The organism is Blastococcus sp. SYSU DS0753, from assembly GCF_054051175.1.
Window position 1 is genome coordinate 53,335 of sequence record NZ_JBJHAT010000003.1, and the last position, 113,162, is coordinate 166,496.

General features: G+C 74.3%; 112 protein-coding genes, 4 tRNA genes and 1 pseudogene (1 of these 117 running past the window's edge). 30 read left to right on the forward strand and 87 right to left on the reverse strand.

Going from position 1 to position 113,162, the window contains the following annotated elements; translation table 11 throughout:
• Positions 1-181 precede the first annotated feature (181 nt).
• Positions 182-553, forward strand: coding sequence for a DUF485 domain-containing protein (locus ACI799_RS03625; protein ID WP_456589074.1), 372 nt, complete (start codon positions 182-184; stop codon positions 551-553).
• Positions 546-2,159, forward strand: a complete 1,614-nt coding sequence (locus ACI799_RS03630; protein ID WP_456589075.1) for a solute symporter family protein — start codon at positions 546-548, stop codon at positions 2,157-2,159. The genes ACI799_RS03625 and ACI799_RS03630 overlap by 8 nt, the downstream gene beginning before the upstream one ends.
• A gap of 215 nt (positions 2,160-2,374) precedes the next feature.
• On the opposite strand, the gene ACI799_RS03635 is transcribed toward ACI799_RS03630, so the two are convergent.
• The 9 genes from ACI799_RS03635 to ACI799_RS03675 form a co-directional block, all read right to left on the reverse strand.
• Positions 2,375-6,280 carry a DNA-directed RNA polymerase subunit beta' gene (locus ACI799_RS03635; protein ID WP_456589076.1) on the reverse strand — a complete coding sequence of 1,302 codons (3,906 nt, stop codon included), beginning with the start codon at positions 6,278-6,280 and terminating at the stop codon, positions 2,375-2,377.
• A 93-nt stretch (positions 6,281-6,373) separates the two neighbouring features.
• Positions 6,374-9,880: a DNA-directed RNA polymerase subunit beta gene (rpoB, locus tag ACI799_RS03640; RefSeq protein WP_456589077.1), complete on the reverse strand. Its 3,507-nt coding sequence runs from the start codon at positions 9,878-9,880 to the stop codon at positions 6,374-6,376.
• A 716-nt stretch (positions 9,881-10,596) separates the two neighbouring features.
• Entirely contained in the window at positions 10,597-10,992 is a 396-nt protein-coding gene (rplL, locus tag ACI799_RS03645) for a 50S ribosomal protein L7/L12 (RefSeq protein ID WP_456589078.1), read from the reverse strand.
• A 17-nt stretch (positions 10,993-11,009) separates the two neighbouring features.
• Positions 11,010-11,624 carry a 50S ribosomal protein L10 gene (gene rplJ / locus ACI799_RS03650; RefSeq protein WP_456589079.1) on the reverse strand — a complete coding sequence of 205 codons (615 nt, stop codon included), beginning with the start codon at positions 11,622-11,624 and terminating at the stop codon, positions 11,010-11,012.
• A gap of 344 nt (positions 11,625-11,968) precedes the next feature.
• Positions 11,969-12,679, reverse strand: a complete 711-nt coding sequence (rplA, locus tag ACI799_RS03655) for a 50S ribosomal protein L1 (RefSeq protein ID WP_456589080.1) — start codon at positions 12,677-12,679, stop codon at positions 11,969-11,971.
• A gap of 135 nt (positions 12,680-12,814) precedes the next feature.
• Entirely contained in the window at positions 12,815-13,246 is a 432-nt protein-coding gene (gene rplK, locus ACI799_RS03660) for a 50S ribosomal protein L11 (protein WP_456589081.1), read from the reverse strand.
• A 50-nt stretch (positions 13,247-13,296) separates the two neighbouring features.
• The gene (gene nusG / locus ACI799_RS03665) at positions 13,297-14,199 is read right to left on the reverse strand and encodes a transcription termination/antitermination protein NusG (RefSeq protein WP_456599614.1); all 903 of its coding nucleotides are present in this window, start codon (positions 14,197-14,199) and stop codon (positions 13,297-13,299) included.
• 118 nt (positions 14,200-14,317) lie between these two features.
• Positions 14,318-14,857, reverse strand: coding sequence for a preprotein translocase subunit SecE (gene secE, locus ACI799_RS03670; protein ID WP_456589083.1), 540 nt, complete (start codon positions 14,855-14,857; stop codon positions 14,318-14,320).
• Between the two features lie 69 nt (positions 14,858-14,926).
• A tRNA-Trp gene (locus tag ACI799_RS03675) sits at positions 14,927-15,002 on the reverse strand.
• Between the two features lie 239 nt (positions 15,003-15,241).
• Here ACI799_RS03675 and ACI799_RS03680 point away from each other — a divergent pair.
• A complete protein-coding gene (locus ACI799_RS03680; RefSeq protein WP_456589084.1) occupies positions 15,242-16,498 on the forward strand; it encodes a pyridoxal phosphate-dependent aminotransferase in 1,257 nt (418 codons plus the stop codon).
• Positions 16,499-16,582: 84 nt separating this feature from the next.
• Here the strand turns inward: ACI799_RS03680 and ACI799_RS03685 are convergent, their stop codons facing one another.
• The 6 genes from ACI799_RS03685 to ACI799_RS03710 form a co-directional block, all read right to left on the reverse strand.
• Positions 16,583-16,987, reverse strand: a complete 405-nt coding sequence (locus ACI799_RS03685) for a MaoC family dehydratase (protein ID WP_456612460.1) — start codon at positions 16,985-16,987, stop codon at positions 16,583-16,585.
• Complete coding sequence (locus ACI799_RS03690) at positions 16,984-17,430, reverse strand: FAS1-like dehydratase domain-containing protein (RefSeq protein ID WP_456589086.1); 447 nt, start codon at positions 17,428-17,430, stop codon at positions 16,984-16,986. Before ACI799_RS03690 ends, ACI799_RS03685 begins: the two co-directional genes overlap by 4 nt.
• Positions 17,431-17,463: 33 nt before the next feature.
• Entirely contained in the window at positions 17,464-17,628 is a 165-nt protein-coding gene (gene rpmG, locus ACI799_RS03695; protein ID WP_091770212.1) for a 50S ribosomal protein L33, read from the reverse strand.
• Positions 17,629-17,736: 108 nt separating this feature from the next.
• Positions 17,737-17,810, reverse strand: a tRNA-Met gene (locus tag ACI799_RS03700).
• A 56-nt stretch (positions 17,811-17,866) separates the two neighbouring features.
• Positions 17,867-17,939: transfer RNA gene (locus ACI799_RS03705), tRNA-Thr, on the reverse strand.
• 146 nt (positions 17,940-18,085) lie between these two features.
• A complete protein-coding gene (locus tag ACI799_RS03710) occupies positions 18,086-20,542 on the reverse strand; it encodes a putative bifunctional diguanylate cyclase/phosphodiesterase (RefSeq protein WP_456589087.1) in 2,457 nt (818 codons plus the stop codon).
• 756 nt (positions 20,543-21,298) lie between these two features.
• Between ACI799_RS03710 and ACI799_RS03715 the strand changes: the two genes are divergently transcribed.
• Positions 21,299-21,730: a pilus assembly protein TadG-related protein gene (locus ACI799_RS03715; RefSeq protein ID WP_456612461.1), complete on the forward strand. Its 432-nt coding sequence runs from the start codon at positions 21,299-21,301 to the stop codon at positions 21,728-21,730.
• A 54-nt stretch (positions 21,731-21,784) separates the two neighbouring features.
• Here ACI799_RS03715 and ACI799_RS03720 read toward each other — a convergent pair.
• Positions 21,785-21,866 (reverse strand) — tRNA-Tyr (locus tag ACI799_RS03720).
• Positions 21,867-21,958: 92 nt separating this feature from the next.
• Between ACI799_RS03720 and ACI799_RS03725 the strand changes: the two genes are divergently transcribed.
• Entirely contained in the window at positions 21,959-22,450 is a 492-nt protein-coding gene (locus tag ACI799_RS03725; RefSeq protein WP_456589089.1) for a YajQ family cyclic di-GMP-binding protein, read from the forward strand.
• A 70-nt stretch (positions 22,451-22,520) separates the two neighbouring features.
• Here the strand turns inward: ACI799_RS03725 and htpX are convergent, their stop codons facing one another.
• Positions 22,521-23,393: a zinc metalloprotease HtpX gene (gene htpX, locus ACI799_RS03730; RefSeq protein WP_456589090.1), complete on the reverse strand. Its 873-nt coding sequence runs from the start codon at positions 23,391-23,393 to the stop codon at positions 22,521-22,523.
• 191 nt (positions 23,394-23,584) lie between these two features.
• On the opposite strand from htpX, the gene ACI799_RS03735 reads away from it, so the two are divergent.
• Positions 23,585-25,552: a 2-oxoacid:acceptor oxidoreductase subunit alpha gene (locus ACI799_RS03735; RefSeq protein WP_456589091.1), complete on the forward strand. Its 1,968-nt coding sequence runs from the start codon at positions 23,585-23,587 to the stop codon at positions 25,550-25,552.
• Complete coding sequence (locus tag ACI799_RS03740; RefSeq protein ID WP_456589092.1) at positions 25,549-26,643, forward strand: 2-oxoacid:ferredoxin oxidoreductase subunit beta; 1,095 nt, start codon at positions 25,549-25,551, stop codon at positions 26,641-26,643. The genes ACI799_RS03735 and ACI799_RS03740 overlap by 4 nt, the downstream gene beginning before the upstream one ends.
• Before the next feature lie 69 nt (positions 26,644-26,712).
• On the opposite strand, the gene pdxR is transcribed toward ACI799_RS03740, so the two are convergent.
• Positions 26,713-28,086: a MocR-like pyridoxine biosynthesis transcription factor PdxR gene (gene pdxR / locus ACI799_RS03745; protein ID WP_456612462.1), complete on the reverse strand. Its 1,374-nt coding sequence runs from the start codon at positions 28,084-28,086 to the stop codon at positions 26,713-26,715.
• An 89-nt stretch (positions 28,087-28,175) separates the two neighbouring features.
• Here pdxR and ACI799_RS03750 point away from each other — a divergent pair, with 89 nt between their 5' ends.
• Positions 28,176-28,862, forward strand: a complete 687-nt coding sequence (locus ACI799_RS03750; protein WP_456612463.1) for a pyridoxamine 5'-phosphate oxidase family protein — start codon at positions 28,176-28,178, stop codon at positions 28,860-28,862.
• On the opposite strand, the gene ACI799_RS03755 is transcribed toward ACI799_RS03750, so the two are convergent.
• The 21 genes and pseudogenes from ACI799_RS03755 to ACI799_RS03855 all read right to left on the reverse strand — a co-directional run bounded on the left by ACI799_RS03755 (position 28,846) and on the right by ACI799_RS03855 (position 50,555).
• Positions 28,846-30,000, reverse strand: coding sequence for a PQQ-dependent sugar dehydrogenase (locus ACI799_RS03755; protein WP_456612464.1), 1,155 nt, complete (start codon positions 29,998-30,000; stop codon positions 28,846-28,848). The genes ACI799_RS03750 and ACI799_RS03755 overlap by 17 nt on opposite strands.
• Before the next feature lie 100 nt (positions 30,001-30,100).
• The gene (locus tag ACI799_RS03760) at positions 30,101-31,156 is read right to left on the reverse strand and encodes a polyprenyl synthetase family protein (protein ID WP_456589096.1); all 1,056 of its coding nucleotides are present in this window, start codon (positions 31,154-31,156) and stop codon (positions 30,101-30,103) included.
• Between the two features lies 1 nt (position 31,157).
• Positions 31,158-32,702, reverse strand: a complete 1,545-nt coding sequence (nuoN, locus tag ACI799_RS03765; RefSeq protein ID WP_456612465.1) for an NADH-quinone oxidoreductase subunit NuoN — start codon at positions 32,700-32,702, stop codon at positions 31,158-31,160.
• On the reverse strand, positions 32,699-34,294 hold the full coding sequence (locus ACI799_RS03770) for an NADH-quinone oxidoreductase subunit M (protein WP_456612466.1): 1,596 nt from the start codon (positions 34,292-34,294) through the stop codon (positions 32,699-32,701). Before ACI799_RS03770 ends, nuoN begins: the two co-directional genes overlap by 4 nt.
• Positions 34,295-34,364: 70 nt before the next feature.
• Positions 34,365-36,272 carry an NADH-quinone oxidoreductase subunit L gene (gene nuoL, locus ACI799_RS03775; protein WP_456589099.1) on the reverse strand — a complete coding sequence of 636 codons (1,908 nt, stop codon included), beginning with the start codon at positions 36,270-36,272 and terminating at the stop codon, positions 34,365-34,367.
• A 20-nt stretch (positions 36,273-36,292) separates the two neighbouring features.
• Positions 36,293-36,592, reverse strand: a complete 300-nt coding sequence (nuoK, locus tag ACI799_RS03780; RefSeq protein ID WP_091931090.1) for an NADH-quinone oxidoreductase subunit NuoK — start codon at positions 36,590-36,592, stop codon at positions 36,293-36,295.
• Positions 36,589-37,434, reverse strand: a complete 846-nt coding sequence (locus ACI799_RS03785) for an NADH-quinone oxidoreductase subunit J (protein ID WP_456589100.1) — start codon at positions 37,432-37,434, stop codon at positions 36,589-36,591. The genes nuoK and ACI799_RS03785 overlap by 4 nt, the downstream gene beginning before the upstream one ends.
• On the reverse strand, positions 37,431-38,069 hold the full coding sequence (gene nuoI, locus ACI799_RS03790; RefSeq protein ID WP_456589101.1) for an NADH-quinone oxidoreductase subunit NuoI: 639 nt from the start codon (positions 38,067-38,069) through the stop codon (positions 37,431-37,433). Before nuoI ends, ACI799_RS03785 begins: the two co-directional genes overlap by 4 nt.
• Positions 38,062-39,534 carry an NADH-quinone oxidoreductase subunit NuoH gene (gene nuoH, locus ACI799_RS03795; RefSeq protein WP_456589102.1) on the reverse strand — a complete coding sequence of 491 codons (1,473 nt, stop codon included), beginning with the start codon at positions 39,532-39,534 and terminating at the stop codon, positions 38,062-38,064. The genes nuoI and nuoH overlap by 8 nt, the downstream gene beginning before the upstream one ends.
• Entirely contained in the window at positions 39,531-42,026 is a 2,496-nt protein-coding gene (locus ACI799_RS03800; RefSeq protein WP_456612467.1) for an NADH-quinone oxidoreductase subunit G, read from the reverse strand. Before ACI799_RS03800 ends, nuoH begins: the two co-directional genes overlap by 4 nt.
• A complete protein-coding gene (gene nuoF / locus ACI799_RS03805; RefSeq protein WP_456612468.1) occupies positions 42,023-43,351 on the reverse strand; it encodes an NADH-quinone oxidoreductase subunit NuoF in 1,329 nt (442 codons plus the stop codon). The genes ACI799_RS03800 and nuoF overlap by 4 nt, the downstream gene beginning before the upstream one ends.
• 3 nt (positions 43,352-43,354) lie before the next feature.
• Entirely contained in the window at positions 43,355-44,437 is a 1,083-nt protein-coding gene (gene nuoE, locus ACI799_RS03810) for an NADH-quinone oxidoreductase subunit NuoE (RefSeq protein ID WP_456589105.1), read from the reverse strand.
• Positions 44,434-45,765, reverse strand: a complete 1,332-nt coding sequence (locus ACI799_RS03815; RefSeq protein ID WP_456589106.1) for an NADH-quinone oxidoreductase subunit D — start codon at positions 45,763-45,765, stop codon at positions 44,434-44,436. Before ACI799_RS03815 ends, nuoE begins: the two co-directional genes overlap by 4 nt.
• Positions 45,766-45,778: 13 nt before the next feature.
• Positions 45,779-46,531, reverse strand: coding sequence for an NADH-quinone oxidoreductase subunit C (locus tag ACI799_RS03820; protein WP_456612469.1), 753 nt, complete (start codon positions 46,529-46,531; stop codon positions 45,779-45,781).
• Entirely contained in the window at positions 46,528-47,205 is a 678-nt protein-coding gene (locus ACI799_RS03825; protein ID WP_456589108.1) for a NuoB/complex I 20 kDa subunit family protein, read from the reverse strand. Before ACI799_RS03825 ends, ACI799_RS03820 begins: the two co-directional genes overlap by 4 nt.
• 12 nt (positions 47,206-47,217) lie before the next feature.
• Entirely contained in the window at positions 47,218-47,580 is a 363-nt protein-coding gene (locus ACI799_RS03830; RefSeq protein WP_456589109.1) for an NADH-quinone oxidoreductase subunit A, read from the reverse strand.
• An 87-nt stretch (positions 47,581-47,667) separates the two neighbouring features.
• A complete protein-coding gene (locus ACI799_RS03835) occupies positions 47,668-47,802 on the reverse strand; it encodes a hypothetical protein (RefSeq protein WP_456589197.1) in 135 nt (44 codons plus the stop codon).
• A gap of 235 nt (positions 47,803-48,037) precedes the next feature.
• Positions 48,038-48,172, reverse strand: a pseudogene (locus tag ACI799_RS03840) (NAD(P)/FAD-dependent oxidoreductase); the annotation flags it as partial.
• A gap of 165 nt (positions 48,173-48,337) precedes the next feature.
• Entirely contained in the window at positions 48,338-49,015 is a 678-nt protein-coding gene (locus tag ACI799_RS03845; RefSeq protein WP_456589110.1) for a dienelactone hydrolase family protein, read from the reverse strand.
• Positions 49,005-49,709: a phosphoribosyltransferase gene (locus ACI799_RS03850; RefSeq protein WP_456612470.1), complete on the reverse strand. Its 705-nt coding sequence runs from the start codon at positions 49,707-49,709 to the stop codon at positions 49,005-49,007. Before ACI799_RS03850 ends, ACI799_RS03845 begins: the two co-directional genes overlap by 11 nt.
• 126 nt (positions 49,710-49,835) lie before the next feature.
• The gene (locus tag ACI799_RS03855) at positions 49,836-50,555 is read right to left on the reverse strand and encodes a demethylmenaquinone methyltransferase (protein ID WP_456589112.1); all 720 of its coding nucleotides are present in this window, start codon (positions 50,553-50,555) and stop codon (positions 49,836-49,838) included.
• Between the two features lie 35 nt (positions 50,556-50,590).
• On the opposite strand from ACI799_RS03855, the gene ACI799_RS03860 reads away from it, so the two are divergent.
• Entirely contained in the window at positions 50,591-51,835 is a 1,245-nt protein-coding gene (locus ACI799_RS03860) for an isochorismate synthase (protein WP_456589113.1), read from the forward strand.
• 85 nt (positions 51,836-51,920) lie between these two features.
• Here the strand turns inward: ACI799_RS03860 and menD are convergent, their stop codons facing one another.
• The gene (menD, locus tag ACI799_RS03865) at positions 51,921-53,609 is read right to left on the reverse strand and encodes a 2-succinyl-5-enolpyruvyl-6-hydroxy-3-cyclohexene-1-carboxylic-acid synthase (protein WP_456612471.1); all 1,689 of its coding nucleotides are present in this window, start codon (positions 53,607-53,609) and stop codon (positions 51,921-51,923) included.
• On the reverse strand, positions 53,606-54,574 hold the full coding sequence (locus ACI799_RS03870; protein ID WP_456612472.1) for an o-succinylbenzoate synthase: 969 nt from the start codon (positions 54,572-54,574) through the stop codon (positions 53,606-53,608). The genes menD and ACI799_RS03870 overlap by 4 nt, the downstream gene beginning before the upstream one ends.
• Positions 54,575-54,663: 89 nt before the next feature.
• On the opposite strand from ACI799_RS03870, the gene menE reads away from it, so the two are divergent.
• Together menE and ACI799_RS03880 are read left to right on the forward strand one after the other, a co-directional pair.
• Positions 54,664-55,782, forward strand: a complete 1,119-nt coding sequence (menE, locus tag ACI799_RS03875) for an o-succinylbenzoate--CoA ligase (protein ID WP_456612473.1) — start codon at positions 54,664-54,666, stop codon at positions 55,780-55,782.
• Complete coding sequence (locus ACI799_RS03880) at positions 55,782-56,651, forward strand: 1,4-dihydroxy-2-naphthoate polyprenyltransferase (RefSeq protein WP_456612474.1); 870 nt, start codon at positions 55,782-55,784, stop codon at positions 56,649-56,651. Before menE ends, ACI799_RS03880 begins: the two co-directional genes overlap by 1 nt.
• A 6-nt stretch (positions 56,652-56,657) precedes the next feature.
• On the opposite strand, the gene ACI799_RS03885 is transcribed toward ACI799_RS03880, so the two are convergent.
• Positions 56,658-56,984: a DUF4229 domain-containing protein gene (locus ACI799_RS03885; protein ID WP_456589118.1), complete on the reverse strand. Its 327-nt coding sequence runs from the start codon at positions 56,982-56,984 to the stop codon at positions 56,658-56,660.
• Positions 56,977-57,405 carry an Lrp/AsnC family transcriptional regulator gene (locus tag ACI799_RS03890; protein ID WP_456589119.1) on the reverse strand — a complete coding sequence of 143 codons (429 nt, stop codon included), beginning with the start codon at positions 57,403-57,405 and terminating at the stop codon, positions 56,977-56,979. The genes ACI799_RS03885 and ACI799_RS03890 overlap by 8 nt, the downstream gene beginning before the upstream one ends.
• A gap of 104 nt (positions 57,406-57,509) precedes the next feature.
• On the opposite strand from ACI799_RS03890, the gene ACI799_RS03895 reads away from it, so the two are divergent.
• On the forward strand, positions 57,510-57,722 hold the full coding sequence (locus ACI799_RS03895; protein ID WP_456589120.1) for a hypothetical protein: 213 nt from the start codon (positions 57,510-57,512) through the stop codon (positions 57,720-57,722).
• Between the two features lie 50 nt (positions 57,723-57,772).
• On the opposite strand, the gene ACI799_RS03900 is transcribed toward ACI799_RS03895, so the two are convergent.
• From ACI799_RS03900 to ACI799_RS03970, 15 genes are all read right to left on the reverse strand, one after another.
• On the reverse strand, positions 57,773-58,051 hold the full coding sequence (locus tag ACI799_RS03900) for a hypothetical protein (RefSeq protein ID WP_456589121.1): 279 nt from the start codon (positions 58,049-58,051) through the stop codon (positions 57,773-57,775).
• 116 nt (positions 58,052-58,167) lie between these two features.
• Positions 58,168-59,130 carry a c-type cytochrome biogenesis protein CcsB gene (gene ccsB, locus ACI799_RS03905; RefSeq protein ID WP_456589122.1) on the reverse strand — a complete coding sequence of 321 codons (963 nt, stop codon included), beginning with the start codon at positions 59,128-59,130 and terminating at the stop codon, positions 58,168-58,170.
• Positions 59,123-60,739, reverse strand: a complete 1,617-nt coding sequence (gene resB / locus ACI799_RS03910) for a cytochrome c biogenesis protein ResB (RefSeq protein ID WP_456612475.1) — start codon at positions 60,737-60,739, stop codon at positions 59,123-59,125. Before resB ends, ccsB begins: the two co-directional genes overlap by 8 nt.
• Positions 60,736-61,575 carry a cytochrome c biogenesis CcdA family protein gene (locus tag ACI799_RS03915; RefSeq protein ID WP_456589124.1) on the reverse strand — a complete coding sequence of 280 codons (840 nt, stop codon included), beginning with the start codon at positions 61,573-61,575 and terminating at the stop codon, positions 60,736-60,738. The genes resB and ACI799_RS03915 overlap by 4 nt, the downstream gene beginning before the upstream one ends.
• 1 nt (position 61,576) lies before the next feature.
• Positions 61,577-62,152 (reverse strand): TlpA family protein disulfide reductase, encoded by a 576-nt coding sequence (locus ACI799_RS03920; protein ID WP_456589125.1) that lies wholly within the window; start codon positions 62,150-62,152, stop codon positions 61,577-61,579.
• Positions 62,149-62,781: a histidine phosphatase family protein gene (locus tag ACI799_RS03925; RefSeq protein ID WP_456599596.1), complete on the reverse strand. Its 633-nt coding sequence runs from the start codon at positions 62,779-62,781 to the stop codon at positions 62,149-62,151. Before ACI799_RS03925 ends, ACI799_RS03920 begins: the two co-directional genes overlap by 4 nt.
• Positions 62,778-64,145: a glutamate-1-semialdehyde 2,1-aminomutase gene (gene hemL / locus ACI799_RS03930; RefSeq protein ID WP_456612476.1), complete on the reverse strand. Its 1,368-nt coding sequence runs from the start codon at positions 64,143-64,145 to the stop codon at positions 62,778-62,780. The genes ACI799_RS03925 and hemL overlap by 4 nt, the downstream gene beginning before the upstream one ends.
• A complete protein-coding gene (locus tag ACI799_RS03935; protein ID WP_456589128.1) occupies positions 64,142-64,621 on the reverse strand; it encodes a hypothetical protein in 480 nt (159 codons plus the stop codon). Before ACI799_RS03935 ends, hemL begins: the two co-directional genes overlap by 4 nt.
• 19 nt (positions 64,622-64,640) lie before the next feature.
• Positions 64,641-65,639, reverse strand: a complete 999-nt coding sequence (hemB, locus tag ACI799_RS03940) for a porphobilinogen synthase (protein WP_456589129.1) — start codon at positions 65,637-65,639, stop codon at positions 64,641-64,643.
• Positions 65,636-67,180, reverse strand: a complete 1,545-nt coding sequence (locus ACI799_RS03945; RefSeq protein WP_456589130.1) for a uroporphyrinogen-III synthase — start codon at positions 67,178-67,180, stop codon at positions 65,636-65,638. Before ACI799_RS03945 ends, hemB begins: the two co-directional genes overlap by 4 nt.
• A 91-nt stretch (positions 67,181-67,271) precedes the next feature.
• A complete protein-coding gene (gene hemC, locus ACI799_RS03950) occupies positions 67,272-68,258 on the reverse strand; it encodes a hydroxymethylbilane synthase (protein WP_456612477.1) in 987 nt (328 codons plus the stop codon).
• Positions 68,255-69,634: a glutamyl-tRNA reductase gene (locus ACI799_RS03955; RefSeq protein ID WP_456612478.1), complete on the reverse strand. Its 1,380-nt coding sequence runs from the start codon at positions 69,632-69,634 to the stop codon at positions 68,255-68,257. The genes hemC and ACI799_RS03955 overlap by 4 nt, the downstream gene beginning before the upstream one ends.
• Entirely contained in the window at positions 69,631-70,293 is a 663-nt protein-coding gene (locus ACI799_RS03960) for a redox-sensing transcriptional repressor Rex (protein WP_456612479.1), read from the reverse strand. Before ACI799_RS03960 ends, ACI799_RS03955 begins: the two co-directional genes overlap by 4 nt.
• A gap of 276 nt (positions 70,294-70,569) precedes the next feature.
• Entirely contained in the window at positions 70,570-70,812 is a 243-nt protein-coding gene (locus tag ACI799_RS03965) for a glutaredoxin family protein (protein ID WP_456589134.1), read from the reverse strand.
• Positions 70,805-72,418 (reverse strand): AMP-binding protein, encoded by a 1,614-nt coding sequence (locus ACI799_RS03970; RefSeq protein ID WP_456612480.1) that lies wholly within the window; start codon positions 72,416-72,418, stop codon positions 70,805-70,807. Before ACI799_RS03970 ends, ACI799_RS03965 begins: the two co-directional genes overlap by 8 nt.
• A gap of 197 nt (positions 72,419-72,615) precedes the next feature.
• Here ACI799_RS03970 and ACI799_RS03975 point away from each other — a divergent pair, with 197 nt between their 5' ends.
• The 3 genes from ACI799_RS03975 (at position 72,616) to ACI799_RS03985 (ending at position 75,674) form a co-directional block, all read left to right on the forward strand.
• On the forward strand, positions 72,616-73,365 hold the full coding sequence (locus ACI799_RS03975; protein ID WP_456612481.1) for a sigma-70 family RNA polymerase sigma factor: 750 nt from the start codon (positions 72,616-72,618) through the stop codon (positions 73,363-73,365).
• Between the two features lie 139 nt (positions 73,366-73,504).
• Positions 73,505-74,659: a DUF5667 domain-containing protein gene (locus ACI799_RS03980; protein WP_456612482.1), complete on the forward strand. Its 1,155-nt coding sequence runs from the start codon at positions 73,505-73,507 to the stop codon at positions 74,657-74,659.
• A gap of 112 nt (positions 74,660-74,771) precedes the next feature.
• The gene (locus ACI799_RS03985; protein ID WP_456589138.1) at positions 74,772-75,674 is read left to right on the forward strand and encodes an HAD family hydrolase; all 903 of its coding nucleotides are present in this window, start codon (positions 74,772-74,774) and stop codon (positions 75,672-75,674) included.
• Positions 75,675-75,794: 120 nt separating this feature from the next.
• On the opposite strand, the gene ACI799_RS03990 is transcribed toward ACI799_RS03985, so the two are convergent.
• The 6 genes from ACI799_RS03990 to ACI799_RS04015 all read right to left on the reverse strand — a co-directional run bounded on the left by ACI799_RS03990 (position 75,795) and on the right by ACI799_RS04015 (position 80,055).
• On the reverse strand, positions 75,795-76,706 hold the full coding sequence (locus ACI799_RS03990; RefSeq protein ID WP_456599591.1) for a lysophospholipid acyltransferase family protein: 912 nt from the start codon (positions 76,704-76,706) through the stop codon (positions 75,795-75,797).
• Positions 76,699-77,805 carry an NAD-dependent epimerase/dehydratase family protein gene (locus ACI799_RS03995; RefSeq protein ID WP_456599590.1) on the reverse strand — a complete coding sequence of 369 codons (1,107 nt, stop codon included), beginning with the start codon at positions 77,803-77,805 and terminating at the stop codon, positions 76,699-76,701. The genes ACI799_RS03990 and ACI799_RS03995 overlap by 8 nt, the downstream gene beginning before the upstream one ends.
• Positions 77,806-77,815: 10 nt before the next feature.
• Entirely contained in the window at positions 77,816-77,914 is a 99-nt protein-coding gene (locus tag ACI799_RS04000) for a 30S ribosomal protein bS22 (protein ID WP_012854759.1), read from the reverse strand.
• 378 nt (positions 77,915-78,292) lie between these two features.
• The gene (locus tag ACI799_RS04005; protein ID WP_456589141.1) at positions 78,293-78,646 is read right to left on the reverse strand and encodes a helix-turn-helix domain-containing protein; all 354 of its coding nucleotides are present in this window, start codon (positions 78,644-78,646) and stop codon (positions 78,293-78,295) included.
• Positions 78,647-78,976: 330 nt separating this feature from the next.
• Positions 78,977-79,795: a pyrroline-5-carboxylate reductase gene (proC, locus tag ACI799_RS04010; protein ID WP_456612483.1), complete on the reverse strand. Its 819-nt coding sequence runs from the start codon at positions 79,793-79,795 to the stop codon at positions 78,977-78,979.
• Positions 79,792-80,055 (reverse strand): hypothetical protein, encoded by a 264-nt coding sequence (locus tag ACI799_RS04015; RefSeq protein WP_456612484.1) that lies wholly within the window; start codon positions 80,053-80,055, stop codon positions 79,792-79,794. Before ACI799_RS04015 ends, proC begins: the two co-directional genes overlap by 4 nt.
• Before the next feature lie 59 nt (positions 80,056-80,114).
• Between ACI799_RS04015 and ACI799_RS04020 the strand changes: the two genes are divergently transcribed.
• Entirely contained in the window at positions 80,115-80,681 is a 567-nt protein-coding gene (locus ACI799_RS04020; RefSeq protein ID WP_456589144.1) for a type 1 glutamine amidotransferase domain-containing protein, read from the forward strand.
• Positions 80,682-80,688: 7 nt separating this feature from the next.
• Here the strand turns inward: ACI799_RS04020 and ACI799_RS04025 are convergent, their stop codons facing one another.
• Together ACI799_RS04025 and ACI799_RS04030 are read right to left on the reverse strand one after the other, a co-directional pair.
• Complete coding sequence (locus ACI799_RS04025; protein ID WP_456596257.1) at positions 80,689-81,486, reverse strand: hypothetical protein; 798 nt, start codon at positions 81,484-81,486, stop codon at positions 80,689-80,691.
• Positions 81,486-82,430: a Ppx/GppA phosphatase family protein gene (locus ACI799_RS04030; RefSeq protein WP_456589146.1), complete on the reverse strand. Its 945-nt coding sequence runs from the start codon at positions 82,428-82,430 to the stop codon at positions 81,486-81,488. Before ACI799_RS04030 ends, ACI799_RS04025 begins: the two co-directional genes overlap by 1 nt.
• Before the next feature lie 86 nt (positions 82,431-82,516).
• Between ACI799_RS04030 and ACI799_RS04035 the strand changes: the two genes are divergently transcribed.
• Entirely contained in the window at positions 82,517-83,335 is an 819-nt protein-coding gene (locus ACI799_RS04035) for a hypothetical protein (RefSeq protein WP_456612485.1), read from the forward strand.
• On the opposite strand, the gene ACI799_RS04040 is transcribed toward ACI799_RS04035, so the two are convergent.
• Positions 83,219-84,322 carry a helix-turn-helix domain-containing protein gene (locus tag ACI799_RS04040; protein WP_456599589.1) on the reverse strand — a complete coding sequence of 368 codons (1,104 nt, stop codon included), beginning with the start codon at positions 84,320-84,322 and terminating at the stop codon, positions 83,219-83,221. The genes ACI799_RS04035 and ACI799_RS04040 overlap by 117 nt on opposite strands.
• Before the next feature lie 81 nt (positions 84,323-84,403).
• On the opposite strand from ACI799_RS04040, the gene ACI799_RS04045 reads away from it, so the two are divergent.
• On the forward strand, positions 84,404-84,622 hold the full coding sequence (locus tag ACI799_RS04045) for a hypothetical protein (protein WP_456599588.1): 219 nt from the start codon (positions 84,404-84,406) through the stop codon (positions 84,620-84,622).
• A gap of 10 nt (positions 84,623-84,632) precedes the next feature.
• Positions 84,633-84,821: a DUF3072 domain-containing protein gene (locus tag ACI799_RS04050; RefSeq protein ID WP_456596253.1), complete on the forward strand. Its 189-nt coding sequence runs from the start codon at positions 84,633-84,635 to the stop codon at positions 84,819-84,821.
• A 65-nt stretch (positions 84,822-84,886) separates the two neighbouring features.
• On the opposite strand, the gene ACI799_RS04055 is transcribed toward ACI799_RS04050, so the two are convergent.
• Together ACI799_RS04055 and ACI799_RS04060 are read right to left on the reverse strand one after the other, a co-directional pair.
• Positions 84,887-85,576: a winged helix-turn-helix domain-containing protein gene (locus ACI799_RS04055; protein ID WP_456589151.1), complete on the reverse strand. Its 690-nt coding sequence runs from the start codon at positions 85,574-85,576 to the stop codon at positions 84,887-84,889.
• Positions 85,573-86,775, reverse strand: coding sequence for a sensor histidine kinase (locus ACI799_RS04060; protein WP_456599587.1), 1,203 nt, complete (start codon positions 86,773-86,775; stop codon positions 85,573-85,575). Before ACI799_RS04060 ends, ACI799_RS04055 begins: the two co-directional genes overlap by 4 nt.
• A gap of 167 nt (positions 86,776-86,942) precedes the next feature.
• Between ACI799_RS04060 and phoU the strand changes: the two genes are divergently transcribed.
• Entirely contained in the window at positions 86,943-87,611 is a 669-nt protein-coding gene (phoU, locus tag ACI799_RS04065) for a phosphate signaling complex protein PhoU (RefSeq protein WP_456589153.1), read from the forward strand.
• Positions 87,612-87,760: 149 nt separating this feature from the next.
• On the opposite strand, the gene ACI799_RS04070 is transcribed toward phoU, so the two are convergent.
• From ACI799_RS04070 to mshA, 4 genes are all read right to left on the reverse strand, one after another.
• A complete protein-coding gene (locus tag ACI799_RS04070) occupies positions 87,761-88,519 on the reverse strand; it encodes a phosphoglyceromutase (RefSeq protein WP_456589154.1) in 759 nt (252 codons plus the stop codon).
• Between the two features lie 191 nt (positions 88,520-88,710).
• Positions 88,711-90,303 carry an MFS transporter gene (locus ACI799_RS04075; RefSeq protein ID WP_456589155.1) on the reverse strand — a complete coding sequence of 531 codons (1,593 nt, stop codon included), beginning with the start codon at positions 90,301-90,303 and terminating at the stop codon, positions 88,711-88,713.
• Complete coding sequence (locus tag ACI799_RS04080) at positions 90,300-90,845, reverse strand: YbjN domain-containing protein (RefSeq protein ID WP_456596248.1); 546 nt, start codon at positions 90,843-90,845, stop codon at positions 90,300-90,302. The genes ACI799_RS04075 and ACI799_RS04080 overlap by 4 nt, the downstream gene beginning before the upstream one ends.
• Positions 90,842-92,179 carry a D-inositol-3-phosphate glycosyltransferase gene (gene mshA / locus ACI799_RS04085; RefSeq protein WP_456612486.1) on the reverse strand — a complete coding sequence of 446 codons (1,338 nt, stop codon included), beginning with the start codon at positions 92,177-92,179 and terminating at the stop codon, positions 90,842-90,844. The genes ACI799_RS04080 and mshA overlap by 4 nt, the downstream gene beginning before the upstream one ends.
• An 83-nt stretch (positions 92,180-92,262) precedes the next feature.
• On the opposite strand from mshA, the gene ACI799_RS04090 reads away from it, so the two are divergent.
• Positions 92,263-93,048 carry an SDR family oxidoreductase gene (locus ACI799_RS04090; protein ID WP_456596246.1) on the forward strand — a complete coding sequence of 262 codons (786 nt, stop codon included), beginning with the start codon at positions 92,263-92,265 and terminating at the stop codon, positions 93,046-93,048.
• Between the two features lie 2 nt (positions 93,049-93,050).
• Positions 93,051-93,545, forward strand: coding sequence for an N-acetyltransferase family protein (locus ACI799_RS04095; RefSeq protein WP_456589159.1), 495 nt, complete (start codon positions 93,051-93,053; stop codon positions 93,543-93,545).
• Between the two features lie 45 nt (positions 93,546-93,590).
• Here the strand turns inward: ACI799_RS04095 and ACI799_RS04100 are convergent, their stop codons facing one another.
• Entirely contained in the window at positions 93,591-94,772 is a 1,182-nt protein-coding gene (locus ACI799_RS04100; protein WP_456612487.1) for a UDP-N-acetylmuramate dehydrogenase, read from the reverse strand.
• Between ACI799_RS04100 and ACI799_RS04105 the strand changes: the two genes are divergently transcribed.
• Positions 94,676-95,539 (forward strand): class I SAM-dependent methyltransferase, encoded by an 864-nt coding sequence (locus tag ACI799_RS04105; RefSeq protein ID WP_456589161.1) that lies wholly within the window; start codon positions 94,676-94,678, stop codon positions 95,537-95,539. The genes ACI799_RS04100 and ACI799_RS04105 overlap by 97 nt on opposite strands.
• A gap of 7 nt (positions 95,540-95,546) precedes the next feature.
• Here ACI799_RS04105 and ACI799_RS04110 read toward each other — a convergent pair whose 3' ends face one another.
• Complete coding sequence (locus ACI799_RS04110; protein WP_456599580.1) at positions 95,547-95,894, reverse strand: cupin domain-containing protein; 348 nt, start codon at positions 95,892-95,894, stop codon at positions 95,547-95,549.
• A 110-nt stretch (positions 95,895-96,004) separates the two neighbouring features.
• Between ACI799_RS04110 and ACI799_RS04115 the strand changes: the two genes are divergently transcribed.
• Positions 96,005-96,844: a spermidine synthase gene (locus tag ACI799_RS04115; protein ID WP_456596241.1), complete on the forward strand. Its 840-nt coding sequence runs from the start codon at positions 96,005-96,007 to the stop codon at positions 96,842-96,844.
• Positions 96,845-96,918: 74 nt separating this feature from the next.
• A complete protein-coding gene (locus ACI799_RS04120) occupies positions 96,919-97,122 on the forward strand; it encodes a PspC domain-containing protein (protein ID WP_456589164.1) in 204 nt (67 codons plus the stop codon).
• Between the two features lie 25 nt (positions 97,123-97,147).
• Here ACI799_RS04120 and ACI799_RS04125 read toward each other — a convergent pair whose 3' ends face one another.
• The 7 genes from ACI799_RS04125 to ACI799_RS04155 form a co-directional block, all read right to left on the reverse strand.
• Positions 97,148-97,435 carry a DUF2516 family protein gene (locus ACI799_RS04125; protein ID WP_456589165.1) on the reverse strand — a complete coding sequence of 96 codons (288 nt, stop codon included), beginning with the start codon at positions 97,433-97,435 and terminating at the stop codon, positions 97,148-97,150.
• Between the two features lie 139 nt (positions 97,436-97,574).
• Complete coding sequence (locus ACI799_RS04130; protein WP_456589166.1) at positions 97,575-98,348, reverse strand: hypothetical protein; 774 nt, start codon at positions 98,346-98,348, stop codon at positions 97,575-97,577.
• A gap of 30 nt (positions 98,349-98,378) precedes the next feature.
• The gene (locus ACI799_RS04135) at positions 98,379-98,843 is read right to left on the reverse strand and encodes a helix-turn-helix domain-containing protein (RefSeq protein ID WP_456589167.1); all 465 of its coding nucleotides are present in this window, start codon (positions 98,841-98,843) and stop codon (positions 98,379-98,381) included.
• Positions 98,844-98,932: 89 nt separating this feature from the next.
• Positions 98,933-99,877, reverse strand: coding sequence for an asparaginase (locus ACI799_RS04140; protein WP_456612488.1), 945 nt, complete (start codon positions 99,875-99,877; stop codon positions 98,933-98,935).
• A 130-nt stretch (positions 99,878-100,007) separates the two neighbouring features.
• Positions 100,008-100,568 (reverse strand): RsiG family protein, encoded by a 561-nt coding sequence (locus tag ACI799_RS04145; protein ID WP_456589169.1) that lies wholly within the window; start codon positions 100,566-100,568, stop codon positions 100,008-100,010.
• Between the two features lie 127 nt (positions 100,569-100,695).
• Positions 100,696-101,805, reverse strand: coding sequence for a CAF17-like 4Fe-4S cluster assembly/insertion protein YgfZ (gene ygfZ / locus ACI799_RS04150; RefSeq protein WP_456612489.1), 1,110 nt, complete (start codon positions 101,803-101,805; stop codon positions 100,696-100,698).
• Positions 101,802-102,260, reverse strand: coding sequence for a Fur family transcriptional regulator (locus tag ACI799_RS04155; protein ID WP_456612490.1), 459 nt, complete (start codon positions 102,258-102,260; stop codon positions 101,802-101,804). Before ACI799_RS04155 ends, ygfZ begins: the two co-directional genes overlap by 4 nt.
• 38 nt (positions 102,261-102,298) lie before the next feature.
• Between ACI799_RS04155 and ACI799_RS04160 the strand changes: the two genes are divergently transcribed.
• From ACI799_RS04160 to ACI799_RS04170, 3 genes are all read left to right on the forward strand, one after another.
• The gene (locus tag ACI799_RS04160; protein WP_456612491.1) at positions 102,299-103,147 is read left to right on the forward strand and encodes an aminotransferase class IV; all 849 of its coding nucleotides are present in this window, start codon (positions 102,299-102,301) and stop codon (positions 103,145-103,147) included.
• A 91-nt stretch (positions 103,148-103,238) separates the two neighbouring features.
• Complete coding sequence (gene nhaA, locus ACI799_RS04165) at positions 103,239-104,855, forward strand: Na+/H+ antiporter NhaA (protein ID WP_456612492.1); 1,617 nt, start codon at positions 103,239-103,241, stop codon at positions 104,853-104,855.
• 352 nt (positions 104,856-105,207) lie between these two features.
• Positions 105,208-105,966, forward strand: coding sequence for a hypothetical protein (locus ACI799_RS04170; RefSeq protein ID WP_456599576.1), 759 nt, complete (start codon positions 105,208-105,210; stop codon positions 105,964-105,966).
• On the opposite strand, the gene ACI799_RS04175 is transcribed toward ACI799_RS04170, so the two are convergent.
• From ACI799_RS04175 to ACI799_RS04185, 3 genes are all read right to left on the reverse strand, one after another.
• Complete coding sequence (locus ACI799_RS04175; RefSeq protein WP_456612493.1) at positions 105,963-107,672, reverse strand: DUF885 domain-containing protein; 1,710 nt, start codon at positions 107,670-107,672, stop codon at positions 105,963-105,965. The two genes, ACI799_RS04170 and ACI799_RS04175, sit on opposite strands and share 4 nt — an antisense overlap.
• A complete protein-coding gene (locus ACI799_RS04180; RefSeq protein WP_456589176.1) occupies positions 107,669-108,202 on the reverse strand; it encodes an FABP family protein in 534 nt (177 codons plus the stop codon). The genes ACI799_RS04175 and ACI799_RS04180 overlap by 4 nt, the downstream gene beginning before the upstream one ends.
• Positions 108,203-108,338: 136 nt before the next feature.
• A complete protein-coding gene (locus ACI799_RS04185) occupies positions 108,339-109,268 on the reverse strand; it encodes an NAD-dependent epimerase/dehydratase family protein (RefSeq protein WP_456612494.1) in 930 nt (309 codons plus the stop codon).
• A 129-nt stretch (positions 109,269-109,397) separates the two neighbouring features.
• Between ACI799_RS04185 and ACI799_RS04190 the strand changes: the two genes are divergently transcribed.
• Both ACI799_RS04190 and ACI799_RS04195 read left to right on the forward strand, forming a co-directional pair.
• Positions 109,398-110,075, forward strand: a complete 678-nt coding sequence (locus ACI799_RS04190) for a WHG domain-containing protein (RefSeq protein WP_456589178.1) — start codon at positions 109,398-109,400, stop codon at positions 110,073-110,075.
• 126 nt (positions 110,076-110,201) lie between these two features.
• A complete protein-coding gene (locus ACI799_RS04195; RefSeq protein WP_456612495.1) occupies positions 110,202-111,959 on the forward strand; it encodes a SpoIIE family protein phosphatase in 1,758 nt (585 codons plus the stop codon).
• Positions 111,960-112,038: 79 nt separating this feature from the next.
• Here ACI799_RS04195 and ACI799_RS04200 read toward each other — a convergent pair whose 3' ends face one another.
• Both ACI799_RS04200 and ACI799_RS04205 read right to left on the reverse strand, forming a co-directional pair.
• Positions 112,039-112,332: a DUF1416 domain-containing protein gene (locus ACI799_RS04200; RefSeq protein ID WP_456589180.1), complete on the reverse strand. Its 294-nt coding sequence runs from the start codon at positions 112,330-112,332 to the stop codon at positions 112,039-112,041.
• A 6-nt stretch (positions 112,333-112,338) separates the two neighbouring features.
• Positions 112,339-113,162, reverse strand: partial view of a sulfurtransferase gene (locus ACI799_RS04205; RefSeq protein WP_456589181.1) — the 3' portion only. It continues 4 nt past the right edge of the window; the window shows 824 of its 828 coding nt (coding positions 5-828); its start codon lies beyond the right edge, outside the window; its stop codon occupies positions 112,339-112,341.

A 113,162-nucleotide genomic window follows, 5' to 3' on the forward strand; every position in this document is an offset into this window, starting at 1 on the left:
GCTGGACGTGCCGTACGTCGACGCGTGCTCGCCGCTCACCGCAGAGTCCGCGCGGTCCCCTGCCCTCCCGGGAGCCGGCTCCCTAACGTGACAGCGCTCACACCTGGCCGCTGTTGCTCGGCCACGGTGGTCCCGACCCCGACCTGGAGGCCGCACGTTGACCCCGACAGACGAACGACGGTTGCTGACACCGCAGGAGTACCGCGCCGCACAGAACTCCCCGGAGTTCGTCGAGCTGAAGAAGCGGTTCCGCAGCTTCGCCTTCCCGATGACGGTCGCGTTCATCGTCTGGTACCTGCTCTTCGTCCTGCTGTCGACGTACGCCTCGGACTTCATGTCGACCCAGGTGTTCGGCAACGTGAACGTGGGCCTGCTGTTCGGCCTCGCCCAGTTCCTGACCACCTTCGTGATCACCCACCTCTACGTGGCGCACGCGAACAAGCGCACCGACCCCATCGCCGACGAGATGCGCGAGCGTCTCGAGGCGCACGACTACGCGCCCGACGCGACCGCCGGCGGCGACACCGACACCCAGGGGGCGACCCGTGCCTGAGCTGCTCGCCGCCGATGCCACCATCGGCAACCCGGCGATCAACATCTCCATCTTCGGCGCGTTCGTCGTCGTCACGCTGGCCATCACCTTCCGGGCCAGCCGCAACAACAAGAGCGCGGCGGACTACTACGCCGCAGGCCGCACCATCACCGGTCAGCAGAACGGCCTCGCCATCGCCGGTGACTACCTGTCGGCGGCCTCGTTCCTCGGCATCGCCGGCGCCATCGCCATCTACGGCTACGACGGCTTCCTCTACTCCATCGGCTTCCTGGTGGCGTGGCTGGTCGCACTGCTGCTCGTCGCCGAGCTGATGCGCAACACCGCCCGGTTCACCATGGCCGACGTGCTGGCGTTCCGGATGCGGCAGGGGCCGGTGCGCACCGCCGCCGCCATCTCGACGCTCGCGGTCTCGCTGTTCTACCTGCTCGCCCAGATGGCCGGCGCCGGTGGCCTGGTGGCGCTGCTGCTCGGGGTGAGCGGCCCGGTGGCCGAGGCGCTGGTCGTCGTCGTCGTGGGTGCGCTGATGATCTTCTACGTCCTCGTCGGCGGGATGCGCGGCACGACGTGGGTGCAGATCATCAAGGCCAGCCTGCTGATCGCCGGCGCGCTGGTGATGACGCTGTGGGTGCTCGGCGAGTACGGCTTCAACCTGTCGGCGCTGCTCGGCGGCGCGGTGCAGAGCGCCGGCAACGAGTCGGTGCTCAACCCCGGTGCGCAGTACGGCGTCAGCGACGCGACCCGGCTGGACTTCATCAGCCTGGCCCTGGCCCTGGTGCTCGGCACCGCCGGCCTGCCGCACGTGCTGATGCGCTTCTACACCGTGCCGACGGCGAAGGCCGCGCGGACCTCGGTGGTCTGGGCGATCTGGCTGATCGGCATCTTCTACCTGTTCAGCCTGGTCATCGGCTACGGCGCCGGCGCCATGGTCGGTGCCGAGCGCATCGTCGCGGCCCCGGGTGGGGTGAACGCCGCCGCCCCGCTGCTGGCCTTCGAGCTCGGCGGCACGGTGCTGCTGGGCATCATCGCCGGCGTCGCGTTCGCGACGATCCTCGCGGTCGTCGCCGGCCTCACGATCACCGCGTCGGCGTCGTTCGCCCACGACGTGTACGCATCGGTGATCAAGAAGGGCGACGTCCCGCCGAACGGTGAGGTCAAGGTCGCCCGGATCACCGCGGTCGTCATCGGTGCCGTCGCGATCGGCCTGGGCATCCTGGCGCTGCGCGCCGGGCTGAACATCGCCTTCCTCGTGGCGCTGGCGTTCGCGGTGGCCGCCTCGGCGAACCTGCCGACGATCCTCTACACGCTGTTCTGGAAGCGGTTCACCACCCAGGGCGCGCTGTGGTCCATCTACGGCGGTCTGATCATCTGCGTCGGGCTCATCGTCTTCTCCCCGGTGGTGTCGGGGACCGAGACCTCGATGTTCCCGGGCGGGAACTTCGACTTCTTCCCGCTGCGCAACCCGGGCCTGGTGTCGATCCCGGCCTCGTTCCTCCTCGGCTACCTGGGCACGGTGCTCACGAAGGAGAAGCCGAACGAGGACAAGTGGGCCGAGCTCGAGGTGCGGGCCCTCACCGGCATCGGGGCGGAGAAGGCCGTCGACCACTAGAAGGACCTGGCTCCTCCCCGCACCTCGCTCCGCTCGGCGCGGGCCCCTGGAGCCAGGCCGTTCCATCCGCTTGCGAGGCGCGCGTCCCCTGCGGGGGCGCGCGCCTCGCGCGTTGCGGGGTCCCGGGATCTGCCCGCTGCCGCTGCAGGAAAGGCCAGAGGCCCAGAACCATGCAGGTTCTGGGCCTCTGGCGTTCAGCGGCTACTGGGGGGCCGTCAGCCCCGCCAGTCGTACTCCTCGAGGCGGACGGCCTCGCCGGTGCCCTGCCCGAAGACGTCCGGGCTGTAGTACTGCCCGTCCTCGTAGCCGGCCATCGTGTACACGGCGGCGCGCGCCTCCTCGGTCGGCTCGACCGCGATGTTCCGGTAGCGGCTGATCCCCGTACCCGCCGGGATCAGCTTTCCGATGATCACGTTCTCCTTGAGCCCGAGCAGGCTGTCGCTCTTGCCCTGGATCGCGGCGTCGGTGAGCACCTTGGTCGTCTCCTGGAAGGAGGCGGCCGACAGCCACGACTCGGTCGCGAGCGAGGCCTTGGTGATGCCCATGAGCACCGGACGGGCCGAGGCCGGCTCGCCGCCCTCGGCGACGACGCGGCGGTTCTCCGTCTCGAAGATCGTCCGCTCGACCAGCGCACCGGGCAGGAACTCCGTCGCGCCCGAGTCGATGATGGTCACCCGCTTCAGCATCTGGCGGATGATCACCTCGATGTGCTTGTCGTGGATCGACACGCCCTGGCTGCGGTAGACCTCCTGGACCTCGCGAACCAGGTGCAGCTGCACCTCACGCGGGCCCATGATCCGCAGCACCTCGTGCGGGTCGACCGCACCCTCGGTCAGCTGCTCGCCGACCTCGACGTGGGCACCGTCCTCGACCCGCAGCCGCGAGCGACGCGACAGCTTGTCGTAGACGACCTCGTCGGAGCCGTCGTCCGGGGTGATGGTGAGCTTCCGGAACTGCTCGCCGTCCTCGATCCGGACGGTGCCGGCCAGCTCGGCGATCGGGGCCTTGCCCTTGGGGACGCGGGCCTCGAAGAGCTCCACCACACGCGGCAGGCCGTGGGTGATGTCCTCACCCGCGACACCACCGGTGTGGAAGGTGCGCATCGTCAGCTGGGTGCCGGGCTCACCGATCGACTGGGCGGCGATGATGCCGACCGCCTCGCCGACGTCCACCAGCTTGCCGGTCGCGAGCGACCGGCCGTAGCAGGTGGCGCAGGTGCCGAGCAGCGACTCGCAGGTCAGCACGCAGCGGACCTTGACCTCGCTGACGCCGGCGTCGATGAGCGCCTGGATCAGCACGTCACCCAGGTCGGAGTTGGCCTGCGCGATGACGGTCCCGTCCTCGGCCACCACGTCGGCGGCCAGGGCGCGGGCGTAGACGCCGGTCTCCACGTGCGGGTCACGCGTCACCACACCGTCGAGGACGGTGCCGATCGGCATGATCACGCCGCGGTCGGTACCGCAGTCCTCCTCGCGGATGATGACGTCCTGCGAGACGTCCACCAGACGCCGGGTGAGGTACCCGGAGTCGGCGGTCCGCAGCGCGGTGTCGGCCAGACCCTTGCGGGCACCGTGCGTGGAGATGAAGTACTCCAGCACGGACAGACCCTCCCGGAAGTTGGCCTTGATCGGCCGCGGGATGATCTCGCCCTTCGGGTTGGCGACCAGGCCGCGCATACCGGCGATCTGGCTGATCTGCATCATGTTGCCTCGGGCGCCCGAGTTGACCATGACCCAGACCGGGTTGGTGGTGGGGAAGTTGTCCACCATCGCCTGGCTGACCTCGGCCCGCGCGCGGGTCCAGATCTCGATCAGCTCGCCACGACGCTCGGCGTCGGTGATGACGCCGCGCTCGTACTGCTTCTCGATCTTCGCGGCCTCGGCCTCGTGCCGGTCGAGGATCTCCTGCTTGACCGGCGGTGTGACGACGTCGTCGATGGCGATGGTGACGCCCGACCGCGTGGCCCAGCGGAACCCGGCGGCCTTGAGGGCGTCCAGCGTCGCCGCGACCTGCACCTTGGGGTAGCGCTCGGCGAGGTCGTTGACGATCGCCCCGAGCTCCTTCTTCGGCACCTGGTAGTTGACGAAGCGGTAGTCCTCGGGCAGGGCCTCGTTGAACAGCACCCGGCCCAGGCTGGTCTCGACCAGCGCCGGCTGACCGGGGGTCCAGTCCTCGGGCTGCACCCAGGCCTCGTTGACCTTGCCGTTGTCGACGCCGAACACCTCGTCGAGGCGGATGTAGGCCCGCTCCTGCAGCCCCAGCGCGCCCACGTCGTAGGCCATGACCGCCTCGGCGGCCGAGGAGAACGACGCCGGCTGACCACCGTCGGCCTCGTGCCGCGAGGGCACCAGGGTCGTCAGGTGGTACAGGCCCAGCACCATGTCCTGGGTCGGCGCGGTGATCGGGCGACCGTCGGCCGGCGACAGGATGTTGTTCGACGACAGCATCAGGATGCGGGCCTCGGCCTGGGCCTCGGCCGACAGCGGCAGGTGCACCGCCATCTGGTCACCGTCGAAGTCCGCGTTGAACGCGGTGCAGACGAGCGGGTGGATCTGGATGGCCTTGCCCTCGACCAGCTGCGGCTCGAAGGCCTGGATGCCCAGGCGGTGCAGCGTCGGTGCGCGGTTGAGCAGCACCGGGTGCTCGGTGATGACCTCTTCCAGCACGTCCCACACGACCGGGCGCGCGCGCTCGACCATCCGCTTGGCGGACTTGATGTTCTGCGCGTGGTTGAGGTCGACCAGCCGCTTCATCACGAAGGGCTTGAACAGCTCCAGCGCCATCTGCTTGGGCAGGCCGCACTGGTGCAGCTTCAGCTGCGGGCCGACGACGATGACCGAACGGCCGGAGTAGTCGACGCGCTTGCCGAGCAGGTTCTGGCGGAACCGGCCCTGCTTGCCCTTGAGCAGGTCGCTCAGGGACTTCAGCGGACGGTTGCCCGGACCGGTGACCGGACGGCCGCGACGGCCGTTGTCGAACAGCGCGTCCACGGACTCCTGGAGCATCCGCTTCTCGTTGTTGACGATGATCTCCGGCGCGCCCAGGTCGAGCAGTCGCTTGAGCCGGTTGTTCCGGTTGATCACCCGGCGGTACAGGTCGTTCATGTCGCTGGTGGCGAAGCGGCCACCGTCGAGCTGCACCATCGGGCGCAGGTCCGGCGGGATGACCGGGACGCAGTCCAGCACCATGCCCATGGGCGAGTTGCGGGTCTGCTGGAACGCCGCGACGACCTTCAGCCGCTTGAGGGCGCGCAGCTTGCGCTGGCCCTTGCCGCTGCGGATCGTCTCGCGCAGCGAGACGGCCTCGGCGTCGAGGTCGAAGCCCGCGAGGAGCTTCTGCAGCGCCGCGGCGCCCATGCCGCCCTCGAAGTACTCACCGAAGCGGTCCCGCAGCTCGCGGTAGAGGCCCTCGTCGGCGATGAGCTGCTTGACCTCGAGCTTGCGGAAGGTGTCCATCACCTCGTCGAGGCGGTCGATCTCCCGCTGGGAGCGGTCGCGCAGCTGGCGCATCTCGCGCTCGCCGCCCTCGCGCACCTTGCGGCGGACGTCGGACTTCGCGCCCTCCGCCTCCAGCTCGGCGAGGTCGGCCTCGAGCTTCTGCTGGCGCGCCTCGACGTTCGCGTCGCGCTGGCTCTCGAGGTTGGACTTCTCGGCGCTGATCTCGGCCTCGATGGTCGGGAGGTCGCGGTGGCGCGCCTCGTCGTCGACCGAGGTGATCATGTAGGCCGCGAAGTAGATGATCTTCTCGAGGTCCTTGGGCGCCAGGTCGAGCAGGTAGCCCAGCCGCGACGGCACACCCTTGAAGAACCAGATGTGCGTGACCGGAGCGGCGAGCTCGATGTGGCCCATCCGCTCGCGGCGGACCTTGGCCCGGGTCACCTCGACGCCGCAGCGCTCGCAGATGATCCCCTTGAAGCGGACCCGCTTGTACTTACCGCAGTAGCACTCCCAGTCCCGGGTAGGACCGAAGATCTTCTCGCAGAAGAGACCGTCCTTCTCCGGACGCAGGGTGCGGTAGTTGATGGTCTCGGGCTTCTTCACCTCACCGTGCGACCACTGGCGGATGTCGTCGCCGGTGGCCAGACCGATGCGGAGCTCGTCGAAGAAGTTGACGTCGAGCAAGGTGTGACCCCTTTCAGGGGCTAGTGCTTCGCTTCTATGACTTGGAAGTGGTGGTCGGCCGGCCCCGGTTGCTCAGGGCCGGCCGACTACCGATCAGACGTCTTCGACGGACGACGGCTCGCGGCGGGACAGGTCGATGCCCAGCTCCTCCGCGGCCCGGAAGACCTCGTCGTCGGTGTCGCGCAGCTCGATCGCCTGCCCGTCGCCGGAGAGCACCTCGACGTTGAGGCACAGCGACTGCAGCTCCTTGAGCAGCACCTTGAACGACTCCGGGATGCCCGGCTCGGGGATGTTCTCGCCCTTGACGATGGCCTCGTAGACCTTCACGCGGCCGAGGATGTCGTCGGACTTGATGGTGAGCAGCTCCTGCAGCGCGTAGGCCGCGCCGTAGGCCTGCATCGCCCAGCACTCCATCTCGCCGAAGCGCTGGCCACCGAACTGCGCCTTACCACCCAGCGGCTGCTGCGTGATCATCGAGTAGGGGCCGGTCGAGCGGGCGTGGATCTTGTCGTCGACCAGGTGCAGCAGCTTCAGGATGTAGACGTAGCCCACGGCGATCGGCTCGGGGAAGGGCTCCCCGGAGCGGCCGTCGAACAACCGCGCCTTGCCGGTGGGCTGCACCATCCGCTTGCCGTCGCGGTTCGGGATCGTGGACGAGAGCAGCCCGACGATCTCCTCCTCCTTGGCACCGTCGAACACCGGCGTCGCAGTCCGGGTGCCCGGCGCCGCCGACCTCGCCGCCTCGGGCAGGTTCTTCGCCCAGTCCGGGTCGCCGTCGACCTGCCAGCCCTGCTTGGCGATCCACCCGAGGTGCATCTCCAGGACCTGGCCGACGTTCATGCGGCCGGGGACGCCGAGCGGGTTGAGGACGATGTCGACCGGGGTGCCGTCCTCGAGGAACGGCATGTCCTCCTGCGGCAGGATCTTCGAGATGACGCCCTTGTTGCCGTGGCGGCCGGCGAGCTTGTCACCGTCGGAGATCTTGCGCATCTGGGCGACGTAGACCCGGATCAGCTCGTTGACGCCGGCAGGCAGCTCGTCGCCGTCCTCGCGCGAGAACACGCGGACGCCGATGACCTTGCCGGACTCACCGTGCTTGACCTTCAGCGACGTGTCGCGCACCTCGCGGGCCTTCTCGCCGAAGATGGCCCGCAGCAGGCGCTCCTCGGGGGTCAGCTCGGTCTCGCCCTTGGGCGTGACCTTGCCGACGAGGATGTCGCCGGGGACGACCTCGGCCCCGATGCGGATGATGCCCCGCTCGTCGAGGTCGGCCAGCACGTCCTCGGAGACGTTCGGGATGTCCCGGGTGATCTCCTCGGCGCCGAGCTTGGTGTCGCGGGCGTCGACCTCGAACTCCTCGATGTGGATCGAGGACAGGACGTCGTCCTGCACGAGGCGCTGCGACAGGATGATCGCGTCCTCGTAGTTGTGGCCCTCCCACGACATGAAGGCGACCAGGAGGTTCTTCCCCAGCGCCATCTCGCCCTCGTCGGTGCACGGCCCGTCGGCGATGACCTGGCCCACCTCGACCCGCTGCCCCTCGTCGACCAGCGGGGTCTGGTTGACCGAGGTGCCCTGGTTGGAGCGGCGGAACTTCAGCAGCCGGTAGGTCTGCCGGGTGCCGTCGTCGGCCATCACGGTGACGTAGTCGGCGGTGGAGTCCTCGACCACACCGGCCTTCTCCGCCACGACCACGTCGCCGGCGTCGACGGCGGCCCGCAGCTCCATGCCCGTGCCGACCAGCGGCGCCTCGCTGCGCAGCAGCGGCACCGCCTGCCGCTGCATGTTCGCGCCCATGAGCGCGCGGTTGGCGTCGTCGTGCTCGAGGAACGGGATCATCGCCGTCGCGACCGAGGTCATCTGCCGCGGCGAGACGTCCATGTAGTCCACGTTCTCGGGGGCGAGGTAGTCGACCTCGCCACCCTTGGTGCGGACCAGGACGCGCTCCTCGGCGAGGCGGCCCTGCGCGTCGAGCGGGCTGTTGGCCTGCGCGACGACGAAGCGGTCCTCCTCGTCGGCGGTGAGGTAGTCGATCTGGTCGGTGACGGTGCCGTTCTCGACCTTGCGGTACGGCGTCTCGATGAAGCCGAAGGCGTTGACCCGGCCGTAGGAGGACAGCGAGCCGATCAGGCCGATGTTCGGGCCTTCCGGCGTCTCGATCGGGCACATCCGGCCGTAGTGGCTCGGGTGCACGTCGCGGACCTCCATGCCGGCCCGCTCACGCGACAGACCACCGGGACCCAGCGCCGACAGGCGGCGCTTGTGGGTCAGGCCCGCGAGCGGGTTGGTCTGGTCCATGAACTGGGACAGCTGGCTGGTGCCGAAGAACTCCTTGATGGAGGCGACGACCGGCCGGATGTTGATCAGGGTCTGCGGCGTGATCGCCTCGACGTCCTGGGTCGTCATCCGCTCGCGGACCACGCGCTCCATGCGGGACAGGCCGACCCGGATCTGGTTCTGGATCAGCTCGCCGACGGTGCGCAGGCGGCGGTTGCCGAAGTGGTCGATGTCGTCGACGCCGTGGTCGGGCTCGCCGGCGTGCAGGCGCACGACGTACTCGATGGTGGCGACGATGTCGTCCTCGGTCAGCGTCTGGGTGCCCTGCGGCACCTCGACGCCCAGCTTCTTGTTGACCTTGTACCGGCCCACCTTGGCCAGGTCGTAGCGCTTGGGGTTGAAGAACAGGTTCTCCAGCAGCGCCTGCGCCGACTCACGCGTCGGCGGCTCGCCCGGCCGCAGCTTGCGGTAGATGTCGAGCAGGGCCTCGTCCTGCCCCGCGATGTGGTCCTTCTCCAGCGTGGCCAGGACCGTGGGCGACCACTGGAAGTGCTCGCGGATGCGGTCCTCGCCCCAGCCGAGGGCCTTGAGCAGGACGGTGACGGGCTGGCGGCGCTTGCGGTCGATGCGGACGCCGACGGTGTCGCGCTTGTCGACGTCGAACTCCAGCCACGCACCGCGGCTGGGGATGACCTTGGCGCTGAAGACGTCCTTGTCCGACGTCTTGTCCAGCGTCTTGTCGAAGTAGACGCCGGGGCTGCGGACGAGCTGGGACACGACGACGCGCTCGGTCCCGTTGATGACGAAGGTGCCCTTGTTCGTCATGATCGGGAAGTCGCCCATGAACACCGTCTGGCTCTTGATCTCGCCGGTGGTGTTGTTCATGAACTCGGCGGTGACGAACAGCGGCGCCGCGTAGGTCATGTCCTTGTCCTTGCACTCCTCGAGGGACGCCTTGACGTCCTCGAAGCGCGGGTTGGAGAAGGACAGCGACATCGAGCCGCTGAAGTCCTCGATCGGGGAGATCTCCTCGAGGATCTCGGCGAGGCCACCGACGGCCGCCTCCTGCTCCTCGGGGGAGAGGGTGGCCCGCCACTCGGGGCTGCCCACGAGCCAGTCGAAGGACGCGGTCTGCAGGGCGAGCAGATCCGGCACCTCGAGGGGCTCGGAGATCTTGGCGAACGAGACGCGCAGCGGCGCGCCGGGGATCTTCTGCTGGTCGGCCTCGCCGGTGCGGGGGCCGTTCTGCGTGACCGGGGTGGTTCGGGTGTTACCCGACTCGGTGGTGCCGGGGGTGATGCTGGTGGGGCGAGAGCCTGCCAAGATGCGTCCTTCCAAGGACCTCACGACGTGCGGGCGGTGGGCTGCGGGGTCGTCCTGGGTCGTCGTCGGTGGTGGCGAGGCTGTCCGCGACGGCCGCGATCGCTCGCCGGACAGGTCAGCGCGGGTATCGCCCGGTGGATTCCCGGGCGCCCGTCGTGACCCGTTGTGGCGGGCAGGCAGTCAGAGGGCAGCGCAACAGGAGACCCTACCCCTGGTGGCGCGCGATGTCCACGTCGGGGGCACCGGTGCGAGCGGCGCCACATCCGCGGGACGGGCGGCCCTCCGGCGGGCCGGTGGGGTGTGCGGCGGATCCATGATGTCAGCCATCCCGCTCCGGTGGGACCGCCACGCCGAGCGGCCCGGTTGCCGGGGCGGCCCCACCCGGGCCCGCACGGAGGCGGCGGCCTCGCCGGCCGGAGGCGGCGGCCTCGCCGGCCGGACGACGAGATGCGCACGCGGCCGGACTCAGCTGGCGGTGAGCGCCAGCCCGCTGATCGTCCACTCGCCGTCGATGGTGACCATGCGCGGCCTGCACCGTCGGCACCGTCTGCACGCACGACTGGCCCGGCGGAGGTCACACGTGCCACGGAGTCTGCGTGACCCCCGCTCCCTCCTGGGCGGCGGAACCACCCGGACATGCGACAGGGGCCGTCCTCCAGGTGGTGGACGGCCCCTGTGCGGGGTGGTGCGCTCCCCGGCTCAGGCCGGGGAGGGCGTCACTTGACGGTGACGGAGGCGCCGGCGCCCTCGAGAGCGGCCTTGGCCTTCTCGGCGGCGTCCTTGGCGACCTTCTCCAGGACCGGCTTGGGCGCGTTGTCGACCAGGTCCTTGGCCTCCTTGAGGCCGAGCGAGGTCAGGCCGCGCACCTCCTTGATGACCTGGATCTTCTTGTCGCCGGCGCTCTCGAGGATGACGTCGAACTCGTCCTGCTCCTCGGCAGCGGCACCGGCGTCGCCGCCGCCACCACCGGCGGCCGGGGCGGCCGCGACGGCGACGGGGGCAGCAGCGGTGACCTCGAAGGTCTCCTCGAACTGCTTCACGAAGTCGGACAGCTCGAGGAGGGTCATCTCCTTGAACGCGTCGAGCAGCTCCGTGGTGGAAAGCTTGGCCATGGTGTCTCCTTCTGGGGTCAGTCGGTGCTGGCCGCGGCGTCCGCGGCATCAGCGTCGGGGGTGGTGGTGTCGGCAGCAGCGGTGTCCGCGGCGGCGTCGGCGGTGGAGTCGGCGCCCTCGGCGGGCTTCTTCTCCTTGAGCGCCTCGGCCAGGCGGGCGACCTGCGACAGCGGGGCCTGGAAGAGGCCGGCGGCCTTGGTCAGGTTGCCCTTCATCGCGCCGGCCAGCTTGGCCAGCAGCACCTCGCGCGGCTCGACGTCGGCCAGGGCGGTGACCTCGGCGGGGCTGACGGTGCGGCCCTCGACGACACCACCCTTGACGACGAGCAGCGGGTTGGTGCGCGCGAAGTCGCGGATGGCCTTGGCGGCCTCGACGACGTCGCCCTCGATGAAGGCGATCGCGGTGGGACCGTTGAGCAGCGGGGCGAGGTCGGTGTGACCGACCTGGTCCGCCGCCCGCTTCGTCAGGGTGTTCTTGACGACGGCGTAGCTGCTGCCCTCACCGAGGGAACGGCGCAGCTGGGTCAGCTGGGCCACGGTCAGCCCGCGGTACTCGGTGAGCACCGCCGCGCTGGACGACTGGAACCGCTCGGTGATCTCGTCGATCACCGCGGCCTTCGCCTGCGTGGGCATGGGCCTCCTCTCGTCTGTCGGGCGACTGCTGGACGCTGCACGACGACGTGCGACGAGAGGCCCGGAGACGAGGAACGCCCCGGCGCAGGGCGCACGGGGCGAGGGGCAGGCGCGGAGGCCTGCCGATCGAACCGTCCTCCTGCGCGGGTCGCCCGGAGCTCCGGGACCTTCGATCGCACGCGGACGTGCGACGACCAGCGGTCTTGGGGGGAACGTCGACAAGAGTACGCCATACGCCGACGGCCCCGCTGCGCGGGTGCGCAGCGGGGCCGTCGTGCGGGCCTGGAACGGCCCCGTCCCGGTCCCGCCCTGAGCTCGCGAAGGGCGGGGAGGACGGGGTCCTTCTACTCGTCCACCGTCAGGTTGCGAGTGCGGTTCGGGTCGACCGGGATGCCGGGGCCCATCGTGGTGGAGATGGTGACCTTCTTGAGGTACCGACCCTTGGCCGAGGACGGCTTGGCGCGGAGGACCTCGTCGAGGGCAGCGGCGTAGTTCTCGACCAGCTTGGCCTCGTCGAAGGACGTCTTGCCGATCACCAGGTGCAGGTTCGCCTGCTTGTCGACGCGGAAGTTGATCTTCCCACCCTTGATGTCGTTGACGGCCTTGGTGACGTCGGGGGTCACCGTGCCGGTCTTCGGGTTCGGCATCAGGCCGCGAGGGCCGAGGATGCGGGCGATCCGGCCGACCTTGGCCATCTGGTCCGGCGTCGCGATCGCCGCGTCGAAGTCCAGGAAGCCGCCCTGGATGCGCTCGATCAGGTCGTCGGAGCCCACGACGTCGGCGCCGGCGGCCTCGGCCTCGGCGGCCTTGTCACCGGTCGCGAAGACGATGACGCGGGCGGTCTTGCCGGTGCCGTGGGGCAGGTTGACCGTGCCGCGGACCATCTGGTCGGCCTTGCGCGGGTCGACGCCCAGGCGCATGGCGACCTCGACGGTGGCGTCGTAGGCGGTCGTCGACGTGTCCTTGGCCAGCGTGGCGGCCTGGAGCGGGCTGTACAGGTTGTCGCGGTCGACCTTCTCGGCCACCGCGCGGTACTTCTTGCCGTGCTTCGCCATGGTGTGTCCTCTCCGGGGGCTCGTGCCCCGGTCATGTGGTGAACGGGCCTGGCGTGGCCCTCCCACTGATGAAGGACCTCGTTCTCCTCACCCCTCGCACGCTCGGGGCGAGCCTCGGAACGAGGCCGTTGCTGGTCAGTTGGTGACGGTGATGCCCATCGACCGGGCGGTGCCGGCGATGATCTTCTCGGCCTGGTCGAGGTCGTTGGCGTTGAGGTCGGCCATCTTGGTCTGGGCGATCTCGCGGACCTGGTCACGGGTGACCGTGGCGACCTTGGTCTTGTGCGGCTCCCCCGAGCCCTTCTCGACACCGGCGGCCTTGAGCAGCATGCGCGCGGCCGGCGGGGTCTTGGTGACGAAGGTGAAGGACCGGTCCTCGAAGACCGAGATCTCCACGGGGACGACGTTCCCACGCTGCGACTCGGTCGCGGCGTTGTACGCCTTGCAGAACTCCATGATGTTGACGCCGTGCTGACCCAGCGCCGGACCGACGGGCGGCGCGGGGGTGGCCGCACCGGCGTTGATCTGGAGCTTGATGACCGCGGTCAACCGCTTCCTGGGGGGCATGCTCTGTTCTCCGGTTCAGGTTGGGTGGTGAAGTCTTCGGGGCACGTCCGTCAGATCTTTTGGACCTGACTGAACGAGAGCTCGACGGGCGTCTCGCGGCCGAAGATGGAGACCAGCACCTGCAGCTTCTGCTGTTCGGCGTTGATCTCGTTGATGGTGGCGGGCAGCGTGGCGAACGGACCGTCCATGACCGTGACCGACTCGCCGACCTCGAAGTCGACGACGGCGGTCGGGGCGGCGGCGCCGCCCGGGCTCGCGGCGGCGGCCTCGGTGACGCGCGGCGCCTGCGGCGTGACGGCCGGGGCGAGGATCTTCACGACCTCGTCGATGGTCAGCGGCGAGGGCTTGGAGGTCGCACCGACGAAGCCGGTGACCCCGGGGGTGTTGCGGACCGCCCCCCACGACTCGTCGTTGAGCTCCATGCGGACCAGCAGGTAGCCCGGCAGGACCTTGCGGTTGACCTGCGAGCGCTTGCCGTTCTTGATCTCGGTGACCTCCTCGGTGGGCACCTCGATCTGGTAGATGTAGTCCTCCACGTCCAGGGACTGGATGCGCGCCTCGAGGTTGGTCTTCACCTTGTTCTCGTAGCCCGCGTAGGAGTGGACGACGTACCAGTCGCCCGGGGCGATGCGCAGCGCCTTGCGGAGCGCCTCGACCGGGTCCTCGTCCTCCTCCGCCGCGACGTCGGAGTCCGGGGCGGGCGCGGCCTGCGGGTCGGTCGCGAGGGTGTCGGGGTCACCGCTCTCGATCTCCGGCGTCGCGTCGGCGACCTCGCCGTCGGAGATGGCGGCACCCGCAGCGAGGTCGGCGGTGTCGCTGGAGCCCTCGGCGGCACCGGCCTCGTCGGCGCCGGTCTCGACGTCGGCGGTGCCGCGCTCGTCGAAGCGGGCGTCGTCCAGGTCGGTGCCCTCGACCGCGTTGTCGGTCTCGAAGGGCTCGCGGGGGTCGGTCACTGCTTCTCCTCGGTGGCGCTCGCCGGCGTCGTGACCGACGGTGCTGCGCTCATTGGTGATCTCGCAAGCTCGATCACAGGGTCTCTTCCATGTCAGGGGCGTTCGGGCGCGGGGCGGATCAACCGAAGACGGCGAGCACGCCCTGGGCGAAGAGCAGGTCGAGGCCGGCCACCAGCGCGACGATGAACGCGACGAACACGATCACCACGGTCGTGTAGGTGATCAGCTCCCGCCGACCCGGCCAGATGACCTTGCGCAGCTCGGCGACGACTTCGCGCAGGAAGCGCGCGAGCGAACGGCGGGGCTGCATCTCGTCGGAGCGAGCCCGCTCCGCCGCGGCCCGCGACCGGGTCGGAGCGCCCTCGCGGGCGGGCTCGGTGGCCGACCGCGCGGCGCGGCGCGACGGCGCCGCCGGCTCGTCGTCCTCGTCGCCGTCGGCGGTGATCCGGCCCCGTCGGCGGGCGCCCCGGTCACCCGGGCGGGCCGCGACGACCTTGTCCTCGTCGGCCTCGGCCTCGCCGGCCACCTGGTCCTCGGCGGCCTCCAGCGCCCCTGCGTCATCGACGCCGGGGGCCTCCTGGTCGAGCTGCTCGTCGGTGAGCTCGGCGTCGGAGGCGGCGCGCGCGTCGTCCTCGCGGCCCGGCTTCTCGTCGCTCACTGCGCCTCGCTCGCCTCGTCGTGGTGGCCTCTCCCGCGAGGGCCGTCGGTCGGTGGTGCCGTGTCCTGCTGGCAGGGGTGACAGGACTTGAACCTGCAGCCTGCGGTTTTGGAGACCGCTGCTCTGCCAATTGAGCTACACCCCTATGCCCTGCCGGGCCCCGGAGCGTCTCGCCGCCACGGCGACCTCGACCCCCGGACGGGGATCCGGGGCACGCCGGTGGCGGGGTCAACAGGCCCCGGTGAAGCCAGTGTACGGGACCGGACCGGGGAGGAGCGAACGTCCCACCGGCCCCACCCCTCGCGGGGCCCCGCCGCCGGGCCCCCCGCCCGTTCGGGACCGGGCGGGCGGCCCGGGGGCCGTGGTCTTTGACACCATGACCCCATGACCGACGCCTCCGCCACGGAGCCCGCCGCCCGCTCGACCGAGCTGCCGCCCGCCGCGCGCCGCATCTCCCGCCGCATCGGCGCCATCGCCGAGTCCGCGACGCTCGCCGTGGACGCGAAGGCCAAGGCCCTCAAGGCCGCCGGGAAGCCGGTGATCGGGTTCGGCGCCGGTGAGCCGGACTTCCCGACGCCGGACTACGTCGTCGAGGCCGCCATCACCGCCGCACGGACGCCGGCGATGCACCGGTACACCCCCGCCGGCGGGCTGCCGGCCCTCAAGGAGGCGATCGTCGCCAAGACCGCGCGCGACTCCGGGCTGCGGATCACCCCCGCCCAGGTGCTGGTCACCAACGGCGGCAAGCAGGCGGTCTACGAGGCGTTCGCGACGATGCTCGACCCCGGCGACGAGGTCATCGTGCCCGCGCCCTACTGGACCACCTATCCCGAGGCCATCCGCCTGGCCGGTGGCGTCCCGGTGCCGGTCGTGGCCGACGAGCAGAGCGGCTACCTGGTGTCGGCCGCCCAGCTCGAGGCCGTCCGCACCCCGCGCACGAAGGCCCTGCTCTTCTGCTCGCCCTCCAACCCCACCGGCGCGGTGTACCCGGCGGAGCAGGTGGAGGAGATCGGCCGCTGGGCGCTCGAGGCCGGCCTGTGGGTGCTCACCGACGAGATCTACGAGCACCTCACCTACGCCGGGGCGACGGCACCCTCGATGCCGGTCCTGGTCCCCGAGCTCGCCGACCGGTGCGTCGTGGTGAACGGGGTCGCCAAGACGTACGCGATGACCGGCTGGCGGGTGGGCTGGATCGTCGGCCCGGCCGACGTGGTCAAGGCCGCGACCAACCTCCAGTCCCACGCGACCTCCAACGTCGCCAACGTCTCCCAGGCCGCGGCCGTCGCAGCCCTGAACGGGGACCTCTCCGCGGTGGCCACCATGCGGGAGGCGTTCGACCGCCGCCGGCAGACCATCGTCTCGATGCTGCGCGAGATCCCCGGCGTCGCCTGCCCCGAGCCGCAGGGCGCCTTCTACGTCTACCCGTCCGTGAAGGGGCTGCTCGGCCGTCCGATCGGTGGCCGCACCGCCGGCACCAGTGCGGAACTGGCCGAGCTGATCCTGGAGCAGGCCGAGGTGGCGGTCGTGCCCGGAGAGGCGTTCGGGACGCCCGGCTACGTCCGGATGTCCTACGCCCTGGGTGACGACGACCTGGTCGAGGGCGTCAGCCGCATGCAGCGGCTGCTCGGTCAGGCGGACTGAGGAGGGGCCCGGACCGGCGCCGTCAGCGGGGCGGGTCCGCCTCGTCCAGGGCCGCGGCCCGGGCGGGGAGGGCCGGCGCCGGTGTCAGGGGAGCCGGACGACCGCGCGGGCCAGGGACAGCACCTTCTCGCCGTCGCTGGTGACCGCCAGGTCGACCCGCGCCCGGCCGTCGTCCAGGAGGGCGGCGACCGTGCCCCGCACGGTCAGCTCCGCGCCGTCGTCGTCGGGGACGACCACCGGCCGCCCGAACCGGACCTGGTACTCGACGAGCGCCGCCGGGTCCCCCGTCCAGCCGGTGACCGCCCGCGCGGCGAGCGCCATGGTGAACATGCCGTGGGCGATGACGCCGGGCAGGCCGACCTCGCGGGCCACCCGCTCGTTCCAGTGGATGGGATTGAAGTCGCCGGAGGCGCCGGCGTAGCGGACCAGGTCCGCCCGGGTGATCCGGACGACCAGCTCCGGGAGCTCGGTCCCGACCGCCACGGTCATGCCGCACCTCGCGCGACGAGCATCGAGGTGGCCGTGCAGACCGCCTCGCCGTCCTCCGTGGCCAGCTCCACCCTCGCCGTCAGCAGGTCGTTGCCGGCGACGGTGCGGGCGGCGTCGATGGTGGTGGTCGCGACCAGCCGGTCGCCGGCCCGGATGGGGCGGTGGTGGACGAACTTCTGCTCGCCGTGGACGACCCGGCTGTAGTCCAGCCCCACCTCGGGGTCGCCGAGCACCACGAACGCCGCCTCCAGGCTCACCACGATGGCGAAGGTGGGCGGCGCGATGACGTCGGGGTGGCCGGCCGCCCGGGCCGCGTCGACGTCGCGGTGCACCGCGTCCTCGGCACCGACGGCGGTGGCGAACTCGGCGATCTTGGCCCGCCCGACCTCGTAGACGGCAGAGGGCGGGTAGCTGCGCCCGACCAGTTCCCGGTCCAGCGCCATGCTCCCGCCCTCTCGCTCAGCTGCCGCGGACCGTCAGCGGGTCTCGCGGTGCAGCGTGTGCTTGCGCTCGCGCGGGCAGTACTTCATCAGCTCGAGCCGGTCGGGGTCGTTCCGCCGGTTCTTGCGCGTGATGTAGTTGCGGTTCTTGCACTCCTGGCAGGCCAGGGTGATCTTCGGACGGACGTCGGTGGCTGCCACGGGAGCGCTCCTAGCCTTGTGGGACAGGACCCGGGACCGGGCCCTGCTGCCGCACCGGCCAGGTGGCCGACACGGCGACGGACCCCGGGGTGCGGGGTCCGTCGGGAGTAGCGGTGACCGGACTTGAACCGGTGACACAGCGATTATGAGCCGCTTGCTCTACCAGGCTGAGCTACACCGCCGGGGTGACCGCCCGGGCCGGTCTCGCGACAGGACCGGTAGGTCAGGCTACTGCCAGAGCCCCTTTACGGAATCGAACCGTAGACCTTCTCCTTACCATGGAGACGCTCTGCCGACTGAGCTAAAGGGGCGTGCTCCGAGGAGCCATCGAAGACTGTACCCGATGCCTCCGGCCCCCCTGCAGGGGCCTGCCGCGAGCACCCGGACGTGCTGGAACGGCCCCGCGCCAGGGGCCCGGCGCGAGCTCGCGAGCGGTGGGGGGACGCGGGGTCCTTCGTCAGGTCCGGACGTACAGGCGGCGGTGGGTGGTCCCCGGTGCGGCGGAGCGCACGCCGGTCCGGGCGAGCAACCACTTCTCCAGCCGGTCCTCGGGCAGCGGCCGGCTGATCAGGAAGCCCTGCAGCTTGTCGCAGCCCATGGCGATCAGCTGGTTGCGCGTCATCTCGTCCTCGACGCCTTCCGCCACCACGCACAGCCCCAGGTTGTGGGCCAGCTCGATGATCGAGCGCGCGATGAACGACTCCCCCTGACTGGTGGCCATGGTGAGCACGAAGGACTTGTCGATCTTCAGCTCGTCGATGGGCAGCTGCCGGAGCTGGGAGAGCGACGAGTAGCCGGTGCCGAAGTCGTCCATGGACAGCCGGAGCCCCAGGTCGTGCAGGTTGTCCAGGACCGAGCTCTCCCGCACCGAGTCGTTCACGACGCTGCTCTCGGTCAGTTCCAGGATCAGCAGCTCGCCGGGGACGTCGTGCCGCTCCAGCGCACCGCGGATCCGCTCGACGAGGTCGGGCTCGCTCAGCGAGCACGCGGAGACGTTGACCGCGACCGACAGCGAGATGCCCTGGTCCAGCCAGCGCCGGCACCGCGCGAGCGCGAGCTCCAGGACGTGGTCGGTGACCGCCCCGATCCGGCCGATCTGCTCGGCCAGCCCGATCACGTCCTCGGGCGGGATGCTGCCGTAGCGCGGGTGGGTCCAGCGCACGAGCGTCTCCACCGACACGATGTCGGAGGTCTGCGCGTCGATGACCGGCTGGAAGACGACGTCGATGTGCCCGTCGGCCATCGCCTGCTCGAGCTCGGTGCCCAGCTGCAGGCGGCGCAGGCTCTGCTGGTCCAGCACCGGGTGGTAGCTGGCCACGCCACCGGCCTCCCCGGCCGCCAGCAGGGCGACGTCGGCGCGCTGCATGAGCGCGCCGGCGTCGGTGCCGTGCACCGGTGCGGCGGCGACGCCGATGGTCAGCGAAACCTCCAGGTCGAGGCCGGCCACCCGGACCCGCGTGGCCGCGGCCTCGCGCAGCCGCCGGGCCGCCTGCTCGGTGGCGGCCAGGGAGAGACCGGGCAGCAGGACGGCGAACTGCTCCCGCTCCATGCGGGCCAGGAGCGCGCGCGGCGGGGCGTGCTCGCGGAGCAGCCCGGCGGTGACCAGCAGCAGCTCATCGCTGGCGGCGTGCCCGAGGGTGTCGGTGACGTCGGCGTAGGTGCCGAGCGAGGCGAGGATGAGGCCGGCCTGGCCGCCCTCGGGGTCCTCGGCCACCAGGGCCTCGATCTCCGCGGCGAGCCGCTGGCGGTTCGGCAGGCCGGTGAGCCGGTCGTGGTCGGCGTCGAAGCGGATGCGGGTGAGCAGCTGCTGCTGCCGGATCGCGGCGTTGATGTGGGTGAGCATCGACTCCAGGGCGCCGCGCTCGCTGCTGCCGAAGGAGACGGCGTCGCTGCGCCGGTCGCACACCTCCAGGTAGCCCGGCTCGCCGGCGGCCGTGGTCACCGGCGCCGCGAGCAGCTCGGCGACCCCCCGCCGGGCGAGAGCCGCCGCCTCGACCTCGTCGGCGCGGCCGGCCGCGACGTGGATCGCCCCGGCCGAGGCGACCGCGCGACGGCGCAGCACGTCGTCGGGGTCGCCCGGCCCGTCGTACCAGTCGGCACCGCCCTCGGTGGCGACGACCAGCCGCGGCCCCTCGTCGAGGTAGGGCGGCAGCCACAGGGCGACCCGCTCGGCGTTGAGGAGCTCCTGCACCGCCTGCACGATCCGCCGGGTTCCCGACTCGTCGGGCTGCACCTGCTCCACCCGGCGGGCGAAGGCGTAGACCCGCTCCAAGGACTGGCTCTCCCGGGTGACCTCGGCGAACCGGCGGTAGAGCAGCACGAGCGCGACCACGAGTGGGGTGAGGATGACCGCGGCCCACAGGGTGGTGTCCAGCAGCAGCAGGATGGCCAGGCCGATGACGACGGCCAGCGGCTGGACGACGACGACGGGCACGAAGAGGCTCGTCCAGACCGAACGTCCGGGATACCCCTGGGTCAGGGTGATGGCCCCGGCCACCATGCCGGCCCCCACGACGTTGGCCGCGAAGACGGCCAGCAAGCAGGACGCCCACGTCAGCGGATCCCTGATGTCACCCGCCGGGAGCAGTTCCAGCACCCCGATGGCGACCGCGCTGTCGATGACCGCCACGGCGACGTTGAACACGATCTTGGGCCGCGGATAGCGCTGGATCGCCAGGACGGTGCCGACGGCCAGGGCGCGGGTGACGGCGGTCCAGACCCCGCCCACCACGAGGAGCGCGATGACGAAGGCCACCTCGCTCGCCGAGTTGACGAAGCTGTGCCGCCGGAACTCGACGTGGACGTTGACCCACTCGGCGAGCATCGCGGCCAGCAGGACCGCGACGAGGACCCGACCATCGACCGCGAGCGGTTCCCGCGCCACCACGGCGGCGCCCGCCGGGACGGCGACCACCAGGGCGAGGGTCGCGACCGCCCAGGGACTGCGGACGGTACGCGGGCGTGTACGCTCACGAACGTCCTGCTCAGCCACGTGCACGGCACTCCCCGGGTCGTCGGGCGGGCGAAGGCTAGCAGCGGTGTCGATCACCGCCACCCTCCCCGCACCCGGGAGAGCGACCCGTCCACCACGGTCATCGGCACGCGGCACCCCGGACATGAGTGCGGGGCAGCCGGCCCATCGGACCGACTGCCCCGCACGAAGTCCGGCGACCGGGCGCCGCAGAGGCTCAGGCCTCGTTGCGGCCCCACTTGACACCGCGGCCCCACTTCACACCGCGGCCCCACTTCACACCCCGGGTACCGATCTCACGCTGCGTGCTGCTGTTCATGGCGCCTCCCTCGTGGCACGACTGTTGGCTGTTGCGGCAGCCATCCGCGCGCGGGGCAGGGCGTCGTCGAATACGGACCGCGCGGGTGACACTCCTTCCCGTCACCGGCCGCCACAAGCATCTCGATCACGACACGCCGCGTGACCCGTCGTGTCGTCACCAGCCGCCACGCTGATCACACGACGCGTGATTTGGTCCCTCGTCCGCCGACCGCGTGCGCGGACCGGCAGTTCCAGCCGCGGATCCTGCCGGTCCGCGCACACTGCGCACCCGCGCAGACGCACGGGCGTGCACGAGGACGGGTGAACCGTCCTCCGCGGTGGTCCACAATCGTGTCGACGCCCCGCGGACGCCGCGAGCGCGCGCTTAGGCTGCCGCGCGTGCACCCCGGCCCGGACGACCGCGAGCGCGGCTCGACGCTGCCGTTCGTGCTGGTGTGCTGGCTCGTCGCGGCGCTGATGGCCTTCGGGGCGATCGCCGCCTCCGATGCCTTCCTCGAACAGCAGTCCGTGCAGTCGGTCTGCGACGGCGCCGCCCTGGCCGCGGCCAACCAGGCCGACGAGGCGGTGGTCTACGCGCACGGGGTGGGGACCGAGCTCCCGCTCGGCCGCGCCGCCGCGCAGACAGCGGTCGCCGACCAGCTCGCCGACGGGGGGCTCGCACTGGACAGCTGGACCGCCGAGATCGACGGGGCCGAGGTGACGGTGCGGTGCACCCGCCACGTCGACATCGCGTTCGGCTGGCTCTTCCTGGGTGGTCAGCAGCTGGAGCGCACCGCCGTCTCCAGCGCCCGGGCTCCCACGGCGCCCTGACCCCGGTACGCGAACGGCCCCCGACCTGGTGGTCGGGGGCCGTCGTACCGGGCGTGGCGGGTGAAGGATTCGAACCTTCGAAGGCTAAGCCGACGGATTTACAGTCCGCTCCCATTGGCCACTCGGGCAACCCGCCGTGTTTGGTACCGGGAGAGAGTAACAAGAGGACGGACCCACGGGTGACGGGTCCCCGGCGCGCCGGGGCCCGTCCGGCATGAGAGGAGAGACATGGCCGACGCATCGTTCGACGTCGTGAGCAAGGTCGACCGGCAGGAGGTCGACAACGCCCTCAACCAGACGGGCAAGGAGCTCTCGCAGCGGTTCGACTTCCGCGGCACCAACGCCACCATCGCGTGGGCCGGGGAGGAAGGCGTGACCCTCCAGGCGGACACCGAGGAGCGGGTCTCGGCCGCGCTCGAGGTGTTCAAGGAGAAGCTGGTCAAGCGGGGCATCTCGCTCAAGGTGCTGGACGCCGGCGAGCCGCAGTCCTCGGGGAAGAGCTACAAGATCGGTGCGACGATCAAGCAGGGCATCGAGTCCGACGTCGCGAAGAAGATCGCCAAGCTGATCCGCGACGAGGGCCCCAAGGGCGTCCAGGCGCAGATCCAGGGCGACCAGCTGCGGGTCAGCGGCAAGAAGCGCGACGACCTGCAGGCGGTGCAGCAGCTCCTCCGCGGGGCCGACCTCGACGTCGCCCTGCAGTTCGACAACTACCGGTGACCTGATGGAACGGCCCCCTCGCAGGGACCCGCGGCGCGCAGAGCGTGGCGTGGGGAGCGAGGGGGCCCTTCTACCGGCCGAGCTCGCGGGCCATCTGCTCCAGCCGGGCGATCCGCTGCGGCATGGGCGGGTGGCTGGCGAACAGCGACGCCATGCCCGCCCCGCGGAACGGGTTCGCGATCATCAGGTGGCTCTGGGTGACCAGCCGGTCCTCCTGCGGCAGCGGCCGGGCCGCCGTCCCCCGCTCGATCACCCGCAGCGCGTCGGCCAACGCGAGCGGGTCCTGCGACAGCTGGGCGCCCGAGGCGTCGGCCTGGTACTCCCGGCTGCGGCTGATCGCCATCTGCACCACGCCGGCGGCGATCGGCCCGAGGAGCATCAGCAGCAGGCCGCCGAGGGCGTTGCCGCCGCCGCGGTCGTCGGACCGGCCGCCGAACAACGAGGCGAACATCGCCATGTGGGCCAGGTAGGTGATCACCGTGGCCATGGCGCCGGCCACCGAGCTGATCAGGATGTCGCGGTTGTAGACGTGCGAGAGCTCGTGCGCGAGCACCCCCCGCAGCTGGCGCCGGTCGAGCAGCTCGAGGATGCCCTGGGTGACGCAGACGGCCGCGTGGCGCGGGTTGCGGCCGGTGGCGAACGCGTTGGGCTGGTTCGTCGGGCTCACGTAGAGACGGGGCATGGGCTGCCGCGCCTCCGTCGCGAGCTCGCGCACGATCGCGTACAGCTGCGGCGCCTGCGTCTCGGTCACCGGGAAGGCCCGCATCGCCCGCAGTGCCAGCTTGTCCGAGTTGAAGTAAGCGAAGCCGTTCACCCCGAGGGCGACCACCAGCGCGATGAACAGCCCGCCGTTGCCGCCGATCGCGTAGCCGGCGACGAGGATCAGCCCGCCCATGGCGCCCAGGAGGACGGCGGTCTTCAGTCCGTTGTTCCAGCGCTGCACGTCCGGTCCAACGCCGTCCCGGGAGCGCCCGTTCCCGGACGACGGACGCGCCCTCCCCGGCGGAATGACCGCGCCACCGCAGCGGTTCCTCCTTCCGGACGCGGTGACATCTCGCCGCTGCGGCGTGTCCGGTTGCACATCCCGGCCGTGTACACGCGCACGTAACCTCGCCCGGTGGAGGTAGACCGCTGATGACTGGCACCAACCCGACCGTCGCGCCGTCGAGCTCGAACGGCGCCCCGGCCACCCCGGTGTCCGGCTCCGCTCCCGGTGGGCTCGTCAAGAGCGTCGTGGAGCTCGACCGCGTCGTCATCCGGCTGGCCGGTGACTCCGGCGACGGCATGCAGCTGACCGGCAACCGGTTCACCAGCGAGACGGCGTCGTTCGGCAACGACCTCAAGACGCTGCCGAACTTCCCCGCCGAGATCCGCGCGCCGACGGGGACCCTGCCGGGCGTCAGCTCCTTCCAGCTGCAGTTCGCCGACCACGACGTCATGACGCCGGGTGACGCCCCGGACGTGCTCGTGGCGATGAACCCGGCTGCGCTCAAGGCCAACCTCGGCGAACTGCCCGGCGGCGGCCTGCTGATCGTCGACTCCGACGAGTTCACCCCGCGCAACCTGGCGAAGGTCGGCTACGCGACCAACCCGCTGGAGGACGGCTCGCTCGAGGGGTGGCAGACCGTCAGCGTCCCGCTGACCTCGATGACCCTCGACGCGCTCGCCGACTCGGGCCTCGGCAAGAAGGAGGCCGAGCGCAGCAAGAACATGTTCACCCTCGGCCTGCTGAGCTGGATGTACCACCGGCCCACCGAGGGCACGGTCCGCTTCCTCGAGCGCCAGTTCCGCCGCAAGCCGGAGATCGCCGCGGCGAACATCGCCGCGTTCCGCGCCGGCTACAACTACGGCGACACCACCGAGGCCTTCGCCGTCTCCTACGAGATCAAGCCCGCCCCGATGAAGCCGGGCCGCTACCGGAACATCTCCGGCAACCAGGCGCTCGCCCTCGGCCTCGTCGCCGCCGGCCAGCGCTCGGGGCTCCCGGTGTTCCTCGGCGCGTACCCGATCACCCCGGCGTCGGACATCCTCCACGAGCTGTCCCGGCACAAGGCCTTCGGCGTGCGCACCTTCCAGGCCGAGGACGAGATCGCCGGCATCGGTGCGGCCCTCGGCGCCTCCTTCGGCGGCGCGCTGGGCATCACGACGACGTCGGGCCCCGGTGTGGCGCTCAAGGCCGAGACCATCGGTTTGGCGGTCATGACCGAGCTGCCGCTGGTCATCGTCGACGTCCAGCGCGGTGGCCCCTCCACCGGCCTGCCGACGAAGACCGAGCAGTCGGACCTGCTGCAGGCGATGTTCGGCCGCAACGGCGAGGCCCCGATCCCGGTCATCGCCCCGCGCTCCCCCGGTGACTGCTTCGACGCCGCCGTGGAGGCCGCGCGGATCGCGCTCGCCTACCGGACGCCGGTCATGCTGCTGTCGGACGGCTACCTCGCCAACGGCGCCGAGCCGTGGGCGATCCCGGACGCCGACTCGCTGCCCGACCTCACCGGGTCGGTGGCCTTCGCCACCGAGCCCAACGGCGAGGACGGCGAGTTCCTCCCCTACCTCCGCGACCCCGAGACCCTGGCGCGCGCCTGGGCGATCCCGGGCACCGCGGGCATGCAGCACCGGATCGGCGGGCTGGAGAAGGCCGACAGGACCGGCAACATCTCCTACGACCCGGCCAACCACGACTTCATGACCCGCACCCGGCAGGCGAAGATCGACGGCATCGCCGCGTCGATCCCGGCCACCGACGTCGACGACCCCGACGGCGACGCGCGCGTCGCCGTCATCGGGTGGGGCTCCACCTACGGCCCGATCGGCGCCGCCTGCCGGCGGATCCGGAGCTCCGGCCGGAAGGTCGCCCAGCTCCACCTGCGGCACATCAACCCGTTCCCCGCCGACCTCGGCGAGGTGCTGGCCCGGTACGACCGGGTCATCTGCCCGGAGATGAACCTCGGGCAGCTGGCCCTGCTGCTGCGCGCGAAGTACCTGGTGGACGTGCAGAGCCACACCCAGGTGCGCGGGCTGCCCTTCCGCGCGGCCGAGCTGGCCGCGGTGATCCAGGACGCCATCGACAGCACCACCGCACCCCTGAACGGAGCACCGCAGTGACCACCGTCGAACTCGGCATGCCGGACGCACCGACCCCCATCGACGCCGCCATCGCCCGCTCGCTCGAGCAGCACGGCCCCAAGCAGACCGAGCTCAAGGGCAAGGACTTCAAGACCGACCAGGAGGTCCGCTGGTGCCCCGGCTGCGGTGACTACGTCATCCTGAACGCGGTCCAGAGCTTCCTGCCGAGCCTGGGCATCGCCCGCGAGGACATGGTCATCGTGTCGGGCATCGGCTGCTCGTCGCGCTTCCCGTACTACATGAACACCTACGGGATGCACTCGATCCACGGCCGCGCCCCGGCGATCGCGACCGGCCTCGCCGCCTCACGCCCCGACCTCTCGGTGTGGGTCGTCACCGGCGACGGCGACGCGCTCTCCATCGGCGGCAACCACCTGATCCACGCGCTGCGGCGGAACGTCAACATGACGATCCTGCTGTTCAACAACCGGATCTACGGGCTCACCAAGGGCCAGTACTCGCCCACCTCCGAGGTCGGGAAGGTCACCAAGTCCACGCCGATGGGCTCGCTGGACCACCCGTTCAACCCGGTGTCGCTCGCCATCGGCGCGGACGCCACCTTCGTCGGCCGGGCGATGGACTCCGACCGCAAGGGCCTCACCGAGGTGCTGCGGCAGGCCGCGGAGCACCAGGGCACCTCGCTGGTGGAGATCTACCAGAACTGCAACATCTTCAACGACGGCGCGTTCGAGCTGCTGAAGGACCCGGCGACGGGCCCGATGTGGACGATCCCGCTCGTCCACGGCGAGCCGCTGGTGTTCGGCCCGGACGGCGCCTCGTGCGTGGTCCGCGACGACTTCGGGGGGCTGCGCATCGCCGAGACCAACCAGGTCGACGCGAGCGAGATCGTGGTGCACGACGCGACCCGCGAGGACCCGTCCTACGCGTTCGCGCTGTCCCGGCTGTCCACGCAGGACCTCCGGTACACCCCGATGGGCGTGTTCCGGAAGGTGGCGAAGCCGAGCTACGAGGCGATGATGTCCGAGCAGCTGCACGAGGCCCGGCTGCAGGGCCCCGGCGACCTCGACGCCCTGCTGGCCGGTGGGGACACCTGGGAGGTCAAGGCCTAGGAGGACCCCGTTCCGCGCGCACGGCCCGCCTCCCGCCCGGGAGGCGGGCCGTGCTGCGTCCGGGGCGGATCAGCGCCGGCCGTTCTCCCGCAGCACGTCGGTGAGCACCGGCAGGGCCCGGTGGAGCTGCTCCCGCGTCGGCGCGGCGAAGCCGAGCACCAGCCCGGCCCGGCCATCGTCCACCAGCGCGTGCCGGGCCAGCCCGTCGACGGCGATCCCCCGCGCCGCGGCCGCCGCGCGCACCGCCTCCTCCGCGGCGGTGCCGGGCAGCGGCACGAGGACGTGCGCCCCGGCGGCGTCCCCCTCCACCCGGCACCCGGCCGCCGCGACCGCGGCCCGCACCTCGCCCGCCCGCGCGACCAGTTCGCGGCGCAGGCGGCGCAGATGCCGGGCGAGGTCCCCGGAGGCCGTGAACCCCGCGAAGACCCGCTGACCGGCGCGCGCGGGCCGGGTGCCGGTGGCGGTGCGGCGGAGCAGCAGCTCCGCCCGCAGCGGTTCGGGCGCCACCATCCAGCCGACGCCGAGGGTGGGGCTGAGGATCTTGCTCGTCGTGCCCAGGTGCACCACGACGTCAGGCCCCAGCGCGCCCAGCAGCGGCAGCGGGGCGACGTCGTAGCGCAGCTCCCCGTCGTAGTCGTCCTCCAGCACCCACCACCCCTCGGCGCGGGCCCGGGCGACCAGCGCGAGCCGGCGCGCGGCCGACATCCGGCGGCCGAGCGGGTACTGGTGGGCCGGCGTGCAGTAGACGGCGGCCACCCCGGACGGGAGCGCGTCGACGACCAGGCCGTCGTCGTCGACCGCGGCCGGGACGACCTCGACGCCGGCATCGCGCAGCGCACCGACGACGCGCTGGTAGCCAGGGTCCTCGACCGCCACCCGGCTGCCCGGCGGCAGCGCGCGCGCCACCTCCCCCACCGCCGCCGAGGTGCCGGCGGTGGCCAGCACCTCCTCCGGGCCGGCGGCCAGGCCCCGGTGCCGCAGGAGGTGCTCACCCACCGCCGATCGGAACGCGGGGTCACCGGCGGCGTCCGGTCGGGCGTCGGGCGCCTCGTCGCCCGCGGCCCGCCAGGCCCGCCGCCAGGCCGCCCGGTCGAGGACCTGCAGGCACGGCGACCCCGCCCGCAGGTCGACCAGCGCCGGTGCGGCCGGCGAGCGGACGGCCGGAGCGGGAGCCGCCGCGGGCGCCGCCGTCACCGCGCCGAGGACGTACGTGCCCGCGCCCCGGCGTCCGCCGAGCCATCCCTCGGCCAGCAGCTGGTCGTAGGCGGCGACGGTCACCGTGCGGCTCACCCGCAGCGCCGCGGCGAACGCCCGCGTCGACGGCAGCCGGTCCCCGGGGCGCAGCGTCCCGTCGGCGGCGGCGGTGCGCAGCGCCTCGGCCAGCTGGACCGACAGCGGCGTGCCCGAGCTGCGGTCGAGCAGCACCGGGGGGAGGTCGACCACGGTGCTCCTGCCGCCGACGAAGTGGACTGCCGGGAATCTAGCGGATTGGTCGTTCCGGAGGACCACCTGCGCCGTCCAGGATCGACGTCGTGGACACCGCCCCGCCGCTCTCCTCCACCGACCGCAGCACCGTCCGCCGGGGCGCGAAGCGCGCCCGCACCGACCGGGCCGACCTCTACGCCGTGCTCGACGCCGGCCTGATCGGCCATCTCGGCGTGCAGCTGGGCGACGCCCCGGTCGTGCTGCCGACGGGCTACGGCCGGCGCGGGGACACCCTCTACCTGCACGGCTCGACGGGGGCCGCGACGCTGCGGGGCGCGGCCGCGGGCGCGCCGGTCTGCTTCACCGTGACCCACCTGGACGGGATCGTCTACGCGCGCTCGGCCTTCCACCACTCGGTCAACTACCGCTGCGCGGTCGTGCACGGGCGGGCCCGCCTGGTGCAGGACCCGGACGAGCGGCTGCTCGGCCTGGAGGTGCTCACCGAGCACCTGGCGCCCGGATCCTGGACGGCGACCCGCCGGCCCGACCGCAGGGAGCTGGCCGCCACCGCGGTGCTGGCCCTCGACCTCGCCGAGGCGAGCGTGAAGATCCGCACCGGCCCGCCGGGGGACGACGAGCGCGACATCGAGGGCGCGGCGGCCCCGGACCCGGTGTGGGCCGGCGTCCTGCCCGTCCGGACGGTGCTGGGCGAGCCGGAGCCCTGCCCCCTGCTGCCCGCCGGGACCACCGTCCCCCTGCGGGTGACCGGCCGGGTCCTCAGCCCTGCGGGGTGACGCGGAGCAACTGGTCCCGGCCGCCGCCGTTGTCGGTGGTCACGTACAGCGCACCGTCGGTGCCCTGCTCGACGGTGCGGATGCGCCCGTAGGTGCCGTCCAGCTCGGGCAGCCGGAACTGCTCGACGAGGGCGCCGGCCTCGTCCAGGCGCAGCGCCAGCACGTGCTGCCCGCGCAGCGCGCCGAGCAGGAGCAGCCCGTCGTAGTCGCCCCACTGGTCCCCGTCGAGGAACGTGCCGTCGCTCGGGGCGATGGGCGGGGCGCCCGAGTCCCAGACCGCCGGGGCCGCCCCCTCGATCTCCGGGTCGGTCATCGGCACGCTCTCGTCGTAGCCCCCGCCGCCCACGGGGTCCCAGCCGTAGTTGGCGCCGGGGCGCAGCAGGTTGACCTCGTCGTTCCGGTCGGGCCCGTGCTCGACCGAGTAGACCTGATCCGTGCCCGGCCGCCGGGCCAGGCCCTGGACGTTGCGGTGCCCGTAGGTCCAGATCAGGTCGGCCGCACCGTCGTCCGGAGCGACGAAGGGGTTGTCCGGCGGAGCCTGGCCGGTGGCGGGGTCGGCGCGGAGCACCTTGCCGGCCAGCGAGCCGAGGTCCTGGGGGTGGGTGCCGACCGCGTTGTCCCCGGTGCCGACCAGCAGCGCGCCGTCCGGCCCGAACTCGAGCCGGCAGCCGCCGTGTCGGCCGCTGCGCTCGTTGAGCGGGATGCCACCGATCAGCGGGTCGTCGACCCGGGTGGCGGACGACCAGTCGCCCGCCACCGTCCAGGCGACGACGCCGATGAACCCCTCCCGATCCCCCTGGCACGTGTAGAACCGCCGGTTCCCGGCGAACGCCGGGTCCAGCGCCAGGCCCATCAGGCCGGTCTCCCCCGCCACGAACAGGTCACCGAGGTCGGCCTGCACCTCCCGCACGGTGCCGTCCGGGAGCACCGCCGTGAAGCCGCCCGCGCGTTCGTCGAGCAGCAGGGTGCCGTCCTCGCTCTGGGCGACGTCCCAGGGGTGGTCGAGCCCGTCGGCCACCACCTCGACCTGCAGCGACGGAGCGCCGGTGGGAGCCGAGGTGGTCGGGGGCGTCGAGACCGAGCCGGCGTCCTCCTCCGCCCCGCCCGAGCACGCGGTGAGCAGGAGGGCGGCCCCCATGCAGCAGAAGGACCTCGCCCCTCTCACCCCTCGCACGCTCCGGGCGAGCCTTCGGACGAGCCCGCGCTCGCCGACTTCGGAGGGCATGGGGGTCCTTCCGCTAGCTGGTACGCGTGACCACGTAGTCGCACAGCGCCGAGAGGGCGTCGCGCACCTCACCGGCCGGGACGTCGTCCAGCCGGCCGCGCGCCCGGTCGGCGTACTCGCGCAGCACGTCGGTGGCGCGTGCCAGCGACCGGGAGGACCGGAGCAGCGCGAGCGCCTCGGCGTGCTCGGCGTCGTCGGTGACCGGGCCGGCGACCAGCTCGCGGAGCCGGGCCTCCGCGGGGTCGTCGCCGGCCAGCGCGAACAGCACCGGCAGGGTGGCGATCCCCTCGCGGAGGTCGGTGCCCGGCGACTTCCCGGAGACGTCGTCGGTGCTGACGATGTCGATCAGGTCGTCGGAGATCTGGAAGGCGACGCCGACCTCCTCGCCGAACTCGGTCAGCGCCGCCACGAGGTCGTCGTCCACGCCGGAGAAGGAGGCCCCGAAACGGGCCGACGTCGCCACCAGCGAGCCGGTCTTGTCGGCGAGCACCTGCAGGTAGTGGGCGATCGCGTCGTCGCCGGGCTGGGCGCCGACGGTCTCCTTGATCTGCCCGGTGACCAGGCGCTCGAAGGTCCGCGCCTGGACCCGCACGGCCTCGGGACCCAGGTCGGCGAGGATGTCCGACGCCCGGGCGAAGAGCAGGTCGCCGGTCAGGATGGCGATGCTGTTGCTCCACCGGCTGTTCGCGCTGGGGGCGCCCCGGCGCACGGCGGCCTCGTCCATGACGTCGTCGTGGTACAGCGTGGCGAGGTGGGTGAGCTCGCAGACCACGGCGCCCTGCGTGACCTCCGCGGCGGACGGATCGCCCAGCTGGGCGGCCAGGAGCGCCAGCATCGGCCGGAACCGCTTGCCGCCGGCGGCCATGAGGTGACCGGCGGCCTCCCGCACGAACGGGTGCTCGCTGCCCACGGCGACGGCCAGCTCGGCCTCCACCCGGGCCAGCCCGTCGGCCAGCGCCTCCCCGAGGTCGCCCTCGGGGAGCCAGGGGCCGATGGTCGACGCCGGGGTGGAGATCCGGTGCCAGACCTCGGTGGGGGTGCCGTCGGCTGCAGCACGGGCTCCGGTCATATCAACCGACGAATCTAGCCGCCTGCTCGGCGAGGTCGAGCACCGCCCCGGGCAGGACGCCGAGCGCGAGGGTCACGGCCGCGGTCACCGCGAGCACGATCGTCGTCGGGAGCCCGGGCACCCCCACCGTCGGGCCGTCGACGACCGGCTCGGAGAAGTACATGAGCACGATGACCCGGAGGTAGAAGAAGGCCGCCACCGCGCTGGCCAGCAGCGCCACCAGCGCCAGCGGCCAGGCGCCCTGCTCGATCGCGGCGCGGAAGACCGCGAACTTGCCGGTGAACCCGGCGGTGAGCGGGATCCCGGCCAGCGCCAGCAGGAAAAGGGTCATGATCGCGGCCGTGACCGGGGAGCGCGCGCCCAGCCCCGCCCACTGCGACAGGTGGCTCGCCTCGCCGTCGCCGTCCCGCACGAGGGTCAGGACGGCGAAGGCGCCGAGCGTGGTGATGCCGTAGGCCAGCAGGTAGAACATCGTGGCGGACAGGCCGGAGCCGCCGCCGTCGGCGCCGAGGCCGATGACGCCGGTGAGCAGGAAGCCTGCGTGCGCCACCGAGGAGTAGGCGAGCATGCGCTTGAGGTCGGTCTGGGTCAGCCCGAGGATCGCGCCCACGACCATGGAGACGATGGCCGCGGCGTAGACCAGCGGCCGCCAGGTCCACTCCACGGGGCCGAACGCGACGTAGAGCAGGCGCAGGATCGCGCCGAAGGCCGCAACCTTGGTGCAGGCCGCCATGAAGGCGGTGACCGGCGTCGGGGCGCCCTGGTAGACGTCGGGCGTCCAGGCGTGGAACGGCGCCACGCTGGCCTTGAAGAGCAGGCCGACGACCAGCAGCGCCAGGCCCAGGACCAGCAGGACACCGCCGCCGTCCACGGTCGCGACGTCCCGGATGTCGCTGAGCCGGACGCTGCCGACCGCGCCGTAGACCAGCGCCAGGCCGTACAGGAAGAAGGCCGAGGCGAAGGCGCCCAGCAGGAAGTACTTGACCGCCGCCTCCTGGGAGAGCAGCCGGCGCCGCCGGGCCATCCCGCTGATCAGGTACAGCGGCAGGCTGAGCACCTCCAGCGCCACGAACATGACCAGCAGGTCGTTCGCCGCGACGAACAGCATCATGCCGCCGAGCGCGAAGGTGGCCAGCGGGTAGACCTCGGTCTGCACCCGGGGCACCGTGGCCAGCTCCCGGTCGCGCGGGCTGCCCGCGGGGACGGCGGCGCTGACGACGAACGCCGACCGCGCCGGGTCGAGCGCGCGCTCGGCGAACAGCAGGACCGACAGCGCACCCAGGCCGGCGATGGTCGCCTGCAGGAAGAGCGCCGGGTCGTCGACCGCCAGCGCGCCACCGGCGGTGACCTCGGGCTCGCGGGCCCAGGCGACGATCAGGACGGCGAGGAGGGCGCCGACGGTGCCGACCAGCGCGAGCGCCACCTGGGCCGCGTGGCGCCGGTCCCGCGGCACGAAGGCCTCCACCAGGATCCCGGCGCACGCCGCGCCGAACACGACCAGCAGCGGGGCCAGCGCGGCCCAGGAGAGGTCGGGTGCCTCGATCATCGGTCGGTCCCTCCGGAGGCGCCCAGGTCACCCAGGGTGGCGACGACGGCCGGTTCGATCAGGTCGATCAGCGGCTGCGGGTACACACCCAGGCCGATGATCAGCGCCACCAGCGGCACGACGACGGCCAGCTCGCGCCGGTCGAGGTCGAGCACCCGCAGGGAGCGGCGCGGGGCGGTCCGCGGGGCGGTCAGCGTGGCGGTGGTTCCCCCACCGACCGCCACCGGTTCGGCGGGGTCCTCCTGCAGCAGCACGCCACGGGGCGGGCCGTGCATGGTGCGCTGGTACATGAGCAGCACGTAGAGCGCCGCCAGGACGATGCCGACCGTCGCCAGCACCGTGAACACCGGCCGCTCGGGGAACGAGCCGATCAGCACGAGGAACTCGCTGACGAAGCTGTTGGTGCCCGGCAGGGCCAGCGACGCGAGCCCGGCCACCAGGAAGGCGCCGGCCAGCAGCGGGGCCTTCGCGGCGACGCCGCCGTAGTCGGCGATCCGGCGGGAGCCCCCACGGGCGATGAGCATGCCGACGACGAGGAACAGCAGCCCGGTCGCCAGGCCGTGGTTGACCATGTAGAGCACCGCGCCGGTGCCGGCCTCGGTGGTGAAGGCGAAGATGCCCAGCGCGATGAAGCCGAAGTGCGAGATCGAGGTGTAGGAGACCAGCCGCTTCATGTCGCTCTGGCCCATCGCCAGCAGCGCCGCGTAGAGGATGCCGACCACCGCCAGGACCAGCACGAACGGGGCGAACTCCCGCGACGCGTCGGGGAACAGCGGCAGGCAGTAGCGCAGGAAGCCGAAGGTGCCGACCTTGTCCAGGACACCGACCAGCAGCACCGCCCCGCCGATCGGGGCCTCGGCACCGGAGTCGGGCAGCCAGGTGTGGAAGGGCACCAGCGGCGCCTTGATGGCGAAGGCGACGAAGAAGCCGAGGAACAGCAACCGCTGGACGTCGGGGTCGATGTCGAGCTGCCGGAGCGCATCGAACGCGAAGGTCCCCTCGCCGAGCGCGCCGCTGCTGACCACGTACAGGCCGATGACCGAGGCGAGCATCACCAGCCCGCCGACCAGGCTGTAGACGAAGAACTTGACCGCCGCGTACTGCCGGCGCGGCCCGCCGAAGCTGCCGATCAGGAAGTACATCGGGACGAGCATCGCCTCGAAGAAGACGTAGAACAGCAGCACGTCGGTGGCGACGAAGACGCCGACCATCATCGCCTCGAGCAGCAGCAGCCAGGCGAAGAAGACCCGCACCGGGCGGCGGCCGCCGTCGGCCTCGTGCCAGGAGGCGGCGACCACCAGGGGCACCAGGACGCCGACGAGCAGCACCATCACCAGGGCGATGCCGTCGACCCCCAGCGCGAACTCCGACCCGAAGTCGGGGATCCAGGAGACCGCCGTCGTCAGCTGGAACCGCGGGCCGCCGGCGTCGAACGCGAGCGTCGTGAGCACGGCCAGCACCAGCACGACCAGGCTGACGGCGAGGGTCACCTGCTTGGCGAGCAGGTCGCGCCCGCGCGGCAGGGCGGCCACCGCCGCGGCGCCGACGGCCGGCACGGCGATCATCGCCAGCAGCCAGGGGAAGTCGCTCACCGCAGCACGTCCTTTCCGGGGCACCGGTCGGCGCTCGAGACCATGTGTTCGCTTCCGCGGGACGGCCCGCTCATCCGGACGTCACCGCCAGCAGCGCGCCCGCGACCACGACGGCGCCGCCGAGCATGCCGAGGGCGTAGCTGCGCACGAAGCCGGTCTGCAGCCGGCCCAGCCGGGACGACGAGCCGCCCAGGCCCGCGGCCAGGCCGTTGACGGCGCCGTCGACGCCGCGGTTGTCGAGCCAGACCAGGGCGCGAGTGAGCCACTGCCCCGGCCGCATGAACAGCGACTCGTTCACCGCGTCGGCGTAGAGGCCGTTGCGGGCCGCGCGGGTGACCGGGGAGACCCGGACCGGCGCGGTCACCGGCACCTCGCGGCGGCCGACGAACAGCCAGGCGACCAGCACGCCGAGCAGCATCACGACCGTCACCACCAGGCCGATGACCGCCGGGGCCACCACGTGGGCGGCCTCCGCCGGCTCGCCGAAGACCGGCTCCAGCCAGCCCGACAGGGGGAACACCGACACCAGCAGGCCACCGGCGGCGACCGAGCCGACGGCGAGCACCACCATCGGCGCGGTCATCACCGGGGGCGCCTCGTGCGGGTGGACGCCCTCCTCCCAGCGGGGCCGGCCGAAGAAGGTCATGAGCATCAGCCGGGTCATGTAGAAGGCGGTGAGCCCCGCGCCCAGCACGGCGACCCCGCCGAGCACCCAGCCCCAGACGTCGTCCCGGTCCAGCGCGGCCTCGATGATCGCGTCCTTGGTGAAGTAGCCGGAGAGGAACGGGAACCCGATGAGCGCGAGGTAGCCCAGCCCGAAGGTGACGAAGGTGACCGGCAGCTTGTTCCACAGGCCGCCGAAGCGCCGCATGTCCACCGAGTCGCGCATCGCGTGCATGACCGAGCCGGCGCCGAGGAACAGCCCGGCCTTGAAGAACCCGTGCGCGAGCAGGTGCGCCAGGCCGGCGACGTAGCCGGCGGGCCCGAGCCCGACGGCCAGGAACATGTAGCCGATCTGGCTGACCGTCGACCAGGCCAGCACCTTCTTGATGTCGTCGTAGGCGCAGCCGGCGACCGCCCCGATCAGCAGGGTGAGCGCGCCGATCGCCAGCACCACCGCCCGCGCGGTGGGCGTCAGGTCGTAGATGGGGGCCGACCGGGCGATGAGGTAGACGCCCGCGGTGACCATCGTGGCCGCGTGGATCAGCGCCGAGACCGGGGTGGGGCCCTCCATGGCGTCGGGCAGCCACGCCTGCAGCGGGAACTGGCCGGACTTGCCGCAGGCACCCAGCAGGAGGAGCAGGCCGATCGCGGTGATCGTCCCGCCCGCCAGGGTGCCCACCGTCCCGAAGACGCCGGCGTAGGAGGTCGTCCCGAGCTGGGCGAACATCACGAAGATCGCCAGGGCCAGGCCGACGTCGCCGACCCGGTTCATGATGAAGGCCTTCTTCGCCGCGGTGGCCGCGGCCGGGCGGGTGTACCAGAAGGCGATGAGCAGGTACGACGCCAGCCCGACGCCCTCCCAGCCCACGTAGAGCGCCACGAAGCTGTTGCCCAGGACCAGCAGCAGCATGGCCGCGACGAAGAGGTTGAGGTAGGCGAAGAACCGGCGGCGTCCGGCGTCGTGCGCCATGTAGCCGATCGAGTAGACGTGGATCAGCGAGCCGACGCCGGTGATCAGCAGGACGAAGACCGCCGACAGGGGGTCGTAGAGCAGCCCCGCGGTGACGTCCAGCCCGCCGGTGGCGATGAAGGTGAACAGCTCCACGTCGACGGCGCGCTCGTCCAGCCCGGCCAGCTGCACCGTGCACAGCACCGCCAGCACGAACGCCGCGCCGACGGTCGCCGTCCCCAGCAGGTGGCCCCAGCGGTCGGTGCGGCGGCCACCCAGCAGCAGCACCGCGGCCCCCAACAGGGGCAGCGCGATCAGCAGCCAGGACCAGCCCAGCAGCCCGTCCGCGGGCAGCGTCTCAGACACAGAAGTCCCCGTCCCGCGCGTCAGTACTTGAGGAGGTTGGCGTCGTCGATCGAGGCGGACCGCCGGGTCCGGTAGATCGACATGATGATCGCGAGCCCGACGACCACCTCGGCGGCCGCGACGACCATGACGAACAGCGCGATGATCTGGCCGTCGACGGTGCCGGTGGACCGGGCGAAGGTGATCAGCGTCAGGTTGACGGCGTTGAGCATCAGCTCCACGCACATGAACACGACGATCGCGTTGCGCCGCACGAGCACGCCGACCGCGCCGATGGTGAACAGGATCGCGGCGAGCACGAGGTAGTGGCTCAGGCTCACCGGTCCCGCCCTCCGGGCACGTCGCTGACGGTGGGATCCATCGACCCGAGGGCGGCGTCGGGTGACCCGAGCTGCTCCCGGCCGGTGGGACGGGGCATCTGATCGATCTCCTGCGCCTCGATGCCGGTGGCGAGCGTGTCCTCGGCGTAGCGGCCGTCGGGCAGCAGCCCGGGCGCGGCCACCGAGTGGGCGCGGGCGTAGACCCCGGGTCCCGGCAGCGTCTGCGGCCGGTCGGTGAGGAAGCGCGCCCGGGAGAGCTCCCGCTGGCCCGTGCGGCTGCCCGGGGTCCGCTCCATCTGGGTGAAGACCAGGGCGCCGACGGCCGCGACGATCAGCAGCCCGCCGGTGACCTCGAACGCCACCAGGTACCGCGAGTACAGCAGGCCGGCGATCGCCTCGACGTTGCCCGACGCAGCGCCGCCCGCCCCGCCCTGCACCGCCTCGAGCCCGGCGACCGGCAGGTCCCGGGTCGCCCGCGCGATGCCGGCCCCCGCGATCGCGGCGAATCCGACGCCGAACAGCGTGGCCGCCACCCGCTGGCCGCGGAGCGTCTCCACGACCGAGTCGGAGGAGTCGCGGCCCACGAGCATGAGCACGAAGAGGAACAGGATCATGATCGCGCCGGTGTAGACGATGATCTGCGCCGCCCCGAGGAACGGCGCCTCCTGGACGACGTAGAAGACACCCAGCGACAGCATCGTCAGGACCAGCCAGAGCGCGGAGTGCACCGCGTTCCGGCTGAACACCATGCCCAGCGCCCCGGCCAGCGCGACGGGGCCGAGGATCCAGAAGACGACGGCCTCGCCGGTGCCGATGACGACGCCGGCGGTGTCCGGGGTCACGGCCGGGGCTCCGGTTCGCGCACGTAGTAGTCCTTCTCGTCGTCGCCGAGCCGCATCGGGTGCGGGGTGGCCTCCATGCCGGGCAGGAGGGGGGCCATCAGCTGTTCCTTGGTGTAGATCAGGTCGCGCCGGTTGTCGTCGGCGAGCTCGAAGTCGTTGCTCATCGTCAGCGACCGCGTGGGGCAGGCCTCGATGCACAGCCCGCAGAAGATGCAGCGCAGGTAGTTGATCTGGTAGACCGCGCCGTACCGCTCACCGGGCGAGTAGCGCTCGTCCTCGGTGTTGTCGCCACCCTCGACGTAGATGGCGTCGGCCGGGCAGGCCCAGGCGCACAGCTCGCAGCCGACGCACTTCTCCAGCCCGTCGGGATGCCGGTTGAGCACGTGGCGGCCGTGGTAGCGCGGCTTGGTCACCTTCGGCTCGTACGGGTACTGCTCGGTGGTCACGGTCCGGAAGATCTGGGCGAAGGTGACCCCGAAACCCTGGACCGCGGCGGGCAGGAGGCTGTCCCGGACGGCGGGCCGGTTGCGCCCGCCCGCCGCGGAGTGCTCCACCTCCCCGCGGGACCGCCGGACCATGTCCTGCTCGCCGGGCTTGCCGTGCGCGGGGGTCTCCCGCTCGTCGCGGTCAGGCATCGCGCTCCTCCTCGACGGTGGCGGTGCCGCGCCGCCCGGTGCTGACGACCGGGGCCGCGTCGGCGGTGGTGGTGGACTGGCGCCGCAGCCGGGGCGACGGCGGCACCTGCAGGTCCATCGGCGGGACGGGGAACCCGCCCTCGGCGCGGCCGGGGCCACCGGCGGGCCGGCGGCGCGCCCCGGCCGGCGGCAGCACCTCCGGTTCGGCCCGGGTCGGGTGGTTGGAGCCGGCCGCGGCCTCGGCGGCGGCGAGCCGGGTGTCCTGCTGCGCGGAGCGGCCGCCGAGCCAGAGCGCGGCGAGCACCAGCAGCGCCGCCGGGACCCCGACGTAGACCGCCACCTCGCCGGTGGAGAGGTCGGTCTCCCGGGAGACGGTGCGCATCGTCGCCACGATCAGGATCCAGACCAGCGCGACCGGGACGAGCACCTTCCACCCGAAGCGCATGAACTGGTCGTAGCGCAGCCGGGGAAGCGTGCCGCGCAGCCAGATGAAGACGAACAGGGCGGCGACGACCTTGAGGAAGAACCACAGCAGCGGCCACCAGCCGGTGTTCGCGCCGTCCCAGATGGAGATCGGCCACGGCGCGCGCCAGCCGCCCAGGAACAGCGTCGCGGCGAGCGCCGAGACGGTGACCATGTTGATGTACTCGGCGAGGAAGAACAGGGCGAACTTCAGCGACGAGTACTCGGTGTGGAACCCGCCGACGAGCTCGCTCTCGGCCTCGGGGAGGTCGAAGGGTGCCCGGTTGGTCTCCCCCACGACGGCGATCGCGTAGAGCACGAAGGACACCGGCAGCAGGACGGCGTACCAGCTGGGACCGGTGAACTCCCAGCCGAAGAAGGAGAGCTGGGTGCCGTCGGCCTGGGCGGCGACGATCTCCGAGGTGGACATCGTGCCGGCGTAGAGGAACACCGCCACGATGGACAGCCCCATCGCGATCTCGTAGCTGATCATCTGCGCCGCGCTGCGCATGCTGCCCAGCAGCGGGTAGGTGGAGCCGGAGGCCCAGCCGCCCAGCACGATCCCGTAGATGCCCATGGCGGACATCGCCAGGATGATCAGCACCCCGATCGGGGCGTCGGTGAGCTGGAGCGGCGTCTGCTCGCCGAAGATGCTCACGACCGGGCCCATCGGGATCACCGAGAAGGCGACGAACGCCGGGACGGTGGCGATCACCGGGGCCAGGAAGTACACCGGCTTGTCGGCCATCGCCGGCATGATGTCTTCCTTGAACGCCAGCTTGAGCCCGTCGGCCAGGCTCTGCAGGTAGCCGCGCGGGCCGACCGTGTTCGGCCCGATCCGCTGCTGCATCCGCGCGACGACCTTGCGCTCGAACACGATCGCGAACAGCGTCATCGCGACCAGCACGGCGAAGACGCCGACGATCTTGATGAGCACGATCCACCAGACGTCGTGCCCGAAGTCCGCCAGCGTCGGCTGGTCGGGCGCGGCCCACAGGTTCATCGCACGACCTCCCCGGCGACGGCCGACGTGCGGGCCAGCCGCACGACCGCGCCGGGCCCGGCGCCCAGCGCGGAACGGATCTCGCTGCCGGGCGAGCGCATCGGCAGCCACACCACCTGGTCGGGCATGGCGGTGACCACCACCGGCAGGCTGATCGAACCGGTGGGCCCGCTGACGGTGAGCCGGTCGCCGTCGGCCAGGCCGAGGCGGGCGGCCGTGCCGGTGCCGATGCGGGCGACCGGGCGGCGGGCGGTGCCGGCGAGCTCGGGCTCGTCGCGCTGCAGGGTGCCGACGTCGAGCAGCTGCCGCCAGGACGCCAGGACCGCCTCGTCGTCCCGGAGCAGCGGGGCGGCCGGCGGGGCGACGTCGGGCCCAGAGGCGGTCACGGCGGACCGGCGGGCCCCCAGCGCGGAGAGCGCGGACCGCGCCACCTCGGGAGCGGGCAGCCGCAGGTCGGCGTCCATCGCGTCGGCCAGGCCGTGCAGGACACGGCCGTCGGGCAGCTGCCCGGAGCCGTGCAGCGTCGCGTCGAAGGACCGCAGCCGGCCCTCCCAGTCCAGGTAGCTGCCCGCCTTCTCCGGTGCGGCCGCGACCGGCAGGACGACGTCGGCGCGCTCGGTGACCGCGCTGGGGAACATCTCCAGGCTGACCACGAAGGCCGCCGCGTCGAGGGCCGCCAGCGCCAGGGCGGGGTCGGGCAGGTCGGCCGGGTCGACGCCGCCGACCAGCAGGCCGGGCAGCCGGCCGCTGCGCGCCGCGGTGAGGATGCCGGTGGTGTCCCGCCCCGGGGCGGCGGGCACGGCGCCGGGGTCGACGCCCCAGACCGCGGCCACCTCGGCGCGGGCGACGTCGTCGTCGACGGTCCGGCCACCGGGGAGCAGGTTCGGCAGCGCCCCGGCCTCGACGGCGCCGCGTTCGCCGGCGCGGCGGGGCACCCAGGCGAGCCGGGCCCCGGTGGCCCGGGAGAGGGCGAGCAGGGCGGAGAACGCGCCGGGAACCTCGGCCAGCCGCTCCCCGGCGAGGACGACGGCGCCCGGCTTCCGCAGCGCCTCCACCGCGGGCCCGCCCCAGGTGCCCTCAGCGAGCGCGAGCAGCGACTGCGCCTCCGCCCCGGGGACCGTGGTGAGCACCGTGGCCTCCAGCTTCGCGGCGGCCCGGGTGGCGAACGGCGCGAGGTCGAAGACCGGCAGCTTGCGGGTGCGCACCGCGCGGCGCAGCCGCAGGAAGAGGATCGGGGACTCCTCCTCCGGCTCGAGGCCGGCCAGGAGGACGGCGGGCGCCTCGCCGACGTCGGCGTAGGTGACCGCACCGGTCACCGGGCCGGTGCCGGCGATCGTGCTCGCCAGGAACTCCAGCTCCTCGGCGGAGTGCGCGCGGGCACGGGCGTCGACGTCGTTGGTGCCCAGCGCCACGCGGGCGAACGTGGCCCACGCGTAGGAGTCCTCGAGGGTGAGCCGGCCGCCGGGCAGCACGCCGACACCGCCCTCGGCGCGGGCCCGGAGCAGGCCGGCGGCGGCCGCGGCCCACGCCTCGGGCCAGGACGCCGGCTGCAGCTCCCCGTCGGCGCCGCGCACCAGCGGGGTGGTCAGCCGGGCGTTGGCGCTGGCGTAGCGGAACGCGTAGCGGCCCTTGTCGCAGGTCCACTCCTCGTTGACCGCCGGGTCGTCGCCGGCCTGGCGGCGGGTGATCTTGCCGCGCCGGTAGTCGGTGCGCATGGCGCAGCCCGAGGCGCAGTGCTCGCAGACGCTGTCCTCGCTGCGCAGGTCGAAGGGCCGGGCACGGAACCGGTACTGGGCGCTGGTCAGCGCCCCCACCGGGCAGATCTGGGTGGTGTTGCCGGAGAAGTAGGACTCGAACGGCTCGTCCTCGTAGATCGCCACCTGCTCCAGCGCGCCGCGCTCGAACAGCTCGATGAACGGGTCGCCGGCGACCTGCTGGGAGAAGCGGGTGCAGCGGGCGCAGAGGACGCAGCGCTCCCGGTCCAGCAGCACCTGGCTGCTGATCGGCAGCGGCTTGGGGTAGGTCCGCTTCTCGTCGACGAACCGGCTCTCGGCGCGGCCGTTGCTCATCGCCTGGTTCTGCAGCGGGCACTCGCCGCCCTTGTCGCAGGTCGGGCAGTCGAGCGGGTGGTTGATCAGCAGCAGCTCCATGGTGCCCTGCTGCGCCTTGTCCGCGACCGGGCTGGTGAGCTGGGTGTGGACCTCCATGCCCTCGGTGACCGGCATGGTGCACGAGGCGACCGGCTTGCGCTGCCCCTCGACCTCGACCAGGCACTGCCGGCAGGCGCCGACCGGCTCGAGCAGCGGGTGGTCGCAGAACCGCGGGATGAAGACACCGACCTGCTCCGCGGCGCGGATGATCAGCGTCCCCTTCGGCACGGCGACCTCGAACCCGTCGATCGTGCAGCGGACGGCGTCCGGCGGGGTGTGCGGGCCGGGGGCGCCCGGCGGCACGGCCGGGGCGGGCGGCGGGTTGGTGGGCGTCAGGGTCATGACGCAGCTCCCACGGGCTCGAGGCGGAGGCTGCGCCCCAGCCGGGCCTGCTCCTCGGGGGGCAGCAGGGCCACGTAGTCGTCCTTGAAGTACTTCAGCGAGCTGGTGATGCAGCTGGTCGCCCCGTCGCCGAGCGCGCAGAACGAGCGGCCCAGGATGTTGTCGCAGGTGTCGATCAGCAGGTCCAGGTCGGCGGCGGTGCCGCGGCCGTGCGCGATCCGCTCCAGGATCTGCACCAGCCAGTAGGTGCCCTCCCGGCAGGGGGTGCACTTGCCGCAGCTCTCGTGCGCGTAGAACTCGGTGAACCGGAGCGTGGCCTCGACGATCGAGTCGGTCTCGTCGAACACCATGAGCGCGGTGGTGCCGAGCATCGAGCCCGCCGCGGCCACGGAGTCGAAGTCCAGCGGGACGTCGAGGTGCTCGGGCGTGAAGTACGGCGTCGACGAGCCGCCCGGCGTCCAGAACTTCAGCTCGTGACCGGGGCGGATGCCGCCGGCCATCTCGAGCAGCTCGCGCATCGTCGTGCCCATGGGGGCCTCGTACTGGCCCGGCCGGACGACGCGGCCCGACAGCGAGTAGATCTTCGGGCCGGGCGACTTCTCCGGGCCGAACGCCTTGAACCAGTCGGCGCCGCCGCGGACGACGAACGGCACGCTGGCGAGCGTCTCGACGTTGTTGATGACCGTCGGGGCCCCGTACAGGCCGGCGACCGCGGGGAACGGCGGCTTGAGCCGGGGCTGGCCGCGGTAGCCCTCGAGCGAGTCGAGCAACGCCGTCTCCTCGCCGCAGATATACGCACCGGCGCCGGCGTGCACGATCAGCTCCAGGTCGTAGCCGGAGCCGAGGATGTCGGTGCCGAGGTAGCCGGCGGCGTAGGCCTCACCCACGGCGTTGAGCAGCCGCCGGTGCGCGTGCACCGCCTCGCCGCGGACGTAGATGACGGCCAGCTTCGACCGGATGGCGTAGGAGGAGATGATCACGCCCTCGATCAGCGAGTGCGGGTCGGCCATCATCAGCGGCAGGTCCTTGCAGGTGCCCGGCTCGCCCTCGTCGGCGTTGACCACGAGGTACTTGGGCATCGCCGCGGGCCCGGTGGGCTCCTCCCCCGGCTTGGGCTGGGGGATGAAGCTCCACTTCATGCCGGTGGGGAAGCCGGCGCCGCCGCGGCCGCGCAGACCGGAGTCCTTGACCAGGGTGACCAGCTCGTCGGGCTGCATGGACAGCGCGGTGCGGAGTGCGGAGTAGCCGTCGAGCCGCTCGTAGGTGGCGAGCCGCCAGGACTGCTCGGCGCCCCAGCGGCTGGTGAGGACAGGGGTGAGGGGCACGGTTCATCGCCTCCGCTTCGGGCCGCGGCCCTCGATGGTCCGGGTCGGGCCGCCGGGCCCCTGGGTGTCCGGGGGTGGGGTGGCGGGGCTCTGACCACTCGTGCCGGGCTCCTGCCCGGCCGGGGTGTCGGTGCCCTCGCGGCCGTCGGGCAGCCGCCGGCCGGCCGGTTCGGGGGCGTCGGGGTGCGAGCCCGCGGCGCCGGCCTTCTCGGCCGGGGTGTCGGCGGCGGCCACCCGCGCGTCCGCCGCCTCCTTGCCCGGGGTCTCCCCCGTGCTCCCCGACGGGCGCACGGTCTCCCGCGGCTCGCCGACGTCGGCCGGCTCGGGCTCCGGGCCGCGCATCGGCGGCGCGGCCTCCCCGCGTTCGGCGGCCAGCCGCAGCCCGCGCAGGGTGGGCTCGTAGTTCCCCGGCGCGTCGACGGCGGCGGCAGCGGCCGCCGCGTCCGGGTGCTGGGAGAAGCCCGCCAGCTGGCGGGAGACGCCGCGGAAGTCGGTGAGCGGCGCGCCGCGGGTCGGCAGCGGCTTCTCCCCCCGGCGCAGCGCCGCGACCAGCTCGCGGGCGCTGTCGACGTCCTGCTGGTCGTAGAACTCGTAGTCCACGGTGACCACGGGCGCGTAGTCGCAGGCGGCGAGGCACTCGGCGTGCTCGAGGGTGATCGAGCCGTCGGCGGCGGTCTCGTCGTGGTGCACGCCGAGGTCGGCCGACAGCGCGTCCATGATCCGCTGCCCGCCCAGCACGGCGCAGAGCGTGTTGGTGCAGACGCTGACCAGGTGCCGGCCGGTGGGGCGGCGCTTGTACATCGTGTAGAAGGTCGCGACCGCCCCGACCTCGGCCTTGGTCAGCCCCAGCTCCTCGGCGCACAGCGCGACGCCCTCGGGGGTGACGTAGCCCTGGTAGCTCTGCACCAGGTGCAGCATCGGCAGCAGCGCCGAGCGGGCCACCGGGTAGCGGGCGATGATCTCGCGCGCCTCGAGCCGGGCCTGCTCGGGCAGCGGCGGGGTCTCGGCGAGGGACGCGACGTCGACCGGGCTGGAGTCCAGCCCGGTGACCGCCGTGCCCTCGGGACTGCCTGGCAGTGCACTCATCGGTCGACGCCCCCCATCACCGGGTCGATCGAGGCGATCGCGGCGATGACGTCGGCGATCATGCCGCCCTCGCTCATCGCCGCCGTGGCCTGCAGGTTCACGAAACTGGGGTCGCGCACGTGGACGCGCCACGGGCGGGTGCTGCCGTCGCTGACCACGTGGTAGCCGAGCTCGCCGCGGGGGGACTCGAGGGGCACGTATACCTGCCCCGCCGGCACCCGGAAGCCCTCGGTGACCAGCTTGAAGTGGTGGATCAGGGCCTCCATCGACTGACCCATGATGTGCCGCACGTGGTCCAGCGAGTTGCCCATGCCGTCGGGCCCCAGGGAGAGCTGGGCGGGCCAGGCGATCTTCTTGTCCTCGACCATCACCGGGCCGGGCTCCAGCCGGTCCAGCGCCTGGGCGATGAGCTTCAGCGACTCGTTCACCTCGGCCATGCGCACCAGGTAGCGGCCCCAGGCGTCGCAGGTGTCGGCGGTGGGGACCTCGAAGTCGTAGGTCTCGTAGCCCAGGTAGGGCTCCACCTTGCGCAGGTCCCAGGCCAGCCCGGTGGCGCGCAGGACCGGTCCGGTGACGCCGAGGGCGACGCAGCCGGTGAGGTCGAGGTACCCGGCGTCCTTGAGCCGCGCCTGCCAGATCGGCTGGCCGGTGAGCAGCCGGTGGAAGTCCGCGACCCGCTTCGGGAAGACCTCCAGGAACTCCCGGATGTGCTCGACCGCCCCCTCGGGCAGGTCCTGGGCCAGACCGCCGGGGCGGATGTAGGCGTGGTTCATCCGCAGCCCGGTGATCTCCTCGAGCAGGTCCAGGACCATCTCGCGCTCGCGGAAGCCGTTGGTCATGCCCGTGAGGGCACCCATCTCCATGCCGAAGGTGGCCAGCGCCACCAGGTGGGAGGCGATCCGGTTCAGCTCCATCACCAGCACCCGGATCGTGGCCGCGCGCTGCGGGATCTCGACGCCGAGCAGCTTCTCGACGGCCATGCAGTAGCCGGCCTCGTTGAACAGCGGGGCCAGGTAGTCCATGCGGGTCACGAACGTCGTGCCCTGCACCCAGTTGCGGTACTCGGTGTTCTTCTCGATACCGGTGTGCAGGTAGCCGATCACCACGCGCGCCTTGGTGACCGTCTCGCCCTCCAGGTCGAGGACCAGGCGGAGCACGCCGTGGGTGGACGGGTGCTGCGGGCCCATGTTGACGACGAGGCGCTCCTCGCCGTGCGGGTCGGCCCCGAGGGTGACGTCCCAGTCCCCGCCGGTGACGGTGTAGACCCGCCCCTCGGTGGTCTCCCGCGAGCCGGCGTAGGGGTCGGCCGGGTTGTAGGTGGTGCTCATCGGTAGACCCCCGTCACCGGTAGGCCCGCCGCGTGTCCGGCGGCGGGATCGTCGCGTCGTGGTACTCCACCGGGATCCCGCCGAGCGGGTAGTCCTTGCGCTGGGGGTGGCCGTCCCAGTCGTCGGGCATGAGGATCCGGGTCAGCGCCGGGTGGCCGTCGAAGACGACGCCGAACATGTCGAACGTCTCCCGCTCGTGCCAGTCCGCCGTCGGGTAGACGCCGGTCACCGACGGGACGTGCGGGTCCTCCGCGGTGACCGCCACCTCCAGCCGGATGCGGCGCCGGTAGGTCATCGAGGTCAGGTGGTAGACGACGTGCAGCCGGGGCCGGCCGGGCGTCACCTCGGGGCCGCCGCTGTCGAGGTAGTCGACGCCGGAGAGGCTGCTGCACAGCTCGAAGCGCAGGGCCTCGTCGTCCCGCAGCGCCTGCACCAGGGTCAGCAGGTGCTCCCGGGCGACGAAGTAGGTGATCTCGCCCCGGTCGACCAGCACGCGCTGCACCGCGGCGGCGTAGGCGGCCTCCCCCACGGCCTCGATCAACGCGTCGGTGACCTCGTCGAAGTACCCGCCGTAGGGCCGGTCGGTGGAGTGCAGCGCGACCGCGCCGCCGGGCTCCACCCGCACCAGGCCACCGAACCCCGAGGTGTCACCGCTGCCGCTGACCCCGAAGGCGCCCTTCCGGAAACCGCCGGACGGCGCGGTGCTGTCGTCGTAGCCGGCCTCCTCGCGACCGGGGACGACGTTCGAGCCGCCGTCGTTGCTCATCGCCGGCCACCCCGCTCGTCCGGGAGCAGGACGGCGTTGCCGCCGCGCCGCTCGATCCCGAACTGCCCGGTGCGCCCCTCGGCGGCCGCCTGCTCGTAGGCGCGGCGGGCCTCCTTGTCGACGCGGACGGTCGACGGCATCTCGACCAGCAGGTCCTTGGCCGTGCCGTCCTCGCGGGCCTGCTGCTGCTGGCGGGCCCGCTTCTCCCCCAGCGGCTCGTGCTGGATCTTGTGGTGCAGCTTGAGGATGGCGTCCATCAGCATCTCCGGCCGCGGCGGGCAGCCGGGCAGGTACATGTCCACGGGGACGACGTGGTCGACGCCCTGGACGATCGCGTAGTTGTTGAACATGCCGCCGGAGCTGGCGCAGACGCCCATCGCCAGCACCCAGCGGGGCTCGGGCATCTGGTCGTAGATCTGCCGCAGGACCGGCGCCATCTTCTGGCTCACCCGGCCGGCCACGATCATCAGGTCCGCCTGCCGCGGCGAGGCCCGGAAGACCTCCATGCCGAAACGGGCGAGGTCGTACCGGCCCGCACCGGAGGCCATCATCTCGATGGCGCAGCAGGCCAGGCCGAAGGTCGCCGGCCACAGCGACGACTTGCGGGTCCAGTTGACCAGCTTCTCCACGCTGGTCAGCAGGACGCCGCTCGGCAGCTTCTCCTCGAGTCCCATGTCAGTCCCCTGTCAGTCCCACTCGAGTCCGCCGCGCCGCCACTCGTAGGCGAAGGCGAGGAAGACGGTGCCGAGGAACACGGCCATCGCGGCCAGCCCCCACACCCCCAGCGCGTCGTTGGCGACGGCCCACGGGTAGAGGAAGACGATCTCGATGTCGAAGACGATGAAGAGCATCGCGGTCAGGTAGTACTTCACCGGGAAGCGGCCGCCGGTGAGCGGCTGGTCGACCGGCTCGATGCCGCACTCGTAGGCGGCCAGCTTGGCCCGGTTGTGGCGGCGCGGCCCGACGAACGGCGCGACGACGACCGAGAACAGCGCGAACGCCGCGGCCAGCACGAACAGGCCGACGAGCGGGGCGTAGGTCGAGAGCATCAGCTGCACCCTAGGGTGATGTCGGTCACGGCCTGGTCATGGTCGGGATACGGAGTGTCGTGCCGGCCGGTCGTCATGGCAGCTCCCTCACGTCGCCGGGGTGAGTCGCAGGAGCACGGCCAGCGCGCGGTCGATCGCGTCGCCGTCGCGGCCGTCGGTCAGGTTGCCCATCACCCGCAGCGCGGCGTCGGTGAGCGCGGGGCGGCGCAGCCCCCGGGCCATGGCGAGCCGGACCACTGCTGGCCGGGCCAGCAGCGCCAGGAAGCCCAGGCCGAGCCGGTGGAGGCGGCCCAGCTCGGCGCGCAGCCGGCCGGGGTACCGCCGCAGGACCGCCTCCCGCGCCGTCCCGGTTGCAGGGGTTCACCGTGCCGGCGGCGTCCCCGGCAAGCAGCAGCAGCCCCCGGGTGTACGCCGGACCCCGGCTCAGCGGCGTCAGCCCGTCACCGCAGACCTTCTCCCGCGGGAAGTCGGCCTTCTCCAGCAGCGCGACATCCAGGCCCGCGCGGACGAGGTGCCAGGCCGCGCTGGAGCCGGCCGGCCCGGCACCGACGACCACGACGTCGGCGGCGTGCGCCGCTGCGGTCCGCGTCATGCCACCCCTCCGGTCCGTCGTCGAGCCCGGTGCAGCTTGTGAAAGAGTTCACAAACCGCTCGGTCCCGAGTCTAGGCCGCGATGTGATCTAGCCGACAGACCCCCCCTCGGCGCAGGGCCCCGGCGACCTCAGCGCGGCCCCGCACCGGGCGGCCGGTCCGGGCATCAGGAAGGCGCAGGCAACCAGGTGCTCAGCCAGGCCGCGGAGCGGTCGATCACCTGCTCGAGCGCGCCGGGCTCGGGGAACAGGTGCGTGGCGCCGGGGATGATCGCGACCTCGTGGTCGACGGTGAGCCGGGCGGCGGCCTGCCGGTTGAGCTCGACGACCTGGGCGTCCGCGCCCCCGACGACCAGCAGCACGGGCGCCCGCACCTGGTCGAGCGCGCTGCCGGCCAGATCGGGACGGCCACCGCGGGAGATCACCGCCCGGACCCTCTCCGGTCGCTCGGCGGCGGTGATCAGGGCGGCCGCCGCACCGGTGCTGGCACCGAAGGTGGCGACCGGCAGGGTCGCGAGGCCGGGCCGGCCGAGCAGCCAGTCGACGGCGCCGGTGAGCCGCCCGGCCAGCAGCGGGATGTCGAACCGGTGCTCGCGCGTGCGCGCGTCGACCTCCTCCTCGGCGAGGGTCAGCAGGTCCAGCAGCACGGTGGCGTACCCGGCGGCGTGCAGCCCCTCGGCGACCTGCTGGTTGCGCGGGCTTCGCCGGCTGCTCCCGCTGCCGTGGGCGAAGACCACCACACCGCGCGGATCGGCGGGGCCGACGAGGTCGGCGCGCAACGCCGCCCCGGGCACGTCGACGACGACGTCCTCCTGGAAGCCGGGCGCGCCCTCGTCAGCCGGCACCGTCGCGCTCCTCCGGCTCACCGGGGCGGGCCTGCGCGAGGGCCGCGCGCACCTCGTCGTCCTCGGTCGGTCGGAAGTCGGCGTAGCCCTGGCCGACGGCGGAGAAGTCCGCGGGGGCCCAGAGGCAGAGCAGTTCGTCGACGTCCGGTGTGATCTGCCGGCAGGCGTTCGGCGAGGCCACGGGGACGGCGACGGTCAGGTGCGCGGGGTCCTGGCGGCGGACGGCGGCGACCGCGGCGCGCATGGTCGAGCCGGTGGCCAACCCGTCGTCGACCAGGACGACGCGGCGGCCGGTCAGGACCGGCGGCGGGCGGTCGCCGCGATAGGCCTCGGTGCGCCGGCGCAGCTCGGACACCTCCTGGGTGCGGACGTCCTCGAAGGTGGCCGCGTCCACCCCGGCGCGGTCGATGACGCTCTCCTGCCGGACGGTCTCGATCTCGTCCCCCACGGCCGCGATCGCGCCCATGGCGAGCTCCGGCTGCCAGGGCAGGCCGACCTTGCGGACGACGACGATGTCGAGCGCTGCGTCGAGGGCGGCGGCCACCTCCGCCCCCACGACGACCCCGCCCCGCGGCAGGCCGAGTACGACCACGTCGCCGTGCCCGGGGGTGACCAGGTCGTCGTCGACCAGCCGCGCGGCGAGCGCCCGGCCCGCCTCCCGGCGATCTGCGAAAGGTCTCCGGTCTCCAGCCATGTGGTCCGGCTACCCGGCCCGCCGGGCGGCTAACGGCCGGAGCGGCTGGGAAGGGGGCGCGCGGGGTCGTCGGGCACCGGCGCTCGTCCCGCCGAGGCCGTCCCGCCGCTGCACCCCCGGAGGCCCTCAGGGCTTGCGGGCACGGTGCAGCGCGACGATCCCCCCGGTGAGGTTCTGCCAGGCGACGTCGGCCCAGCCGGCGTCCTGCAGCCGGCCGGCGAGCGCCGCCTGGTCGGGCCAGGCGCGGATCGACTCGGCCAGGTAGACGTAGGCCTCGGGGTTGCTGCTCACCGCCCGGGCGATGCGGGGCAGCGCCTTCATCAGGTACTCGGTGTAGACGGTGCGGAACGGCGACCAGGTGGGGCTGGAGAACTCGCAGACCACCAGCGTCCCGCCGGGCTTGGTCACCCGGGCGAACTCCCGCAGCGCGGCGTCGGGGTCGGCCACGTTGCGCAGGCCGAAGGAGATGACCACGCCGTCCACGCTCTCGGCGGCCAGCGGCAGCGCCATCGCGTCACCGGCCACCTTGGGCACCGGTCGCGCGGCCCCGGCGCGCAGCATGCCCTGGGAGAAGTCGCAGGCGATCGCCGTCACTCCGCCGGCGGCGAGCTCGACGGTGGAGACCGCCGTCCCGGCCGCGACGTCCAGCACCGTCTGGCCCGGCCGGGCCCCCAGCGCCTCGCGGGTGGCCCGTCGCCAGGAGGCGTCCAGCCCCGCGGAGAGGACGGTGTTGGTGACGTCGTAGCGCTGCGCGACCCGGTCGAACATCGCCGCGACCTCGGCCGGTCGCTTGTCCAGCCCGGCCCGCAGGCCGGCGGTGTGCGGGTTCTCTCGCCGGTCTGCCACGGCATCGACGCTACAAGGCCTCCTACTCTGATCACGTGACTGCCGCCGCCCTGACCTCCCCGGCGGCGGCGTCGCGCACCGTCACCACGGTCCGCTCCGACGCGGCCGGCGAACTGCTCGACCTGCTCCCGGTCCGCGGCGGCCTCTCCTGGGTGCGCCACGGTGAGGGCCTGGTCGGCTGGGGCGAGGCGGCGCGGCTGGAGGTCTCGGGCCCGCGCGCGCTGGCCGAGGCCGCCGAGTGGTGGGACCGGTTCACCGCCGGCCTCGACGTCGCCGACGAGCTGCGCGTCCCCGGCTCGGGCCCGGTGCTGTTCGCGAGCATCGCCTTCGACCCGGTCGCGGGGACGTCGGTCTTCGTCGTCCCCGAGGTCGTCGTCGGGCGGCGGGACGGCGTCGGCTGGATCACCGCCGTCGGGGCCGCACCGGAGCTGCCGGACCCGACCCCTGCCGACGACGGCCCGGCGCCCCGGCTGCGCTACGCCGACGGGGCGCTGGACCCCGCGAGCTGGTGCGCCGCGGTGGCCGCCGCCGTCACCCGCATCGACGCCGGCGAGCTGGAGAAGGTCGTGCTCGCCCGCGACCTGCTCGTCTCCTCCGACGTCCCGCTCGACCCCCGGCGAATGCTGCGCCGGCTGGCCGCCCGGTTCCCGGGGTGCTGGACCTTCGCCGTCGACGGCCTGCTGGGCGCCACGCCGGAGCTGCTGCTGCGCCGCACCGGCCGGCGGCTCTCCTCGCGCGTGCTGGCCGGGACCGCGCCGCGCGGGGCCGGCGCCGAGGACGAGCGGCTGGCCGCGGCCCTGATGGACTCGGGGAAGGACCGCGCGGAGCACGGCCTCGCCGTCGACTCCCTGGTGCGGGCACTGCAGCCGTACTGCCACGAGTTGACGGCACCGCCGGAGCCGGAGCTGCTCACGCTGGCCAACGTGCGGCACCTGGCCACAGACGTCGTCGGCACCCAGCGCGGCTCGGCCGGGCTGCTGGAGCTGGTCGGCGCGGTGCACCCGACGGCGGCCGTCTGCGGCACCCCCACGCCGGACGCCGCCGCGCTCATCGGCGAGCTCGAGGGCATGGACCGCGGCCGGTACGCCGGACCGGTCGGCTGGCTGGACTCGACCGGCGACGGCGAGTTCGGCCTCGCGCTGCGCTGCGCCGAGCTGGTCGGCGACGACGGCGCGCGGCTGTTCGCCGGCTGCGGCATCGTCGCCGGCTCCGACCCGGCCGCGGAGCTGGCCGAGACCCAGTCGAAGTTCGCCGCGTTCCAGGCCGCGCTCGAGGGCTGAGCCGCGCGCTCTGGGGGTGCTGCACACGCTCTGGGCGGCGTGCAGGACTCCTCCAGCAGGAGGAGCACCCCCAGAGCGGCGCGGGCTACTCCCCCAGCGCCGCCGCAGCGGCCCGCCGCAGGTCCTGGGCCAGCGCCGCCTCGGTGCGCTGGTCGGTGCCGACAACAACGACCTGCGGACCCCCCAGGCCGAGCACCGCCGTGAGCTCCGCCGGCGTGGACACCCGTGTCGCCGGCCAGCCCAGCGACTCCGCCACCGCCACCAGGTCGCGCCCGTGCGGGGTGCCGAAGACCCGCCGGTAGTCCGCGGCGAACCGGTCCTGCCCCGGCTCCAGCTGGGCGAAGATGCCGCCGCCGTCGTTGTCCGGCACGACGACCGTCAGGTCCGGGCGGCGCTCGCCCTCGCCGAGCAGCAGCCCGGTCAGGTCGTGGAGGAACGTCAGGTCGCCCATCAGCGCGTACGCGGGACCGGCGTGGACGAGCGCCGCACCCACGGCGGTCGAGATCGTCCCGTCGATGCCCGCGACCCCGCGGTTGGCCAGCACCGTCACGTCGTCCCGGGGCACGGCCAGCCGGTCGACGTCGCGCACCGGCGTGGACGACCCGAGCACCAGCAGCGCGCCCGCGGGCAGGGCGGCGACGACGTCGCGGGCCAGCCGGGCGGCGGTCAGCGCCGGGGCGCCGTCGAGCACCGCGTCGACGGCGGCGCCGACCCGGGCCGCGGCGGCGTGCCAGGCGGCCGCCCAGTCGGCGTCGACCGGGTCGTCGGGATCGGCGCCGGCGAACAGCCGGGCCACGTGGCTGCTCGACCGGCCGGCGTCGGCCCACCGCGGCGAGGCGCTCACCGTCTCGACGGTGACGGCGGGGTCGGCCAGCAGGGCGCCGACCGGGCGGGAGAGCGTCGGCCGCCCCACCACCAGCACCCGCTCGGGCCGGTGCGCGGCCAGCCAGCCGGGCGCACCGAGCGCCAGCACGCCACCGCGCACGCTCCCCGGGCGCCCCCAGAGCCCGCTGCTCGGCTCGGCGACGACGGGCCACGCGGAGCCCTCGGCGAGGCCCGGGGCGCCGTGCAGAGGCCCGTCACCGGCGATCACCAGCGTCCGCCGGGGCAGCCGGCGGGCCCGCGCCGCCCAGCCGGCCGACGGCTCGGCCACCGTCCACGGCGCACCCCCCGGCCGGCCGGCCCACGGGGCCGCGAGTTCGGCCGGGAGTTCCTCGTCGGGCAGCAGCGGCTCGCGCAGCGCGAGGTTCAGCTGCACCGGACCGGCGTCGGCCGACAGCGTGCCGGCGGCGACGGTGAGCGCCTTGGCCACCACGGACCGCCAGTAGCGGTTCTGCTCGGCCTCCCGGCCGGCCTCGGGGACGCCGACGTCGGCCGCCCAGCGCACCGCCGCCCCGTACAGGCCGGCCTGCTCGATCGTCTGGTTGGCGCCGGTGGCCCGCAGCTCCGGCGGGCGGTCGGCGGTCAGCGCCAGCAGCGGCACCCCGCTCGCGTCGGCCTCCAGCACCGCGGCGTGCAGGTGTGCGGTCGCCGTCCCGGACGTGGTGAGCACCGGCACCGGGCGGCCGGAGCCCTTGGCCAGGCCGAGGGCGAGGAACGCCGCCGTCCGCTCGTCGAGGCGCACGTGCATCCGCAGCCGGCCGTCCCTTTCGGCCGCCGCGAGGGCCAGGGCCACCGGCGCCGACCGCGAGCCGGGCGCCAGCACGGCGTCGGTGACGCCGCCGCGCACCAACTCGTCGACCAGCACGCGGGCGAAGGCGGTGGCGGGGTTCACGCGGCGAGCACCTCGTCGATCCGGGCCCGCCAGCGGGCGGCGGTGCCCTCGCCGCCCGCCACGACGGCGCGCCGGTCCGGCTCGGGCCGGGCCACCGGCAGCGCGCCGTCCACGGGCAGCAGCGGGGACGAGCAGACGTCTCCGGTGAAGAGCGCGACGGTCGCCAGGCCGCAGGCGAAGGGCAGCTCCGGCAGCGTGGCGGCGAGCGCCACCCCGGCGGCGATGCCGACCGAGGACTCCAGCGCCGAGGAGACGACGCAGGGCAGGCCGTGGGTCTCCGCGACGCGCAGCGCCGCCCGCACACCGCCCAGCGGCTGCACCTTCAGGACGACGACGTCGCCGGCCTCGCGCAGGTCGACCGCCAGCGGGTCGGCCGCCCGGCGCACGCCCTCGTCCACGGCGACGCGCACGTCGATCCGCCGGCGCAGCGCGGCCAGCTCGGCGAGGGTGGCGCACGGCTGCTCGACGTACTCCAGCCCGACGGCGGCGTCGAGCTCGCGGATCCGCCGCACGGCGGTGTCGACGTCCCAGGCGGCGTTCGCGTCCACCCGGATCGCGCCACCGGGACCGAGCGCGTCGCGCACGGCCTCGACGCGGGCGCGGTCGTCGGCGGCGGTCTGCCCCGGCTCGGCGACCTTCACCTTGGCGGTGCGGCAGCCGGACGCCGCCGCGATCGCGTGCGCCCGCTGCGCGCCGACCGCCGGCACGGTCACGTTCACCGGCACCGACGCGCGCACCGGCGCGGGGAAGCCCTCGACCGCGGCCTCCACCGCGGCGGCCCACCAGCGGCGGCTCTCGGTGGCGTCGTAGTCCCAGAACGGGGAGAACTCGCCCCAGCCGGCCGGGCCGCGCAGCAGCACGCCGTCGCGCACGTCGATGCCCCGGAAGCGGCTGCGCAGCGGCACCTCGTAGACGGCCAGCTCGGTGATCTCCGCCGGGAGCGCGGGCGCGGCGGCGGCGGTCATGGCGATCAGCCTAGGAGAAGGACCCCCTGCCCCCACCACTCGCAGGCTCGTGGCGGGCCCCTGCAGGGGGCCGCATAGGCTCGTCCCTCGTGGCTCGGCACCTCACCCTCGTGCCCGCGGCCGAGCTCTCCGACGACGACGTCCGCGCGGCGCTGGACGGCGAGCGCCCGCTGGCCGTGCTGCCCGCCGGTCCCCCGGCCGTCGTCGACGCCGCCCGCGCCGCGCTCCGCCCCGACGAGCCGCTCGAGCCGGGCACCGACCTCGTCGTCGTGACCTCCGGCTCCACCGGGAACGGTCGCGGGGTGCTGCTGTCGGCCGCCGCGCTGCGGGCGTCCGCGGCCGCGACCCTCGACCGGCTCGGCGGCCCGGGCAGCTGGCTGCTCAGCCTGCCCGTGTCGGCGATCGCCGGGCTGCAGGTCCTCTGTCGCGGCCTGCTCGGCGGGCGCAGCGCCACCCGCCTCGGTGCCGGGGAGCCGCTGACCGACGCCGTCGCCCGCATGCCGGCCAGCGACCGCCGGTACACCTCCCTCGTCCCCACCCAGCTGCGCCGCGCGCTGGACGCCGAACCGGATGCGCTGCGCGCCTTCGACGCGGTGCTCGTGGGCGGCGCGGCCACCGACCCGACCCTGCTGGCCCGCGCCCGGGCCGCGGGCGTCGCCGTCGTGACCACCTACGGGATGACCGAGACCGCCGGTGGCTGCGTCTACGACGGCCTGCCGCTGGCCGGCGTGACCGTGCGGGTGACCGACGGGATCGAGCTGGCCGGCCCGGTGCTGGCGCACGGCTACCGCGGTGATCCGCAGGCGACCGCGGCCGCGTTCGCGGACGGCTGGTTCCGCACCCGGGACGCGGGCACGCTCGGCCCCGACGGCCGCCTCACCGTGCACGGCCGGCTGGACGAGGTCGTCATCTCCGGCGGCGTCAACGTGCCGCCCGCAGCGGTGGAGGCCGCGCTGCGCGAGCACCCCGCCGTCGCCGACGCCGTCGTCTTCGGCCGACCCGACCCGGAGTGGGGTCAGCGGGTCGTCGCCGCCGTCGTCCCGGCGCCCGGCGGCGCACCGACCCTGGCCGAGCTGCGACCGTGGGTGACCGAGCGGCTGGGCGCCCCCGCCGCGCCCCGGGAGCTACGGCTCATCGCCTCGATCCCCACCCTGCACACGGGCAAGCCCGACCGCCGCGCCGTCGCGGCCCGCACCCCGGAGGTCTGATGGCCACCCCTGCCCAGTGGCTGGCCGGCGCCCGCCCCCGCACCCTGCCGGCGGCGGTCTCGCCGGTGCTGGTCGGCACCGGTGCCGCGGTCGCGCTCGACGGCTTCCGGCTCGGCCCCGCGCTGCTCGCGCTGGTCGTGGCCCTCGCGCTGCAGGTGGGGGTCAACTACGCCAACGACTACTCCGACGGCCGGCGCGGCACCGACGCCGAGCGGGTCGGTCCGATGCGGCTGGTCGGTTCCGGCGCAGCTCCATCCGGGGAGGTGCTCGGGGCGGCGCTGGCCTCCTTCGCGGTCGCCGGGGTCGCCGGGCTGGCCCTGGCGGCGCTGTCGAGCTGGTGGCTGGTCGCGGTGGGGGCGGTCTGCATCGCCGCGGCCTGGACCTACACCGGCGGCCCGCTGCCCTACGGCTACCGGGCGCTGGGCGAGGTCTTCGTCTTCGTCTTCTTCGGCCCGGTCGCCGTCGTCGGCACCACGTACGTGCAGACCCGCACCCTGCCCGGCCTGGCGTTCGCCGTCTCCGTACCCATCGGCCTGCTGATCGTGGCGATCCTCGTGGTGAACAACCTGCGCGACATCGAGGGCGACGCCCGGGTGGGCAAGCGCACGCTCGCCGTCCTGCTCGGCGACCGGGGCACCCGAGTGCTCTACGCCGCGCTGCTGGTCGTGCCGTTCGCCGCCGTCGCCGCGGTGGGGCTCGCGCGGCCGTGGGCGCTGCTGGCCCTGGCCGCCGCGCCGCTCGCGCTCGCCCCGGTGCGGACCGTGCTGGGAGGCGGCCGCGGGCCGGCGCTCATCGGGGCCCTGGCCTCGACCGGGCTGCTGACCCTGGTCACCGGCGTGCTGCTCGGCGCGGGCCTCGCCCTCTCCTGAGCGCTGCTACTGCGGAGCGTCCCCGCTGAGCCGAGCGCGCAGGTCCTCCTTGGCCGTGCGCCGCGCGATGCTGCGCGCCGCCAGCGCCTCGGTGAGCCGGTCGCGGGAGGGCCGCAGCAGCACGTAGGAGACCGGCATCGACAGCAGCAGCCCGAACAGCAGGCCGGGGAAGCTGCCCAGCCCGGCCCACCAGAGGACCAGGACGAGCGCCGCGGCGATCGCGAAGCGGCCGACCGTGTAGATCACCAGCCACGGCAGGACCTTCGGCGGCGTCGCGGCGCCACCGGCCGGGCTCACCGGTGCACCGGCGGCGCTCGGGTTGTTCTCAGCCATGACGGCCCTCCCACTTGGTCGAGAGAACGACCGTCGTCCTCGTGCGTGCGACCCCTCTGATCCGGTTCAACGCGTCGATGGCCGCCTCGAGTGCCGGGATGTCGGTCACGCGCACCTTCAGCACGTACCCCTCGCTGCCGGCGACCCGCCAGCAGTCCTCCACCTCGGGGATCTCCCGCAGGCCCGCCTCGACGCCGGTGTCGTCGACCGCGTCGCTCTCGATGACGCTGACCAGCGCGGTGACGTGCAGGCCCACCGCCGCCGGGTCGACGACGGCGCGGTACCCGGTGATCACCCCGGCCGCCTCCAGCTTGCCCACCCGCTCGTGCACGGCGGGCGAGGAGAGCCCCACCTGCCGCGCGAGCTCGGCGTAGCTGGCCCGGCCGTTGGCGCGCAGCAGCTCGATCAGCTGCTGGTCCACGGCGTCGATGGTGGTTCTCCGTCCTGCCCGGGTATGGGATCTGCGTTGCGCGGCACCGAGTATCGCCGCCGACGTACGCTGGCGGTCGACGAGGGGGTGGGCCCGTGGTGTTCCTGGTGGTTCTCGTGATGGCGGTCGTGGTCGTCGCACTGGTGGTGCGCGCCGCGGCGAACGCAGGCCCCGAGGGGAGCGCGCGCCCGGAGCGCCGGCCGCAGCGGCCCCGGGGACCGGTCCGATTCGTGGCCCCCGATGACGACCCGGAGTTCCTCCGGGAGCTCGAGCGCCGCGCGCGCCGGGACGACGGCTCCCCCACGTAACGCCGTCCGGGCCCTTCCCGGGGCCTGAGCCGAGCGTGCGAGCGGCCCTCTCAGGCGGCCGGGGTCGTCCCGAAGAAGCGGCGCCAGCCGCGCCGCGGGCCCGCCTCAGACGTGCCCGCGTCCGGCGCCGAGCCGTCGGCGTCCCCCGGCCAGCCGAGACCGCCGCCGCCCTGGCGGGTGGGGCCGCCCGGCCAGCCCAGGTCGCCCTCCTCCGCCGCGCCCCGCGGGCTCCCGCGGTGCGCGCCCGGACCGTCGGCCTCCCGGCCGGCGAGCGCGGCCGCGACGAGCGGGTGCGACGCCTCCCCGTCGGCCGCCGCGTGCCTACCCACGCCGCACCTCCCGGCGGGCCCGTGCGCTGCTGATCAGCTCCATGAGGGCATGGAAGCACGCAGGTCCGACATCGGTCACCGCCCCGCGCCGCACTGCTCCCCGGACGGGGGAGCGCTCAGACCCCGCCGTAGCTGTGCAGGCCGGTCGAGACCATGTTCACGTACAGCAGGTTGAACAGCACCACGGCGAACCCCAGCACGTTGGTCCAGGCGGCGGGACGGCCGCGCCAGCCGGGGGTGGTGCGGGCGTGCAGGTAGCCGGCGTAGACGACCCAGGAGATGAACATCCAGGTCTCCTTGGGGTCCCAGCCCCAGAACCGGCCCCAGGCGCTCTCCGCCCAGATCGCGCCGGCGATCATCGCGAACGTGTAGATCGGGAAGCCGAACACCGCGGTGCGGTGCGCCACCCGGTCCAACCCCGCGGCGGACGGCAGCCGGTCGAGCAGCCCCCCAGCCGCGCCGGGCGCGGCGGCGCTGCGGCGGGTGCGGACCAGGTACAGGACGCTGGCGATGCCGCTCACCAGGAAGATGCCGGAGCCCAGGATCGCGCTCGTCACGTGGATGCCCAGCCAGCTCGACCGCAGCGCGGCGACCAGCGGCCCCGCCTCGGCGTAGAGGAACAGGCCGATGCCCACCATCGCGAGGATCACCGGGCCGAGGACGAAGACGCCGATGTGCCGCAGCGAGGGCTGGCGCAGCGCCAGCACGAAGTAGGCGACCACCGCGACCAGCACGACGGCCGTGGCGAACTCGTACATGTTGCCGAAGGGCAGCCGGTCGGTGGCCATGCCGCGGGCGACGAGGACGCCGGCGTGGGCCAGCGCGCCCAGCGGGGTCAGCGCCATGCCGAGGAGCCCCCAGCGGGTGCCCTGCGCCGTCTCCGGCGCCTCCTGCCCGGCCGGGGCGGCGGGGGGCTCGGGGGCGACCGGCCCGGCGCCGACACCGGCGAGCTCGCGGCTGCGCACCGTCCGCCGGCCGAACGCGAGCTGGGCGCAGAAGGCCAGCAGCGCGACGGAGTAGAGCGCGACGCTCACGGAGAAGAGGGTGTCGGACAGCTCGGCCAGCGAGGAGTCAGTCACGCGGGGGGACCTCCGGTTCAGGTGCGGTGCGGGCGGGTGCGGCGCTCAGCGCGTCCCGCAGGTCGTGGGACAGCGTGGCGAACCGGGAGCCGTTCTCGCCGCCACCCCGCGTCAGCGAGGCGAGCGTGAGCACGGTACCGCCGCCGTCGGGGGCGGGCTCGGCCCGGGCGAAGACGCGCTCCCGGCGCAGCAGGAGCATGCCCAGCAGGCCGGCCAGCAGGGTGATCGCCGAGCCCAGCACCCACACCTGGCCGGGGTCGTGGGAGAACTGCAGGGCGGCGAACTCCTTGACCCCGCTGAAGGTGACGCGGGTGCCGTCGGGCAGGTCCAGGGACTCGCCCACCGAGAGGTTCGCCGAGCCCACCTCGGTCAGCCGGCCGCGCTCGATCTGGCTCTCGTCGAGGGAGTACACCGACTGCGGCAGCCCGGAATCGAGGCCGAGGTAGCCGGAGAAGGCGATCAGCGCGACCTGCGGGGCCAGCGGCCGCGGGTCGACGGAGGTCAGCACGCCGCCCTGCACCAGACCCGTGGGCGCGAAGAAGCCCTTCAGTGCCAGCTGCTCCTCCCGGCCGGGGATGTCGGGCAGCTTGAGCGCGCCCTCGCTGGCCAGCGTCTGCTGGTCGCTGGGCAGGAAGGGCACGGTGAGGTCGGTGAAGGTCGTCCCGTCCGGCACGGTCACGGTGAACGTCGGGCTGAAGCCGTGACCGGTCACGTAGACCCGGTCGCCGTCGACCCGGAGGGGGTCGTTGACCCCGATGGTGGTCGGCCGCCCCTCGGCGGAGGGCTCGCCGTAGCGGATGTCCGCGGTGAACGAGGCGGCGGTGAGGTTCTCCTCGTACTCGGCGGTGAACTGCTCGAGGTCGACGCAGAGCGGGCTGAGGTCGCCGCTGCCGACCAGCGGGCCCGCGGAGTAGGTGTCGTACTGCTGGAAGGAGTTGCAGAACCCCTGTCCCTCGGTGACCAGGATGCTGCCCTCGTAGCCCCACAGCTTCCCACCCGCGAGGCTCAGCAGGAGGGCCAGCAGCGAGAGGTGGAAGACCAGGTTCCCGGTCTCCTTCAAGTGGCCCTTCTCGGCCGAGAGCTCCGGGCCGCGCGCGGTCTCGCGGCGCACGACCCGGTAGCGCCGCACCCGCAGCTCCTCCTCGACGCCGTCGAGCGCGGCCCCCGGGGCGTGCGCCACGGGCCACCGATCGGCGTCGGGGAGCCGGAGCAGGTTCCGCGGAGCCGGTGGCGGCGGGGTGCGCAGTGCGCGGGCGTGCTCCCGGGCCCGCGGCAGGACGCAGCCGATGAGCGAGAGGAACAGCAGCAGGTAGACCGCGGCGAACCACGGCGAGCTGAAGACGTCGAACAGGTAGAGCCGGTCCAGCACCGGGGCCAGGTCGGGGTGGTCGGCGAAGTACTGCCGGACGTTGTTCTGGGACAGCGACCGCTGCGGCAGCAGCGAGCCCGGGACGGCCGCCAGCGCCAGGAGGAACAGCAGCACGATCGCCGTGCGCATCGCGGTGAGCCGCCGCCACCAGCGCAGCAGCAGGCCGCCCAGCCGACGGCCGGCCGGGGGCCCGGCGGGCGGGGTCGGGGTGGCCGGGCGCGGGGGCGCCTCGATGCTCACAGCGCCGACTCCCCGAACCCGGTGGCGGCCAGCCAGGAGCGCAGCCAGCCCATCATCTCGGTCCACGCACCGGTCACCAGGAGCAGCCCGACCACCACCAGCACGGCCCCGCCGAAGCGGGTCACCGCCTGCGCGTGCCGGCGGAGGAACGTCGTGGCCCCCACGGCCCAGCGGGCACCGAGGGCGACGAGCACGAACGGCACGCCCAGCCCCAGGCAGTAGGCCAGCCCCAGCAGCGCCCCGCGGCCTGCGGTGGCCTCGGCGAAGGCCAGGTTCTGGACGGCGGCCAGCGTGGGCCCCATGCAGGGGGTCCACCCGAGCCCGAAGACGACCCCGAGCAGCGGGGCCCCGGCCAGCCCGGCCGCCGGCCGGGTCGACAGGCGCGCGGTGCGCTGGAGGAACGGCACCCGGCCGAGGAACGCCAGCCCGATGAGGACCGTGATGCCGCCCATCACCCGGGTGATGAGCTCGTTGTGCACCAGGAGCAGCCGGCCGAGTCCGCCGAACGCCGTGCTGATGGTCACGAACACCGCGGTGAAGCCGAGCACGAACAGCAGGGCACCGAGCACCATCCGCCCCCGCGGCGGGCGCAGATCGGCCGCCGGGAGCACCGCCGTGGCGGTGGCCGCCGTGCTGCCCCCGGCGGGCGCGGACGCAGCCGGAGCCGGGGCCGTGGTCGCGGCGCTGCCCACCAGCCCGGTGACGTAGGAGAGGTAACCGGGCACGAGCGGCAGCACGCAGGGCGAGGCGAAGCTGATCAGGCCGACGAGCGCCGCGACGGCCGCCGCCACCAGCAGCGGCCCGTCGGTGACCAGGCCGGCGAAGGTCTCCCCCACGTCAGACCTCCTCCGCCTGCACCTGGTCCAGCACCGCGCGCAGGTCGTCCTGCGCCACCGCCCCGGTGTACACGGCGGCGACCCGGCCCTGGCGGTCCAGCACGATGGTGGAGGGGACGGCGTTGGCCGGGTAGTCGCGGAAGGCCAGCGCCACCTCGCCGCGCGGGTCGTAGAGCGAGGGGAACTCGATGCCGAAGCGCTCGACGAAGGCCAGCGCGAACTGCTCGTCGGTCTCCTTCACGTTCAGCCCGACGAACTGCACGCCCTCGTCCCGCACCTCGGCGTAGACCTCCTGGAACTCGGGCGTCTCGATCCGGCACGGGCCGCACCAGGACCCCCAGAAGTTCAGCACGGCCACGTCCCCGGCCAGCGCCGCCGACGAGAACTCCCCGCCGCCCAGCAGGGTGCCGGAGAACTCCGGCGCGGTCGCCCGCTCGTCGGCCGGGATCACCTCGCCGGCCGGGGTGGCCTCGACGAACCGGAACTCGCCGCCGTTGTTGACCTCGACCGCGTCGGAGCCGGTGCTGCACCCGGTGAGGATCGCGCCCGCCAGCAGGGCCGACAGCAGCCGCCTCATGCGCCCGGCACCGCGTCGGGGTCGGTGGCGCCGGCCGGCTCGGCGTAGGAGACGCGCACGAAGTCGTCGTCCTCGTAGGTGAGCGAGGTGACGCTGGCCAGCGAGCACTGCCGGCGGCGGGGGTCGTGGGCGAACCGGCGTCCCTCGACGTGCAGGCGGGTGGCCCAGATGGGCAGCTGGTGGCTGACCAGCACCGCCTCGTGCCCGCGGGCGGCGTCCCGGGCCGCCTCGACCGCGGCGATCATGCGCGCGGCGATCTCCACGTACGGCTCGCCCCAGGAGGGCTGGAAGGGGTTGCGCAGCTTCCACCAGTTGCGGGGCGCCCGGAAGACGCCGCCGCCCCCGCCGACGACCCGGCCCTCGAACGCGTTGCCGGCCTCGATGATCCGCTCGTCGATCTGCACCTCCAGCCCGGTCGCCTCGGCCAGGGGGCGGATGGTCTGCCGAGCCCGCTCCAGCGGGCTGGACACCAGGTGGACGACGTCCCGCCCGCTGAACCACTCCGCGGCCGCGATGGCCATGGCCTCGCCGGCGGTGGAGAGGCGGTAGCCGGGCAGCCGGCCGTAGAGCACGCCGGCGGGGTTGTGCACCTCGCCGTGCCGGAGGAGGTGGACGACGGTGGTGGTCACGAGGAGCGCTCGCTGTCGATCGCGCCGGTGCGGTGGGCGTCGGCCTCGGCGGCAGCCCGGGCCGCGGCCGGGAGCGCCTCGAGCACCCGGTCGAGGGCCTCGCCGGAGAGCTGCGCGTTGACGAACCACGCCTCGAACGCCGACGGCGGGAGGTACACCCCGCGGGCCAGCAGGGCGTGGAAGAAGGCGGTGTAGCGGGAGACGTCCTGGGTGCGGGCGTCGTCGTAGTCCCGGACCTGGCGCTCGTCGGGCACGAAGAAGACCGAGAACATGTTGCCGGCCTGCTGCACCCGGTGCGGCACACCGGCGGCGAACAGCGCCGCGCTCGCTGCCCCGCGCAGCACGGCGGAGACCTCGTCGCACTGCGCGTAGACCTCGTCGGTGCAGTTCCGCAGGGTGGCCAGGCCGGCCGCGACCGCCACCGGGTTCCCCGAGAGGGTGCCGGCCTGGTAGACCGGCCCGCTCGGCGCGAGGTGCTCCATGAGGTCGGCGCGGCCACCGAACGCCGCCGCCGGGAGCCCCCCGCCCATGACCTTGCCGAAGGTGAACAGGTCGGCGTCGACCGGGTCGAGGCCGTACCAGCCCGACGCCGACACCCGGAAGCCGGTCATGACCTCGTCGAGCACCAGCAGCGCACCGTGCGCCGACGTGATCCGCCGCAGCTCGGTGTTGAAGCCGTCCAGCGGCGGCACCACGCCCATGTTGCCGGGCGCGGCCTCGCTGACCACGGCCGCGATGGCGTCGCCGCGCTCGGCGAAGACCGCTTCGACGGCGGCGACGTCGTTGTAGGGCAGCACGATGGTGTCCGCGGCGGCCCCCGTGGTCACCCCGGGGGTGTCGGGCAGGCCCAGCGTGGCCACCCCGGAGCCGGCCGAGGCCAGCAGCGCGTCGACGTGGCCGTGGTAGTTGCCGGCGAACTTGACCAGGAGCGGGCGGCCCGTCACCCCGCGCGCCAGCCGCACGGCCGAGAGCACCGCCTCGGTGCCGGAGTTGACCAGCCGCACGCGCTCGACCGGCGCGACGCGGTTGCGGATCTCCTCGGCCAGCTCCAGCTCGCCCTCGGTGGGGGCGCCGAAGGACAGGCCGCGACGCGCGGCCGCGGTCACCGCCTCGACGACGGCGGGGTGCGCGTGGCCCAGGATCATCGGCCCCCACGAGCTGACCAGGTCGACGTAGCGCCGCCCGTCCGCGTCGGTGATCCAGGGACCGGAGGCCTCGGCCATGAAGCGCGGCGTGCCGCCGACGGCGCGGAAGGCGCGCACCGGGCTGTTCACCCCGCCCGGGGTGACGTCCTGACCGCGGGCGAAGAGGCCGGCGGAAACCGGGGCCTCGTAGGTGTAGGGCGGGCTGTCCAGCGAGGTCACGTCCCCAGTGTCCCCTCTGCGCCCGGCGAGCGGTCGGAGGCATCGCGCACACTCCCGAGCAGGGCGGCCCGCAGCGCCGCGGGGTCGCGGGTCGGGACCAGCACCGTCCGACCGTCGGCCAGCCGCAGCGGCAGCCCCGTGCGGCCCCGCGGCAGCGACCAGCCCCCGCCGAGCACGGGGGCACCGGCATCCACCCCGGCGTCGGCCTCCCGCAGCGCGGCGGCGTCGACGTCGCGCAGCGGCACCTGCTCGCGGCCCACCGCCAGGCCGTCGGCGTCCACCCGGACCGTCCACACCCGGCGGGCGGACAGGCAACCGATCGCGACCACGCCGGGCACCGCGACCAGGGTGAGCGCCCAGACCAGCGGCGGGACGTCCGGCCCGGGCAGCAGCAGGTCCCCGAGCAGGAAGAGCCCGAGGACCCCGGCGACCAGCCAGAACGGCCGCCAGGAGCCCCCGGGCTCGACGTACGTCACGTCCCCGACCACCCCTGGGTCAGCGGGTCAGCAACCGCGCCGCCTCGACGGCCCAGTAGGTGAGCACCTGGCCGGCGCCCGCGCGGCGGATGGCGACCAGCGTCTCGAGGATCGCCCGCTCGCGGTCCACCCAGCCGTTGGCGGCGGCCGCCTCGACCATCGCGTACTCGCCGCTGACCTGGTAGGCGCTCACCGGCACCTGCACGGCGTCGGCGACCTTGGAGACGATGTCCAGGTAGGGCAGCGCCGGCTTCACCATGACGGCGTCGGCACCCTCGGCGAGGTCCTGCGCGACCTCGCGCAGCGCCTCGTCGGCGTTCGGCGGGTCCATCTGGTAGGTCGACCGGTCGCCGAACTGCGGGGCACCCTCGGCGGCCTCGCGGAACGGGCCGTAGAAGCCCGAGGCGTACTTGGCCGCGTAGGCCAGGATCGGCACCTCGGAGAACGCGGCGCTGTCCAGCCCGGCGCGGATGGCGGCGACCTGCCCGTCCATCATCCCGCTGGGCGCCACCAGGTGCGCGCCGGCCTGCGCCTGCGCGATCGCCACCGCGGCGTACCGGTCCAGGGTCGGGTCGTTGTCGACGACCCCGGCCGGGGTGACGACGCCGCAGTGCCCGTGGTCGGTGTACTCGCACAGGCAGAGGTCGGCCATGAGGACCAGCTCGTCACCGAGGTCCGCCCGCAGGTGCTGCAGCGCCACGTTGACCACGCCGTCGGCGGCGTCGGCCCCGGACCCGACCGGGTCCTTCTCCGACGGGATGCCGAAGAGCATGAGCCCGCCGATGCCCGCCTCGGCGGCCTCGGCCGCGGCCTTCCGCAGCGAGTCCTGGGTGTGCTGGACCACGCCCGGCATCGAGCCGATGGGCACCGGCGAGTCGATGCCCTCCTTGACGAAGACCGGCAGCACCAGGTCGGCCGGGGCCACCCTGGTCTGCGCGGTCAGCCGCCGCAGCGCGGGCGTGGACCGCAGCCGGCGTCCGCGCGCGAAGCCCGGGTTCGCCCCACCACCCTCGATCACTTGCCCTCGCCGTCCTCCGCCTCGCGCAGCGACAGGGCGTACTCGGCCAGCGCGTCCACCAGCGGCGCCACGGCCGCGGTCTCCGGCTGCACGTCGACCCGCAGCCCGAACTCCTGGGCGCTGGCCGCCGTCGCCGGGCCGATCACCGCGACGACGGTCTTGGCGTGCGGCTTTCCGGCGATGCCGACCAGGTTGCGCACCGTGCTGGAGGAGGTGAAGCAGACGGCGTCGAAGCCACCGCCCTTGATCGCCTCGCGCACCGACGCGGCCGGCGGCGCAGCGCGCACCGTCCGGTAGGCGGTGACGTCGTCGATCTCCCAGCCGCGCTCGACCAGCCCGGCCGCCAGGGTCTCGGTGGCGATGTCGGCGCGCGGCAGGAGCACCCGCTCGATCGGGTCGAGCACGTCGTCGTACTCGGGGAAGTCGGCCAGCAGGCCCTGGCTGGACTGCTCGCCGCTGGGCACCAGCTCCGGCTGGATGCCGAAGTCCCGCACGGCCTCGGCGGTCTGCTCGCCGACGCAGGCCACCTTCACGCCCGCGAACGCGCGGGCGTCGAGGCCCAGCTCGACGAACTTCTCCCGGACGGCCCGCACCGCGTTGACCGAGGTGAACACGATCCAGCCGTAGCGGCCGGTGACCAGGCCCTTGACGGCGCGGTCCATCTGGGCCGGGCTGCGCGGCGGCTCGACGGCGATGGTCGGCACCTCGACCGGCACCGCCCCGTACGCCCGGAGCCGGTCGCTCATGTCCCCGGCCTGGTCCTTGGTCCGCGGCACGAGCACCCGCCAGCCGAACAGCGGGCGGCTCTCCCACCAGGACAGCTTGGCGCGCTTGTCGACGGCGGCGCCGACGGTGGCCACCACGGGCCCGCTGAGCGGGTCGAGGCCGGCGGTCTTCTCCGCCACGGCCGACAGCTTGCTCACCAGGCTCTTCTGGCCGGTCCCGGAGCCGCCGGTCGTCACCACGACCGGGGTGCTGCCGGAGAGCCCGCCCTCCACCAGGCGTGCGGCCGCGTCGGGCAGCGCCTCGGCGGTGCCCTGGAGGACCAGCGTGCCGCCGGTCGCGGCGGCGGCCCCGGCCAGCGCGGCGACGTCGACGCCGCTGCGCAGGTCCGCGGTCACCGCGGTGCTGCCCGGCGCGACGCCGGCGAAGGCGGGGACGGCGGTGGCGGTCGCGACACCCGGCACCACGTCGAACGGCACGGAGGTGCGGCAGACGGCGAGCACCTCCTTGACCACGTCGTCGGAGGTGTAGGGGTCACCGGTGACGAGGCGGACGACGACCGCGCCGCCCTTCGCCGCCGCGACGGCGCCCTTGGCCACCTCGACGGGCTCACCGGACACCGGCGTCAGTTCGGCCTCCGGGTTGGTCTCGCGGACGGCGTCCTGGAGGGCGGCGGCGACGTCGGGGTCGACGAGGACCACCGACGCCTCGGCCAGCGCCGCGGTGGCGCGGGCGGTGAGCATGCCCGGGTCGCCCGGGCCGGCGCCGACGAACACGACCCGGCCGGACTGGCCTGCGGTCTTGCGGAAGCGCGTCATGCCGTGCTCCTGATCCTGGCCCGACTCCGTCGGGCGTCTGTTGTGGCCCGAGTCCTTCGGGCGTCTGCTGGGGTCTGGGTGGGGCAGGGGGTCACTCGCCGGCCGCCATCAGGGCGGCCGCGCCCCGGTCGAGCAGCTCGGCGGCGAGGGTGCGGCCGAGGGCGGCGGCGTCGGCGAGCGGACCCGTGAGCGAACCGCGCACGGAGTCGCTGCCGTCGAGCGCGGTCACCGAGGCGCGCAGGTACAGCTCCGGGCCGCTCTCGCCCTCGGCCACCTCCGCGTAGGCGGCGACCGGTGCGCTGCAGCCCGCCTCGAGGGTGGCGAGCGTCGCCCGCTCGGCCACCACGCAGGCGCGCGTGGCGGCGTCCTCGAGCCGGCCCAGCAGCTCGCGGGTGCGGGCGTCGCTGGTGCGGCACTCCACGGCGAGGGCTCCCTGGGCGGGAGCGGGGAGCACCTGCAGCGGATCGAGGGTCTCGGTGATCCGGTCGGTGCGGCCGATGCGGCTCAGCCCGGCCCGGGCGAGGACGACGGCGTCCAGGTCACCCGGGCCGTCGGGGGCGCCGGCCACCCGGGCGAGCCGGCTGTCGACGTTGCCGCGGATCGGCACGATCTCCAGCCCGAGCCCGAGGGCCCGCAGCTGAGCGACGCGGCGGGGGGCGCCGGTGCCGATCCGCGCACCGGGCGGCAGCTCGCCGAGGGTGAGCCCGTCGCGGGCGACCAGGGCGTCCCGGGGGTCCTCCCGCACCGGGACGGCGGCCAGGCTCAGCCCCGGCTCCGGCGCGGTGGGCAGGTCCTTGTAGCTGTGCACCGCCAGGTCGACCTCGCCGGCGAGCAGGGCCCGGCGGATCGCGGTGACGAACACCCCGGTCCCGCCGAGCTGGGCGATGGCCGCGGAGGACCGGTCGCCCTCGGTGCTGATCCGCACCAGCTCGACCGGCACACCGGTGGCGGCGGTGAGGGCGTCGGCGACGGCCCGGGACTGGGTCTGCGCCAGCACGCTGGCCCGGGTGCCCAGCCGCAGCGGAACAGCGGTGCCCGCCACCGTGGTGGCGGCGTCCTGCACGTCGGCGGCGGTCATGCCGGGCCTCCCGGACGGTCGGGGTCGACGGTGACGGCGTCGGCCAGCCGGCCGGCGCCGGGGGTGACATCGGCGTCGATGCCCAGGCCGAACAGTGCCCGCAGCGCGCCGGCGTAGTCCGTGCCACCCGGCGTGGCGGCCAGTTCCTTCACCCGCACGGTGGGCTCGTGCAGCAGCTTGTCGACGACGCGGCGCACGGTGCGGGCGATCTCCGCACGCGCCCGCGCGTCCAGGTCGGGCAACCGGCCGGCCAGCCGCAGCAGCTCGGCGTCGACGACCTCGGCGGCCTGGCTGCGCAGCGCGGAGACGGTGGGCCCCACCTCGGCGGCCTGCCGCTCGGCGCGCAGCAGCGCCGTCTCCGCCTCGATCATGGCGCGGGCGGTGCTGATGTCGTCGGCCGCCACGGGCCCCGCGGTGGCCTCCCCGTCGCGCTGCTCGCCCTGCAGCAGCGCCGTGTTCCGCTCGCCCTGCAGGAGGGCCAGGTCGACGACGTGCACGCCGGGCAGCGCGGCCACGCCGGGGTCCACGTCCCGGGGCAGCGCGAGGTCGATGACCACCAGCGGCCGGTCGCGCCGGCCGGCCATCGCCGCGGCGACGACCTCGGTGCCCACGACCAGGCCGGTGGCACCGGTGCAGGTGAGCAGGACGTCGGCGGCGGCGAGCTCCTCGCCCATGCGGTCCAGCGGGGCGGCGCGGCCGCCCACGGCCTCGGCCAGCCGCTCGGCGGAGGCCGGGGTGCGGCTGCTGACGACGACGGAGGCACCGCGGCGGGCCAGCGTGGTGGCGGCGAGCGCACCCATGGAGCCGGCGCCGACGACGAGGACGGGGCGGCCGGCGAGGGCGCCGATGCGGGCCTCGGCCCGGTCGAGGGCCACCGACACCAGCGAGGCGCCGGCCCGGTCGATGCCGGTCTCGGAGTGCACCCGCTTGCCCACGCGCAGCGCGCGCTGGGCGACCGGGTGCAGGGCGCGGCCGACGGTTCCCTCCTCGCGGGCGAGGGCGTAGGCGGCGCGCAGCTGCCCGAGCACCTGCGTCTCCCCGACCACCATCGAGTCCAGCCCGGCGGCCACGGTGAACAGGTGGGCGACGGCCTGGTCCTCGTAGTGCACGGTCACGTACGGGGAGAGCTCCTCCACCGTGGCCCCGGCCTGACGGGCCAGCACCCGGCTGACGTCGGTGACGCCGCCGTGGAAGCGCTCGACCTCGGCGAACACCTCGACCCGGTTGCAGGTGGCGAGGACGAGTGCCTCGCTCACGTGGTCGCTGTCGACCAGCTCGTGCAGCGCCTTGACCCGCTCGTCGGGCCCCATCGCGAACTGCTCCAGCAGCGCGACCGGTGCGGTCTGGTGGCTCACGCCCACCGCGAGCATGCTCATGCCGACTCCTCCCCCACGGGCACGGCCCGCTGCTGGCCGAGGAAGGCCAGCACCTGCAGCTCGACGGACAGGTCGACCTGGCGGACGTCGACGCCCGGGGGCGCCGACAACGTCACCGGTGCGAAGTTCAAGATGCTCCTCACCCCGGCCGCGGCGAGCCGGTCGCAGACCTGCTGGGCGACCTCGGCCGGCGTCGCGATGACCCCGATGGAGGCCCCCGCGGCCGTCACGGCGGCCTCCAGCCCGGCCACGTCCTGCACGGTCAGGCCGCCGATGCGCTGGCCCACCCGGCCCGGCGCGGCGTCGAAGAGGCCGACGAACTCGAAGCCCCGGCTGCCGAACCCGGCGTAGTCGGCGAGCGCCGACCCGAGGTTGCCGATGCCCACGAGTACGCAGGCGCGGGACTGCTCGGCCCCCAGCACGCGGGCGATGCGCTCCTGCAGGGCGCGCACGTCGTAGCCGACGCCGCGGACGCCGCAGGAGCCCAGGTGGGACAGGTCCTTGCGCAGACCCGCCGGGTTGACCCCCGCGGCCGTCGCCAGGTCACCGGAGGAGACGGTCGTCCGGCCGCCGTCGGCGAAGCTGGTCAGCACCCTCAGGTACACGGCCAGACGAGCGACGGTGGCCTCCGGGATGGTCCGGGGCCGCGGCTGGATCACGGGCTCTCCACAGCGGTCGCGCCCTGGACCCGGCGGGCGCCGGGGGCGGTGCTGCGACATCGGGGACGCGAGCGCTCGGCGCGCTCGCGTCCGCCACGGTAACCGCTTGTGAACGCAGGAACAAAGTTGCCGACGCGGCGACGGGCCGTTGACCTGGACCGATCGGGTCACAGGTGTGGTGGAGAGCACGATAACCGCTGGCCGCCCGCCACCCGTACGGGGGGCCCGGGTCCGGCCCCGCCCCGGAACCGGGAGACAGCCGGACGGGGCCGCGCCTCAGTCCAGCCCGAGGTCCCGTCGCAGGCGGGGCACGTCGAGCGTGAAGTAGGAGTGCTCCCGGCCGTCGAGCAGCAGCACCGGCACCCGGTCGCCGTACTCCGCCTGCAGCTCGGGGTCGGCGTCGACGTCCACCCGGACCGGCTCCAGGCCGGCGCGGGCGGCGATCGGGGCCAGCTGCTCGGCGGCGGTCAGGCAGAGGTGGCAGCCGTCGCGGACCAGCAGCTGCAGCCGCTCAGCCATCGGTGGCCTCGCCGGCCGCTGCGCCGACCGGTGCCGCGGCGTCGGTGCCGGTGAGGCCGAGCTCGCGGAGGCGGGCACGGCTGACCTTGCCGGTCAGCGAGTGCGGCAGCGACGGGAGGAAGTGCACCGACGTCGGGACCTTGTACCGCGCGAGCGACTCCGCAGCGTGCCGCTGCAGCTCCTCCACCGCCAGCCGCTCACCCGGCTCGAGGACGACGACGGCCCGCACCGCCGCACCGGTGCGCGGGTCGGGGACGCCGATGACCGCGCTCTCCGCCACCGCCGGGTGCTGCTCGAGGACCCGCTCCACCTCGGCCGGGTAGACGTTGAAGCCGCTGACGAGGACCAGGTCACTGCGCCGGTCGACCAGGTGCAGGTCGCCGTCGGCGTCGCGGTAGGCGAGGTCACCGGTGCCGAGCCAGCCGTCGGCGTCCGGCCCGTCGGCCCCGTCGGGCCAGAAACCGGAGAAGAGGTTCGGACCGCGCACCCAGATCTCCCCCGGGCCCTCGTCGGCCTCGTCGGCGTCCTCGTCCGCACCGGCGTCCGCGTCCCCGCCGTCGGGCGGGTCCACGGTGCGGGCGCCGACGGTCGCGGTGTCGCGCAGCTCCAGCTCCAGCCCCGGCACCGGGCCACCGATGCACGCGGGCTTGGCCCGGCCGGTGGCCAGGGTGCTGGCCACGACGGGCGCCGCCTCGGTGAGCCCGTAGCCCTCCCACACGGTGACGCCGGCCCGCTCGCGCATCGCCGTCCAGACCTCCTCGGGCAGCGGCGCGGCTCCGGCAGAGGCCACGCGCACGGCCGCGAAGCCACGGCGCAGCTCGGCGTCCGGGTGGGCGGGGTCCTCGAGGTTGCCCGCGTCGGCCGCGGCCAGCCAGGCCTGGTACATCGGCGGGGCGCCCGGCACGGCGGTGACGCCCTCCTCGGCCATCACCGCCAGCGACGCGCGCGGGTCGAAGGTCTCCTGCAGGACGGCGCAGGCCCCGGTGGCCGCGACCAGCCCGAAGCCCGCGTTGAGCCCGTACACGTGGAAGAGCGGCAGCACCAGGAGCACCCGGTCGTCGGGGCGGACCGGCGGCGAGGTCATGGCCAGGCACTGCTGCTGGTTGGCGCGCAGCGCCCCCGAGGTGAGCATCGCGCCGCGCGGCCGGCCGGTGGTCCCGCTGGTGTAGCAGAGGAAGGCCAGCGCGGCGGGGTCGTCGGGCACGGTGGGCGCCGGGCCGTCGGCCGCGGGCGGACCGGGGCAGACCGGCACGCCGGCCAGCGGGTCGCGGACGCCGGGCGCCACCAGGAGCGCGGCCCCGGAGTCGGTGAGGACGTGCTCGAGCTCCGGGTCGGTGTAGGCGGTGTTCACAGGGACGACGACGAGCCCGGCGCGCAGACCGCCCAGCACCGCCCGCAGCCAGTCCAGCCCGTTCGGCAGCTGCACGGCGACGCGGTCGCCGGCGGTCAGCCCGCGGTCGGCGTACCCCGCGGCCGCCCGGTCCGCCGCCGCGTCCAGCTCACCCCAGCTGAGCCGGCGGTCCCCGGTCACCACCGCCGGGGCGTCGGGGTCGCGCTGCGCGGCGGCGCGTACCAGCGCGGCCAGCGACGTGCCTGCCTCGGACACGGACATCTCCTGTCGTCGGTGCGGCGCAGCCCCGGTCGGGGGACGCGTGGGACGCGCCCGGGTGGGCTGCCGTGGACGGCCAGGGGCGATGTTGTCACCATGGGGCCTGCGACGCAGCCCATGCGCGCCGTGACGGCGCGCGTGGGGAACGAGGACGGTCCAGGCACAGCGGGCCGACGAGGAGGTCGAACGCCCGCATGCCGCACCCCCTGGACGCCGGGCGGCCGCCCGGTGCCGGCCCCCGCCCGCGTCCGAGGCCGTTCCCCCGCGCGAGCGCGGAGGAGCTGCCGGTCGCTGGAGCGCTCGCCTCGCTCACCGGCCCTCCGGCCGCGCCGGACGACGACGCCGATCCCCTCCCCGCGGAGCTCGCCGACGCCGGTGCGGGCCTCGTGGCGGCCGGCGACGTCGACGTGTGGGGGCTGGTCCGCCGGGCCCAGGGCGGGGACGCCGAGGCGTTCGGGCGGCTCTACGACCGCTACGTGACGCTGGTGCACCGGTACGCCTACCACCGGGTCGGCGACCGCGCGACGGCCGAGGACGTCACCAGCGAGACGTTCGTGCGGGCGCTGCGGCGCATCGACTCGCTGTCGTTCCAGGGTCGTGACGTCGGCGCCTGGCTGGTGACGATCGCCCGGAACATCATCCGCGACCAGGTGAAGAGCAGCCGCTTCCGGCTGGAGGTCAGCACCGCGGACATGCGGGACGCCGACCGGGCGACCGACGGGCCCGAGGACGCCGTGCTGCAGCACCTGACCAACGAGGAGCTCCTGGCGTGCGTGAGGCAGCTGGGGGGCGAGCAGCAGGAGTGCATCGTGCTGCGTTTCATGCACGGTCTCTCCGTCTCCGAGACTGCCGAGATCATGGGGAAGAAGGACGGCGCGATCAAGGCGCTCCAGCACCGGGCGGTCCGGCGGCTGGCGAGCCTGCTCCCCGACGGGCTGCGGTGACCGCACCCAGGGGCCGGGCCGTAACCGGCCGGTCCGCTCCATCGTTGGACACGGGGCGGCGGACCCTCGCCGGGATGCGGACGAGCGCCGAGGCGAGGACGGGAGGTGGCGGGTGATCCGGCCCGAGAACGGCTCGACCATGACCGGTCCCCCGTCCGCACCCGACACCGGGGCGGCGCTGGCCGCTCGCCTCGAGAGCCTCGCCGCTCAGCTCGACACCGACCCCGAGCCGCGGTACCGGGCCCGCGCCCGCGCCCGGCTGGTGGCGATGGCTGCCGTCCGCACCCCGGAGCCCGCCGGCCGTTCGCTGCGCCGGCGGTTGCTCGCGGCTCGCGCGGTGGACCGCCCGCCGGCCCGGTGGCGGGGACGGCTGACCGCGGGGCTCGCCGGCGCCGCGGTCGGCGTCACCGGCCTGGCGGCCCTCGTGGCCGTGGCGGCCGGCGCGCAGCCGGGCGATCCCCTCTACGACCTCAAGCGCGGCACCGAGCAGACGCAGCTGGCGCTCGCCGGCGACAGCCGCGGCCAGACCCTGCTGGAGCTGGCCAGCACGCGCCTGGAGGAGCTCGCCCTCCTCGCCGCCGCCGGGGAGCCGGCGCTCGTCCAGCACACCCTGCGGGCCATGGACGAGCACACCGCCCAGGGGGCCACTTGGCTCACCGGGCGCGCCGTGGAGCTCCGCGACGCCGCACCGCTGGACACCCTGGCCCGCTGGGCCGCCGCGCACTCGGGCGGGCTCGCAACGCTGTCGGACGACGTCCCGGCGGCCGCCGCACCGGCCTACGGGGAGTCCACGGACCTGCTCCGCGCACTGACCGCCCGGGTCGAGGGGCTGCGCGCGGCGCTGCAGTGCTCCGCGGGCCCCGCCGTCGTCGGGGATGACGCGCTCGGCCCGGTCCCCGGCCTCTGCCTCACCGCCGCCCCGCCCGCGGTGGTCGACGAGTCCCCGGCCGCGGTTCCGCCCCACACCGACACCGACACCGACACCGACACCACCGTGCCGCCGTCGGCCGGGCCCGCCGAACCCGCCGCACCCGCCGCACCGCCCACCCCCTCCGAGCCCGGTAGCACCCCTGCGGGCACACCGCAGGCGCCCGGGCCGGGCAGCGCGCCCACCGGTGGCGCCACGGCCACGCCCGGCGCCCCCCGCCCGTCGGTGCCGGCCCTGCCGGTGCCCGGCGGGCCCGGACCGGTCAGCAGCACGACCCGGCCGGCGCCCCCACCGGTGCTCGACGTCCCACTGCCCGGTCCGCTGAACCTCTGCCTGCCGCCGCTGATCACGATCGGCGAGTGCTGACCACGACCTGACCCCGGGCCACCGGCCCGGCTAGGGTCGCAAGGACGGTGCGCCGGGCCGGCCGCAGGCGCAGTCCCGGCGCACCGGGCCGGATCGAGTGAGGGAGGTCGCCGTGCCGCGACTGTCGGTGCGCGGTCGCCGTGCCGCGCAGTCCGCCGAGGAGACCCGCGCCCACGTCGCCGGCGCCGCGTCGGCGGCGGCGGCGGAGGTGGCGAGCCCGACGGCCGTCGAGCCCGACCTCACCGCTGCGGCGTTCTTCGACGTCGACAACACGATGATGATCGGCGCCTCGCTGTTCTGGTTCGCCCGCGGCCTCGCCGCCCGCAAGTACCTCACCAGCCGCGACATCGCCCGCTTCGCCTGGCAGCAGGCGAAGTTCCGCATCGCCGGCAACGAGAGCGCCGACGACATGCTCACCATCCGCGAGAACGCGCTCGCCTTCGTCGCCGGCCGCGAGGTCTCGGAGATCATGCAGGCCGGTGAGGAGATCTACGACGAGCTGATGGCCGACCGCATCTGGTCGGGCACCCGCGCCCTCGCGCAGAAGCACCTCGACGCCGGTCAGCGGGTGTGGCTGGTGACGGCCACGCCGGTCGAGCTCGCGTCGATCATCGCGCACCGGCTCGGGCTGACCGGGGCGCTGGGCACCGTCTCCGAGATCGTCGACGGCCGCTACACGGGGCGGCTGGTCGGCGAGCTGATGCACGGACCGGCCAAGGCGGAGGCGGTGCTGGCCCTCGCCGAGCGGGAAGGCCTGGACCTGTCCCGCTGCACCGCCTACAGCGACTCGGCCAACGACCTGCCCATGCTGTCCCTCACCGGCACGGCGGTGGCGGTCAACCCCGACACCGAGCTGCGGGCGGTCGCCCGCGCCCGGGGCTGGACCATCCGCGACTTCCGCACCGGGCGGAAGGCCGCGAAGATCGGCGTGCCGACGGTGGCCGCCGCCGCGCTCTCCGGCGGGCTGGTCGGTGGCGCGCTCGCCCTGCGCCGCCGCAACAAGCTGCCCTGGTGAAAAAGGACCCTCGTCCTCCCACGCCTCGCAGGCTCGGCGCGGGCCCCTGACGAGGGCCGTTCCAACACCTCACCCCAGGGCACGCCCCGCGCGCTCGGCGCGGGCCCCTGACGAGGGCCTTCAGCTGAAGACGCTCCTGCGGCGCAGGAGCAGCTGGTAGAGCGAGTGCTGGATGGTCTCCCGCACCTGGTCGGTCAGGTTGAACACCAGCATCGGGTCCTCCGCGGCGGCCGGTCCGTAGGACGCCGTCTCGATCGGCGCCCCGAAGGCGATCAGCCACTTGGAGGGCAGCGGCACCAGGCCCAGCGGGCCCAGCAGCGGGAAGGTGGGGGTGATCGGGACGTACGGCAGGCCCAGCAGCCGCGCCGCGGTCCGGGCGTTCCCGATCATCGGGTAGATCTCCTCGGCGCCCACGATCGCGCAGGGGATGATCGGCGCCCCGGTGCGCAGTGCGGCGGACACGAAGCCACCCCGGCCGAACCGCTGCAGCGTGTACCGCTCCCGGAACGGCTTCCCGATGCCCTTGAAGCCCTCGGGGAAGACGCCCACCAGCTCGCCGCTGGTGAGCAGCCGCTCGGCGTCCTCGTTGCACGCCAGGGTCGCGCCGAACTTGCGGGCGAGCGCGCCCACGACCGGCAGCTCGAACACGAGGTCGGCACCGAGCAGCCGGAACCGGCGGTTCGCCGGGTGTTCGTCGTGCAGCGCCACGGTCGTCATGAGCGCGTCCACCGGCAGCGTGCCGGAGTGGTTGGCCACCACGAGCGCCCCGCTGTCGGCCGGCACGTTCTCCAGGCCGAAGGTCTCCACGCGGAACCACTTCTGGAACAGCGGGCGCAGCATGGGGAGCAGCACGTGATCGGCCAGGTCGGGGTCGAAGCCGAACTCGTCGGTCTCGTACTCGCCGGTGAGCCGCCGCTCCAGGAAGTCGATCCCGCCGACGACCTGCTCCTCCCAGCCCGGCGGTGCCGACGGCGCGGCCACGCGCGGCTCGTCCTCGTCGGGACGCAGCCGGATGACCCGGGCCTCAGGCATCGCGCACCGCCCGGAGGTCCGGCGCCGGTGGGGCCGGGCGCAGCCGCTGCTCGACGGCCGAGGCGGTGTCGCCGAGGCGGCCCAGCACCGAGCGCAGCCCCCCGCCGACCGCCCGGACCGCAGCGGGGTCCAGGAGCGGGGTGACCGTGCGCGCGTAGTCGGCGAGCGCCGCTGCCGTGCTGTAGCGAGGGGTGTAGCCGAAGGAGGTGCGCAGCACCGTGGTGTCCACCACCCGGCCGAAGTTGAGGAAGCGCATCTGCTCCGGGGAGTAGTCGACGAAACCGAACCGGCGCGAGAGGCGCCCGACCGACCCCAGCGCGGGTGAGGGGAGCGGCACCTCGACACGGCCGAGGCGGCGGATGGCCTGCGAGAGCAGCAGGGTGCCCTCGCCGCCCACGTTGACGGTGCCGACGAAGTCGCCCGCGGTGGCGCGGGTGAGCACCGCCAGCGCGTCGTCCTCGTGCAGCAGCTGCACGCGGGCGTCGTAGCCCAGGGCGGTGGGGACCAGCGGCATGCGCAGGAACCCGGTGAGCAGCGAGTCGATGCGCGGACCGATGAAGTTGGTGAAGCGCAGGACGGCCACGTCGACGTCGGGACGCCGGCGGCCGAAGGAGCGCACGTAGCCCTCGATGTCGACGCTGTCCTTGGCGAACCCGCCCGAGGGCACCTGCCGGGCCTGCATCGCCTCGGTGAACACGGCCGGGTCGCGGGAGGACGCGCCGTAGACGGCGCTGGTCGACTTCAGCACGAACCGGCGCACCGAGGGCGCCCGCTGGCAGGCCGCGAGCAGCTGCATCGTGCCGATGACGTTGAGCTCCTTCATCGGCACCCGTCCACCGGAGCCGGCGGGCGTCGAGCTGATGTTCATGTGCACGACGGTGTCGACCGACGCCGTCGCGATGACCTTGCCGATCAGCGGATTGCGGATGTCGGCCCGCACGAACTCGGTACGGCCCAACCGGCGCAGCATGGCCGGGGAGGGCGGGACGGTGTCCACGCCGATGACCCGCTGGATGCGCGGATCGGTGGCGAGCTCGGCCGCCAGCGCGCCGCCCAACCACCGGCTCACGCCGGTGACGAGGACGACCGCGGGCGGCACGAGCCTCAGCTCACTTCTTGTTGCGGCGCTGGACGCGCGTCTTCTTCAGCAGCTTGCGGTGCTTCTTCTTAGCCATCCGCTTACGCCGCTTCTTGATGACCGAACCCACGTGTGTGCTCCCGACTTCGTCGCTAGATGATCAGCTCGCACGCGACAGCGGGACCGCATCCCGGTGTCGCCCGGCGACCGAGCGTACCCGAGCCGCCCCGCGGTGACGCTGCAGCACGGTCACCCCCGGGCGACGCTGCGGCTGACGCCGTCATCCTCCGGGCGCCGTCGCGGGCGGCTGCCGGCCCTGTCGCGCAGAGCCGGCCCGCACCCCCACCCGGGAATCCCGGCAGGGTCACCAGGGCGACACCACAGCCGCGCGCCGGCTCCCGTCGGGTGGAGCCGGCCCTCGGCCCCGTCCGGAGACTCACCCCGAGCCCGCGAGGGGTGAGGAGGACGGGGCCCTCTCCCAGGCGACGACGTTGTCGCCGGCGCTCTCTCAGGCGATGTCGGTGTAGGCGTCGCGCAGGTAGTCCTGCACGGCGCGCTCGGGCACGCGGAACGAGCGGCCGACGCGCACGGCGGCGAGCTCACCGGCGTGGACCAGGCGGTACACGGTCATCTTGGAGACGCGCATCATCGAGGCGACCTCGGCGACGGTCAGGAAGGTGACGGCGGCGCGGGGGGCCGGGACGGCCGGGCGACCGATCGGCATGGCGGCCGGGTGCTGCGCGGGGACGGGGCGCCCCATGGCGGCGGCCGTCATCGGACGGCCCATCGGGCGGGGGACGGGCATCCCCGGACGGACGACGGTGGCGGCAGCGTGAGCGGCGTGGCGCTGGGGCATGGTCATGTCTTCGTCTCCGGAACCTAGCTCGTGTCGTGGCGCCGGCTTCCCCACCGGCAACTGAACACGCACGCGCTGGTACTGAGAGTAAGGGGGCGTGCGTGACGGAAGCGATGGTTGAAACGAACAGGCGGACCGGTCCGTCCTAGGCAGAACTACACCTATGCAACACGGTGCACACGCGTTTCGGCGCGTTTCGCGACACGGTGAGAACTCGGTGACGCAGCGTCGCCCATTTCCTCGCCTCCGTGCACTAGCGTGTTCGCCCGCTCACGCACCGTCCGGTCGATCTGTCGACTCGGGAAGGCGCCGGCACTGCGTCCTACCGGGTCGACGTCAGGACTTGTCGGCACCCAGCTCCACAGAACGGGCGTGCGCCGCCTCGATGGCCGCCATCAGCGCCGCACGGACGCCGTGCTTCTCCAGCTCCCGGATCGCGGCGATGGTCGTGCCGCCCGGGCTGGACACCGCCTCGCGCAGCTGGACGGGGTGCTCCCCCGAGTCGCGCATCATCACCGCCGCGCCCAGCGCCGTCTGCACGATGAGGTCGGCGGCCAGCGCGCGGGGCAGGCCCAGCAGGATGCCGGCGTCCACCATCGCCTCGACCAGGTAGAAGAAGTACGCCGGCCCGCTGCCCGACAGCGCGGTGACGGCGTCCTGCTGCGACTCCGGGACCCGGCGGACCTGCCCGACGGCGGCCAGCAGGGCCTCCGCCTCGTCCAGGTGCTCCTCACCCGCGTGCGCACCGGCTGACAGCACGCTCATGCCCTCGTCCACCAGCGCCGGGGTGTTCGGCATCACCCGCACCACCGGGACGCCGGGGGGCAGCGCGGCCTCGAGCCGCGCGGTGGGCACCCCCGCGGCGACCGAGACCACCAGGTGCCCGGTGTCGACGTGCTCGGTGACCAGGCCGAGGAGCGTGTCGATGTCCTGCGGCTTCACCGCGAGGAGGAGCACGCGCGCCCGGGCCGCGGCGTCGCCCAGCGACACCGCCGGCACGCCGTAGCGCCCGGTCAGCTCCGCGGCGCGCTCCGCGCTGCGCTCGACGACCAGGATCCCGTCGGCCCCGCCGCGCCGGACCAGGCCAGAGAGCAGCGCCTCACCGATCTTGCCGCCGCCGATGATCGCCAGGCCGCGGCGGCCGGTGGCCGTCACGACCGCCCACCCGCGACGGGCACCTGCGCGCGGACGGCGCAGCCGGCGGCCGGTAGGCGGCGGTCCTCGGTCGATTCTCCCCAGGGCATGACGTGCTCCCAGCTCTCGGGCGCGCGGCCGCTCCCGGCCGCGTGCTCTCCGGTGATGGCGATCGGTCGCGGATGGACGGACGCGACGGCCGGCCCCCCGTCGCCGGCCACCACGACGACCGGGCAGCGAGCGGGCCCACCGGGGAACCGGCGGCGCGGGTGGACGGGCACGCCCGAAACCGTAGTGCTCCGGCGTGTGCCGGCTCAGGGCGCCGGGTAGCGCCGCCGTCATGGCAGGAGAACTGGACGGGATGAGGGTGGCCGTGCTGGCCACCGACGGTGTGGAGCAGGTCGAGCTGGACCGGCCCTGGCAGGCGCTCGAGGAGGCCGGTGCCGAGCCGGAGCTGGTGTCGTTCTCGACCGGCACGATCACCGCCTACGACCACATCGACAAGGGCGAGCACCGCACGGTGGACACCGACCTCGGGTCGGCGGACCCGGACGACTACGCGGCGCTGGTCCTGCCGGGCGGCGTGATCAACGGCGACTTCGTGCGCGCCGACGCCGACGCGGTGACCTTCGTCAAGGCCTTCTTCGAGGCGGGGAAGCCGGTGGCGGCGATCTGCCACGCGCCCTGGGTGCTGATCGAGGCCGACGTGGTCCGCGGCCGGCGCATGACCTCCTGGCCGTCACTGCAGACCGACCTGCGCAACGCGGGCGCGAACTGGGTGGACGAGGAGGTCGTCGTCGACGGGAACCTGATCACCAGCCGCAAGCCCGACGACCTGGACGCGTTCGGGGCGGCGATCGTCGAGGAGTTCGCGGCCTCGCGCGACGCCGAGCCGGCCGACGCCTGACGGCGGATCAGGACGTCGCGAGGAGGGTGGCCGCCGGGGCGATGGTCAGCAGGGTTCCGGCGAACACCAGGACGGCGAGCAGCCGGGCGCCGACCGGCTCGGCGCCCTGGCGCTCCCGCCACACGTTGACCCCGCTCACCAGGCCGGCGACCGCGAGCGGGGCGAGGAAGACCGCCAGGTGGGGGATCATCTCCCACAGCACCGTGGCCGCGAAGTAGATGCCCACCCCGGCCGCGAGGGCGATGACCAGCTCGCCGGCGAACCGGAGCCAGGCCAGCGCGCTCTCCCGCGGGGTGACGTCCAGGTCGGCGTCCGGGTCGCCGGCCCGCACGACCGGGATCGGCCCGGTCGAGGGGACGCCGTCGCGGGACGACTTCTCGGTGGCCGGCGCGTCGGTGACCGATGCCTCGCGGGCGGGCCGGCGCGTGGCCGTGCGCTGCGCGCCGGCGGCCTCGGCGGGCCGCCGCAACGGCGGCACCGGACCCGAGGGGTGCGGCACCCCGGGCTTGCGGTCCGGCCGCAGGCCGGGGATCGCGGCGGTCACCGGGTCGGCGGCCCGGCCCGACGCCCGGGCCCCGTGACTGCGCGCCGGGGCCGGCTCCGGCAGCTGCATGTCGCTGCGCCGCCGGCCGTACCCGGAGCGGTCGGCACCGGCGTCGGCGCGGCGCTGGCGGATCCCGGTGTCGTCCTCGTCCTCGACGCGGCGACGGCGGGCGGTGCGGGCGGCGGACTCGATTCCTGCCTCCCGCAGGATCTCGGCGAGCGAGCGACCTCCCGTGTCCGGGTTCCAGTCCGGCTCGGCCATCACGCGCCTCCCAACGAGTCCAGCCTGCGCAGGATGACTCCCTCGCGCAGCGCCCACGGACAGATCCGCACGGACGGTACGTCGAGCGCACGCAGAGTAGCGGCAGCCACGACCGCACCGGCGGGAACCTGGTGCGCCCGCGCGGCGGACACGCCCGGCAGCTCGGCCAGCGCCGACGAGCCGATGCGCGAGACGAAGCCGACCAGCTGACCCAGCCCGGTCGCGGTCAGCTCCCGGGGGACGCGCAGCCCGGCGCCCGACGGCGCGGCCCCGGCGAGCCGGGCGAGGGTGCGGAAGGTCTTGCTCGTGGCGGCCACCAGGTCCGGCGGACCGGCCGCGGCGATCTTCTCCGCCGCCGGCCCGAGCAGGTCGGCGGCGTGCGCAGCGAGCTCGTCCAGGGCTGCGAGGTCGGGGCGTCCACCCTCCTCCGCCCGGGGCAGGAACCGCCGCGTCATCCGACCCGCCCCCAGGGGGAGGGAGAGGGCCACCTCGGGGTCCTCGTCGATGCCCGCGGCGAGCTCCAGGGAGCCCCCGCCGATGTCGAGCACCAGCAGCCGGCCGGCGCTCCAGCCGAACCAGCGCCGGACGGCGAGGAAGGTCAGCCGCGCCTCCTCCTCGCCGCTGAGCACCTGCAGCTCCACACCGGTGCGCCGCTGGACCCGGTCCAGCACCTCCAGGCCGTTGGCCGCCTCGCGGATGGCCGAGGTGACCAGCGCCATGAACTCGTCGCAGCGCTGCGCCTCCGCCTGCGCGCGGGCGTCCTGCACCGCCTGGAGGAGCGCCTTCTCCCCCGCCTTGGACAGCACGTCGTCGGGCCCCACGTGCTCGGCCAGCCGGAGCACCGACCTGTCGTCGTGCATCGGCGTGGGGTGCGCACCGCGGTGGGCGTCCACCACCAGCAGATGCACGGTGTTCGATCCGACGTCCAGCACACCCAACCGCATGCGAGCGATTCTGCCTGGCCCCCTCCAGAGGCTCGCGCCGAGCGGAGCGAGGCGTGCGGACGCGGAGGGCCTTCTAGGCTGGCCCGGTGCGAAACGAGCCTCCCGACGAGGTCGACCCGGACTTCCCCCGCGAGTGGGTGGAGTTCCCCGATCCCGCCGACCCCGAGCACGTCGTCCGGGCGGACCTGACCTGGCTGACGTCGGCGTGGACGTGCGTCTTCGGCCGGGGCTGCGCGGGCGTCGTCGAGGGCCGGGCGGACGACGGCTGCTGCAGCCACGGGGCCTTCTTCACCGACGAGGACGACCTGCACCGGGTGACCGCCGCGGTGGCCGACCTCACCGGCGAGGACTGGCAGCTCGCCCCGGTCGGGCGCGGCGCGTGGACCGAGGAGGACGGCGCCGACGACGAGGACGCCACCCGGTCGCTCCGGACCCGCGTGGTGGACGGCGCCTGCGTCTTCCTGAACCGGCCGGGGTTCTCCGGCGGCACGGGGTGCGCGCTGCACCGGATGGCGCTGCGCACCGGCCTGCACCCCCTCACCACCAAGCCGGACGTGTGCTGGCAGCTGCCGGTCCGCCGCGAGCAGGAGCACGTGGACCGCCCCGACGGCACGCGGGTGCTGGTCTCGACGATCGGTGAGTTCGACCGGCGCGGGTGGGGGCCCGGCGGTGCCGACCTGCACTGGTGGTGCACCGGCTCCCCGACGGCGCACGTCTCCCCCGAGCCGCTGGTCGAGACCTACGCCGCGGAGCTGGTCGCGCTGCTCGGGGCGCCGGCCTACGAGGAACTACGCCGGCTGGCCGAGCTCCGGCTCGACCTGGGCCTGATCGCCCCGCACCCCGCCAGCCCGGCGCTCGCCGGGCCGGTACCCCTCCAGCTGCACCGGCGGCGCCCCGACGCGTGACGCCCCGCCGGTCCGGAAGGTCTGCCGGTAGGAGCGCGGGGAGACCCCGCGCCGGCGGGCGAACTGCTCGCGGAGCCCGGCGGCGGTCCCGAAGCCCACCAGCCGGGCGATCTCCTCGACGGGCGCATCGCTGTTCTCCAGCAGCTCCTCGGCCGCCGCCAGCCGCTGCGCGAGCACCCAGGCGTGCGGCGTCGTCCCGGTCGTGGCCTTGAACCGCCGGGCGAAGCTGCGCGGGCTCATCAGGGCCCGGCGCGCCAGGACGTCGACCGACAGGTCCTCGGCGAGGTGCCGACCGGCCCACTCCAGGACGACGCCCAGCAGGTCGTCGGAGCAGGCGGGGACCGGGGCGTCGACGAACTGCGCCTGACCGCCGTCGCGGTGCGGTGGGACGACCATCTCCCGGGCGAGCGCGTTCGCTGCTGTCGCGCCCCACTCGCGGCGCACCAGGTGCAGCAGCGCGTCGACGCCGGCCGCCGTCCCCGCACCGGTGATCACCTGCCCGTTGTCGACGTAGAGGACGGCAGGGTCGACGTCGAGAGCGGGGAACCGCGCGGCGAGCTCCCCGGCGTACTTCCAGTGCGTGGTCACCCGCCGCCCGTCCAGCAGGCCGGCGGCGGCGAGCACGAAGGCCCCGGTGCAGTGGCTCACCAGGATCGCGCCGCGGGCGGCAGCGGCCCGCAGCGCGTCCAGCAGCTCCGCCGAGGGGTCCTCCTCGAACACCTCCCAGGCGGTGATCAGCACGATGCCGGAGCGCTCCAGGCGGTCGAGGCCCTGCTCGACGACGATCGGGATGCCGGTGTCGGTACGGAGCACGCCGGGCCGCTCGGTGACCAGCGCGAAGTCGAAGACGGGCAGGCCGAGGGCGCGGCGGTCGTAGCCGAACACCTCGGCGGCGACCCCCACCCCGAAGCTGCCGACGAGACCGTCGGCCACGACGGCGCTGACGACGACGGGAACGGCGCCGGTGCCGGGCGCGGTGCTGGGCATGCGCAGATGATGGCAGAAACCATGCGATGTCGGTCGTTCCTGCCACTCGTCCCGCCGGCCCGACCGGCGCAGGCTGCCGGCATGCTGCTGATCACCTGCCCCGTCACCCGCTCCGACGAGCTGGTCGCCGACCGGCGGATCCGGTCGGTCACCAACCACCCGACGCACATCGCGCTGCACGTCGAGTGCCCCGCCTGCGGCGCCGTGCACGCGTACCGGACCGGCCGCCGCTGGGAGGCCGCCCGGGCCGCGCGCACCGCCGCACCCGCCCGGGAGGCGAGGGAGCTGCACCCGGCCTAGCATCGAACACATGAGCGAACCGAACGCCGCGGACCAGACCACCGAGAAGGACCCGGACGAGTGGGTCACCGGTGACGAGCCCGCCACGGGCGCGCAGAAGAGCTACCTCGAGACGCTCGCCCGGGGCACCGACGAGGAGATCCCGGAGGACATCTCGAAGGCCGACGCCTCGAAGAAGATCGACGACCTGAAGTCGTAGGACCCCGGCCCCGTCCCGGGTCCCACCCCGAGCGTGCGAGGGGTGGGGAGGACGGGTGTCCTTCCTCAGGCCTCCAGCTTGTAGCCCAGACCCCGCACCGTCAGCAGGTACTTCGGGTTCGCGGGGTCGGGCTCGAGCTTGGCCCGCAGCCGCTTCACGTGGACGTCGAGGGTCTTGGTGTCGCCGACGTAGTCCGACCCCCACACCCGGTCGATGAGCTGGGCCCGCGTGAGCACCCGGCCGGCGTTGCGGAGCAGGAACTCCAGCAGGTCGAACTCCTTCAGCGGGAGGGCGACCTGTTCCCCGTCGACCGCGACGACGTGCCGCTCGACGTCCATCCGGACCGGCCCGGCGGTCAGCACCCCGCCCTCGACGGGCGCCGCCTCCGCGGCCTCGCCCCGGCGGCGCAGCACCGCGCGGATGCGCGCGACCAGTTCGCGCGCCGAGTACGGCTTGGTCACGTAGTCGTCGGCACCGAGCTCGAGGCCGACGACCTTGTCGATCTCGGCGTCCTTCGCGGTGAGCATGATGATCGGCACGTTGCCGCGGGACCGCAGCGCCCGGCAGACCTCGGTGCCCGGCAGGCCGGGGAGCATCAGGTCGAGCAGCACGATGTCGGCGCCGCCGCGGTCGTACTCCTCCAGCGCATCGGGCCCGGTGGCGGCCACGACGGTCTCGAAGCCCTCCCGCCGCAGCATGTAGGACAGGGCGTCGGAGAAGGACTCCTCGTCCTCGACGACCAGGACTCGGCTCATGGGGTCTCGCTCTCCAGTTTCTGCGTTGCGGGGACGGACGACTCCGCCGCCGGGTTCTCGGCGGGGCCGGCGAGCGGGATGCGCAGGGTGAACGTCGAGCCCAGCCCTTCCTCGCTCCAGACGGTCACCGAACCACCATGGTTGCTGGCGACGTGCTTGACGATGGCCAGGCCCAGACCGGTTCCCCCGGTGCTGCTGGCGCGGGACTGGTCCACCCGGTAGAAGCGCTCGAACACCCGGTGCCGGTCCGCGCGCGGGATGCCGATGCCGCTGTCGGTGACGGCGATCTCCGCGAACCCCGACCGCGCCCGGGCGGCGACCGCGACCCGGCTCCTGCCCTCGCTGTAGGCCACCGCGTTGGCCAGCAGGTTGGTCACCGCCGTGACCAGCTGGCTCTCCACCCCGCGCACCACCAGCCCATGCTGCCCGCCGACCACGATCTCCAACTCCTTGGCGCGGGCGGCGGTGCGTGTGCGGTCGACCGCCTCGCCGAGCACCCGGTCGACCTCCACGGGCACCAGGTCGGGCAGCGGCTCGCCGCCCTGCAGCCGGGAGAGGTCGATCAGCTCCCGCACCAGCCGACCCAGCCGGTCGGCCTCGTGGGTGATCCGGGCCGCGAAGCGCTGCACCGCCTCGGGGTCGTCGGCCGCCCCCTCGATGGCCTCGGCGAGGAGGGCCAGCGCCCCCACCGGCGTCTTGAGCTCGTGCCCCACGTTCGCGACGAAGTCGCGGCGCACCGCCTCCACCCGCCGCGCCTCGGTGACGTCCTGGAGCACCAGCGCGACCGGGCCGGGCGGCGGGGTCGTGCCGCCGTCGAGGCGCACGCCGTGCACACCGACCAGCCGCGGCCCCCCGCCGACCACGTCACCGGGCAGCCGGACGTCCACGCGGCGGGAGCCCCCGCCGCGCACCGCCCGGGCGAGCGTCAGCAGCTCGGGCACCAGCAGCCGGGTGCCCCGCACGATGCCCAGCGCCCGGGCCGCCGGGTTGGCCAGCAGCACGGCGTCGTCGATGCCGACCACCACGACCGCCGGATCCATCAGCTCCACCAACCGCCGAGCCAGCACGTCCTCGGGCAGCGCGACGGCCGCCCCGTCGAGGGGGCGGCGCCCCAGCTCGCGGCCGGAACGGAGGATGATGGCGGCGGCCACCACCCCACCCAGGAGGAGGCCGACCACCAGGGCGACCAGTGGACTCACGGCCCAGATGCTAGGTGTGCCTGGGCCGGGCACCATGATCCGGCAAGAGGTTCACCGCTCGGACGGGTCAGTGTTCACCGGCGATAGGGCCGGAGTTCACCCCACAGCGGCCGGAACGGTCCCCGGCGCGCCTACCGTCGCCGGGGAATCACGACGAGAGGACGACCGTGCGGGACACTTACCACGAGGAACTCGAAGACATCAACACCTGCCTGGTGGAGATGGCCAACTCCGTGGGCTCGCAGATGAGCACCGCCACGACGGCACTCCTCGACGCCGACGTCGCCCTGGCCGACCGGGTCATCGCCGGCGACGACCAGATCGACGCCACCCGGGAGAGCATCGAGCAGCGCACGTTCACCCTGCTCGCCCGCCAGCAGCCGGTGGCCGGCGACCTGCGGACCATCACGGCGGCCATGCGGATCGTCGCCGACCTCGAGCGCATGGGCGACCTCGCCGCGCACATCGCCAAGGTGGCGCGCATGCGGTTCCCCGACCACGCGGTGCCGCAGGAGGTGCGCCCGTCCTTCCTGGAGGCCGGCAACGTGGCCGAGCTGCTCATCGCGAAGACGGCGACGGTGATCGCGAAGCGGGACATCGAGGCGGCGCGGGAGCTGGAGACCGACGACGACGCGATGGACCAGATCCACCGCGGCCTGTTCCGCCAGCTGCTGAGCGAGACCTGGCCGCACGGCATCGAGTCGGCCATCGACATCACGCTGCTGGGTCGCTACTACGAGCGCTTCGCCGACCACGCGGTCAGCGTGGCCCGGCGGGTCTGCTACCTGGTCACCGGCGAGCGCTGGGAGTCCGAGGCGACCGCATCGTCGTCCTGACGAACGGCACCGCGGTCTGGAGCCGCTCCCTGCTGGGCTGAGCCCGGCGCTGCCGACTTCCCGGGGACTTCCCCGGGTTCCCCCTCCGTCGCAGCGCCCGCAGGGGGCGGCTCCCGCGCTTCCTCACCGACCCCTGCGGGGCCGGCCCGTCAGCGCTTGCCCTGGTTCTTGACGGCTTCGATGGCGGCCGCCGCGGCGTCGGGGTCGAGGTACTCGCCGCCCGGCTTCACCGGCCGCAGGTCGTCGTCGAGGTCGTAGCGGAGCGGCACCCCGGTCGGGATGTTGAGGCCGACGACCTCGTCCTTCCCCATGTCGTCGAGGTGCTTCACCAGCGCGCGCAGGCTGTTGCCGTGGGCGGCGACCAGCACGGTCTTCCCCAGCCGCAGGTCCGGCACGATCGCGTCGTACCAGTACGGCAGCATCCGGACGACGACGTCGGCCAGGCACTCGGTCGCCGGGCGCGCCTCCGGCGGGAGGAACGAGTAACGGGCGTCGCCGTCCTGGCTGTACTCGCTGCCCGGCTCGATCGGCGGCGGCGGGGTGTCGTAGGAGCGGCGCCAGGTCATGAACTGCTCCTCGCCGTACTCGGCGAGCGTGGCGGCCTTGTCCTTGCCCTGCAGCGCCCCGTAGTGCCGCTCGTTCAGCCGCCAGGAGCGCTGCACCGGGATCCACTGCCGGTCGGCCTCGTGCAGCGCCAGCTCAGCGGTCATGATCGCCCGGCGCAGCAGCGAGGTGTGCGAGACGTCGGGCAGCAGCCCGTGCTCGGCCATCAGCCGTCCGCCGCGGGCAGCCTCCTCGCGCCCCTTCTCCGTGAGCGGCACGTCCACCCAGCCGGTGAAGAGGTTGGCCTTGTTCCACTCGCTCTCGCCGTGGCGGAGCAGCACCAGGGTTCCCGTCGAGGTCGTCACGGCGATCATCCTGCCCGACGCCGCCGCCACGGGCAGCAGGGCCGTCAGGCCAGGGCCAGCTCCCGCTCGCCGTCGCGCGCCCAGCACACCGCCGCGGTGACCTCCTCGCTGCCCGTGGGCACGGCGAGGGCCGCGCCGCGGCCGGGCACCGGTGCGGCGCACCCTCGTCAACACTCCGTTGCGCTATCGGGTCACTGCGTGGCCGAGGACACCCGTCTCGGCCGGCCCGGCAGCCAGAGCAGCACCACCACCGCCGCGACGAGGGTCGCGGCCGCCGTCCCGATGGCCGTCAGGTGCATCGCCGTGACGAACGCCTCCCGGGCGGGCTCGATCACCGCGGTCGCGGCCCGCGCGACCTCCGGCGTCCCCTCGGCCTGCGCCCGGCGCACGGCGTCCAGCGTGGCGACGACCGACTGCCGGGCGTCGTCGCGCGCACCGGCCGGGAGCCCGTCGGCCACGGACCCCAGCTGTGCGGAGTAGGTGGCGGCCAGCAGGGAGCCCAGGATCGCGACGCCCAGGGCGCCGCCCACCTGCCGCACCGAGTTGTTGACCGCGGCACCGGCGCCGGCCTTCTCCCGCGGCACCACGGACATGATCGACTCGGTCGCGGGGGCCATGACCGCGCCCATGCCGAGCCCCTGCACGGAGAGCACCACCAGCAGCAGCCAGACGGGGGAGGTGAGGTCGAGCAGCTGCACCCCGAGGAACGACAGGGTGATGAGCAGGAAGCCGGTCGCGCAGACGGCCTTGGCCCCGAACCGCTCGGCCAGCCCGGAGCTGCGGGGCGCCATGAGCGCCATGCCGAGCGCGACCGGGATCAGCGCCGCGCCGCTCTGCAACGGCGAGTAGCCGCGCGCGCCCTGCAGGTAGAACACCAGGTAGAACGTCGCGCCGAGGAGCGCGAAGAAGTTCAGGCCGAGGGCTGCTGCGGCGGCGGAGAAGGCCGGGTTGCGGAACAGCGAGACGTCGAGCGCGGGGTGGGCCGACCGGCGCTGCAGCCAGACGAAGACGGCCAGCAGGACCAGACCGCCGAGCAGGGGTACGAGGACGCCCGGCGTCGTCCACCCCGCTCCCCCGCCGCCGTGGATGATGCCGTAGACGAGGCCGGCGAGCGCGACGATCGACAGCAGCACGCCCGGCACGTCCAGCCGGCCGGGGTTTGGGTCCCTCGACTCCGGGACGAAGGCGAGCACGGCGACGATGCCCAGCGCCGCCACGGGGACGCCGACGAGGAAGACCGCGCCCCACCAGAAGTGCTCCAGGACCGCGCCCCCGGCCAGCGGGCCGCCGGCGACGGCGATCCCGGCCGTCCCCGCCCAGACGCCGATGGCGCGCCCGCGCTCGCGGGGCGGGAAGACGTTGGTGATGACCGCCAGCGTCGTCGGCTGGACCGCCGCCCCGCCGATGCCCATCACCGCCCGCCAGGCGATGAGCTCCAGGGGGCTGTCGCTCAGCGCGGCGAACACCGACCCCACGGCGAAGATGCCCAGCCCGATCAGCAGCACCCGCCGGCGGCCGATCCGGTCGCCGATGACGCCCCAGGTGAACAGCAGGCCGGCGAACACGAGGATGTAGGCGTCGACGACCCACTGGAGCTCGCCCTGGCTGGCCTCCAGCTCCCGCTGCAGCGTCGGGAGGGCGACGTTGAGGATCGTGTTGCCCATGATCACCACGAGCAGGCAGACGGTCATGGTGGCCAGCACCCACCACCGGCGGGCGTAGCCGGGCCCCGCGCCCTCGCCGGGTGCCTCGGCACCCGGCTGCGACCTGTCCGTCGCCGTCACGCCCCGGGCGCCGGGTCGGCGCCCCGCCCTCCCGCGGCCGGGCGGCGCGAGGGGTCGGCGAAGGCCGCGAACGCCTCCAGGTTGCGCAGCGACTCCCCGCGCTTGACCCGCCACTCCCACTCGCGGCGGATCGACGTGCCGAACCCGATCTCGAGCATGGTGTTGAAGTGGTCGTCGGCGTAGCTGAGGACCGCCCCGAGGAGCCGGTCGAGCTCCTCGGGCGTGACGGCGGCGTGCGGCAGCCGGCCGGTCAGGTACACGTCGCCGACGGAGTCGATCGAGTACGAGACGCCGTACATGCGGGCGTTGTGCTGCAGCAGGTAGGTCCACAGCTGCTCGCGGTTCTCGTCGGGCTGGCGGCAGACGAACGCCTCCACGCGCAGCGCGTGGTCCCCGACGATGAGCCCGCAGACCGTCTTCAGCTTCTTCGTCCCCGGCAGCTCCACGAGCCACGTGCCCGGCCTCGGGTGCTCGTGCACCAGCTCGCTGTCGCGCAGGGTCCGGTCGATGACGGCGTCGAGCTCCTCGATCGTCCGGTTCACCGCGCGACCCCCATCCCGGGCAGGGCCCGCAGCGGCCCACCCCGGCGGTCGCGCACCGGGCGGGCCGGCGGCGCCGCCATGTCGGCGGCCGCGGCGACGTAGGCGTCGACGAGCGCCTCGGCGGTGCGGTCCCAGGAGAAGCCGGCCGCGTGCCGGCCGGCGCCCGCGGCCAGCAGCTCCCGGCGGGCGAGGACCGAGCGCACCGCGGCGGCGTAGTCGTCGGCCCGGTGGCCGTCGACCAGCACACCGGAGACACCGTCGCGCACCGCCGTCGGCAGGCCGCCCACGGCCGCCGCGACGACGGGGGTGCCGCAGGCCTGCGACTCCAGCGCCACCAGGCCGAAGGACTCGTTGTGGCTGGGGACGACCGTCACGTCCGCGGCCCGGTAGAACTCGGCCAGCCGCGCGGGGGGCTGCGGCGCGTGGAAGCGGACGACGTCGCCGATGCCCAGCGAGCGGGCCAGCTGCTCGAGCTGCCGGGGAGCGTCCAGGCCCGTGCCGCTGGGCGCACCGACCACGTGCACCTGCAGCCGGGAGCGCAGCGCCGGGTCGTCGGCCAGCAGGCGGGCCGCGGTGTGCAGCAGCACGTCGGGAGCCTTGAGCGGCTGGATGCGCCCGACGAACAGCAGCACGACGGCGTCGTCCGGGACGCCGATCGTGCGGCGGGCCGCCGCCCGGCTGTCCGGCCGGAACCGGTCGAGGTCGACCCCCGGCGGGACGACGAGGGTGCGCGCGGGGTCCGCGCCGTAGAGGCGCACCAGCTGGCGGGCCTCCTCGTCGGTGTTGGCGATCAGCCGGTCGGCCTCGGCCACCACCTGCTCCTCCCCGATCACGCGGGCGCGGGGCTCGGGGCGGTCGCCCGCGGCCAGCGCCTCGTTCTTGACCTTGGCCAGGGTGTGCGCGGTGTGCACCAGCGGCACCCCCCAGCGGTCGCGGGCCAGCCAGCCGACCTGCCCGGAGAGCCAGTAGTGCGAGTGCACGACGTCGTAGTGGCCCGGCTCGTGCTGGGCCTCCGCGCGCAGCACCGCGGCCGTGAACGCGCAGAGCTGGGCGGGCAGCTCCTCCTTGCCCAGGCCCTCGAACGGCCCGGCGCTGACGTGCCGCACGGTGACGCCGGGGGTCACCTCCACCACCGGGGGCAGCTCGCTGGAGGTGGCGCGGGTGAAGACGTCGACCTCGATGCCCTGGGCGGCCAGCCGGCGCGACACCTCGACGATGTAGACGTTCATGCCGCCGGCATCACCGGCACCGGGCTGGTCCAGCGGGCTGGTGTGCACCGACAGCGTCGCCACGCGCGCCGGGCGGCCGGCCCGGGGGAAGCGGCGAGCGGGCACGAGGGACCTCCGCTCTGCTCTGCGAGGGCCCCGACCGGCACCCCTGTCGGTGCTCCATCCTGCAACAGCGCCAGGATGGGCACATGTCAGGTTCCTCACCCCCGGCCCCCGCGGGGGCCGGCGCCCTGCCCGGTACCGGCCGCACCGCCGTCGTCACCGGCGCCTCGAGCGGGATCGGCGCGGCCACGGCCCGCCGGCTGACCGCCGAGGGCTTCGACGTCGTCGTCGGCGCCCGCCGCCTCGACCGTCTCGAGGCGCTCGCCTCGTCGATCGGGGCCCGGGCCCTCCCCCTCGACGTGACCGACCCCGGCTCGGTGGAGGCGTTCACCGCCGCCCTCGACCGCGTCGACGTGCTGGTCAACAACGCGGGCGGGGCGTTCGACACCGCGCCGGTGGCCGAGGCCGACCTGGACTCGTGGGCGCGCACCTACGAGGTGAACGTGCTCGGGACCGTGCGGCTCACGAAGGCCCTGCTGCCGGCGCTGCGCGCCAGCGGTGCCGGGGACGTGCTGTTCGTCGGCTCCACCGCGGGGCTGATCTCCTACGAGGGCGGCGCCTCGTACACGGCGGCCAAGCACGGGGTGCACACGCTGGCCGAGACGCTGCGGCTGGAGCTGTGCGGCGAGCCGGTCCGGGTGATCGAGATCGCCCCCGGCATGGTGAAGACGGAGGAGTTCTCGCTCAACCGGACGGGCTCGCAGGAGCGGGCCGACGCCGTCTACCGCGGGGTGCGCGAGCCGCTGGTGGCCGAGGACGTCGCCGACTGCATCGCGTGGGCGGTCACCCGCCCGCACCACGTCAACGTCGACCTGCTCGTCGTGCGGCCGCGCGCCCAGGCCGCACAGCACAAGGTGGCCCGGGAGGAGTGACGATGCAGATCCGCGAGGCGACCGGCGACGACTGGCCGGCGATCCACCCGATCTTCCGTGCGGTCGTCGACGCCGGGGAGACCTACGCCTATCCCGCCGGGCTCTCCTCCGAGGAGGCGCGGGCGCTGTGGATGGAGCCCCCGCCCGGACGCACGTTCGTCGCCGTCGACGGCGACCGGGTGCTGGGCAGCGCGAAGACGGGCCCGAACCGGCCGGGTCGCGGCTCCCACGTGGCGACGGCGAGCTTCATGGTCGACCCGGCGGCGCAGGGCCGCGGCGTGGGCCGCGCCCTCGGCGAGCACGTGGTCGCGGCGGCGCGCGCGGACGGCTACCGGGCGATGCAGTTCAACGCCGTCGTCGAGACCAACACGGCGGCCGTGCGCCTGTGGCGGTCACTGGGCTTCCGCGTCATCGGCACCGTGCCGGAGGCGTTCGAGCACCCCGAGCACGGCTACGTCGGCCTCCACGTCATGCACCTGGACCTGACCGGCGGCTGACGGCACGGTCGCGCCGGGTGGGGCCCGGAGGCGCAACTCAGCGGCTCAGCGCGATGGGGGGACGGCAACTGGTGGCGGTGTCGCCCGGTAGGGCGACGGGGTCGTCGGCTCGCGCTCCAGGGTGACGCCGAACCGCTCCCGCACGGTGCCGACCACCCGATCGGCGAAGGCCAGCAGCTCCGCCGCCGTCGCGCCGTCGGAGGTGGTGAGGGCCAGGCTGTGCCGTGACGACGTCCCCACCCGCCCGTCCCGGGTGCCGCGGCCGAAGCCGGCGTGCTGCACCAGCCACGCGGCGCTGAGCTTGACCAGGCCGTCGCCGGCCGGCCAGCTGGGGCACCCCTCGACGGCGTGCCCGGCCGGCACGACCGGGTTGGTGAAGAACGACCCGGCGCTGCGGCAGTCGGGGTCGGCCGGGTCCCAGACCATCCCCTTGCCGCGGCGCAGCGCCAGGACGGCGTCGCGGACGGCGGCCAGCGGCGCCCGCTCACCGATCTCGACGCCGAGGGACCGGGCCAGCTCCGCGTAGCCGACCGGCCGGGAGAGCTCGCCGGGGTGCAGCGCGAAGGCCACCTCGAGGACGACGAACCGGCCGGGCTCGCGCTTGAGCCGGCTGTCCCGGTAGGCGAACCCGCACTCGGCCGGCGCGAGCGTGCGCTCGGCCTTCTCGGCGCGGTCGTACACGCGCACGCCGGTGATGGTCTGCGCGACCTCCTGGCCGTACGCGCCGACGTTCTGCACCGGCGTCGCCCCGGTCGACCCGGGGATCCCCGACAGCGCCTCCACGCCGGCCAGCCGGTGGGCGACCGTGTAGGCGACCAGCGCGTCCCAGTCCTCCCCCGCCTGCACGGTGAGGCGATCGCCCGCCCGCTCGATCCCGCGGGAGCGGACGGCGACCACGTCACCCCGCCACCCCTCGTCCGGGGCGATGAGGTTCGAGCCGCCGCCGATGAGCAGCAGCGGGCGGCCGGACTCGTCGGCGTCGCGGACCGCTGCCACGAGCTCGGCGGCCGTCTCCACCTCGATCAGCCGCTCGGCGGGACCGCCCACGGCAAGGGTGGTCAGCTCCGCCAGCGGGACCCCGGATCGCACCTGCACGGGGACGACGGTAGCCCGGACTAGGCTCGCATCCGGTGAGCGAGCCGGGCAACGACCACAAGCGCCGGGCCTCGCTGTCCCCTCAGCCGCAGCGCAAGGCGCCCCGGCTGGCCGCGGGGCGGGCGCGGGCACTGGGCCTGCCCACCCGTGGGACCACCAACGCCAACCGGCTGCGCCGGGTCGACCGGTGGCTGGTGGCCACGCAGGTGCCGCGGCTGCGTGACGCCGCTCGTCCGCTCGTCGTGGACCTGGGCTACGGCTCCTCCGCCGTGACGACGCTGGAGCTGGTCGAGCGGCTGGGCCCGGAGGTCGCCGGCCTGGAGGTCGTCGGGCTGGAGATCGACCCGGCGCGGGTGGCGGCCGTGGCCGCCGACCGGGATCCGCCGCGGGTGGACTTCCGGGTGGGCGGGTTCGAGCTGGCCGGGCTGCGGCCGGTCCTGGTGCGGGCCTTCAACGTGCTGCGCCAGTACGACGAGGAGTCCGCGGCGCGCGCCTGGGACACCATGCGCGGCGCGCTCGCCCCCGGCGGGTTGATCGTCGAGGGCACCTGCGACGAGTGGGGGCGGCGCTCGGCCTGGGTGGCGCTGGACGCCGACGGCCCGCTCACCCTGACGCTCGCGGCGCGCGTCTCCGACATCGCGACGCCGTTCGATCTCGCCGAGCGGCTGCCCAAGGCGCTCATCCACCACAACGTGCCCGGCCAGCCGGTCCACGAGTTCCTGCGCGCCTTCGACGCCGCCTGGGCCGCCGCCGCCGGGATGAGCGCCTTCGGCCCCCGCCAGCGCTGGACGACGGCGGTGGAGGCGCTGGGCGCGCAGGGGTGGCCGCTGGTGGGCTCCAGCCGGCGCTGGCGGCACGGCGAGATCACCGTGCGGTGGTCGGCGGTCGCCCCGGTCTGAGCCTGCCTCACCCCTCGTCCGGCACCGGCGTCACCGGGCACTCGACCACCACGGCGGCCATCCCGGTGCCCGATCCGCTGTCGTGCAGCTCGCCGGGCTCCCAGAGGACGGCGTCCCCCGCCGCCAGCGCCACCCGGACACCGTCGCCGCCGGCCGCCCAGCCCTCCCCGGAGACCACCGCGAACAGCTGCCAGAGGCGCGTCTCGTGCCGACCCAGGATCGCGCCGGCCGCGAAGGTCACCAGGTGCACCGCGAAACCGGGCACCGGCTCCGGCACCCGGGCCGGCGAGACCATGGACACCCCACGGCTGCCGAAGGCGGTGATCTCCCGCGGCGGCAGCTCGATCCGGCGCACGTCGGGGACGGTAGCCGCCCGAGCGCCGAGGGCCCCCCGGGAACGCAGGTGGGACCATGGCCTGCGATGTCAGCGGGGACGGCGGAGCGCCGGATGGGGACGGCGCACCGGTGAGGACTCCCCCGGGGCCGGTCCCCGTCGACGGCGGCACCGCGGAGCTGCTCGCCGACGCCGACCGCGACGGCTCGTGGGTGCTGATGGTGAACGGCACCCCGCAGTCCCACGTGGACCTCGCCGACCCCACCCACCTGGAGTTCGAGTACGTCCGGCGGATCGGCCACGTGCTGGACCTGGCCGCCGAGCCCGGCGCCCCGCTCGACGTGGTCCACCTCGGCGGTGGCGCGCTGACGCTCCCCCGCTACGTGGCCACCACGCGCCCCGGGTCGCGCCAGCGGGTCGCCGAGATCGACCAGCCCCTCACCGACCTGGTGCGCGAGTTCCTGCCGCTGCCGCGCGCCGCCCGGGTGCGGGTGCGGGCCGCCGACGCCCGCGAGGCCCTCGCCGCGCTGCATGCGGACAGCGCCGACGTCGTCGTCACCGATGTCTTCGCCGGCGCCCGCACGCCCGCCCACCTCACCACCGTCGAGTTCGCCGGCCAGGTCGCGCGGGCGCTCCGGCCCGGGGGCGTCTACGCCGCCAACGTGGCCGACGGGCCGCCGCTGCGCTTCGCACGCGGCCAGGTCGCCACGCTCCGCACCGCCTTCCGGCACGTCTGCCTGCTCGCCGAGCCGGGCATCCTGCGAGGCCGGCGCTTCGGCAACCTGGTCGCCGTCGCCTCCGACGCCGAGCTGCCGCTCGCGGAGCTCAGCCGCGCGTGCGCCCGCGACCCGATGCCGTCGCGCGTGGTCGACGGCATCGAGCTGGACCGGTTCACGGGCAACGCCCGGCCGGTCCTCGACGCCGATGCGCAGCCCTCGCCCGAGCCACCCGCCGGCGTGTTCGGCCGCTGATCACCCGACCGTCTGCGCGGAACCCGAGGCCACGAGGACGAGACGAACTCGTCGCACGGACCTAGGCTGGCCGCGTGACGACACCTGCGCCGTACCGGCTGCGCCGGGACACCCGCCACAAGATGGTCGCCGGCGTCTGCGCCGGCATCGCCCGACGTTTCGGGCTCTCGCGCAGCGGCCTGCGCGTGGCCTTCGTGCTCTCCTGCGTGCTCCCGGGCCCGCAGTTCGTGGCGTACCTGCTGCTCTGGATCATCATCCCGGCCGACGACCGGCCCTGAGCCGGGTCGACGGGGCGGCCGCCTGCTACCAGGTGTTGTCGCGGCGCATCCCGCCGACGGCGGGACGCACGTCGACCAGGTAGACGATCGCCGCGATGACCGCGGGCAGCCCGAGCAGCGACAGCGGGGTCTTCAGCCAGAAGATGACCAGCAGTGCCAGGCCGGTGATCGCCGCCCAGGCCGGCTTGGTCAGCTTGCCGGCGGCGACGTACCCGGCGGCCGGCCGGATGAGGGCGTCCACGAACGCCCAGGCGGTCAGCCCCAGGGACGCCCAGTACAGGATGAGCAGCAGCCATCCGTCGAACACGCCCATGCCCCGAGCCTACCCGCGCTCCGCCGTCCGCCGGACCAGCGAACCGGCAGACTCGCCCGAAGGGAGGGGCTCGCCGGACGCGACAGGGCCCCGGACCGCTGGTCGCGGCTCCGGGGCCCTGGTCGGTGGCGCCGTGGCGTCAGTTCTTCTTGGTGGGCACCGCGGTCGGGTCCGCCGGCTTGGCGGCGCGGGCCCGGGTCACGCGGGCCGAGGTGGCCTTGGCCGGGGACTTGCGGGCGGCCGAGGTGCCCTTCTTGGCGGGCTTGGCCTTGGGCGCCGCGACGGCCTCCTCGGCGACGTCCTTGGTCGCGTCGGCGGCGTCCTCGAGCTTGTCCTCGGCCTTGGCCGCCGCCTTGGTGGCCTTCGCCGCGGTCTTCTGCGCGACCGAGGTCACCTCGTTGGAGGCCTCGACCACGGCCTCCGCGCCGTCCTCGAGCGCGTCCTCGAGAGCGTCCTCGACGGTGTCGACGGCCCGCTCGGCGCGACGGACGACGCGGCGGACACCGGGCTGGCGGCGCAGGTCCTCGACGACGACCGCGCCGCGCTCGGCCAGGGTCTCCACCGTGGCGGCGGCCTGGGTGCGGGCGGTCTCGACCAGCCCGGCGACGGTGCTGGCCAGCACCTCGGGACGGACGGCGTCGGCCAGCTGCTGGGCGGTGGTGCGGGCGGTGCCGGCGGCCTCGGCGGCCCGGGTGCGAGCCTCCTTGACGGCCAGGTCGGCCTGGACCTGCGCCTCGCCCGGCAGCGCCTCGGCGGTGCTGCGGAACTGCGCGACGACGGTGCGGGCCCGCTCGACGGCCAGGTCACCGGCGCCGACGAAGGCCAGCAGCGGGGTGCGGGCCTGCTCGGCGAGCGTGCGGCCCTGGGTCACGGCGAACTCGCCGTACTGCTTCACGGTCTGCGTGGGGGTCATGCGGAACTCCTCAGGAGTGGGGGGAGGGGGTCAGCCGGCGGCCGGGGACGAGGCCCGGTGCTCGCGGACGTAGGTCTCGTAGAGCTCGAGCAGGACGGCCTTGTGCCGCTCGGAGAGCGCGTCGTCGTTGCGGATCGCCGCCACGGTGTCCGGGTTCCCGGAACGCCGGTCGAGGATCCCCGCCTGCTCGTAGAGCGTCTCGGCCGAGATCTTCAGGCCCCGGGCGATCGACGCGAGGATCTCCGCCGACGGCTTGCGGAGGCCCCGCTCCACCTGGGACAGGTAGGGGTTGCTGACCCCGGCGGTGCGGGCCAGCTCGCGCAGCGAGACGCGCGCGGCGCTGCGCTGCTCACGGATGAAGTCACCTACCGACGAGCCGACCGCCGAGACGCTCGGTGCGTCGGCGACGGTGTCGGCCACGCTGCCGGCGACCCGGTCCACCCTCTCGCGGACCGTGGTCACCTGGTCGCGGACGAAGTCACCAGGGGTCTGCACGCCTTCGACGCTAACCCCGAGTGCTAGCTCTTGCAAGCGGAGCGGCTAGCACCCGTGGGTGATACCAGCCACACCCGGCCGGCGACCGGTCAGGCGTCCAGCGCAGCGGACTCCCGGACCTCGCCGACGACACCGGTCCCGCCGGAGACGGGTGTCCGCGCCCACGGGGCAAGCACCTCGGCGGGGACCCCGAGCCGGCGCAGCCCGGCCGCGAGCGCCGGCGTCCGCCCGCGGTCCCCGCCGTCGTCCAGCTTCAGCGCCACCGCTCCCGCACCCGGCACCGCCGCCACGTGCACGCCGTCGGCGCCGCCCTTCACCAGGAGGCCGGGGACCGCACGCATCAGGTCGGTGTCCTCGCGGCCCGAGCCGGCCACGAACCAGGGCTGGGCACGCATCGCGTCGGCGACCGCCCGCTCCCGCGAGCCGTCGGCCGCCTGCACCAGCGAGAGGACCCCGCGCGCCAGCCCGGTGAGCGGCAGGGCGTGCTGCGGCGCACCGCACCCGTCGACGACGACGGCCGCGACCGGCACACCGGCCGCCTCGCCCAGCCGCGCCTCGATCGCCTGCTGCAGCGGGTGCTCCCGCTCCAGGTAGCCCGCCGTCGGCCAGCCGGCGGCGACGCAGGCCGACAGCATCGCGGCGTGCTTGCCCGAGCAGTTCATGGCCAGGCGTTCGGGGGGGCGCCCGGGGACGAGCCAGGTCGCCTTCGTCGCCTCGTGCTGCGACAGGGCGGGCGGGCAGCCCAGGTCGTCGGGCCCCAGCCCGACGGCGGCGAGCATGCCGGCGACCAGGTCCCGGTGCCCGTCCTCGCCGCTGTGGGAGCCGGCACCGATGGCCAGCTCCTCGGCCGAGCGCGGCGTCCAGCCCGCCGCCAGCATCGCGGTCGCCTGCACCGGCTTGTTCGCCGACCGGGGCAGCACCGGCCGGTCGACGTCGCCGGCGGCGAACCGCACGTCCCCGTCGGCGCCCAGCACCACCAGCGCTCCCCGGTGCACCGACTCGAGGAACCCCGACCGCCGGACCTCGACCAGCACGGGGTTCTCCGGCCACGGTGAGGCGGAGGAACCGCCGCGAGCGTGCTGAGCTGCTGGAACGGTCACGCCTCAGGGTCCCATGCGGAGCGTGCGAGGCATGGGGGGAGGCGTGGTCCTTCTAGTGGTCCTCCTAGTGGCGTCCCTCGTCGGCGAGCAGGGCCGCGACGTCGGCCTCGCCGTCGCGGTACCGGCGGCCGAGCTCCGCGGCCAGGCCGTCCATGACCTGCTGCACGCCGCGGCGACGCTCCGACAGCCCCTTCTCGGCGTCGGCGAGCGCCCGCGCGGCCGCCTCGAGCTTCGCGTCGGAGAGCTCGGTGATCGCCGAGAGGTCGGCGCCTGGGGTGAGCGCGTGCACCCAGGACTCGTACTCCTGCGGGTCCGCCGGCTGCACCGTCTGGTGGCGGCCGAGGCCGTGGGCGGGGCCGCGCCCCTTCTCGGCGAGGATCTCGGGCAGCAGGTCGACCAGCGAGCGCCCGTCGTGCTCGGCCCGCCGCTGCAGCTCGCGCCGCACGATGTCCAGGCGCCCCTGCAGCAGCCGGCGGGTGTAGGAGAGGTTGACCTCCTGCTGCTCCGCCTCCCGGCGCAGCCGGCGCACGTCGCCCATGGGCCGGCTCACGGCGCTCTCCAGGAACGCCGGGTCCAGCAGCGCGTCGACGGCGGCACCCCCGGCGGGGGACGGCTTCGGACTCACGGGGGTGGCCTCCAGGTGCGGGACGCCCGGCGCACGGGCATCGGCGGTGGTCAGCGGCGGGCGCTGGCCGGAGCGTAGGTCAGCGCCCCCGACCTGCCCACCCGTCAGGCGGACGGCCGCGGCGCGCTCAGCCGATCGTCCCAGACCGGACGGCCCGGACCCGGTTCCGCGCCGCCACCTGGGTGTCGTCGAGCGCCGGCGCGGCGTCGTCGGGGTCGATCGCGGCCGTCGAACCACCCACGGTCAGCGCGGTGTCCTGGGCCACCGACTGCTTGACCAGCGCCAGGGCGATCACACCCAGCTCGTGGTGCCGGACGACGCTGCCCACCCGGCCGACCGTCCGCGTGCCCGCCAGCACCGGCTCGCCGGGGCCCGGCAGGTCCTCGCTGACCCCGTCGAGGTGGAGCAGCACCAGCCGGCGGGGCGGGCGGCCGAGGTTGTGCACGCGGGCGACCGTCTCCTGCCCGCGGTAGCAGCCCTTGTCGAGGTGGACGGCGGTGCTCAGCCACTCCAGCTCGTTCGGGATGGTCCGGTGGTCGTTGTCGAGGCCGAACCGCGGCCGCCGGGCCTCGACGCGCAGCGCCTCGTGGGCCGCAGCACCCGCCAGGGGGGCGCCCAGGCGGTCGGCCACGGCCCCGAGGTCCGCCCGCGGGACCAGCAGGTCGTGGACGGCGGCCGACCCGTCGCCGACCGGCGGCATGCGGCGCACCCACCCGGCACCGGCCGGCTCCACCGCGTACGGCGTGCTGGGCACGGGCAGCCCCGCCGTCGCCAGCACCTCGTCGGCGCCGGGGCCGACCAGGGACAGCACCGCCCAGTCGTCGGTGACCAGCCCCGGCTCCACGCGGAGCATGAACCGCATCCGCTCGAGGAACGCCTGCAGGGCGGGGCCGGCGCCCGGCTCGACGTCGACCCAGGTCGTGCCACCCAGCTCGGCGAGGACCAGGTGGTGCTCGACGTGCCCGTGGGGGCTCAGCACCAGCGCCTCGCTGCCGATGCCGTCGGCCAGCCGCTCGAGGTGCTGGCTGGTGATGCTGTGCAGCCAGGAGAGGCGGTCCGCCCCGGGCACCGCCAGGACGTCGCGGTCACTGCGATCGACCAGGCCGGCGCCCTCGGCGAGCAGCCGCTGCTCGCGCAGCGGGTCGCCGTAGTGCGCCGCGACGACGCGGGCGGACTCGGGTCCGGCCTCGAGGGGCACCGCCCCGGGCCGCGAGAGGAGGGGTGAGGGCGTGGTCATGACGACTCCGTTCCGGCGCGGTCTCGGCAGGCGCGGCACGTGCCCGACAGGGCGACGTGACCGACGTCCACGGTGAAACCCAGGTCGGCCGCCAGACGTTCCGCCGCCGCGTCGAGCAGGTCGGGGGCCGCCGACGAGATCACGCCGCAGGAGTTGCAGACCACGTGCAGGTGGGGCCGCTCCGCGGCGTGGTAGACCGGCGCGCCACGCCCCAGGTGGGTGTGCCAGACCAGCCCGAGCCGCTCCAGCAGCTCCAGCGTCCGGTAGACCGTCGAGGTGTCGGGGGCGCTGCCGCCGGGGCCGGCCTCCTCGCGCAGCCGGGCGCCGATCGCCTCCGGCGTCGCGTGCGGCAGCGCCGCGACCGCGGCCAGCACCCGGGCGCGCTGGGGGGTCAGCCGCAGGCCGCGGGCCCGCAGCTGCTCCGCCAGCGGAGCGGCGACGTCGTCGGTCCCCATGCGGTGAGCCTAAGCCCGCGGTGCGGCAGGCTGGACCCGTGAGCGAGCAGCGCAGGGTGGCGGTCTGGCAGGACGGCGCGGCGGCGCCGGTCCCCGCCGACCAGCCGGTCGTGACCGCCTTCGACCTCGGCCTGGCCCGCGGCGACGGCGTCTTCGAGTCCGTCCTCGTGGTCGGGGGGAGCACGCCGCACCTGCCCGCGCACCTGGCCCGGCTCGCCCGCTCCGCCGGTCTCCTGGGGCTGCCGCACCCCGGCGACACGGCCTGGCGGGAGCTGGTCGCCGTCGTGCTGGCCGGCTGGCCGACCGACGTCGAGGGCGTGTGCCGCCTCCTCCTCACCCGCGGGCTCGGCGACGGCGCGCCGCCCACGGCGCTGGCCCTGCTCGCCCCGGTCCCCGCGGAGACGGTGCGGCAGCGTCGCGAGGGCATCTCGGTGGTGACGCTCGGGCTCGGGGTGCCCGCGGACTTCCGCGCGGGGGCACCGTGGCTCCTCGGTGGCGCCAAGACCCTCTCCTACGCGGTGAACATGGCGGCCCAGCGGCACGCGCACGACCTGGGGGCCGACGACGTCGTCCTCACCAGCCTCGAGGGGCGGCTGCTGGAGGGCCCCACCTCGACCGTCGTCTGGGCCGCCGCGGGCACGCTGCACACGCCCCCGGTGGACAGCGGCATCCTCGCCGGCACCACCCAGGCGCGGCTGTTCGACGCCGCGCGCGCTGCCGGGTGGCCGACCGCGTCGACCCCCGGCACGGTCGAGGACCTGCACTCCGCGGACGCGGTCTGGCTGCTCTCCGGCGTGCGCGGCGCGGTGACCGTGCACACCGTCGACGGCGTGCCCCGCGGCGATGCCGGGCTGTCCCCCCGCATCCGGCAACTCCTCGCCGGGTAGCGTGAAACCCAGGTGCGCCGGGAAGTCTGGTCGGCAGCGCGTCCGTCGCCGGGCGCGCCCCCGACCCGATCCTGCCCTCCGGAGCCGCCCCGTGACGTCGACCGCCCCCAACCGCCTCTTCGGACGCGGCTCCTGGACCGAGGCGCAGCGCGTCGCCTCGGTGCTCCGCAAGGAGACCGTAGGCGGCGCCCTGCTGCTGGTGGGGGCGGCGATCGCGCTGATCTGGGCCAACTCCCCCTGGGCGGAGAGCTACGAGGCGCTGCGCGACACCCGGGTGGGGCCGGCGGCCCTGCACCTGGACCTCACCCTCGGGACGTGGGCCGCCGACGGTCTGCTGGCCATCTTCTTCTTCGTGGCCGGGCTGGAGCTGAAGCGGGAGTTCGTCGCCGGTGACCTCCGGGAACCGCGCCGCGCGGCCCTGCCCATCGCCGCCGCGGTGGGCGGCATGGCCGTCCCGGCGCTGTTCTTCGTGCTGCTCAACCTGGGCGGCCCCGAGGGTGCGCTGGCGGGCTGGGCGATCCCCTCGGCCACCGACATCGCCTTCGCCCTCGCCGTCCTGGCGGTGATCAGCACCCACCTGCCCAGCGCCCTGCGCACGTTCCTGCTGACGCTGGCGGTCGTCGACGACCTGCTGGCCATCACGATCATCGCGATCTTCTACACCTCCGCCCTGGCGGTCACCCCGCTGCTGCTGGCGCTGATCCCGCTGGCGCTGTTCGGCTTCCTGGTGCAGAAGCGGATCCGCTCCTGGTGGCTCCTGCTGCCGCTGGCCGCCGTCACCTGGGTGCTCGTCCACGAGTCGGGCGTCCACGCCACGGTCGCGGGCGTCCTGCTCGCCTTCACGGTCCCGGTCGTCCGCAGCGAGGCCGCCGGCGGGCCCGACGCCGGGCCGGGCCTCGCCGAGCACTTCGAGCACCGCATCCGCCCGCTGTCGGCCGGCGTGGCCGTCCCGGTCTTCGCGTTCTTCTCCGCCGGCGTGGCGGTCGGCGGGCTGTCGGGCCTGGGCGAGTCGCTCGGCGACAGCATCGCCATCGGCATCGTGGCCGGGCTGGTCGCCGGCAAGGCGATCGGCATCACCGGCGCCACGTGGCTGGTGGCCCGCTTCACCCGGGCCCAGCTCGACGAGAACCTCGGCTGGCCCGACGTCCTGGGGCTGGCGCTGCTCGGCGGTATGGGCTTCACCGTCTCGCTGCTGATCACCGAGCTCGCATACGGCGCCGAGAGCGAGAGCTACGAGCACGCCAAGGTCGGCATCCTGGCCGGCACCGTCGCCGCGGCGCTGCTGGCCAGCGTGATCCTGCGGCTGCGCAACCGCCGCTACAAGGCGATGTACCTGCACGAGCTCAGCGACCTCGACCAGGACGGCATCCCCGACGCCTGGGACACCGTCGACGACCGCGTCGAGCAGCCGGCCCGCGCGGCCGCCGCGCCGCCCGGCCCCGGCGCCACCCCCGCGACCGAGGAGCTGGGCGAGGAGGCCGCGCGACCCGGCTACGAGACGGTCGACGACCAGGCCGAGCACGAGCCGGAGTGGGAGGGCGTCACCCCGCCTCCCGGGCGCACCGCCACCCACGCCGCCGAGGACCTCGGGGACGACGACGGTCCGCGGCCGGACTACGAGACGGTCGACGACCAGGCCGAGCACGACCCCGACTGGTCGGGCACCCGCCCGCCGGGGCGCACGATCGGTCCCGGCAGCGGGAGCTGACCGCCGTCCGGCCGGTCCGGGACACGCCGGTCCAGGACCGGCCACCAGGGCGTTCGCTCACAGCGGAGCAAATCGGTTGCCGCTCCCGTGCCCGCGGCCGTACCGTCGTGGCACACGAGAGAGGAGGTGGTCCGTAACTTTGCTGAGCTACAGGACTCGTGAGGTGGCTGTCCGCTAGCCGCCGTCCAGATGGGCCGCCCGTTCGGATGGGAATCCGAACGACGGCATGATCGCCCGTCCGTCGATGGCGGCGAGCGAGAACCGGACAGTCACCCGACCCCCGGGCCGCCGACAGTTGTCCAGTCGGCCCGCGTGCAGCTTCCCTGTGGAGCGCCGCGGAGCAGCCCGGGGGTTGTCCGTTTTCCAGGAGGCGTACGTGCAGCTCGGCGGACTCCCCGTCGAGACCGACGTGTCCGCCGGCGCCTGGCTCGCCGAGGCGGTTGGCCGGGCCCACTGGGGCACGGTGGCCTCGCTCGTGCCGCCGGTGTTCCCCGCCTACGCCCGCGTGCTGCACCCCGCCTACCGCTACGAGGGCGACGACGACGTGGAGGTCCCCTGGGCCGCGGTCGCCGCGCTCAACGGCACCGTCGTCCACCCGCTCGCGCAATGGCCGGCGGTGACCGGCGGCTGGGAGTACCTGCACGAGGACAGCCAGCCCCCCGACTGGGACGGCGCCCCCGCGGAGGGGCACCTGCCCACCGCGGTCGCCGCGCGCATGGCTGCCGTGCTCGCCCGGCACACCACCGCGCCCGGGGACTGCCTGTTCGGCCGGTGGGCCGGCTTCGGCGCCGACGCCGCCGCACTGCGCGGTCAGCCCACCCTGCCGCTGCCCCGGGGCCGCGACGCCGTGCTGGTGCAGGGCCGGGTGGCCGACGCAGCGCGCAACCTGGCGCCCGAGCCCGCCGAGCAGAGCGCCAACCTGTGGTGGCCGGCCGACCGCGCCTGGGCCGTGGCCACCGACATCGACCTGATGAGCACCTACGTCGGCGGCAGCCCCGCCTGCGTCGCCGAGCTGATGGGCACGCCGGGGCTGGAGGTCCTGGCCTCCGGGGTGGACGACCGGGTCGGCCACGCCGACGACCCGGTGAACCCGACCCCGCCGCGACGCTAGAGCACCGCGAGCTCCGCCTCGAGGTCGTCCAGGCCCAGCGACCCCTGCGACAGCGCCGCCATGTGCCAGGCCTTCAGGTCGAAGGCCGCCCCGTGGGCCCGCTGGGCCGCCGCCCGGCCGGCCAGCCACGCCCGTTCCCCGAGCTTGTAGCTGATCGCCTGCCCCGGGATCCCGAGGTAGCGCACCAGCTCGCTGTCGAGGAAGGCGACGTCGGCGCCGGAGTGCTCGCCCAGGAAGGCGCGCGCCAGCTCCGGCGTCCAGGGCTGACCGCGGTGCTCGGCCAGCGCGCCGCCGGCGTCGTCGGGGACCGGCAGCTGCAGGTGCATGCCGATGTCGATGACCACCCGCACCGCCCGCAGCTGCTGGGCGTCCAGGAACCCCAGCCGCTCCGCGGGGTCGCGGAAGTAGCCGAGCTCGTCCATCAGCCGCTCGGCATAGAGCGCCCAGCCCTCCACGTTCGCGCTCACCGAGCCGACCGAGGTCTGGTACGTCGACAGCTGGGAGGAGACGTGGACCCACTGGGCCAGCTGGAGGTGGTGGCCGGGAACGCCCTCGTGGTACCAGATCGAGACGAGGTCCCACAGCGGGAACCGGGTGCGGCCCAGGGTGGGCAGCCAGGTGCGGCCAGGACGGGAGAAGTCCTGCGCCGGCCGGGTGTAGTACGGCGCCGCCGCACTGCCGGGCGGCGCGATCATCGCCTCCACCCGCTTCACCGGCTCGGCGAGGTCGAAGTGCGCCCCGTCCAGCTCGGCGATCGCCTCGTCCATCATCTGCTGCAGCCGCTCGCGGATCTCCGCCACGCCCTCGACGGCCGGGCCGTTGGTGGACAACCAGCGCATCGCCTCCAGCGGGGTGGCGCCCGGGCGCACCTTCTCCGCCTCGATCCGCTGCTCGGCGAGGATCCGCCGGTGCTCGGCCCAGCCCCAGGCGTAGACCTCCTCCAGCCCGCCACCCGAGCCGAGGTCCGACCCGGTCCAGCGGCGCACCGCCCGGGTGTAGCGCTCGCGGCCCACGGCGTCGGGCACGTCCTCGGTGCGCGGGCCGTACTCGTCGCGCAGGTGGTCGCGGATCGCGGCCACCGCGGCGTCGGCGGCCTCGGCGGCCGACCGCAGCTGCGGTTGCAGCGCCTCCGGGCCGGCGGCCACGAACGTCGCGAAGTAGGGACCGGCCAGCCACTGGTCCAGCTGCTCGACGACGGTGCGCACCTGGCGCGGGGCCACGAGCAGGTTCCGCCGGGCGGCCTCCTCCAGCGTCTCCCGGTAGGCGCGGTAGGCGTCCGGGACACGGGCCAGGCGCCGAGCGAGGACGGACCAGTCCTCCTCCGACGCCGCCGGCATCATGCTGAACACCTGGCGCACCGAGTGCACCGGGCTGAAGAGGTTGTTCAGCGAGCGGTAGGGCTCCCCCACGGCGTGCGCGTCCAGCTCGGCAGTGAGCCGCTCGCGCAGCAGCCGGGCGCACCGGCGCTCGACCGGGTCGTCGCCGAGCGCGGGGTCGGCAGCCAGCACCCGGTCCAGCTCGGTGAGCGTCTCGCGCGCCAGCGCCGCCTCGGCCTCGATGCCCGCCGGCGACAGGTCCGGGAGCCGGTCGTCACCGGGGCGCACGCCGAGCGCCGTGGCCAGGATCGGGTCGAGCTCGGCGGCCCGCGCGACGTAGGCGTCGGCGACCTGGCGAGGAGTCGTGGCGCGGCTCGTGCCGGCCGTCATCGGATGCGCTCCAGGCGGGCCGACATGACCGGGCGGGGCGGCTGCTCCCCCAGGGCGCGGTCGATGGCGTACATCAGCGCCCCCTCGACGATGCCGTAGAGCCGCACCGACCGGGTGACCTCGGCTGCGTCGGGCGTGCGCGCCAGCACGTCGCTGGTGAGCTCCCAGCTGGTGGTGGTGCGGGCGGTGCCGACGTAGATCTCCACGAGCCCGTCGGGGCTGGCCACCAGCAGCTCGACGTCGTCGTTCCCGCGGGGGCGCCAGAAGCCGGACTCCCGGACGTCCGGCCCCACGATCCTCCCGTCGTCGGTGAGCCGCCAGGTGCGCGACTCGTACGCCAGGAAGCCCCGTCCGTCGTGGGCGAACCGGATCCACTGGCCGAACCGGTGGTCGCCGCCGGTGCCGGCCGCCTGGCCCTCCCCGTGCCACTCCCCCAGCAGGGGCAGCACCGCGAGGAGCTGCTCGGAGACCTCCGGCCCGCTGCGGACGTCGGCGGTGTCGGGCACCGGCAGTTCGGTCGGGCCGCTCATCGCCGGCCCGCCTTCGGGCCGCGCGCGAGCCGGAGGGCGCCGTAGCCCAGCGCCGCGGCGCCGGACGCCGTCAGGGTGACCAGGAGCCAGGCAGAGACCATGGGAACCACCGTAGTGACGGCGGGGCGACCGGTCCTCAGGCGGCCACCGGTGCGTGCTCCGCGGTCGCGGCGACCACCTCGGCCCACGGGGTCGGCGCGATGCCGAACGTCGCCGTCGTGTCCGCCGCGTCGACCACGTACTCCTGGTCGAACTGGTGCCGCACGGCGACGACCTCCCGCATGAGCGGCGAGAGCAGCCCCACCGCGCGCAGCACCGGCCAGGGCACGCCGCGGACGGTCGGCGCCGGGGCGGACATGGCCGCCGCCAGGTCGGTGAGGGCGGCGCGCTGGGAGCGCGGTGGGGCGCTCGGCACGTGCCAGGCCCGGCCGAGGGCGCGCTCGTCGGTGCCCAGGGTGGCCAGGGTGGTGGCGACGTCGGGGAGGTAGGCCCAGCTGCGGGGAGCGTCGGGGTCCCCGATCACCCAGGCGGTGCGACCGCGCCGGAGGGCGGGGAGCTGGCGCATCAGGTGGGACTGCGCAGCCGGCACCTGCGGTCCGACGAAGTCCGCGGCGCGGGCCTCGGTGATCCGCACCCGGCCGGCCTGGTGGGCGGCCAGCGCCTGCTGCCACATGCGCGCCCGGACGAGCCCCTTGGTGTCGGTGGCGGCCAGCGGCGTCCGCGGCGTCATGGGCCCGTGGGGGCGCCCGTAGGGGTAGAGGTTGGACATGGTGACCAGGACGGCGCCGGTGCGCTCGGCGGCCAGGAGCAGCGCGTCCGCGACCGGCGGCCAGTCGGTGGCCCACCGGTGGTAGGCGGGGTTCACCGCGTTGTAGAGCGCGGCCGCGCCGCGGGCGGCGTCCGCGAGGGCCCCGGCATCGGCGGCGTCCACCTGCCGGTGCTCGAGCCCGTCCGCGGAGACCCCGCCGCTCCGGGAGAGGACGCGCACGTCGTGCCCGCGCTCCCGCAGTTCCCGGGCGGTGGTCAGGCCGACCGGCCCCTTGCCGACGACGACGTGCAGTGCCATGGGTGCTCCCCGGTGGTCTTGATGTGAGCGGTGCTCTCGTTGTGGGGCAATGCTCGCGCTGGCGACCGGTGCGTGTCAAGAGCACTGCTCTCGCTTGCGCGCACTGCTCCGAAGCGGCACGCTGGGCCGGTGCCCACCGCCCGGGAGCGCGTCCGCGCCGAGATCACCGCCGAGATCGCCGACGCGGCCCGGCGGCAGCTCGCCGCGGTCGGTGCGGCCGGGCTCTCCCTGCGGGCGGTGGCCCGCGAGCTCGGCATGGCGTCCTCCGCCGTGTACCGCTACGTCCCCAGCCGCGACGAGCTGCTGACCCGGTTGATCATCGACGGCTACGACGACCTGGGCGCCGCCGCCGAGGCCGCCGACGTCCCCTCCGATCCGCCACGCCGGCGCTGGCTGGCCGTCTGCCGGGCGGTGCGCGGGTGGGCTCTGGAGCACCCGCACGAGTACGCGCTGCTGTACGGGTCGCCCGTCCCGGGGTACGAGGCGCCGGCCGAGACCGTGCCCGCCGCCGCCCGCGCAGGCGTGGTCCTCGGGCGCATCCTGGGCGATGCCGCCCGCTCCGGGGCGCTCCCCGAGGCCGCCGGCGAGCGCGATCCGGGCCTGATCAGCGACGGCGCGGTCGCGATCCTGGGTGGCGAGCACCCGGCCCTCGACGAGACGGTGCGCGTGCGTGCCCTGCTGGCCTGGAGCTCGATGTTCGGTGCCATCAGCTTCGAGCTGTTCGGCCACCTGGTGGGCTCGGTGGTCGACCGCGACCGCTGGTTCGACCGCGCCATGGCCGAGCTCGCCGGCTCGCTCGGCCTCTGACCGGCCACCGGCGCGGGCCGGGTGAGGCCGACCCGACAGCCCGGGTTGCTGGTGAGCCGGGGGGTCGTACGGCAGGCTGGACCGGCCCCGCGCACGCGGGAGACAGTGGGAGGAGCGGACATCGGGATGGCCCAGGCCGGCCGCAGCGCGGCGCAGATCACGGGCGAGGAGTCGCTGCCCGGGACGCCGTCGTGGTTCTCGGTGCTGCAGGACTCCTCGCTGCTGCTCGCCGCGGTCTGCGACACGGGGGGCACGCTGCTCACCGCCAACCGGCTGGCGCTGGAGGACTGCGGCTTCGACCGCCGCGACCAGCTGGGCCGGCTGCTGTGGGACGTCGGCTGGTGGGCCGGCGACCCCGAGGCCCGCGCCCGGGTCACCGCCTGGTGCCAGCAGGTGGCCACCGGTGGCGAGCCGGTGCGTGCGGCCACCGGCTTCTTCCTGGCCGACGGGACGCGGCGGGTCGCCGACCTGACCCTGCAACTGGTGAGCGAGGGCACGCAGGAGGAGTACCTGCTGGTCACCGGCCTGGACGTCACCGAGCGGCTGGAGAACGAACGCCTCACCGCCGAGGCGCGCGCGGCCGGTGCCGAGGCGACCACGCTGCGCCAGGTCGCCACCGCGCGCGCCCGGGACCTCGAGGTGCTGCAGGAGACCGAGGCCAAGCTCACCCGGGCGCTCGCGATCACCGAGCGGGTGCTGGCCAACGTCGCCGACGGCATCTACGGCCTCGACGTCGACGGCCGGGTCGAGTTCCTCAACCCCGCCGCGGCCCGGCTCACCGGCTACCCGCCCGGCGAGCAGCTCGGCAAGGACCAGCACGCCCTCATCCACGGCACGCGCCCGGACGGCTCGCCCTACCCGCGCGAGGAGTGCCCGGTCTGGCGGGCCCTGCGCACCGGCCGCACCGTCGTCGCCGACCAGGAGACGTTCTGGCGCAGCGACGGCACCCCGATCCCGGTCGAGATGGTCGTCGTGCCCACCGTGGAGGACGACGAGCTCACCGGCGTGGTGGTCTCCTTCCGCGACCTCACCGACCGGCTGGCCGCCCAGCGCCAGGCCGCGGAGCTGGAGTCCCTGGCCGCCCGGGCCGCCGCGGACCGCGCCCTGTCCGACCGGCTGCAGCAGTCCCTGCTCACCCCGCCGCCGGAGCCCGACCACCTGCAGATCGCCGTGCGCTACCGCCCCGCGGCGCACGAGGCGCAGGTGGGCGGCGACTGGTACGACGCGTTCCTCCAGCCCGACGGGGCCACCATGCTGGTGATCGGCGACGTCGTCGGCCACGACAGCAACGCGGCCGCGGCCATGGGTCAGCTCCGCGGCCTGCTGCGGGCGCTGGCCTACGCCGAGGAGGACGGCCCGGCGGCGACCCTCACCCGGGTCGAGCACGCGGCGCGGGGGCTGGCGGTCTCCTCGCTGGCCACCGCCGTGCTGGCGCGCATCGAGCGGCATCCCGAGGAGCCCGTCGCCGGCCGGCGGCTGCTGCGCTGGAGCAACGCCGGGCACCTGCCGCCGATCCTGCTGGCCCCCGACGGCACCACCACGCTGCTCACCAGCACCCCGGAGCTGATGCTCGGGATCGACCCCGGTGCGCCCCGCGGCGACCAGACCGCCGACCTGCTCGACGGGTGCACCCTGCTGCTGGTCACCGACGGGCTCGTCGAGCGCCGCGACATCGACCTGGACGAGGGCCTGGAGCGGCTGCGCGAGGCGCTGCGCGACCTCGGCCGCACCCACTTGGAAGAGCTGCTGGACACCGTCCTCACCCGGCTGGTGCCCGACGCCGGGGCCGACGACGTCGCCATCGTGGCCGTCCGCGCCTTCCCCGAGGACCGGCCCCGGCCGGCCGAGGCCGGTCCGCGCCGGGTGCCGCCGGGTCTCGCCTGAGGGCGGCCCCGGGTGCGGCGCCCCGGGAACACCGACGGCCCGTCCCCCGGAGGGAGACGGGCCGTCGGACACCACCGCGTCAGGCGATCGGGACCGTGGTCTCGTTCAGCCCCACCTCGGCGGCGAGCTCGCGCTCTCCCTTGCCGACCGCGGCCAGGGCGCGCAGCTTCCACGGCCCGGGGGCGGCGAAGAACCGGAACTCACCCTCGGGGCTGGTGACCACCTCGGCGGTGAACTCGTCGGTCGAGTCCAGCAGCCGGACGTATGCCCCGGCCACCGGGGCGCCGTCGTGCCACACCGAACCCTGGATGACCGTCTGCGTGCTCAGGTCGATCCCGTCGAGGGAACCGCCCTGCTTCGGCGCTCCGCACATGTCAGCTCACTTCTCGATCGGGACGCCGACGAGGGAGCCGTACTCCACCCAGCTGCCGTCGTAGTTCTTGACGTTCTTCTTGCCGAGCAGCTCCCGCAGGACGAACCAGGTGTGGCTCGAGCGCTCGCCGATGCGGCAGTAGGCGATCGTCTCCCGGCTGTCGTCGAAGCCCTGCTCGGCGTAGAGCTTGGCCAGCTCCTCGTCGGACTTGAAGGTGCCGTCCTCGTTGGCGGCCTTGCTCCACGGGATGTTGATCGCCGTGGGCACGTGGCCGGCCTTCTGCGACTGCTCCTGCGGCAGGTGCGCGGGCGCGAGGATCTTGCCGGAGAACTCGTCGGGCGAGCGGACGTCGACGATGTTCTTGCTGCCGATGGAGGCCACGACCTCGTCGCGGAACGCGCGGATCGAGAGGTCCGGCTCGCTCGCCCGGTACTGCGTGGCCGGGCGCTGCGGAGCGTCCTTGGACAGCGGGCGCCCGTCCAGCTCCCACTTCTTCCGGCCGCCGTCCATCAGCTTCACGTCGGAGTGGCCGTAGATCTTGAAGTACCAGTAGGCGTAGGCGGCGAACCAGTTGTTGTTGCCGCCGTAGAGCACGACGGTGTCGTCGTTGCCGATCCCCCGGGCCGACATGAGCTCCTCGAAGGCGCTCTTGTCCAGGAAGTCGCGGCGCAGCGGGTCCTGCAGGTCCTTCTTCCAGTCCAGCTTGACGGCGCCCTCGATGTGGCCGCCGTCGTAGGCGCTGGTGTCCTCGTCGACCTCGACGAGGACGATGCCGGGCTGGCCCAGGTGCTCCTGGACCCAGTCGACGGTGACGAGCACGTCGTTGCGGC

Coding starts and splice junctions, on each gene's coding strand:
- ACI799_RS03980 (WP_456612482.1), top strand. CDS start 73,505: ATGACCGGTCCCCCGTCCGCACCCGACACCGGGGCGGCGCTGGCCGCT.
- ACI799_RS04005 (WP_456589141.1), bottom strand. CDS start 78,646: ATGACCATGCCCCAGCGCCACGCCGCTCACGCTGCCGCCACCGTCGTC.
- ACI799_RS03885 (WP_456589118.1), bottom strand. CDS start 56,984: ATGGCTGAGAACAACCCGAGCGCCGCCGGTGCACCGGTGAGCCCGGCC.
- ACI799_RS03850 (WP_456612470.1), bottom strand. CDS start 49,709: ATGGCTGGAGACCGGAGACCTTTCGCAGATCGCCGGGAGGCGGGCCGG.
- ACI799_RS03870 (WP_456612472.1), bottom strand. CDS start 54,574: ATGACCGCCGCCGCCGCGCCCGCGCTCCCGGCGGAGATCACCGAGCTG.
- ACI799_RS04030 (WP_456589146.1), bottom strand. CDS start 82,430: ATGCGGTTGGGTGTGCTGGACGTCGGATCGAACACCGTGCATCTGCTG.
- ACI799_RS03755 (WP_456612464.1), bottom strand. CDS start 30,000: ATGGGGGCCGCCCTCCTGCTCACCGCGTGCTCGGGCGGGGCGGAGGAG.
- ACI799_RS04045 (WP_456599588.1), top strand. CDS start 84,404: ATGCTGCTGATCACCTGCCCCGTCACCCGCTCCGACGAGCTGGTCGCC.
- ACI799_RS03690 (WP_456589086.1), bottom strand. CDS start 17,430: ATGGCGCTGGACCGGGAACTGGTCGGGCGCAGCTACCCGCCCTCTGCC.
- ACI799_RS03685 (WP_456612460.1), bottom strand. CDS start 16,987: ATGACCGTGGCGGTCGGGACCGAGCTCCCGGAGCTGGTCGTCCGGATC.
- ACI799_RS03760 (WP_456589096.1), bottom strand. CDS start 31,156: ATGACCGGAGCCCGTGCTGCAGCCGACGGCACCCCCACCGAGGTCTGG.
- ACI799_RS04185 (WP_456612494.1), bottom strand. CDS start 109,268: ATGGCACTGCACGTCGTCGTCGGCAAGGGGCCGGTCGGCCTGACCACC.
- ACI799_RS03815 (WP_456589106.1), bottom strand. CDS start 45,765: ATGAGCACCACCTACAACCCGGCCGACCCCTACGCCGGCTCGCGGGAG.
- ACI799_RS04200 (WP_456589180.1), bottom strand. CDS start 112,332: ATGTGCGGAGCGCCGAAGCAGGGCGGTTCCCTCGACGGGATCGACCTG.
- ACI799_RS04095 (WP_456589159.1), top strand. CDS start 93,051: ATGCAGATCCGCGAGGCGACCGGCGACGACTGGCCGGCGATCCACCCG.
- nuoI (WP_456589101.1), bottom strand. CDS start 38,069: ATGCCTGACCGCGACGAGCGGGAGACCCCCGCGCACGGCAAGCCCGGC.
- hemC (WP_456612477.1), bottom strand. CDS start 68,258: ATGACCGCCGCCGACGTGCAGGACGCCGCCACCACGGTGGCGGGCACC.
- ACI799_RS04090 (WP_456596246.1), top strand. CDS start 92,263: ATGTCAGGTTCCTCACCCCCGGCCCCCGCGGGGGCCGGCGCCCTGCCC.
- ACI799_RS03825 (WP_456589108.1), bottom strand. CDS start 47,205: ATGGGACTCGAGGAGAAGCTGCCGAGCGGCGTCCTGCTGACCAGCGTG.
- ACI799_RS03680 (WP_456589084.1), top strand. CDS start 15,242: ATGACCGACGCCTCCGCCACGGAGCCCGCCGCCCGCTCGACCGAGCTG.
- ACI799_RS03820 (WP_456612469.1), bottom strand. CDS start 46,531: ATGAGCAACGACGGCGGCTCGAACGTCGTCCCCGGTCGCGAGGAGGCC.
- ACI799_RS03835 (WP_456589197.1), bottom strand. CDS start 47,802: ATGGCCCGGGGGCTGCGCCGCCCCGCGCTCACCGACGCCGCGCTGCGG.
- ACI799_RS03725 (WP_456589089.1), top strand. CDS start 21,959: ATGGCCGACGCATCGTTCGACGTCGTGAGCAAGGTCGACCGGCAGGAG.
- ACI799_RS04195 (WP_456612495.1), top strand. CDS start 110,202: ATGGCCCAGGCCGGCCGCAGCGCGGCGCAGATCACGGGCGAGGAGTCG.
- nuoE (WP_456589105.1), bottom strand. CDS start 44,437: ATGAGTGCACTGCCAGGCAGTCCCGAGGGCACGGCGGTCACCGGGCTG.
- ACI799_RS03990 (WP_456599591.1), bottom strand. CDS start 76,706: ATGCCTGAGGCCCGGGTCATCCGGCTGCGTCCCGACGAGGACGAGCCG.
- ACI799_RS03800 (WP_456612467.1), bottom strand. CDS start 42,026: ATGACCCTGACGCCCACCAACCCGCCGCCCGCCCCGGCCGTGCCGCCG.
- ACI799_RS03945 (WP_456589130.1), bottom strand. CDS start 67,180: ATGACGCGCTTCCGCAAGACCGCAGGCCAGTCCGGCCGGGTCGTGTTC.
- nuoN (WP_456612465.1), bottom strand. CDS start 32,702: ATGATCGAGGCACCCGACCTCTCCTGGGCCGCGCTGGCCCCGCTGCTG.
- ACI799_RS04175 (WP_456612493.1), bottom strand. CDS start 107,672: ATGACGGCCGGCACGAGCCGCGCCACGACTCCTCGCCAGGTCGCCGAC.
- rplA (WP_456589080.1), bottom strand. CDS start 12,679: ATGGCGAAGCACGGCAAGAAGTACCGCGCGGTGGCCGAGAAGGTCGAC.
- ygfZ (WP_456612489.1), bottom strand. CDS start 101,805: ATGACCACGCCCTCACCCCTCCTCTCGCGGCCCGGGGCGGTGCCCCTC.
- ACI799_RS03965 (WP_456589134.1), bottom strand. CDS start 70,812: ATGGCTGAGCGGCTGCAGCTGCTGGTCCGCGACGGCTGCCACCTCTGC.
- ACI799_RS03920 (WP_456589125.1), bottom strand. CDS start 62,152: ATGAGGCGGCTGCTGTCGGCCCTGCTGGCGGGCGCGATCCTCACCGGG.
- ACI799_RS04055 (WP_456589151.1), bottom strand. CDS start 85,576: ATGAGCCGAGTCCTGGTCGTCGAGGACGAGGAGTCCTTCTCCGACGCC.
- ACI799_RS03880 (WP_456612474.1), top strand. CDS start 55,782: ATGGCCACCCCTGCCCAGTGGCTGGCCGGCGCCCGCCCCCGCACCCTG.
- ACI799_RS03830 (WP_456589109.1), bottom strand. CDS start 47,580: ATGCTCTCGACCTACGCCCCGCTCGTCGGCCTGTTCGTGCTGGCCGCG.
- ACI799_RS04040 (WP_456599589.1), bottom strand. CDS start 84,322: ATGCCCAGCACCGCGCCCGGCACCGGCGCCGTTCCCGTCGTCGTCAGC.
- ACI799_RS03975 (WP_456612481.1), top strand. CDS start 72,616: ATGCCGCACCCCCTGGACGCCGGGCGGCCGCCCGGTGCCGGCCCCCGC.
- ACI799_RS04125 (WP_456589165.1), bottom strand. CDS start 97,435: ATGGGCGTGTTCGACGGATGGCTGCTGCTCATCCTGTACTGGGCGTCC.
- ACI799_RS04025 (WP_456596257.1), bottom strand. CDS start 81,486: ATGGCCGAGCCGGACTGGAACCCGGACACGGGAGGTCGCTCGCTCGCC.
- ACI799_RS04130 (WP_456589166.1), bottom strand. CDS start 98,348: ATGACCCCCACGCAGACCGTGAAGCAGTACGGCGAGTTCGCCGTGACC.
- ACI799_RS03955 (WP_456612478.1), bottom strand. CDS start 69,634: ATGAGCATGCTCGCGGTGGGCGTGAGCCACCAGACCGCACCGGTCGCG.
- rplL (WP_456589078.1), bottom strand. CDS start 10,992: ATGGCCAAGCTTTCCACCACGGAGCTGCTCGACGCGTTCAAGGAGATG.
- ACI799_RS04020 (WP_456589144.1), top strand. CDS start 80,115: ATGGCAGGAGAACTGGACGGGATGAGGGTGGCCGTGCTGGCCACCGAC.
- ACI799_RS03735 (WP_456589091.1), top strand. CDS start 23,585: ATGACTGGCACCAACCCGACCGTCGCGCCGTCGAGCTCGAACGGCGCC.
- rplK (WP_456589081.1), bottom strand. CDS start 13,246: ATGCCCCCCAGGAAGCGGTTGACCGCGGTCATCAAGCTCCAGATCAAC.
- nuoH (WP_456589102.1), bottom strand. CDS start 39,534: ATGAACCTGTGGGCCGCGCCCGACCAGCCGACGCTGGCGGACTTCGGG.
- ACI799_RS04180 (WP_456589176.1), bottom strand. CDS start 108,202: ATGAGCGGCCCGACCGAACTGCCGGTGCCCGACACCGCCGACGTCCGC.
- ACI799_RS04155 (WP_456612490.1), bottom strand. CDS start 102,260: ATGGGGACCGACGACGTCGCCGCTCCGCTGGCGGAGCAGCTGCGGGCC.
- ACI799_RS04050 (WP_456596253.1), top strand. CDS start 84,633: ATGAGCGAACCGAACGCCGCGGACCAGACCACCGAGAAGGACCCGGAC.
- rplJ (WP_456589079.1), bottom strand. CDS start 11,624: ATGCCCACGCAGGCGAAGGCCGCGGTGATCGACGAGATCACCGAGCGG.